This window comes from Paucisalibacillus globulus, assembly GCF_900184735.1.
GTDB lineage: Bacteria > Bacillota > Bacilli > Bacillales > Amphibacillaceae > Ornithinibacillus > Ornithinibacillus globulus_B.
This window is the reverse complement of the sequence record NZ_LT855387.1, coordinates 176,770-292,112: the sequence shown is the minus strand read 5'-3', so window position 1 is coordinate 292,112 and position 115,343 is coordinate 176,770. Positions and strand designations below refer to the sequence as shown.

The following is a 115,343-nucleotide window of genomic DNA, read 5'->3' as shown; positions in this document are numbered from 1 at the left end:
ATATGGAATTGCTGCTCACTGGGCCTACAAAGAGGGGAAACAGCTTAATAAAGACAAAAAATCCTTTGAAGAGAAGTTAACTTGGTTTCGAGAAATATTGGATTGGCAAAGTGAAACACATGATGCGGAAGAATTTGTAGAATCATTAAAAGTAGATTTGTTCTCCGACATGGTCTATGTGTTTACACCAAAAGGAGATGTAATTGAACTGCCATCTGGTTCGGTTCCACTTGATTTTGCTTATCGAATTCACACAGAGATTGGTAACCAGACAATCGGTGCGAAAATAAATGGTAAGATGGAGCCACTTGATTATGAACTTAAAAATGGCGACATTATTGAAGTAATGACGTCAAAGCATTCCTATGGACCATCTCAAGATTGGCTGAAGATTACACAAACTTCACAGGCTAAAAATAAAATTAGAGCATTTTTTAAGAAACAACGTCGTGACGAAAATATAGCCAAAGGTAAAGATTTAGTTGATAAAGAGATTCGAGCATTAGGTATCGAACCAAAAGAAGCTCTAACAGAAGAGAATCTGAAACGTGTATATGAGCGTTTTAACTTTATTAATGATGATGATTTATATGCTGCAGTAGGCTATCAAGGAATTACAGCTGCATTAGTAGCTACAAGGTTGACCGATAAAATTCGTCAAACGCGCCAGAAAGAACAGGATCTGGCTCAAACACTTGAGGGAGCTAGAAACGAGTATAAGGAAAAGGAAAAGAAAAAGTATAAAAAAGACTCTGGAGTTATTGTTGAGGGTGTCGAAAACTTACTAGTCCGACTCTCTAAATGCTGTAATCCTGTTCCAGGTGATGAAATAATCGGCTATATCACCAAAGGGCGTGGTGTCTCTGTTCACCGTTCTGATTGTCCTAATGTACTAACAGAAGAAGCTAAGGAACGTCATCTGCATGTTGAGTGGGAAGTAGATCAAACACAAAAGCAGTATCATGTGGACCTGGAAATATCAGGTTATGATCGAAGAGGACTATTAAATGAAGTTCTCCAAGCCGTAAATGAAATGAAAACCAACATTACCCATGTAAATGGACGTTCGGATCGAAATAAGATGGCAATCATCCAAATCACCATTTTAATTCATAATACCGATCATTTAAGAAAAATTGTTGAACGTATTAAACAAATTAAAGATGTATATACCGTAACTAGAACATTACAATAGTGGCCGGGACATAATAAGAGATTAAGTCAAAAAAACTGAACGTTTTGCCATACTTCCCGAACGGGTATATGCGCAATTTATATTCGTTCCGATTTTCTTTCACTTACAAACTCTTTTGTCCTAGCCTCTTTTTTTACATAAGGAAAGGGGTTTTTGAATTGCGGGCAGTTGTTCAACGCGCAAAAGATGCATCAGTTACTGTTAAAAATGAAGTGATTGGTGAAATCACTAATGGGTTTGTTGTGTTGTTAGGAGTAACACATGAAGATACTGTGGAAGATGCAAAATATCTTGTGAATAAAATAGTTAATTTACGTGTGTTTGAAGATGAAAATGAAAAAATGAATTTATCACTTAAAGATGTAAAGGGAGATATTCTTTCTATTTCTCAATTTACCTTGTACGGGGATACAAGGAAGGGAAGAAGACCAAACTTTATGCAGGCAGCGAAACCAGAAATAGCAAATGAGTTGTATGAACAATTTAATAGTTTGATTAGAGTTGAAGGGGTAAAAGTAGAGACTGGTCAGTTTGGAGCAATGATGGATGTGAAATTAACCAATGTTGGTCCTGTAACATTGATATTGGATAGTAAAGATAAGTAATTTCCAAGGCTAGTATCGTACAGTTTGTTGCTATTGATAGAAACTGTGCGGCTAATATTTTTTTGGGGGAGCACCATACCCGCTACGGAAATACACTCCGCTTTCCGCGGGCGGCTGGTGAGCCTCCTCGTGCTAACGCACTGCGGGGTCTCACCTATGCCTATCCTCCCGCAGGAGTCTCCGTGTATTTCCTTCGCTGAGATAGAGTTAACAAAAATGAAAGTACCATTATAATCCATGATATGATTCATAAACTAACAATAACTTGAAAACTTAACTAGCGCAGGCAGAATACGGAGACTCCTGCGGGAATAGCACGTGTCCGAAGACCCCGCAGAGGCGAACTTTCCTCGAGGAGGCTGAGGCCGGGCCCGCGGAAAGCGGAGTATTCTGCCGGAGCGGTGTCGTATAGCTATACCCAATAACTAATTCTGTGTAATTATACTAGTTACCGCACAGTTTCTATCTACTATTTGTTATATTAAACTATCCAGAAGCAATAAATTATTTTAGGATGTAGCCTTTTCCTGTCTAATTAGATTAAGTCATATTACTGAACAGCAAAATACCGCTGTAATCCATTAACTATACCCGCAACTAATTTTTCTTGATAAACATTAGTTAGTAATAGTTGTTCAACCTCAGGATTAGATATAAATCCTAATTCAATTAAAACAGAAGGCGTTAAATTTTGGCGAATCACTTGGAAGTCACCAAAATCTGCACCACGGTCCCGATCGTCTGACTCTTTAATAATTTCTTGCTGAATGTAAGTTGCTAACGGTTCATATTGTTCCTGATAATAGTATGTCCCAATACCTGTAACGCTTGGTAAGTCAGGTACACTATTATAGTGTAAACTTATGAAAGCGTCAGCGTTCACTGTATTCGCCAAGGTGGCTCTACTTGTTAAAGAGACAAATGTTTCTTCATCTCGAGTCAAGATAACTTCTGCTCCAAGTATCGTAAGTTCTTGTGCTAGTATTTCAGCAGTTTTATATGTCAAATCTCTTTCATATACTTCATTTACGCTTAATGCCCCTGAATCATTACCACCGTGACCAGGATCAATTACTACTGTTTTCCCGTTCATTCCATCTGTCAGATTATCTGCAGTTACTTCTACTAGTTCTTTGAAGATATAGCCCTCAGAATCTTCAGACTTTACTTTTAACCAACTATCTGTTTCCCCAACTACCTGATATTTATCACCTTTTTTAGCAAAAGATGTGATTTCTTTATCGGTCGAAGGGCCACTTCGGATTTGTGTCTTGTTATAGAGTATTTCTATTGTTTTTTGTTCGTCACTTACTGTCGATTCGTTCAAGTCAGTTGTATTCTCATCTTCAATTTCTTCTGATGTATCTTTATCCAATGATTCACCTTTCATTGAAACATAATCGGTGGATACCCACGCTGTATAACCCTCTAACTGGATTTCGACCCATCCTGCTTGTTCATCAATAACAGAATAAACCTCATCCTTATGTACTTGTCCTAAATTACCATATGTAGTACCAGGGCCACTTCTTAGATTCAAATTATCTTCATTAATAATGACTTCCTTTGTACTAGCAACTACAGGAATATTCCAGATTAGAAGTGCTAGACAAAGTAATACGACTACTAAATCTCTTTTTCGCAAAAAACTTCCTCCTAATTTTAAACAACTCTTCTTTTATATTCTAATAAAAAACAAACAAATAGGCAAAGCTAGTCTTATGAGAAAGAGGAGGCGGAAATCTTGCGAATGAACGAAAAGCATTGGAATTCACAGAATAACCGGGATGTTTTTGGTGTTAATTTACATCGTTTTGTAGAAATGCAAGACTCATCAGGACATATGGAAATCGCACAAGAACTTGGTATTTCATTAGGTGAGGTAAAAGCATTGAAGAAAAAAATAAATCGTACTTGACATTCTACATCTGAAACATTATGATAATAGTCATTCAAGTAATAGGAACGTACTATACTTAATCCAGTGAGGGAAAGAGTAACTAAATCATGTATGTCCAGAGACAAAATGCCTTGGCTGTGAGCATTTTGCATAACAATTTAGTGAAAGACATTCCTTAGGATCTATATTGAACGAATTAACTAGTAAATATAGACGTTTTGCAGGCGTTAACTGTGAAAGGTGGATGCACTAATAGCATCAACTAGGGTGGCAACGCGGGTAACTCTCGTCCCTTTATTATAAGGGACGGGAGTTTTTTGTGTTTTTTACTTAGTTTGAGGGAGGATTTTATTATGGAAATTAAGGCGCCAAGAGGAACTGCCGACATTCTACCAAAGGATGCTAAAAAATGGCAGTATGTGGAGAATGTAATAAAAGGAATTAGTAATAATTATCATTACGAGGAAATCCGTACACCATTATTTGAACATACAGAGGTTTTTGCACGAGGAGTTGGAGACTCTACGGACATTGTTCAAAAGGAAATGTATACGTTTGAAGACCGAGGTGGAAGAAGTTTAACTCTCCGTCCTGAAGGAACTGCTTCTGTGACGAGAGCATTTGTTCAAAACAAATTATATGGGGAGCCTAATCAACCCGTAAAATTATACTATTTTGCTCAAATGTTTCGATATGAACGACCTCAGCAAGGTAGGATGCGTCAATTAAATCAATTTGGGGTTGAGGTGCTCGGAAGTGCTGACCCAGCTGTTGATGCGGAAGTAATTGATTTAGCAATGACCGTATATAAAACATTAGGACTAACATCATTAAAATTAGTCATCAATACTCTAGGTGATGTTGAAAGTAGAACAAATCACAGAGAAGCTTTAATTACACACTTTACACCATATAAAGAAGAATTGTGTAAAGATTGTCAATCACGATTAGAACAAAATCCAATGAGGGTTCTTGATTGTAAAGTGGACCGTGATCATCCTTCTATGAAGACAGCACCTTCAATATTGGATTATTTAAATGAAGAATCAAAAGAGTATTTTGAACAGGTTAAACACTATCTTGACTTAATGGGAATTGAATATGAAGTAGATTCGAATCTAGTTCGTGGCCTTGATTATTATAACCATACTGCATTCGAGATTATGAGTGAGGCAAAGGGATTTGGTGCAATAACCACTCTTTGTGGTGGTGGTAGATATAATGGACTTGTTGAGGAACTTAATGGTCCTGCTACCCCTGGAATTGGTTTTGGTATGGGAATTGAACGATTACTAATGGCGCTGGAAGCAGAGGATATCGAACTTCCATTAGAAGCTGAGCTTGATTGTTATGTTGTTACTTTAGGAGAAGGATCGAAAGAGGTAGCAGTAAAATTAGTTCATGAACTTCGCCAGAATGGTATTCAAGTAGACCAAGATTATCAGGGGAGAAAAGTAAAAGCCCAGTTTAAAGCAGCAGATCGCTATAAGACAAAGTATGTCTTGGTTCTTGGAGAAGATGAGATACAAAAAGAAGTAATTAATGTTAAGGAAATGGCAACTGGTGAACAGGTTGAAGTTCCTCTAAATCAATTAATAAACACAATGAAGGAAAAGATATTAGGAGGAAAATAGATGAGCGAAAGAGTACTTGCCGGCACAATTCGGGAATCAGACGTTGAAAAAGAAATTCTATTAAAAGGTTGGGTTCAAAAACGACGCGATTTGGGAGGGTTAATTTTCATTGATCTTCGTGATAAATCGGGAATTGTCCAGGTTGTTTTCAATCCAAAGTATGAAGAAGCATTAGCTATAGCAGAAAACGTTCGTAGTGAATATGTTATAGAAGTAAAGGGACAAGTTGTCTTACGTGATGATAAAACCATTAATCCACTAATGGAAACTGGTACCCTGGAAGTTATTGCAAATGAAGTGGTGGTATTAAACAAATCCAAAAATCCTCCATTCCTAATACAAGATGAAACAGATGTATCGGAAGATTTACGATTAAAATATCGTTATATAGATTTGCGAAGAGCTCCACTACAAGAAACATTTAAGAAACGACATCAGATCTCACAAGTAGTAAGGAACTTTTTAAATGACGATGGTTTCTTAGAAATGGAAACTCCAATTTTAACAAAAAGCACACCAGAAGGGGCACGTGACTATTTAGTACCAAGTAGAGTTCATTCAGGGGAATTTTATGCTTTACCACAGTCCCCACAATTATTTAAACAGTTAATTATGATGAGTGGGTTTGAAAAGTATTATCAAATTGCACGTTGCTTCCGTGACGAGGACTTGCGCGCTGACCGTCAGCCAGAATTTACTCAAATTGACATCGAAACTTCCTTTATGACTAGTGACGAAATCATGTCCATGACGGAACGTATGATGCAGAAGGTTATGAAAGAAGTAAACAACGTTGAAATTGAGCTACCATTACAACGCATGCCATATCAAGAAGCAATGGAACGTTATGGCTCTGATAAACCTGATACCCGATTCGATTTAGAGTTAATACATGTTTCCGATGTGCTAGACAAATCGAACTTTAAAGTGTTCCAAGGTGCAATTGAAAGTGGAGGAAAGGTTGCACTCTTGAATGTTAAAGGAGAGGCAACCAATTACTCTCGTAAAGATATTGATAAATTAACAGAGTTTGTGAAGGTTTATGGAGCTAAAGGTTTAGCGTGGCTTAAAGTGGAAGAGGAAGAATTAAAAGGACCAATTGCAAAATTCATTTCTGATGAGGAAAAACAAGGTCTTTTTGAACGTGCAAATGCGGAAAATGGAGATTTACTCTTATTTGTAGCTGACAAAACATCTGTTGTATATGATAGTCTTGGTGCATTACGATTAAAATTAGGTAAAGAAAATGGCTTAATCGATGAAAGCAAATTTAACTTCTTATGGGTAACAGATTGGCCATTATTAGAGTATGATGAAGAACTTGGCCGCTATTTTGCAGCACATCATCCATTTACGATGCCTTTCGAAGAAGATTTTGAAAAGCTATCTACAGATCCTAAAAGCGTACGAGCGAATGCCTATGACCTTGTTTTAAATGGCTACGAATTAGGAGGAGGCTCAATTCGTATCTATAAGCGTGAAGTGCAGAATGAAATGTTTAAAGTACTAGGCTTTACAGAAGAAGAAGCAGAAGCGCAGTTTGGTTTCTTATTAGAAGCATTAGAATATGGTGCTCCACCACATGGTGGAATTGCACTCGGATTAGATCGAATTGTAATGTTGCTTACAGGAAGAAGCAATTTACGTGATACAATACTCTTCCCGAAAACAGCATCCGCTTCGGATCTTTTAACAAATGCTCCGAGTGATGTTAGTGAAGCACAGTTATCGGAATTGTCTATTCAGTTAAACCCAAAATTATGACTAAAATGAAGATATGTTTGTAATTTGTAACATTTGTAACTAAATCTTCATATAAAGTGATGTTGAATGGACTTGAGTCCATGTGTTAAGATAATTTTACAAACGAAATGTATCTGTATACGTCAATCCTGATATGTTAGTCTATAAAATATGTTTTGACCGAACAGTTTAAAAGAGGGAGCTTGATTGTTTTCGTATGGCATACATGCCTTTTCAAAGGACGTATAATATTCGAAACAAAGCACCCACCTGCTAGGAGCGGGGATCAAAACTTACTATAGACGGCATAATTGGGATTGATAAAATACATAGAATAAATAAAAGCCAGAGTCTATCCTTAATAGATTCTGGCTATTTTTTGTTTAATATGAATGCAGTTACTTGGTATTTGATAGAAACTATGCGGTGAATATTTTTTATTTGGGAGCAACATACCCGCTTCGGAAATACACTCCGCTTTCCGCGGGCGGCTGGTGAGCCTCCTCGCGCTTACGCACTGCGGGGTCTCACCGATGCCTATCCTCCCGCAGGAGTCTCCGTGTATTTCCTTCGCTAGTATTGAGTGAAAAAAATATAAGTAATTAAAACCAACACAATAATTACTTGCTAACTTAAAGTTAGAAAACCCAAACTAGCGCAGGCAGAATACGTAGACTCCTCGAAAATAAAGAACAATTTTCTTCGTGCGATGATTACGCAGCCGTAGACTTCCTTGGGACTGCGATTACTCGCCCCACCGAAAACCATTGTCCTGCGGGAATAGCACGTGTCCGAAGACCCCTAGAGAGGCGAACTTTCCTCGAGGAGGCTGAGGCCGGGTCCGCGGCAAGGTAGACACTGCGACGGTCTTTTCGAGCAGATGTCGCCCCTGTGCTGACAGTAAAAGCGGAGTATTCTGCCGGAGCGGTATATTAATACTACACTTATTAATTGACAGTCATTACCGCAAAGTTTCTATCAAATTGAGAAGAAATTAGGAATTAACACATTGAAATCAAACAATTAAAAAGATGTCTTAGGAAAATTCCTAGACATCTTTATATTAATTGGAACCTTGTGCGATTTGCTCTAGATTACCATTCTTATCCATGCGGAATGCAGGTGCTTTAAATGAACCTTGATCTTCAAGAACTGTCATCTTTCTAGCACGATCCATAATCTGAACAAATACCTTGTAATCTTCCTGGATGGTAACTAGCTCATGTTCTGTTTCAGAAAGCTTCTTTTCAAGTTTAGCAATCTGTTCTTTCAACATAATATTCTCTTTTTGTGCTTGATCCAATGAAACTTTTGATTGATTGGAAGCATAGTAGTCTTTTTTAAGCTGATTTAAAAATTGTATAACAGTCTCTAATGTTATAGTTGTAGGCTGCATTTGTGCTACCTCAGTAGTAGTATCTGTATTCTCTTCCATTACGGTTTCATAGTTTGGCTGAAAGGTAATAATAGATGGCCGCGTATTTTTTTTTGCCTTCTCTATTGCACGTTTCTTTTCTTTACGTTGCCTTTTGGCAAGGTCAATTGCACTAATGTATTTTTTTCGGATTTCAGCATTCCACCTAAATCCACATGCAGCAGAAGTACGATTTAATTTATCGCCAACTTCTTCAAAAGCATTTAATTGAGTACTTCCTTCTCTAATATGACGCAGCACAGTTTCTGCAAGTAACAGGTCATCTTCATGTGACCACGCATCTTGTCTAACTTTTGTCATGTATGTTTCATCTCCTTTTTCTGGTAACTACCTGTTCAAAACAATAGATTTTAACTAGTAAATTGTGTTGGCAAAAAGTCAGTTCATTAGATAGACAGTTTAAGAAGTGACTTTCAGGTCAGTATTTCGTTTTCTATAGTTTTGACGAGAGAGATAATTTTTATACGTTACGCTATGATATTTTTTATGATCTAAGTAATTTCTAAACTACTCTAACCCAAAAAAAGACATCCTATAGTGGATGCCTTAAATTATTATTTCTCTTTATTTATTATTCTTTTTCTCTTTCAATATCTTTTCGTATACTTGTTTCATTGCTTGCTCAAATTTTCCAGTGTTCTTTGGTCGATAATATTGCTTATTCTTAATTGTATCAGGTAAATATTGCTGATCGACCCAACCACCTGGATAATCATGCGGATACTTATATTCTACTCCTCTGCCTAATTCTTTTGCACCTTGATAGTGGGAATCCTTGAGATGATTTGGTACATCCCCGCTTTTTCCACTACGAATATCGGATAGAGCAGCGTCTAGTGCTGAGTAGGCTGTGTTTGATTTAGGAGAAAGACAAAGCTCGATAATTGCTACTGATAGTGGTATCCTTGCTTCTGGAAACCCCAGTCTCTCTGCAGCTTGAACTGCTGCTATAGCACGAGGTCCTGCTTGTGGATTGGCAAGTCCAATATCTTCATATGCAATTACAATCATTCTTCTAGCAATGGAATCTAGGTCACCTGCTTCAATTAATCTACCTAAATAATGAAGGGCAGCATCGACATCACTACCACGTATGGATTTTTGAAAAGCAGAAATCACATCATAATGTGCATCCCCGTTCTTATCATGGGAAAAGCTTTTCCGTTGCATACATTCTTCTGCAACTGCTAAATCTATAAAGATTTCATTATTGTTACTTTTCGGTGTGGAGGCAACAGCTAACTCGAGACCATTCAATGCCGAGCGCATATCACCGCCTGAACTACCAGAAAAATGATCAAGTGCTTCTTCAGTAATATGAATGTCTAATTCACCAAAACCATGTTTTTCATCAGCAAGTGCCCTCTTAATTGCTTGTTTCACATCACTAGGTTCAAGCGAATGTAATTCAAAGATATGACAGCGACTTCTGATAGCGGGATTTATTGCATGGTATGGGTTACTAGTGGTACAACCAATCAGCGTAATCAAATTACTCTCTAAATGTGGCAATAGGAAGTCTTGTTTTGCCTTATCAAGACGATGTACCTCATCCAGTATTAAAACCATGTTTCCAGACATCTTAGCCTCTTCAACGACAATTTCCATATCTTTTTTCTTGTCCACAACGGCATTTAATAGACGAACTTGTAACTTTAAACTTTTTGCAAGTGCAGTTGCCAAGGAAGTTTTTCCTGTACCAGGAGGACCATACAAAATCATGGATGCTAGATTTTCAGCCTTAACCATTCGGTTTAGTATCTTACCTTCTCCTACTAGGTGCTCTTGTCCAATGATCTCATTGATATGAGTGGGTCTCATCCGATAGGTAAGTGGTTTTGATCTCATTTTCATCAACCTTTGAATAAAATAATAGTTTGGTATACTTAGCCTAAGCTTGATTCGAAAAAAATGCAAGAAGACAATCTTCATGCTATAATACCATGTATTTTAAAGTTAGCATCAATAATGGTATAGTTGATATAGAAAAAACACGTTAGTTTTTAAGGATAAGAGGAGTATTATAATGAAAATATCTACTAAAGGTCGTTACGGGCTAACTATTATGATTGAATTGGCTCGAAATTATGGGGAAGGCCCGATTCCGTTAAAGACGATAGCAAGAGAGAATAATTTATCGGAACATTACTTAGAACAGTTAGCATCCCCTTTAAGAAACGCTGGATTAGTAAAGAGTGTTCGAGGGGCTTATGGGGGATATATTTTGCCAAGGGAACCGAAAGAGATTACTGCAGGTGACATAATACGGGTGTTAGAAGGACCAATTGCCTTAGTAGAGGGAATTGAAGACGAAGAGCCTGCAAAGCAAGCCCTATGGAAACGTGTGACAAAAGCTATTAAAGAAGTTTTGGATACAACAACTTTAGAAGATTTAATCAATCATGAAAAAGATGATCCAATGGATGGTTATATGTTTTATATATAGCCCCAAGACTTAGAAAGGACGAGCGTAACATGGAACATATCTATTTAGACCATGCCGCAACTACCCCAATGGATACAAGGGTTATAGAAGCGATGGTTCCTATATATGAAGAGGTATTCGGTAATCCATCAAGTGTACATGCCTTTGGTAGAAAGGCAAGACAATTATTAGATGAGGCAAGAAGAGTATTAGCGGGTAGCATACATGCGAATGAAAAAGAAATTATCTTCACCAGTGGTGGAACAGAAGCAGATAATCTTGCATTAATGGGTACAGCATTTGCGAACAAGCATAAAGGGAATCATATTATTACTACAAATATTGAGCACCATGCTACACTTCATACAGCGGAGTACCTAGAAAAGGAAGGGTTCGAGGTTACGTATCTTCCAGTCCAAGAGGATGGGAGAATTTCTGTTGCGGATTTAAAAAGTGCATTAAAAGATGAAACTATTTTAGTATCCATTATGTATGTCAATAATGAAACAGGAATAATTCAACCAGTTGAAGCGGTCGGTGATATCCTGAAAAATCACCAAGCATATTTTCATACAGATGCCGTTCAAGCATATGGAACATTAGAAATCGATGTTGAAAAACTAAACGTAGATTTATTATCGGTTTCCGCACATAAAATCAATGGTCCAAAAGGAATTGGTTTTTTATATGCTAAGGAAGGAATCAAACTAAACGCCTTACAATTTGGTGGGGAGCAGGAACGTAAACGCCGTCCAGGTACTGAAAATGTTGTTGGAGTAATTGGGTTTAAAACGGCAGTTGAACTGATGCGCGAAGAGAGAATTATTCGTAATGAAAAATACGAGGAATATAAACAGTTATTTCTACAAGTACTAAAGGAAAAAGATATAATCTTTGATATAAATGGGGATCTACCAAATACAATTCCTTCTATAGTTAATATAAGCTTTCCAGGAACCAATGTGGAGAAGTTATTAGCTAATTTTGATTTATCAGGTGTGGCTGCATCTAGTGGAAGTGCGTGTACAGCGGGATCTGTTGAGCCTTCCCATGTCTTATCAGCGATATATGGAGCAAATAATCCATGTACAACAAATTCCATTCGTTTCAGTTTCGGAGCTGCGAATACGAATGAAAATGTGTTAGAAGCAGCACACCGTGTAGCGAAAATAATTAAGCGATTAGTAAAGTAGGTGGCAATGATGAAAGAAAATAAGGATATACGTGTCGTTGTAGGAATGAGTGGTGGAGTAGACTCATCTGTAGCAGCATTACTTCTAAAGGAACAGGGTTATGATGTAGTTGGTATATTTATGAAAAACTGGGATGACACGGATGAATTCGGGGTTTGTACGGCAACGGAAGATTTTGATGATGTTGTTCGAGTATGTAATCAATTGGATATACCATATTACTCCGTGAATTTTGAAAAGCAATACTGGGATAAGGTATTTACCTATTTCCTAGATGAATATAAAGCAGGGCGCACACCAAATCCGGATGTTATGTGTAATAAGGAAATAAAATTTAAAGCCTTTTTAGATTATGCCCTTGATTTAGGTGCAGACTATTTGGCTACAGGACATTATGCACAAGTTCGAGAAAATAATGGTAAATTTGAAATGCTACGTGGTGTAGATTCTAATAAAGATCAAACCTATTTTTTAAACCAATTAACCAGCGATGTATTAGAAAAGGTAATGTTTCCGCTTGGGGATATACCGAAATCTAAGGTTCGTGAAATTGCGAGTGCTCATGGGCTTGCTACTGCAACTAAGAAAGATAGTACCGGCATTTGCTTTATTGGAGAAAGAAATTTTAAAGAGTTCTTAAGTGAATACTTGCCTGCACAACCCGGAGAAATGCAGACGCTTCATGGAGAAGTAAAAGGCAAGCATGATGGACTAATGTATTATACAATTGGCCAACGTCAAGGACTTGGTATAGGTGGTTCTGGTGATCCTTGGTTTGTTGTTGGCAAAAATCTAAAAGAAAATATATTATATGTTGAACAAGGATTCAGTAATGAAAGTCTTTATTCAGATGAACTTACTGCTACAGATCTGAATTGGATTAATCCAGATGAAATCTCAGAAACATTTTCATGTACAGCTAAATTCCGCTACCGTCAAGAGGATAGTGCTGTTACTGTTCAACGATTAGAGAATGGGGATGTTCGTGTGATTTTTGACGAAAGTCAACGAGCAATTACTCCAGGCCAAGCAGTAGTATTTTATGATGGGGAAGTATGTCTGGGTGGCGGTACGATTGATAAAGTTATTAGACAGAATCATGTCCTAGACTATGTAGGCTAAGTTTTCCACCCTAAAGGAGTTAGAAAATGAATAAAATTTCACAAGCTGTAAACCTAATGAAAGAAAATAAGTATGAAGAAGCGGCAAACTTATTTAATGAATATATTGAAGAGAACCCTAATGACCCAGTTGGTTTTGTGAATTTCGGTAACTTGTTAATGCATCTTGGAGACCATGAACATGCTATTAATTTTTTTGAAAAAGCAATCACATTAGATGATAAGACAGCCACTGCTTATTATGGATTAGGAAATGTCTTTTTTGAGCAAGAAGATTACCCTAAAGCACAAAAGAACTTCTTGGAGGCTATTAAGAATGGTTTAGAAGAAGCTGATGTATATTTTATGCTTGGAATGGCTCACCAAAATCAACAGCAATTTAGATTAGCTTTACCATATTTACTTCGTGCAAAGGAACTTACTCCAACAGATGTTGAAGTAACATTTCAATATGGACTTGCCTTAGCACAAAGTGAATTATTGTCTGAAGCGAAAGAAGTATTTGAAGCAGTGCTCAAATTGAATTCAGAACATAGCGATGCCTTATATAACTTAGGTGTTATAGCGTTATTTGAAGAAAATGTTTCCAGAGCACTGGACTGTTTTAATCAGGCATTAGAATTTGATCCTAGTCATGTGTTAGCTGCTAACGGAAAACGTGTAGCGGAAGAAGCAATAAATTAAACGTTTTTTAAGTGAGGTATCTGGTATGGAAAATAGTCAATTGGAACAAGTAGATGAATATATAAAAGGGGAGCTCCTCTATACTATTTTTCAGAATGATATAGAGCATTTTACTATTGCAAAAGTAAAAGTACTTGATACCAATTTAAATTACAACGAAAAAGAAATTGTGGTAAAAGGATATTTCTCACAATTGCTTGAAGGAACTGTCTACCAATTTTTTGGACAACTTGAAAGACATCCTAAATATGGTCAGCAATATAATGTGACTACTTACCAAAGCTTTATTCCAAACACAAAAGATGGATTAATTGCCTACTTATCTAGTGATATGTTTCATGGAATTGGAAAGAAAACAGCAAAAAAAGTGGTAGATACTTTGGGGGAATCTGCAGTTTCTAAAATCTTAAATAACCCCGAAGTACTCCAATCCATACCAGGTTTAAAGAGTGATGCTGCAATAACAATTTCCAAAACACTGCAAGAAAACCAAGGTTTTGAACATGTTGTGGTCAGTCTTTCAAAATATAATATTGGGTTAAAAATGGCCCAAAAGGTATACGAAAAGTATAAAGATCAAACGGTTGAAAAGTTAGCAGATGACCCATATCAATTTGTTTTTGATATTGAGGGATTTGGATTTAGAACAGCAGACGAGATTGCTAGAAAAAATGGTATATCCCTGTCCAGCCCCAATAGAATTGGGGCTGGATGTATTTATGTTTTGCAGAAGAGTGTTGTAGATGGACATGTTTATCTACCATTACAAGTGTGTATACAGGAAGTTCTGATGTTGTTGCAAAACTCGGAACAACCATTAACAGAAGAACAACTAACTAATGTCATAGAAGAATTAAATAAGGAAAAGAAACTAATACTTTTCCAAGGGAATGTATATCTACCCTCACTTTACTATGCAGAGGATGGATTTGCATCTAGTATCAAGCGAATCATTATGCAACAGGTTGAAGAAGAAACCACACTAGCAGACCTAATGAAAATAATTGGCCAAATAGAAGAGGAAGAAGTTCTAAGCTACGGAAAAGAACAATTTGCTGCCATTGAAAAGGCATTAAAGTCGAAATTAATGATATTGACTGGTGGACCTGGAACAGGCAAAACTACGGTAATTAAAGGTATTATAAAAGCTTATGCTGCTATCAATCAAGTATCTATTGAGCCGAACAACTATCAACATAAAAAGGATTTTCCCTTTGTCCTTGCTGCGCCAACAGGTAGAGCTGCAAAACGATTAACAGAATCAACGGGATTACCAGCATTAACGATTCATCGATTATTAGGATGGAATGGTAGTGAAGGGTTTGAGAAGGACGAACATGAACAGTTAGAGGGTAAGTATTTAATTATTGATGAGTTTTCCATGGTGGATATTTGGCTTGCCAATAATCTATTTAAGGCAATTCCAACCAATATGCAGGTATTACTGGTAGGAGATGAAGATCAACTTCCTTCTGTTGGACCTGGGCAGGTATTATCCGATTTACTAGAAAATACTAGCATACCTAAAGTAAGTCTGCATGAAGTTTATAGGCAAAAAGAAGGTTCTAAAATAATCCAATTAGCCCATGGAATTAAAAATGATAACTTGTCCATGGATTTGTTAGAAAACGATAAAGATTTTAGTTTTATTTCATGTCGTGAGCATCATGTTGTTGATGTCATTACCCAAGTTTTTGAAAAAGCAATGAAAAAGGGATTGGATATAAAAGATATTCAGGTTTTAGCACCGATGTATAAATCACAGGCAGGAATAACCCTTATAAACAAAGCTTTACAAGAATTAATTAATCCTAGGACTAAGGGGAAAAGAGAAGTAACAGCAAATGATGTCGTTTTTCGGATTGGAGATAAAGTTATCCAATTGGTAAATCAACCGGAAGACCAGGTATTTAACGGAGATATCGGTGAGGTTGTTGCCATTTTTAGAGAAAATGAAAATACAGAGAATGTAGAGCAATTAGTAGTTCTATTTGATGATCGTGAAGTAGTCTATGAACGAAAGGACTATATTAATCTAATGCATGCTTACTGTATTTCTATCCATAAATCACAGGGAAGCGAGTTCCCTATTGTGATATTACCGGTAGTATCATCCTATCATCGTATGTTAAGGAAAAATCTATTATATACAGCAATCACTCGAGGGAAACAATCATTGATTATATGTGGTGAGAAACAAGCATTTTCTCGAGGGATAAAAACACTAGACACAAACAAACGGTATACATCATTAAAGGAACAATTAATAGGAAGGCTAGAAGACTTACCTGTACCTCATGAAGATGAAGAAGAAGAGGAAATTTCTCCCTACGATTTTATGTAGTTATGTATATTTAAAGAAATCTCGGGCAAGCATAACATAATACTTATAATTTAATTTCAGGAGAGATTAGTACTTATGTTAATGCGATGCCCGAACTGTAGTAGTAAAGATATTGGAAAAATAGGGTCACAACAATTCTATTGTTGGAACTGCTTTGTAGAGATGTCTATAACAGGTAATGAATTAACAATACATCAGGTAGAATCAGATGGTAGTTTAAGTTCTTTGAATGACTTGTTTACAGAAGAAGAGAGAAAGCTAGAATGGTAAACCTATAGGTCGAATGAGTAACTAAAGAGACTTAGAGGGGTGTGCCATGTGTTTTCTTCTAAAAAACCAGTTAATTTTCTATATTGGATTATCTCTGGTATTTTACTTTTTCTTTTCATTTTTTTGCTAGTAAAGCTTTTTCCTTATTATAAGGCTTTTTTTTCTTTCATATGGCATTTGGCTGCACCTTTTTTAATCGCATGTCTAATTGCTTATTTGCTTTATCCAATTGTACAGAAAATACATCAGTATAATATACCAAGAAGTATTGCAATATTAATGATATATCTACTCTTCTTCGGAATAACTGGGTACTTGATATATCGGGTTTACCCAGCAATTGTAACCCAACTAAGAGATTTAGATGAGTATTTACCACAACTAGTAGCAATGTATCAAGACATCATGTACCAAATTTATGAATCAACTTCATTTTTACCGGAAACTGTCCACGATAAGATAGATGAAATGATCCGGAATTTTGAAGAGTCAATAGATGCTTTAATTGGTAATTTAATTGGTGGAGTAACCAAAATAATTGATTTCATTGTCATTTTAACGGTAATACCAGTATTGGTTTTTTACTTTTTAAAGGACTACAGAAAGATCAATGACTACATAAAACGATTATTACCCCGAAAATACCGTGAACCTGCAAGCAACCTAGCCCACGCTATTGACGAAGGACTTGGTGGATATATAAGAGGGCAATTGCTAGTTTGTTTGTTCGTAGCCATCACGAGTTACCTAATATACCAGTTCTTGGACTTAAAATATGCTCTATTGTTAGCTATTTTTATGGGGCTGATGAATTTCATTCCATATTTTGGTCCGATTATTGGAGCTATTCCTGCGATACTAATTGCTTTAACTATTTCTGGGAAGATGGTACTTTTCGTGGTGATTGGGGTATTTGTTATTCAACTCATAGAGAGTAATTTATTATCCCCATATATTGTGGGTAAAAGCATTAAGATTCACCCAGTAGCCATTATATTTGTCCTACTACTAGGTGGAAAACTTTTTGGTGTTTTAGGGATGGTTCTAGCGGTTCCAACATTTACCATATTTAGAGTGATAATAAAACATTTGTGGATTATGATTAGAGTTAATTGACATTTATAGTAAAGTTAACTATAATATCGCTAGTTATATTAATTATCTCGATGATGGTTATAAGTACATGGCACTCGATTTGTAGAGAGGGATTTCCCAAGGCTGAAAGAAATTCTAAGTTAGAACCATGGAAAGCTAAACCTGAGTACGGCTAATCCCCGTCGGTTCGCAACCGTTAACATGCCAAAAGTGATGAACAAAATCTTGTTCATAATTAGGGTGGTACCGCGTTTAATCTCGTCCCTGCTATTAAAGCAGAGAGGGGATTTTTTTGTTTTCTACAGAAACACAAAGATAAAAAGGAGGATATATATGAAAAAACTAACATCAGCTCAAATTAGACAAATGTATCTTGATTTCTTCCAAGAAAAAGGTCATAAAGTAGAACCAAGTGCATCACTAGTGCCACAAGATGATCCAACATTATTATGGATTAACAGTGGAGTTGCTACTTTAAAAAAATATTTCGATGGACGGGTTATTCCAGATAATCCCCGAATAGTGAATGCTCAAAAATCCATTCGTACTAACGACATAGAGAATGTAGGTTATACAGCAAGACACCATACATTCTTTGAAATGCTTGGTAATTTTTCAATTGGTGATTATTTTAAAAAGGAAGCTATTGAATGGGCTTGGGAATTTCTTACAAGTGAAAAATGGTTAGGATTTGATCCAGAAAGGCTATCTGTTACCGTTCATCCAGAAGATGATGAAGCGTATGACATGTGGTTAAATGATATTAAACTTCCAAAAGAACGAATTATTCGCCTTGAAGAAAACTTTTGGGATATTGGAGAAGGTCCTAGTGGACCAAATACGGAAATATTTTATGATCGTGGCGAGTCTTATGGTAGTGACCCAGAAGATCCGGAATTATATCCAGGTGGAGAAAATGATAGGTACCTAGAAATTTGGAATCTTGTATTTTCTCAATTTAACCATAATCCAGATGATACATACACTCCATTACCAAAGAAAAATATCGATACTGGTATGGGGTTAGAACGTGTTGTATCTGTTATTCAAGATGCTCCTACCAATTTTGAGACGGACTTATTCATGCCTATCATTAAGAAGACTGAGGAATTAGCAAATGTTAAATATGGTGTGAACAAGGAAAGTGACACAGCATATAAAGTAGTTGCAGATCATATTAGAACGGTGAGTTTTGCTATTAGTGATGGTGCATTACCTTCAAATGATGGTAGAGGCTATGTTTTAAGAAGATTGTTAAGAAGAGCGGTCCGGTTTGCAAAAGAGATTGGAATTGAAAAACCGTTTATGTATGAATTAGTAGACACAGTAGGACAAATCATGAAAGAGTTCTACCCTGCAGTAATAAATCAACGTGAATTTATACAAAATATTATTAAGGTTGAAGAAGAGCGTTTCCATGAGACGTTGAATGAAGGTCTTGAAATGTTAACTGATCTTATTGAAAAAGAAAAAGCAAATCAATCCACTATTTTCCCAGGACATGAAGTATTCCGTTTATATGATACGTATGGTTTTCCAAAAGAATTAACTCAGGAATATGTAGAGCAACTTGGATTTACAGTCGATGAAGCTGGATATGAAGAGGAAATGGAAAAACAACGCGAACGTGCTAGAAGTGCACGTCAAAAAGTAGACTCTATGCATGTACAAGATGAAGTATTAAGTCAAGTTAATGTTGAAAGTGAATTTGTAGGTTATGAAACATTAGAGAAGGAAACAAAAGTTGTCGCAATCATAAAAGATGGTGAATTAGTAGACGTTGCAGAACAGGGTGAAGAAGTGTTACTCTTTCTACAAGAAACACCATTCTATGCAGAGAGCGGTGGTCAAATTGCAGACCAAGGAGTCATTTCTTCTCAGAATGGATCAGCACTTGTAAAGAATGTCCAAAAGTCTCCTAAAAATCAGAATATACATCATGCCGTGATTGAGAACGGTGTACTACAAGTAGGGGACGACATAAATGCCTTAGTTGATGTAGACTCTCGTAACTTGATTATAAAGAACCATACTGCAACCCATTTACTTCATCAGGCATTAAAAGATGTTCTAGGAAAACATGTAAATCAAGCTGGATCATTGGTAGCACCTGAACGGTTACGATTTGATTTCTCACACTTTAGTTCCGTTACCAAAGAGGAATTGGAAGAAATTGAAAAGATTGTAAATGAAAGAATATGGGATTCTATTCACCTTAATATTAGCTTCAAGAATCTGAAAGAAGCAAAAGAAATGGGAGCCATGGCTTTATTCGGTGAGAAGTATGGCGAAATTGTCCGTGTTGTACAAATTGGTGACTATAGCTTGGAATTATGTGGTGGCTGCCATGTTCGTAATACATCAGAAATCGGTCTCTTTAAGATCGTTTCAGAAGGTGGAATTGGTGCAGGTACAAGACGAATTGAGGCTGTAACAAGTAAATTTGCTTATGATTTCCTTTCAGGTAAGTTGAATTTATTACAAAATACAGCACAACTATTAAAAACAAATGAGGAAAAGGTACCAGAACGTGTCGGTTCATTATTCCATGAAATGAAGGAATTACAGAAAGAAAACGAGTCACTAGGTGCCAAGCTTTCAAATTTAGAGGCTTCTTCGATATTGGATCAAGTACAAGAAGTAAGAGGAATTAACGTATTAGCACAAAAGGTTAATGTTAAAGATATGAATCAATTAAGAACGATGCTAGATGAATTAAAACAAAAGATAGGTTCTGCAATTGTTCTACTAGCAGCAGAAAATGATAATAAAGTACAATTAGCTGCAGGAGTTTCAAAAGATTTAATTGATAAGGGTCTACATGCAGGAAATCTAATTAAACAAGCAGCACAGCTTTGTGGCGGTGGAGGCGGTGGTCGTCCAGATATGGCACAAGCAGGTGGTAAAGATCCAAGCAAAATAAATGAAGCTTTACAATACGTGTTGGAATATGTAGAGTTGAATTTACAAGGATAATATAGATTCTAATAATAACCATCATTCTACTCGCTTAAATTATTATATTTAATCTTTTAAACGTGATAGAATGGAAATAGAAACAAAAAGTGGAATGAGGTGTCGTGATGAGTTCAATCGATAAAACAATGAAATTCAACTTTTCAGAAGAGCCATTTGATCGAGATATTAAAGAAATTCTAATGACTGTCCATGAGGCACTTCAAGAAAAAGGCTATAACCCGATAAATCAAATTGTTGGCTATCTATTATCAGGTGACCCTGCCTATATTCCAAGGTACAAAGACGCAAGAAATTTAATCCGTAGAATTGAACGCGATGAAGTAATTGAAGAACTTGTTAAATATTATCTAGAACAGCAATATGCAGGTAAATAAATGAAGATAATGGGTTTAGATGTTGGCTCAAAAACAATAGGTGTTGCAGTTAGTGATGGTTTGGGTTGGACAGCTCAAGGTTTAACTACAATTAAATGGGATGAAAATGAAATTGACTCTGCTGATATTCAGCTAAAGGAGATTATCAAGGAGCATCATGTAGAAAAAGTTGTAATTGGGCTACCTAAAAATATGAATGGCTCAATCGGTGAACGTGGTGAGGCATCAATAAGCTATGCTGAACATATTGAAAAAGTACACGGTTTACCAACTGTTCTATGGGATGAACGCCTGACTACCATGGCAGCTGAGCGTGTATTGCTTGAAGCTGATGTAAGTAGAAAAAAGCGTAAAAAAGTAATTGATAAAATGGCCGCAATGATGATTTTGCAAGGCTATCTTGATCAAAAATGAAAAGGAGATTACATTTATGGCTATTGAAGAAAAAGAACGCATCATCATTCCAGACGAAAATGGTGAAGAGCATTTATTTGAAGTACTTTTCACATTTGATGTGGATGAAACAGGGTATTCCTATATCGCTGTAGTACCAGCAGAGCAAAAAGACGATGAAGAAGTAGAAGTTTACGCTTTCCGTTACGAAGAAAAGGAAGATGAAGACCTATCATTGTTTGCTATTGAATCTGATGACGAATGGGATATCGTAGAAGAAATGCTAAACACCCTAGCAGAAGAGGAAGATTTAAAAGAGTAGGTTAATGTATCTTTAATCTTGTATGAAAGTAGGTGCCACCTTGGGGGTACCTACTTTTTTGTGTGGATAGTAAAAGAATTTAATAAATCCTAGCGTATATTGTCTTTTTTTAGTATAATATACCGGATGAGAGGGGGATAATGGATGTCTGAGGGTAAAGATAAAAATAAAAACAAACGTAATTTTAGAGATAATCTAGTCGCTAGAGGAGAAGATGCAAGAACAGTTCGTAAAATTGTTGCAATCGTTATCTTATCTCTTCTTATAGTCCTTGTTGTTGGAGGTATATCTGGATATACATATGTTAAATCAGCACTAGAACCAGTCGACCCAGGAAATGAGCAAGGTGTAGAAGTTGAAATCCCTTTAGGATCATCAACCTCAGGAATTGCTGAGGTACTAGAAAAAAGCGGAATTATAAAAGACTCCATGATTTTTCGGTTCTATATTAAGTTTAAGAATGAATCCGGATTTCAGGCAGGTAACTATACATTTACAAAAGCAATGACTTTGGATCAAATTATTGAATCGCTAAAGAGTGGCCGTATTATAAAAGAACCTGTACATCGAGTAACAATACGTGAAGGTTTAACAATTGATGAAATTGCAGCTATTTATGCAGATAAATTACCAATTTCTGAAGATGATTTCATAGAGAAGGTAAACGACCCTGATTATATTAATCAATTAATGCAAAAATATCCATTCTTAACAGAAGATATACTTAATCCTGATTTAAGGTATTCTCTTGAAGGGTATTTATTTGCTGCAACGTATGACTTTTATGAGGAAAGCCCACCGATTGAAACGATTATTGAGAATATGTTAGACAAAACACAATCTGTTTTAGGTCAGTACATGGATGCCATTACTGAAAAAGGTTTAACAATTCATGAAGCTGTTACGATGGCTTCATTAGTTGAAAAAGAGGCTGTAACAGATGATCAACGTAAGAAAATAGCAGGGATCTTTTATAACCGTCTCGAGGCAGATATGAGATTAGAAACGGATCCAACGGTTCAATATGCACTCGGTCGTCATAAGGAAAAGGTACTATTAAAAGATCTTGAGGTAGATTCACCTTTCAACACATATAGAAATGATGGATTGCCAATTGGCCCGATATCGAATTTCTCACAGAATGCATTTGAAGCGGGAATAAATCCGGAAGAAACAGATTTCTATTTCTTCCTGCATGATGGCCAAGGAAATATACATTATGCAGAAACGTTTGAAGAACATTTGGTTAATAAAAATCAACATATACAATAACTAATGAGGAAGTGTGAATATATTTCACATTTCCCGTTTTTTTGGTAATAAGGGACATATTACAGTAGACTAGCAGAAGTTATTGGTCTGTTATGAATAGTAAAAGCAAGTATCACTTTAGTGAAGGTGGGACTACAAAAGGTTGTCTAGAGTGATATTTTCGAACATATTTCCACTTTAATTTGGTATCCTAATAGGATAAGTATAAAAATGAGGGTAAAAAATGGATGAATTGTTAAATAATTATTTAGTTAAGCATCTTCCCCATACGGAAGATTGGGTAAAGGATTTGGAAAAGCAAGCAAAAATTGACCATGTCCCAATAATGGATCCAATCGGAATAAATTTTTTAATGCAACTTATTCGGTTGCATAAACCACATAAAATATTAGAAATTGGGAGTGCTATTGGTTATTCCGCTTTAAGAATGAGCGAAGCAAATCCCAGTTCAAAAATTACTACAATTGAACGTGATGATAATAGGTTTGAACAAGCAGTCCAAAATATAAAATTGCTTAATAAAGACAACACGATTGAGATTATTCATGGAGACGCATTAGAAGTATTAATAGAGCTTGCTGATAATGGCGATCAATATGATTGCATATTTATCGATGCTGCTAAAGGACAATATATGCGTTTCTTTGAATTATCACAGCCACTCTTAGCAGAAAACGGGCTTATAGTAACCGATAATGTTCTGTTTAAGGGGCATGTCTATGACCCTAATTTTGAACATCCGAGACATAAGAAAATGGTTGAGAAAATAAGAGCATATAATGAATGGCTGGTAAACCATCCAGATTATATTACAACAATATTACCTATTGGTGATGGGGTTGCTATTAGTGTTAAAAAATCATGAAAAGAGGTAGCAAGATGCAAGACAAACCAGTAGTAATTGGTGTTGCAGGTGGTAGTGGTAGTGGAAAAACATCTGTAACTAAATCAATCTGCCAGCGATTTACTGATAAGACGATTCTTGTAATTGAACAGGACTATTATTATAAAGATCAAAGTCATTTACCATTTGAAGAACGTTTAGAGACTAATTATGACCACCCTCTAGCTTTCGATAATGACTTATTAATTAAACATGTACATTCATTATTAAATCATAAACCAATTGAAAAGCCGATATATGATTATAAAATCCATACACGTTCAAAAGATGTTATTAACGTGGAACCTAAGGATGTTATTATCTTAGAAGGCATTTTAATTTTAGAGGATCCCCGATTAGTTGATTTAATGGATATTAAAGTATTTGTGGATACAGATGCTGATTTACGAATTATTAGAAGATTACTTAGAGACATAAAAGACCGTGGAAGAACATTAGATTCTGTTATTGATCAGTATTTGAATTCTGTTCGTCCTATGCATTTACAATTTGTTGAGCCAACAAAAAGATATGCTGATATCATTATCCCTGAGGGGGGAGAGAATCATGTTGCTATCGACATAATGGCAACAAAAATCGAGCATATATTGTCAAAAAATAACGAAAATAGTTTGAACAAAAGTATTGAAAATTAAAATAAAATCTGCCATAGTTATGGTTAGTATACTTTTTAGTTACTCGTTGCATTATATACAACACAACCAAAGTATGATAGTTGGTAGCAGTAGATAGATAAAAGGAGTGTTTTTTTATGGCTGTAGAGAAAAGTTATTATATGACGCATGAGGGGAAAGAGAAATTAGAAAAAGAGCTTCTTTACTTGAAGACAGAAAGAAGACAAGAAGTCGTAGAGCGAATTAAGGTAGCACGTGATTTCGGTGATTTATCCGAGAACTCCGAGTACGATGCTGCAAAAGATGAGCAAGCATTTGTGGAGTCACGCATAGCTCAAGTTGAAAAGATGATTCGTAATGCAGTAATTATTGAAAATGATAACCAAAATCCTAATATGGTATCTCTAGGTAAATCAGTTACATTTAAGGAATTGCCTGACGGAGAAGAAGAAACCTATACGATTGTAGGAAGTGCTGAAGCAGATCCATTTGAAGGAAGAATTTCCAACGATTCACCGATGGCAAAAAGTCTACTAGGCCATGAAATAGGTGAAGAGGTAGCTGTAACAACACCAGGTGGAGATATCCAAGTAAAAATACTTAAAGTTGAATAGAAACACAAAAAGCGGAGTAGATGCTCCGCTTTTTATATTCATCCATTTATTTAATAAAATACAACTTATATTAAGTTTTATATTCGCAGTTAATTAGAAACTGTGCGGTAACTAAGCATTATGGTAGCGCATCATACCCGCTACGGAAATACACTCCGCTTTTACTGTCAGCACAGGGGCGACATCTGTTCGAAAGTACCTCACAGTGTCTACCTTGCCGCGGCGGCTGGTGAGCCTCCCGCTTACGCACTGCGGGGTCTCACCGATGCCTATCCTCCAGCAGGAGTCTCCGTGTATTTCCTTCGCTGAGATAGAGTAAATAGAAATATTGGTGTTCAATTGCTGGCAATGCAAGCTAATTACTATCTTTAATTAGAAAACTAAACTAGCGCAGGCAGAATACGAAGACTCCTGCGGGAAATGCACGTGTCCGAAGACCCCTAGAGAGGCGAACTTTCCTCGAGGAGGCTGAGTCCGGGCCCGCGGAAAGCATAGTATTCTGCCGGAGCGGTGTCGTACTGCTATAACCATGAACTATTGGGTATTTGAACTAGTTACCGCGCAGTTTCTATCAATTATGTAATTAACAACAAAACAATTTAAAATAAAAGATAAGGATATTATTCCTAGAATATAAATTATGTTAATATAATAACGTATACATAGGGAGGGGAAGATTGTATGAGTGATTTTGATAGATATACTCGTGTTAACAAATTCGAAAAAAGACGCAAAAATACAAAGTTAATGTCCATATTAATTATTGCTGGAAGCTTCCTTATTATTCTTTTAATCGGTCTTTGGATATTCGGACCAGATGAAGATCCTGAGCAACCGAATAACATCGCAAGCTCAAATGATGATACGACAGAGAGTGAAGAACAAGCTGAAGAAGAAAATATAGATGAAGACGGGACAGAAACTGGACAAGACTCTGCAGATTCAGAGGAAAGTTCTTCTCAGAACGAGGAAGGTGAGAGTGATGGCTCAGAATCTGAAACTGATGATAAAAATGAAAATATGCAAGACCCAGGTGAAAAAGAGCAAGTAGACCCTGCTGCAAATGACGATGTTGTAGTAGAGGCATATACAAAAGAATGGCAACCAATCGGTACTGAACAAGAAGGGCCACATTCAGTGGTGTATGAAGACGGTTCTCAGGACAGATTGGAAATGGAAAAAGCACTTCAATATGCTACTGGTTTATCAGAAGATAATATCATCACTTGGTGGCTACAACGAAATGGTGACCAAAAGGTGATTGGTACTGTTTCTGATAAAGCGGAAACACAAACCTACCGAGTATATATAAGTTGGGTAGATAATCAAGGTTGGCAACCTACTTTAGTAGAGGTTTTAAGTGAAAATGATCAAAAATGGAGATTTGAATAGGTCTATTTAATAGGAGGATCATGACATCATGGCAATAGGTATCATAGGTGCAATGGATGAAGAAATAGAAATAATTAAGGCCAAAATGACAGATAAAGAAGAAACAGTCATAGCCAATAGTTTATTTATAAAAGGTAAATTACAAGGAAAAGATGTTGTACTATTAAAGTCTGGTATAGGTAAAGTTAATGCTGCTATGTCAACCACAATACTGATGGAAAGATATTCTCCTGAGTATATTATTAACACAGGTTCCGCAGGAGGATTTTCTACTAAACTTGAGGTGGGGGATATTGTCGTATCGTCAGAAGTTGTTCATCACGACGTAGATGTCACAGCGTTTGATTATGTATATGGACAAGTACCAGGAATGCCAGCTACTTTTAAAGCAGATTCTACACTCATAAATGAGGCAATGAAGGCAATTGACCTTCTAGATGTGAATGGGGAGATAGGTTTAATTGCGACAGGGGATTCATTTATGGAAGATCCTACTCGAGTTAGCGATGTTCGTGGGAAGTTTCCTAATATGATTGCGTCAGAAATGGAAGCAGCAGCGGTAGCACAAATTTGTCATCAATATAACTGCCCATTTGTAGTTATCCGAGCTCTTTCTGATATTGCTGGTAAGGAGTCATCTGTTTCGTTCGATACTTTCCTTGAGAAGGCTGCAAAGAACGCCTCAGACATTATTTTTCGTATGCTTGACGTATAAGTTAATAATTGGGATGCCACCGGCTGGATATATACCCCAGCATTGGCATCCTTTATTTTATCCTTTACGCTCATTTCGGTAATACTCATGGAAAACCTTCATTAATGCCCTTTTCTCAATACGTGATACATAGCTTCTTGAGATATTAAGTTTTTTTGCAATCTCACGTTGAGTCATTTCTTTTTTATTATTCAATCCATAGCGATATATAATTACTTCTCTTTCGCGTTTATCTAGAATCGAAAAATAATCCTGCATTTTCTCAATTTCCATATTTAGTTGGATGTATTCAATCACATTTTCATTTTCCGCCTCTAAAATGTCAATAAGACTAATCTCGTTCCCTTCTTTATCCTGACCAATTGGGTCATGTAATGAAACGTCTTTCTTAACCTTTTTCAAGGCTCGTAAATGCATTAAGATCTCATTTTCAATACATCTTGCTGCATAGGTTGCTAGCTTGGTACCTTTACCTACAGAGAAGCTCTCTATCCCTTTAATTAACCCAATCGTTCCAATAGAGATTAAGTCTTCCATATCTTCTCCAGTATTTTCAAATTTCTTCACGATGTGTGCTACAAGACGTAAATTATGTTCAATTAATTTATTCCTTGCTTCTTCACTTCCATTTTGCATTTCCGCAATGTATTTCGCTTCGTCTTCTGAAGATAGCGGCTGTGGAAACGCATGATTTTTCACATAGGAAACGAAGAATAGAGCTTCCTTAATTAGCAATGCAAGGACACTCAATATTCCGGACAAACAGATACACCTCCTGACTAGGCTGGGCTATAGCCTATATAATCACCCTATGATGATATAGCGTGTCTTGTGTCTGTCCTTTCAAAATAAAATTAAACTTCATTTCGCTTGTATCCTGAATTTACCTTGTGATAAGTAATGATGACAAAAGAAAAGAACGTCCCGGAAAGGACTAGTACCTTTCTTTAGACGTTCTGGAAGGTTTATTGATGTTTTCGCATGGCTTCTTCATATGCATCTGTTCGATTTTTGGTAAGTGGTTTAATTCCACTATTATGAGCTGCTCGTCCAATCATATGAGCCGAAACAGGTGCTGTCACCATGATAAAGATAATTCCGATTAATAGTTTTCCACTTACAATATCTTCCTTTACATATAAGTACAGAAAAGCTGCAATTAAAATACTTGTCACGCCTAATGTAGAGGCTTTAGTCGCAGCGTGAAGTCTTGTATATATGTCAGGAAAACGAATAATACCAATCGTTGCGGAAAGGGTAATAAATGCTCCAATTAGAAGCAATAAGATAACCATAATATTAACTACTAACTCAATCCATGTCCCGGTCAATTATAACACCCTTTTCTACGTATTTTGCCGTAGCCAACGTACCTAAGAAACCTAGAATACCAACTAGCAAGGCAACATCATTTAAATATGGGGTAGAAAGGTAAATGGCAATAATTCCTGTTAAGGCCATTAAATTAATTCCTATTGTATCCAAACCAACTGCACGATCTGGATTTGTTGGTCCTTTAAAAATTCGGTATAGTAGTAAAACTAGAGAGATACCGATTAATATGGAGGAAATGATTATGGTGTAATTTAATAATCTATCTGTAAATGCAATTGCATCAGCCATCTATCTTGTCACCTCCAATATTGCCTTCTCAAAGCTGTCCTTTATTTCTCGAATGGATTGATCCACTTCATCAATATCCATTGCATGAATAAAAAGTGTCTCATTGTTATCTGAAACTGCTACAGATAAAGTTCCAGGTGTTAATGTAATTAAATGTGCTAATAGAGTAATCTCCCAGTTGCTTTTTACCTCTAGTGGTAATGCAAATATCCCTGGTTCAATTTCCGGTCTAGGTGTATATACAAGCTTAAGGATACTAATGTTAGATAGAACTAATTCTCTTATAAAAATGAGGAAAAGCTTTATTATTTTGGCAACACGTAAACCGTAAAATCTACCAGGAATAAACCTATTTAAAATTAGTACTAAAAGTAACCCCCATATATATCCTGCAATAAAACTAGCGAATGTATAAGATTCGCTTAAGAACATCCACATAAGCGCAATAATAATATTGATTAAAATTTGAAAGGCCATAGTCGTCTACTCCTTTAACACAGAATCTATATATATTTGGGGGTCTAGTAAGTATTCTGCAATTCCATCAACTGCTGGATAAACAAATTGAGCTCCTAATCCTAGGAAAACAGAAATAGCTAATAAACAAACGATTGGCATGATGAAACCTGCAGACACTTTTTTGGTATATGTCTTGTTATCGTCTTTTTCTCCCCAGAATCCGCGAATGAATATTTTCATAACGGAGTATAGAATTAGTAAACTGGATAATAGAGCAATAATGGTTATTACGACTTCGTCTGCTGATAATGCTCCCCTAAGTAGTAATAGTTTTCCTATAAAGCCACTGAATGGCGGAATGCCAGCTAAGACAAAAGCGCTAATAAATAGTAGCCATCCTATAACAGGGTAGTGATGGATCAGACCTTTCATCTTTCTCAAGTCTGAGGTACCAGCTACATAAGCTATCACACCTACTAATAAGAATAAAGCTGACTTAATAATCATATCGTGAATCAAATAATAAATTGACCCACTTAATGAATCTTGATTGAAGATTCCTATTCCCATAATGATAAAACCAATTGCAGGAATTATGTTGTACGCTATGATGAGTTTAATATTGTTGGTAGAGAGTGCGCCAACAACACCAAATAACATAGACAATCCTGCTATCCAGATAAAGGACTCATGTGTAATATCCATTTTGTAGACGAATATGAGTGAGAATACACGGAGTATCGAGTAAATACCTACTTTTGTTAACAAAGCACCAAATAAAGCAGATACTACCGGATTTGGAACTATGTAAGGCCTTGGTAACCAGTAATATAACGGGAATAACGCAGCTTTAGTTCCGAAAACAAAGAATAGTATTACTCCAATTGTTGTTAAGATTCCTTTTTGTTCTACTTCTGCAACACGTTCAGCAATATGTGCCATATTTACAGTTCCAACAACACCGTACAGTAATGCTACTGCTGTAACGAATAACATAGAAGAGAATAAGTTTATCAGGACATATTTGACGGATTCTCTAAGCTGAACCTTATCGCCACCCAAAACGATTAACGCATAGGAAGCCATTAATAGTACTTCAAAGAATACGAATAGATTAAATAAGTCACCTGTTAAAAATGCACCAGAAACACCAGTAATTAATAAGAAAAAGAAAGTGTAATAGTAATGTGTTTCTTGTTTTATGTTTAATGAGTGTGGTGCATAAAACGCAGCTGTTGCAGCAATAATATTTGTCGTTAGAATGAGTAAAATAGATAATTGGTCAGCTACCAAAATAATCCCATAAGGTGCAGCCCAATCACCTGTTTCTAATATAATAGATCCATTTAAAAACACTTCATAAGTAACATATGCTGCTACAAGTAAACTAATAATGGAAAATAGTTTTGATAAAAATCGGGTAATTTTAACATTCTTATTCGTAAAAGCAACTATTATACCGGCTAACATTGGGATGATAATCGGTAATACCGCTAAATTACTCATTCGATTCACCCCTCATTTCTTCCATATTATCTGTATTATTTTCCTTTGCTGTGCGATAACTTAATACTAGTAATAAACTAGTAATACCGAAGCTAATTACAATTGATGTTAAGATCAGTGCTTGTGGTAAAGGGTCGGTATAGTCGGCTACAGACTCATCTAGGATAGGGGGTTGACCACGCTTTAATTTCCCCATAGTTAAGATTACTAAGTGAGCTCCATGAGAAATCAACACAGTACCAATAATTATCCTAAGTAATTGTTTTTGTAATAGGTTGTAGATAGCTGTTGCAAATAAAATACCAGCTAATAGCAATATAATATATTCCATTACTCTGCCTCCTTGTCCTTTCTTACTTTAATGAGGCCGTAGATTGCTAAGGCAGCAATACCTAGTACCGTAATCTCAAATAATGTATCTAGTCCACGCATATCAACTAAAATTACGTTAACAATATTATTTCCTCCACCTAAAGTATAAGAGGTTTCCACAAAGTAGTCCGATATTGTCTTAAACCAATCTGAACTATGGGCTGCGATACCAACCATTGTAATTAAAGCACCAGTACCAATAGCTAGGAATAGGTTCGTAAATGAAGAGCCAACTGTCTCTTCTCTTTTCCTTAACTCTGGCAAATGATAGTAGGCCAGTAGAAATAATGCCATCGATACTGTCTCCACAACTAACTGAGTTAAAGCCAAATCAGGTGCTCTAAAAACTACAAATAGTAGTGATATACCAAAGCCAACAATACCAGTGATAATAATTAAGGAAAGTTTATTATTAATAAAGATTGTGCAAATAGCTGCTAGAACCATAATTAAAACAATTGAAATATCTACGATTTCAACTTCAGCTAGGTCATCAAAGGTAATGTTATTAAATCCACCAGTTGTAATCATAACAGTAAAGCTAAAGAGAATAATTGCCGCTAAAATAATCGACATATAAAGTTTTAGAGAGCCAGTCATGTAAGAATTTGTTATTCTAGCAGAGTAGTCATCTGTTTTATTAATGATTTTATCGTAGAGTTTATTTAAGTTAAGCTTTCCAGGAATGATAGAGTATATATTGCTCCATTTCTTAAGTGTAAGGAATAATATTAATCCAACTCCGACTACTATCAGGGACATTATAAATTGTGGTTCAAATCCATGCCAATAATGAATGTTTGTATATTGAACCGTACTATTCCTAACAGCCTGGGCAGCATGATTTAGTAATGAACCATTAACAATATTAGGGAACAAACCAATAATAATGACTCCTAGAACTAAAACTACTGGCGAGATTAACATCCCAATTGGTGCTTCATGTGGTTTTTTCGTTAGTAAATGAAGCTTCTTAGGTCCCGTAAACACTCCAAAGAAAAAGTACATGGAATACACAAAAGTAAAAATACTCCCGAATACTGCTAAATAAGGTATTGCTGCTGAAAGGAAACTAGCGATTGAACTACTATTTTCATTTAATAGGGTTGCTCCAAAGAATAATTCTTTACTGTAAAATCCGTTTAAGAATGGTAGTGGAACACCGGCCATAGAAAAAGTACCAAATAACGCTAATGTTGCCGACATTGGCATAAACGTAAGTAATCCACCAAGCTTGCGGATGTCCCTAGTGCCAGTTTCATGGTCAATAATACCTGCAATCATGAAGAGGCTACCTTTAAATGTAGCATGGTTTAGAATATGGAATACAGCAGCAAATACTGCAGCTTCTGTACCGAAACCAAGCATTGCCATGATCATACCTAATTGACTGACAGTTGAAAAGGCAAGAATACCTTTCAAGTCTGTCTGTCTAACTGCCATATAGGAAGCCCACACTAATGTAATGATTCCAACTAAGCTTACTGTTATAAAGAACCATTCATAGTCTACAAAAATTGGTGAAAAGCGGGCAACAAGATAGATTCCTGCTTTTACCATCGTAGCGGAGTGCAAGTAAGCACTAACTGGAGTTGGAGCTTCCATTGCATCTGGAAGCCAAATGTGAAATGGAAATTGTGCAGACTTAGTAAAAGCACCTAATAATATAAACACAAGTATTAATGGTAAATACCCACTACTCGCAATTACATCAACTTGATCAATCATGGAACGAATACTAGTTGTACCAGTAATGACTGAAAGTAAAACAAGTCCACCTAACATACTTAATCCACCAAAAACCGTGATTAGCATCGATTTTTGTGCACCATAGCGTGAACGTTCACGGTGATGCCAATAACCAATTAACAAGAAGGAAGATATAGAAGTTAATTCCCAAAAAGTGTATAGTACAAATACATTATCAGACAATACAACCCCTAACATGGCTGACATGAACATTAGTAGGTAAACATAAAAATGACCTAGATTTTCAGAAGTATGTAAGTAATAGATTGAATAGAAAACAACTAGGGTGCCGATACCGCTGATTAATAATACAAATAGTAAACTAAGGCCATCTAAATAAAAATCAAAATTGATATTAAGGGAAGGAATCCAGTTATATGTATGATGTATAGGAGAAAAGTCATTTCCAACAAAACTAACAAAATAAAGGAAGATTCCTAAGGGGATTAATACAACGAATATACCTGTATGTACTTTTTCTTTAAATTTACTTAAGAAAGGGATAAATAAAGCAAGTACAAGTGGTAATAAAACTGCAAAAATCATGTACGATTAAACCTCCTAATAAGTTATCGATAATTTCTGAGAATAGTAAAGCGTTTTCTTCTTGTTTGGTTGTTCCCATCTAATTAAGTATCTAACAACCATTCTAATACATGCATAGCTAAGTCTCAAAACGAAATAGCGGTCGTGTATATAAAAGATAGCTTACCATATTTTAAGGGTATGAAAAAACAAAAACTCTCATCATTCACAAGAATGACAAGAGTGATATTTTTTTCTTCCTATTTAATATATTTTTATGTTTCCTGTCGAATTTTCGCTAACTAGAAAATCTGATTTTATGGGTTAAACCTCTTCGATATATTTCATCTTTAATAAGTGAAACAAAATCAGGGCTTAATTTTAATTCATTTGCTTTATGATAAGATTCGATTAATAATTCATCTGACAAATGTTCCATAAATGTAGCCCTCCTATATATTTCCTGCTTTTTTGCTAGATTTAGGATAGTTATAACGTATCACGAAATAAAAGACAGGACAAGATGCGACTTATCTACAGTCGGTTGTAGATAAGTTGTGTATAAAGTGGTAATATTTGCAATAAACCCAGTAATAATACTGTTGATAATGTGAATAGACTTATCCACAATGCGAGAAATGTAGGGATTTGTCGAACGATTTTCGAGTTTTTTACCCGTAATTTACATATTTCTACCTTCTATAACATATATATGGTATTTTTATATTCGTAGGTTTTTAAAAATGTCAGTATTACCTACTATAATTTAAGTAATTACTATATTATTAGCCCAAAATACTATAATATAAACATGGTATAATTGGTTCAATTAATTATGGTAGATTTATTACATAATGAGGTGTGATTATTGTTAAAGCGATTTTTACCTAACGAGCACGTTAAGAATATATTCGAGATTAAGCCTAGTGTGTTGAAAGAACAGGGGATTAAAGGGATTATTACTGACTTGGATAATACATTAGTAGCTTGGAATGTAAAAGAAGCAACTCCCGAAGTGGTTAATTGGTTTAAACTTATGAAGGATAATGGCATTAAAGTTACTATCATTTCAAATAATAAGGAAGATCGTGTAAAGATGTTCTCAGAACCACTGGGTACTCCATTTGTTTTTAGTGCTAGAAAACCGTTAAGACGTGCATTTAAAACAGCCGCAAAGCAAATGGAATTAAATAAGGAAGAAATTGTAGTGGTTGGAGACCAATTACTGACAGATGTATTAGGTGGTAACTCTGCTGGTTTTTATACGATTCTTGTCGTACCAATTGTGAAAACTGATGAAAAAATTACGCAGGTGAACCGGAAAATTGAGCGTAAAATTATGAATTACTTTCGAAAAAAGGGATTAATTAGTTGGGAGGAATAGAATTGGAAGCCATCTATTGTGTAGGGTGTGGTGTTCAAACTCAAACAGAAGATCCAGAAGGAATCGGGTATACACCAAAATCCTCTCTAGAAAAAGATAGTATTTTGTGTAAGCGATGTTTTCGACTAAAGCATTATAATGAAATTCAAGATGTTTCCATACATGATGATGATTTTCTTAAGATGGTTAGTTCTATCCGAGATAAACAGGGTCTTGTAGTACATATAATTGACATTTTTGATGTAAATGGAACGTTGATTAAAAGTTTACCGAGAATCGTTGGGAATAATCCGATTATCTTAGTTGGTAATAAAATGGATTTATTGCCAAAATCTACAAACAAAAGTAAACTAATACAATGGTTACGCTCCTCGGCCAAAGAATCAGGCTTAAAAGTAAAGGATGTTTTTCTAATTTCGTCTGTTAAAGGATATGGAATTGAAGAGTTAACAGATCAAATTGAATACCACCGTCAGAATCAAGATGTTTATATTGTGGGAACAACTAATGTAGGTAAATCAACATTTATTAACCGATTAATTAAACAATCTATTGGTGAAAGTGATGTTATTACAACTTCCTATTTTCCAGGTACAACTTTAGGTTTTATTGAGATACCGTTGGATGACAACTCGGTACTTATTGATACACCGGGAATTGTTAATCAAGAACAAATTGCTCATTATATTTCAGATAACGATTTAAAATTTGTTACACCTACTAAAGAGATAAAACCGAGAGTCTATCAATTAAATGCTGGTCAAACATTATTTGTTGGTGGATTGGCACGATTAGACTTTATTAAGGGAGAAAGACAATCTTTTGTTTGCTATTTTTCCAACCAACTACCTATTCATCGAACTAAGTTAGAGAAAGCGGATGAATTATATGAAAATCATGTTGGTGAACTATTATCTCCACCTGATGAAGAGTCCATGAGGTTACTCCCGGAGTTTTCTAATAATGCATTTCGTTTAACTGGTGAAAAAACTGACATAGTATTTCCAGGTTTAGGCTGGATAACAGTGAATGGAAAAAATACGACAGTTGTCGCACATAGCCCAAAAGAAGTTGCAGTTTCGATTAGGAAATCATTAATTTAGGGGGACAATAATGGAATTCAAACTAGGCTTAATTGGTTATCCGATTAAGCATTCCTTATCTCCTTGGATACACAATCAATTCCTAGAAAGTGCGAAGATAAAAGGGGAATATTCTATTTATGAAGTTAGAGAAGATTCTCTGTTTAACCAAATAGAAATGATGAAGGAAAAGGAATACAGAGGTTTTAATGTAACGATTCCTTATAAGCAAAAAGTAATTCCCTTTTTAGATGAAATCGATGATACTGCCAAAGTTATTGGCGCAGTGAATACTGTATTGAACGATAATGGTCGGTTAATTGGATTCAATACAGATGGTACTGGCTATTTCAGGGCATTACAGCAATACTATCCGGAATTAGTTGAGGATAAGGATAATAGTATATTAATAATTGGTGCTGGTGGCGCAGCAAGGGGTATATATTATGTCCTGAGTCAAGCAGGATTTAAAACCATTGATATCGCCAATCGGACTTCGGGTAAAGCAGAATCTATTCAGGAATTAGCTTCACGAAATACCAATACTAATGTCCTTTCCCTTAATCAAGGTGAGAAGAATATACATCAATATGATGTGATTATACAAACTACAAATATAGGGATGAAGCCAGACGTACTACATTCACCATTAAAACTAAACAATATTCGAGATTCTGCTATTGTTAGTGATATTATCTACCAACCAATCTGGACAAGCTTTTTAAGAGAAGCACACATAAATGGAGCAAGTATTCATCATGGTCATACTATGTTATTATACCAAGCCCAATATGCATTTGAAATATGGTTCGGTTTCAAGCCAGAATTAAGGGATATGGAGCAACAATTAAAACAACTATTAGAAGGGTGATACAATGCTAACAGGCAAACAAAAGCGATTTCTACGCTCAAAAGCACATCATTTAAAACCAATTTTTCAAGTTGGAAAAGTTGGTGTAAATGAAAATATGATTGTACAGGTAAACGAGGCCTTAGAAAAAAGGGAATTAATTAAGGTAAGCATTTTACAAAATTGTATGGATGATAAGGAGACTGTTTCAGAAGAATTACAGGCTGGCACGAATTCCGAGATTGTCCAAATAATTGGAAATAATATTGTTTTATATAAAGAATCAGAAGAAAATAAACAGATTGAGCTACCATAACGAATAACTGTTAAAGGAGTTCAAAGAATGAAACGAATCGGAATTCTAGGTGGAACCTTTGATCCACCACATATCGGACATTTAATTATTGCTCAGGAAGTGTTGGATTCGTTACAATTGGAGGAAGTTTGGTTTATTCCAACCTATGAGCCTCCTCATAAGAATGAAGCTAGTGTTCCAGTTGGAAATCGAATAGAAATGCTACAACATGCTTTAACCAACAATGAATTGTTTCAGTTGAACACGATTGAAGTTGATAGAGCGGGGAAATCTTACACGTATGACACGATGATTGCACTGAGGGAACAATATCCTGAAGCAGATTTTCACTTCATTATTGGAGCTGATATGGTAGAATACTTACCAAAATGGTATAAGATAGATGAATTAATTAATTTAGTTAAATTTGTGGGAGTAAAGCGTTCCGGATATAAACTTGAAACCAACTATCCAATAATCGAGGTAAATATTCCGTTGGTAGACATTTCTTCTACTTTAATTCGGAAGCGACTTCAAGAGAATAAGAGCATCCAATACCTTGTTCCAGAGTCTGTACATACTTTTATTAAGGAGCATGGTTTCTATGCACAAAAATGAAGCAATAGCTATTATAGAGCCTTTATTAACGAAACAACGGTTTGAACATACTTTGCGTGTGGCAGAAACAGCGGTAAAATTAGCTAAACTGAATAATGTCTCGATTGAAAAAGCAGAGATAGCGTCTATTTTCCATGACTATTGTAAATATCGTTCTTTAGAGGAAATGAGAAGAATAATTAAAACCACCTATCTACCGAAGGATTTACTATTATATCATCATGAATTATGGCATGGACCGGTAGCTTCCTTTATGATAGAACAAGAATATGGGGTTGAAGACGAGGCGATAAAGAAAGCCATTTATTATCACACTACCGGTAGAGCTAATATGAGTGATTTAGAACTTATTGTTTTTGTAGCTGATTATATTGAACCTGGGAGAAGCTTTCCGGGATTGGATGAAGTACGTGATATGGCACAGAAGGACCTAGTTGGGGCAGCTTGGATGGTGTCCCGTAATACGATAAATTATTTAATGGAAAAGAAAAATAGTATATATCCGGATACATTCCATGCATATAATGATTTGACAAGACTTTTAAACGGAGGTAATAAATTTGGACAATAATCCTTTGGAAATTTTAAAGCTAGCAGCAGAAGCATGTGATGATAAACGAGCTGAGGAAATCCTTGCACTAGATTTAGCAGAAGTGTCATTAGTAGCTGATTATTTTCTTATTTGTCATGGTACAAATGAGCGACAAGTTCAATCCATTGCAAGAGCTGTTAAAGAAAAGATGGAAGAACATGATATCTCAGTGAAACGTCTAGAGGGTTTTGAAGAAGCAAGATGGATTTTAGTAGACCTAGGAGATGTTGTATGCCACGTTTTCCATAAGGATGAAAGAAGCTACTATAACTTGGAACGCTTGTGGGGAGATGCTGCCCAAGTGCCTTTAGAGGTAGGCTGGTAGAGCATGTCTTATCAATTAATGGCAAGATTATATGATGAATTTATGATGGATGCACCATACGAAAAATGGGTTGAGTTTACAGAAATTGTGGTGAATAAATATAATATAGAAAGACCTAAAATAATTGATTTAGGTTGTGGTACGGGTGAGATCACCGTACAATTGGCAAAGAAGTATCCCATTACTGGTGTAGATTATTCCACCGATATGCTTACTATAGCAGCACAAAAGGCTGTAGAAGCTAATCTGAATATAAACCTGATTCACCAGGATTTACGGGAATTAGAAGGTTTATCCGAATTTGACATGGCGATTAGTTATTGTGATGTCATGAATTATATAACATCAGAGTCTGAACTCCATAAGGTTTTTTCTAATGTAGCAAATTCATTAAAAAATGAGGGTATATTTATTTTCGATGTGCATTCCATGAAGCATATTGAAGAGGATTTAATTGAGAAAACATTTGCAGATGTTACCGATGACAATGCTTATATTTGGTTTTGCTATCCTGGTGACCATCAAGGTGAAATGTTTCATGAGTTAACTTTTTTTACCTCAGATAAGGACAACTACTCTCGATTCGATGAGACTCATCATCAAAGAACCTTTTCCGTAGATGTGTATCAAAACTTATTAAAAAACTGTGGTTTAGAAGTTTTAAATATCTATGCAGATTTTTCAATAGAAAAAGATTTTTCCGAAGAAAGTTCAGAAAGAATCTTTATTATTGCTCAAAAAAGGATGGGATAATTTTATTATCTTGTCCTTTTCTTTTTTTGTCAAAAAAACATCCTTTATGTATGATGGACAAACAAGTGTAATAGGATGTGATAAATTTGATAGAATTGTTCCGCAGAAATATATTTATCATTTTCATTGGTGTGGGGGTATTAATCGTTTTACTATTTATGATGAATCAAGAGGAAGTACCACCTCAAGAAATAGTCCAAGTTTCTTCGGAAAGCTCAAGTGAAGATTTGAGTTCAAAAGAACTAGAACAGGGACAATTAATTGTAGATGTAAAAGGGGAGGTTAAGCAGCCGGGTGTTTATGAGATGGCTGCAGATACCCGTGTGAAGGACGTTATTAAGCGGGCGGGAGGATTTACGGGGGAGGCAGACCAATATGAAATTAACCTTGCTCAGAAATTATTTGATGAAATGATTCTCATTGTCCCGAAATTGGGTGAAGAGAATACTAGTAATACAGTGATAAAAAGTTCAAAAGTTCGAATTAACTACGCTACTGTTGAAGAGATACAGAAATTACCTGGAATTGGACCATCCAAAGCAAAGGCCATTGTCGAATATAGAGATGAGATAGGTTACTTCCAATCAGCACAAGATTTATTAAATGTTTCAGGGATTGGGGAAAAAACATTGGAGTCTCTATTAGAAGAGATTCAAATTCCATAAGAAATTGACGGTAGAAGATAAAGCAAGTTAAACTAGAGTTAATAGAGAGGAGAATTACAAGATGGAAAGAATCTCATGGAATCAATATTTTATGGCACAAAGCCAATTATTAGCTTTAAGGAGTACTTGTACTAGACTTATGGTTGGAGCAACTATTGTTCGGGATAAACGAATCATTGCAGGCGGCTATAATGGAAGTGTATCGGGAAGTGTTCATTGCATAGACGATGGTTGTTATGTCATAGATGGACATTGTGTTCGTACTGTTCATGCAGAGGCTAATGCTCTCTTACAATGTGCTAAGTTTGGTGTCCCAACCGAGAATGCAGAAGTTTATGTTACTCATTTTCCTTGTTTACAATGTACTAAACAATTAATACAAAGTGGGATTAAGTCTGTCTATTATGCAGAGGATTACAAGAATCATCCGTACGCGATCCAACTATTTAAAGAAGCGGGAGTAAAAACGGAAAAAGTGGAATTAGATTACTTGTCATTAGATCTCTCTTTTAAAGAAAAGAATGCTGTTGTGCAAGAACTTCTTAAAATTGTGGATGAAACTCAATCAGATGAAGTCAAAGCATTAAAAGAAAAAGCACAAGATCTATTCTATCAAAATAGGTAGACGCAAAAGATGAAAGGCTATTGGTATGTACCGGCAATGGCATGTTTATGTAGTGCCTTGACAAGAGTATTTGATTCGAGTATCTTTTTTATTGCACTTTTAGTTTGGTTCGTGTATTTATATAGTTCAAACCGGTTAGGGAAAATTCCTTTTTTCATTTCCCTAGCCACCTTTCTTTTTTTCTTCATTTATATTCCTCAGATTGAACTCAATACTACTATAAATACCCAAGAGAAGAAGACCTTAATTGGTGAAATAGTAAGTCCAATCAGTACATCTGAAACCGTCCTTCAATTTGATTTTCAAGAAAGCAATACAAAAAATATCTTAAAAGTACTCTATTATAATCCTGAAACAACAAATCCGAATTACTTATCTATACAACTAGGTGCCAATTGTCAACTTGTTGGAGAGGTAAGAATACCGGAAGAAAGTACGAATCCAGGGCAATTTAATTATCAAAAATACCTTGCTGCAAGTGGAATTCAATTCGAAGTGGAAGTTGAGTCCTTTAATGATATTAGCTGTCAAGGAAAAACAAACTGGAACTGGATTTATAAACTTAGAGACAGCATTAAAGAGTATGTGTTAATAACTTACTCAGAGAAAACAAGTGCATGGATAAATGCACTAGTACTTGGGGATGACAGTCTAATAAGTAAAGACACCACTGAACTATTTCAAAGGTGGGGATTATCACATTTATTGGCCATTTCAGGTTTACACATTGGATTGGTTGTTGGCTTATTATTTATGATTACAGTCAAGTTCGGTTTATTAACTAGGGAAAAATATCATTATGTAATCATTATATTTTTACCAATCTATGCAATTCTTGCTGGTGGTGAACCATCTGTTTTGAGAGCTTGTTCAATGGTTATATTAGTAATTCTTATTCGTAAAATCAGGTTGAAACTTTCGGTAACAGATGTAATTAGTGTTACGTTCTTACTCCTTATTGCAATGGATAAGTATATTATTTACCATGTTGGTTTCCAGTTATCATTTATTGTAACGTTTGGAATCATTCTATCCAGAAAGTGGATTTCAGAAGATAACTCCTTATTTTTCCAAATGTTGAAACTAAGTTTTATCTCTCAACTAATGATTATTCCATTACAAATTATATACTTCTTTCAATTTAATCCTCTTTCTATAGTGCTTAATGTCCTTGTCGTACCGTATTTCTCCTTCTTTGTAATCCCGTTAATGTTCATACTAATAATTGTTTTTCCAATTCCTTTAGTTCCTGAGTTAGTAGACAAGCTATTCTCAACTATTCACGATGTTTTCTTCTTAGTACCACTTGAATACATCGATCAATTCGCATTTTATCCTTGGATTACAGGGAAATTTCCATCCATTCTAATTGTAGTTTATTATTCTTTACTAGTTTTAATGATGAATAGCATTCATCGTCAAAACAATCGAAAGGCTTTTGGGTATGGTGTAATATTAACAGCATTACTATTTTCATTATTGATTCGTCCTTATTTATCTCCTTATGGAACTGTAACGATGCTTGATATTGGTCAAGGTGACGCTATTGTAATTGAGTTTCCATATCGTAAAGGAGTAGTATTAATTGATTCTGGTGCAAATTTCTCCTTTGATGATTTTGAGCCTTCCGATTCAATTTATAAAAGAATAATAAAACCATTTTTACAATATCAAGGAATTAATAAGATAGACGTGGTGTTTATTAGTCATGAAGATATTGACCATGTTGGGAGTATTCCATACATATTAGAAGATTTTAACGTAGAGAAGGTTATAACCAGTAAATTTTTTGAGTATGATTTTCACTTGGAGAGTAGACCTAATTTATTGCAAGTAGAAGCGGGACAAAACGTTGATATTAAAGGGAATAGGTTTACAATTCTTTCTCCTTGGGTAGATAAAAATAACAGTAATGAAAATTCATTAGTACTTCATGCAGACATTGGAAACTTTTCCTGGTTATTTACTGGTGACATTCATGTTAATAATGAACAAGAAATTCTTAATAGGTTTCAAAACTTAGCAGTAGACGTCCTTAAAGTTGCTCATCATGGAAGTGAGACGTCATCAAATCCTGAATTTGTTTCTCGAATTAATCCTACTTTTGCGTTAATTTCAGTCGGCCGCGAGAATCGTTACGGACATCCATCACGTAACGTGATTGAAACATTCAATCAGGAAGACGTGACTATTATGAGGACTGATAAAGATGGTGCAATTTTTTATCGATATACCGAAAAGAACGGAACCTTTTATCCATTTAAGCCATAGTTTATATATTGAGTAATGTAAAAAAACAAAAGAGACTAGGTAATTTCCTGTCTCTTTTGTTCACTTCAATTATGTACCTTTAAGAGCCAACTACACTAATGGTTACGCCAATAGCAAAAATTAGTAGAAAGAAAACTAAAGAAAATGCGAACCCCTTAATGGAATCAACAACATCATGATTTTTGGATTGTGGATCCTTTTCAAATTCATTCATAGCTAACCCTCCTATATCAACCTTTAGTATAAATTAATTACATAAAAAAATCCACCAATGATACAAAAAGTTCATATTTAATTTTATTAACCAAAATTAGAAAGAACTAACAACTATACTTTTGGGGAGAAGGGTCATGCTATAAATAAAGGAAAAACATCGTTTAACATAACGTTCCTAGGGCTTTATGTTAAACGTTCATATAGATAGGGAGGGAAATTTACTATCCCTAAATTTCCCTCTCAGGTTTTTCTTGCTATTCACTTGTTAAGCAATTACCATGAATATATAACAATTTGGAGTGAATGGCATGAATTATACGGAGACAATTAAGCATATAAAGAAGCAAAATATACCAGAAGTCATTTTATTATATGGAACGGAAAACTATTTTATCCAAAAAATAAAGGATTTGCTAATTAAAAATGTGTTATCCGATGAAGAGAATCTTTCTACATATGATTTAACAGAAACATCTATACAAGAAGTAGTTGCGGATGTGGAAACATATCCTTTTTTTGGTGACCGTAAATTAATCTTTGCAACAAACGCAACATTTCTAAAAGCAAAACCAGATAAACTCTCATTTGAACATCAACTGGAAGTGTTGGAACAATACCTAGAAATGCCAGTAGATTATTCTATCCTAGTTTTAATCGCACCATACGAAAAAATTGATGAACGAAAAAAGATTAGCAAAGCCTTAAAGAAAAAGGGACTCGTTGCGGAATGTAACCCAGTTAAAGAATATGAAATTAAAAATTGGATGATGGATTTAGCGAAGCAATTAAATGTTGAAATTGCTGAGAATGCCTATGAAATATTTGAAAATGAACTTTCAAATGATTTAAAAATCATGGAGAAAGAACTAGAAAAGATTGCCATGTACATTGGTGAAGGTGGCATCGTAACAAAGCAAGTTGCAGAAGAAATGGTCTCACATACTATAAGTAGTTCAGGAATTAGATTAGTTGATGCTGTTATTGAGGGTAACTTAGCCAAAGCTATCTCTATTTACAAAGATCTTGAAAAAATGAAAGAAGAGCCAATCGCATTAATTGGTTTATTAGCCTTTCAATTTAGAACGATTCTTCGGGTAAAGTTACTAAAACAAAAGGGATACAGCTCAGGTCAAATGCAAAAACAATTAGGTGCACACCCATACGTAATTAAGATCGCCTTGAATCGCGAAGCTAAATTTTCAGTTCAACAGTTAAAAGCATTTATGGATAACCTAGCTGAGACAGATGCAATTATGAAACAAGGAAAAATGGATAAAGAACTAGCATTTGAATTATTATTATATAACCTAATAAAACACTAAGTGTATAAATGAAAAAACGATCCAACTTCGGATCGTTTTTTTTCATGTATTATGCACTAAGTCCGTTAACTTTTTTAGTTAGACGAGCTTTTTGACGGTTTCCTGCATTTTTATGAAGAAGACCTTTTTGAACTGCTTTATCAATTTTTTTGATAGTAACAGTTAAAGCTGATTTAGCACTTTCAACATCATTTGCTTCAACAAATTTTTCAACTAATTTAATTTGAGAACGCATTTCTGATTTGTCAGATTGGTTTTGAGCACGCTTTTTATTGTTTACACCAACACGTTTAATTGCGGATTTAATATTAGCCATTATTTCACCTCCTAAAAACAAGAACGTTCATTACATTGAACAAGAGTCATTTTACCAAAGTTAGAGCTTGTTTTCAATAACAATTATTTATCGTTCCATAAATTGTATGATTTTAGTAAAAGTGTTAAGGCTAATGCTATAGATAGTGTGTTGTTTTACTTTTCATCCACAAATTACAGCTTTGTTCATTACTAACGGGGGTGAAAAGGGATTACAGAAGGATTTTTACTCACCTGAAAGGATGCGATTAATTATGGATATGGATGTAAACAAACTACAGGTACGAACAGATCTAGCAATCGAAGCAAAGGATATGTACGTTGAAAAAGAAACACCCGACGAAGACAAGATAACGGGTGTTACATTAAAGGATCATGAAGAAGACGGTATTAAAGTGTCCTATGTTGATATTGATAAAGAAGGTGCAAATTTACTAAACAAGAAACCAGGGTCTTATGTAACCATTTATGCAGATGGGGTAAAAAGACAAGATACAAAGCTACAAGAAAATGCCGCCAAAATACTTGCTAGAGAGTTAGAGAACCTATTAGAAAAAAATAATATCAAAAAAGATGGTACGGGATTAATAGTTGGTCTTGGAAACTGGAATGTTACGCCAGATGCATTAGGTCCAATGACTGTAGAAAAAGTATTAGTTACAAGTCATTTGTTTAAACTTGAACATGAATCGGTCTCAGAAGGATATCGACCAGTTGGAGCTGTAACTCCTGGTGTTATGGGAGTGACCGGAATCGAAACAAGTAATATTATTTTTGGTATTGTTGAGAAATTTAAACCAGACTTTGTTATCGCTATTGATGCATTAGCTTCACGTTCTATTGAGCGCGTAAATGAAACTATTCAACTTTCTGATTCAGGAATACACCCTGGATCTGGTGTTGGAAATAAAAGAAAAGAATTAAGTAAGGAAACTCTCGGAGTACCAGTTATTGCAATCGGCGTTCCAACGGTTGTAGATGCCGTTACGATAACAAGTGACACAATAGACTATATCTTAAAGCACTTTGGAAGAGAGTGGAGGGAAAAAGATCGTCCATCTAAGTCACTAGCACCAGCAAGTATGTCTTTTGGAAATAAGAAGTTTACAGAAGAAGATTTACCCGATCCAGATAAAAGGCAAACCTTTATGGGGATTGTTGGGACTCTATCTGACGAGGAAAAAAGAAAACTTATTGCAGAAGTCCTTACCCCGACTGGATATAACATGATGGTTACTCCAAAAGAGGTTGATGGATTTATGATTGATATGTCACATGTAATCGCAAATGGAATTAATGCAGCACTACATGAAGCAGTAGATGTTGATAACTTTGCTAATTATTCAAGATAAGATAAATTGAATAAATCTATTAAATTTTTGCAATAAATGAGAGTGTCGGTTCTACCTTCCGAAGATTCGTCATAGATTCTAATATAGACGAACAGGAAGGTGGAACAATATGGTAGGGTTACCTAATCACGAAAATAAACAAAAAATATTTCTAATTGTAAAAAAGAGTGCCTTATACGTTATAAGTGTACTTTGCTTATTTATATTAATCGGACTATTTACTACTATTTCCCCTGCGCTCCGTTTTTCTTCCAACACATTAACAAATTGGACGAGTGAGATAGAGAGCTCGACTTTCCTATATCTATTTGGGATGGAAAACAGAGTATTTTTGGAAGGACTTCCACCAGATTCTGAAATGCCAAAGATAACATCAACAATATTTCAGATAGCTACTAGTATAAAGCCAGACGACCCAAGAAGTTTACTAGGTAGTGAGCTCCCAGGATTGTCAATTTATGATAGTGAAATATTTATTGCTGGAGAGGGGACCAACTACACAAATCTTCCTGTTGAATCTTCTCCACCATTAGAAGAGGTTTTAAGAGAAAGAGAAGCAGTTGTTGATGAAGGACTAGAGAATGAAGAGGAAAATGAAGGTCAAGAGAACCCGCCATCTACTGGTGATAAAAATATAGTGTATATCTACAATACACATAACTATGAATCCTTTTTACCACATTTGCCAGAAGAAACAAATCCAAATTTGGCACAGCATAATAAAGTTAATATAACCATGGTAAGTGAGCATTTTGCTAGTGCACTTGATCAACATGGTATTGGGAATCAATTAGATAAAACGGATACAATGAAACTATTAGAACAGAAGGATATGGAATATTGGCAGTCATACGATGCTATACGAGGTAATGTTCAAGAAGTATTTGCTAATAACAAAGAAATTCGATATGTCTTTGATATTCATCGAGATGCTATTAGAGGCGATGCTACTACAAAGGTAATTAATGGTGAACCTTATGCAAAAATCGCGTTTGTCATTGGCGGTGAAAATAAAAATTACGAGAAAAATGTGGAAATTGCAAGTAAACTACATAAGATTATGCAAAAGAAATACCCTGGTTTAAGTCGCGGAGTTTTGCCACCAAAAAAAGGTCCGGGGACAGATGGGGTCTTTAACCAAGATTTACACGAAAATGCACTAACAGTTGAAATTGGTGGAGTGGATAATAATCTCGAGGAATTATATCGATCAGCAGAAGCTTTAGCGGAAGTATTTAGTGAATTTTATTGGGATGCTGAAAAGGTCAGTGCGGAATAAAGGAGGTTCAGGAAAATGGCAAAGTTTATATCTGTCGTGTTACTTTTAGTTGTATGCTTTTTAGTGGGAACATTAGTCGGTATCGACCATAATGGAAAATCTATTCTACCAACTACCAATGCTGTCGCAGATACCGAGGTAGTAGAATCAACACCTGAAGTAAAACAGACGGTAAAACCAAAAAACCAAGAATCAGAAGTAGTAAATCAACAAACAGTCGCTAATGAACTCTCTGCTTCTAACACTGAACACCTAAGCCAAAAAACAGCATCTTTCCTAGAAGTAATTGTTCAAGGTTTCTACGACCTAATTGTCCAAATCCTATACCAAATCTCACAATTATTCTACTAACAAAGTGAGAATTCTAGAGGATAATCTATTAAAGAATAATTCGAACTGTGATTCTAAGAATTCATTCCAGTTCGAATTATTTTTGTGTTGTTTAGTTCAAATTCTTGTTGAATTTAATAGAAACTGTGCGGTTACGAGTGTCATGAATGGGCGTGGTGGTAATATACCGCTCCGGCAGAATACTCCGCTTTCCACGGGCCCGGCCTCAGCCTCCTCGAGGAAAAACCACCTCTGCGGGGTCTTCGGACACGTGCTATTCCCGTAGGATAAGGAATGCTTCGTCAGCGTAATCATCGCACGAAGAAAATTGTTCTTTATTTTTATGCAATATTTTTTCCATTCTATACTAGCGAAGGAAATACACGGAGACTCCTTGAAAAAGAAAATCACTTTTTCTGCGTGCGATGTATTGCTTTCGTAGCGTTCCTTGTCCTGCGGGAGGATAGGCATAGGTGAGACCCCGCAGTGCGATAGCACGAGGAGGCTCACCAGCCGCTCAGCGAGTGCGGAGTGTATTTCCGTAGCGGGTATGGTGCTCCCCAAAAAGAATATTAGCCGCGCAGTTTTTATCTACTGAATGTTAGAAGACAATCATTACAAAAAGAAGCTTTCTAAACATAGACTATGTATTGGTATAGTTTGTAGTATGAAATTTTAGTAATTGTTTAATGGTTGTTTGAGATAATTATACCTCTCCTAACAACTCTTTCTTGAAACTCAAGGTTGCAATTGCTATAATCATCCTAGCAATTATCGTAAATTATGATGTATTAAATTTGTACTTTTACTGAACATTGGTAAAGGCAATAGGAGTGAACACCAAGTATGGCGAGAAAACAAGAAAATGTACGTAATTTTTCTATCATAGCCCATATTGACCATGGAAAATCAACACTGGCCGACCGTATTTTAGAAAACACACGAACGGTTACAAAACGTGAAATGAAAGATCAATTGCTAGATGCAATGGATTTAGAAAGAGAACGTGGTATTACTATTAAGTTAAATGCTGTTCAATTACAATACCAGAGTAAAAGTGGGGAAGATTTTACTTTTCATTTAATCGACACCCCGGGACATGTGGACTTTACATATGAAGTTTCAAGGAGCCTTGCAGCATGCGAAGGAGCTATTCTTGTTGTTGACGCTGCCCAAGGAATTGAAGCACAAACATTGGCAAACGTATATCTTGCATTAGATAATGAACTTGAAATTATACCGGTTATTAATAAGATTGACTTGCCTAGTGCAGATCCAGAACGAGTTAAAAAAGAACTTCAGGATGTAATTGGAATTGATCCAGACGATGTCATTCTAGCTTCAGCGAAAGCCAACATTGGAATTGAAGACATATTGGAGAGGATTACAGAAGCTGTACCACCTCCAATGGGGAATGCAGAAGAACCACTAAAAGCACTTATTTTTGATTCTCTATATGATCCTTACCGTGGCGTAGTTGCTTATGTGTGTATTAAGGAAGGCTCTGTTAAGGTTGGCGATAAAATAAAGATGATGGCAACAGGTAAAGAATTTGAAGTCAATGAAGTGGGCGTATTTACACCAAAGCAATTACCGCTTAAGGAACTGGGTGTTGGTGATGTTGGATATTTAACAGCATCGATCAAAAATGTTGGTGATACTCGTGTTGGTGATACGATAACATTCGCGAATAACCCAGCTTCAGAACCGTTACCTGGTTACAGACGTTTAAATCCTATGGTTTATTGTGGACTTTACCCAGTTGATTCTAATAAATACAATGACTTACGTGAGGCGTTAGAACGCTTAGAGCTTAACGATTCAGCTCTACAATATGAAGCTGAAACATCCCAAGCATTGGGATTTGGTTTTCGTTGTGGATTTCTAGGACTGTTACATATGGAAATTATCCAAGAACGAATTGAACGTGAATTTAAAATCGATTTAATAACAACGGCACCTAGTGTAATATATGAAGTGGAACAAACTGATGGAGAAACGATTATTATCGATAATCCTTCCATAATGCCAGATCCACAAAAGATACAAGAGATTCGTGAACCATATGTAAAAGCTACAATTATGGTACCTAATGAATACGTTGGAGCTGTAATGGAGATTGCTCAGAAGAAACGTGGGCAATTCATTGATATGGAATATCTTGATGATATTCGTGTTAATGTAATCTATGACATACCACTTTCAGAAATTGTCTACGACTTTTTTGATCAATTAAAATCAAACACGAAAGGATATGCCTCTTTTGACTATGAATTAATAGGCTATCGTCCTTCGAAATTAGTCAAGATGGATATTCTTTTAAATGGTGAAACCATAGATGCATTATCATTTATCGTCCATAAAGATTTTTCTTATGAGCGCGGGAAACTAATTGTAGAAAAACTAAAAGAACTAATCCCTAGACAACAGTTCGAAGTACCCGTCCAAGCTGCAATTGGAAATAAAATAGTTGCAAGGTCTTCGATTAAAGCGATGCGTAAAAACGTACTTGCCAAATGTTATGGTGGGGATATATCTCGAAAAAGAAAGCTACTTGAAAAGCAAAAAGAAGGTAAGAAACGCATGAAGATGGTCGGTTCTGTTGAAGTACCACAAGAAGCATTTATGGCCGTGCTTAAAATGGATGACGAATAAAGAAAATGAACGGAAGAACTTTAATAAAAGTTTTTCCTTTTCTTTTTTAGAGTTACATTGAAATACAAATTATGCTTGTTAGGAGAAAGTACTATGATCCCATCTGTGTATATTCATATTCCGTTTTGTCATCATATTTGCCATTATTGTGACTTTACGAAGTTTTTTTATAATGAACAAATGGCAACGGATTATTTAGAAGCACTTTCAAATGAAATAAATACCCAAGTGGATGGTGAAAAGAACCCAGTAAAAACTATTTTTATTGGCGGAGGTACACCAACTGCATTAAATCATAAACAGTTAAAGACGTTATTAGAATTAATCTCTGATAAATTTGATGTTTCAAATTGTGAAGAATATACAATCGAAGCAAATCCAGGTGACTTTGATGAAGAGAAGGCAAAACTATTAAAAGATTATGGCGTAAATAGGGTATCGTTAGGTGTTCAAGTATTTGATAATGAAATGCTCAAAGAACTTGGAAGAGCACACCGTATAGAAGATGTATATAAGACAGTTGAATTACTAAAGCAACATGATTTAACTAATATTAGCCTTGATTTGATATATTCTTTACCAAATCAGTCAGCAGAACACTTTGAAAAAACAGTGAAAGAAGCGCTGGCATTTGACCTTCCACATTATTCAGCGTATTCATTACAAATAGAGCCCAAAACGATTTTCTATAATCGACATAAAAAAGGACAATTACATCGACCTGCACAAGAGGAAGAAGTAAAAATGTATGACATCCTAAAAACAAAAATGAAAGAGTCAGGTATACAGCAGTATGAGATAAGTAATTTTTCGAAAAAAGGATTTGAAAGTAAGCATAATTTAACCTACTGGAATAATGACTATTATTACGGATTTGGTGCAGGAGCTAGTGGTTACCTACCTGGAAAACGTACCATTAACATGAAACCTATTCCAGCTTATATTAAACAAGCTATGCAAGATGGGAAGCCAACCTTAAAAGTGGAAACGATAGGATTAAAAGAACAAATTGAGGAAGAATTATTCTTAGGACTACGTAAGCTAAGTGGGGTAGACAAAGAAAAGTTTATATCGAAATTTGACTTTCCGCTTGAATTAATTTACAAAAACCAAATTGATTATCTCATTCAAAAGGGCTGGCTAGTAAATACTGAAAAATCACTTCACCTCACTGATGATGGTGTTTTATTTGGAAATGAAGTATTTGAACATTTTTTACTGGAAGATGAGGACTTAGAGGCAATAGCATTGACAAAAAAATAAGGATTTGATAATTTATTATTAGAATTAGCACTCAGGTGAACAGAGTGCTAACAGGGGTGATCATTAATGTTAACAGAAAGGCAATTGTTGATTTTGCAAGTTATTATTGATGATTTTATAGAATCAGCTCACCCAGTTGGCTCGCGTGCTATTTCCAAAAAAGATGAAATATCCTTAAGTGCTGCTACGATACGAAATGTCATGGCCGACTTAGAAGAACTGGGTTATCTCGAAAAAACACATTCTTCATCTGGTCGTGTGCCATCAGAAAAAGGGTATCGATATTATGTGGACAATGTCATTGGATCATCTATGGGTAAAGGAAACTTAAGTATTATGAGAGACCTAGTCAGGGATGAATTCATCGATTTTGAAAAGTTGGTGCAAAAGTCTGCAGAGGTGTTATCTGATTTAACTAACTATACATCCATTATTTTAGGTCCGGAAATATTTGAGACTAAATTAAAGCAGCTACAAATAGTACCATTAACAAATCATTCTGCTGTAGCCATATTAGTTACAGATTCTGGGCATGTTGAGCACCGATCATTTACTTTTCCAGCAGAAATCAGTGCATCTGATTTAGAGAAGATCGTAAATATCTTAAATGATCGATTACATGGTATCTCTCTTGCTCGGTTACCAGAGGTCATTACGAAGGAAGTACTTTCCTTAATGCAAATGTATGTCCATGATTTTGAGAAATCTTTCCAATATTTAAAATCTGCTTTCTTTCAGGAACAGCCAGTTAAATTATATATTGGTGGTAAAACGAAATTATTAACCCAACCTGAGTTCAATGATATAAATAAAATTCGGGCGTTTTATCAAATGATGGAAAACGAAGATCAAGTAGTAAATTTATTGAAGGCACCTCAACATGGCATCAAGGTAACGATTGGCAATGAAAATGAAATTGAAGAGATTAAGGATTTTAGTCTCATAACCGCTTCTTACCAGTTTGGAAGTGAACAAAAGGGTACAATAGCATTGCTAGGACCAACTAGAATGGAATACCGAAAAGTGATAACTCTATTAAATGCGTTATCAAATGAAATGACAGATGCATTGTATCTATGGTATAAAAACAACGGCGAGTAAAAGATTGTAATAGACATACTTGTTATTTGATTGATTGTATTTTTGGAGGTGCACGAAATGGAAGAAAAGGATACTACAGGCATTGAGAAAGAAAATGAAGAACAATTAGTTGATGATTCAGTTGAGGCAGAGATTGTTGATCAAGAAGAATCTCTTTCCAACAAGGATGAAGAGTTAGAAACAGAAACACATAACGAAGAAATAGAAAATCTGCAAAAGGAAAAAGATGAATTATATCAGAGATTCCTTAGAGCACAGGCTGAATTTGATAACTTCAAGAAACGATCTATTAAAGAACGAGAAGCAGCAGCTAAGTATAAATCACAAGACCTTGCAACCGAACTTTTACCAGCTATTGATAATTTCGAGCGAGCATTACAAGTTGAGGTTGATGAGTCAAACAAAGGATTACTTGAAGGTATATCGATGGTGTACCGACAACTTATTGACGCGTTAAAATCACAAGGTATTGAAGCAATTGAATCAGTAGGCAAAGAATTTGACCCGAATGTTCATCAAGCTGTAATGCAAGTAGAAGATGAATCGATGGACTCAAATGTGGTTGTAGAAGAATTGCAAAAAGGATATCTAATTAAAGATCGCGTTATTCGACCAGCTATGGTGAAAGTAAATAAATAAGTTAGGCACGATTCAAGGAGGAAATAAATATGGGTAAAATTATTGGAATTGATTTAGGAACAACAAATTCATGTGTTGCAGTAATGGAAGGCGGAGAAGCAGTAGTTATTCCAAACCCTGAGGGAAACCGCACTACACCATCTGCTGTAGCATTTAAAAATGGTGAGAGACAAGTTGGGGAAGTTGCGAAACGTCAAGCAATTACAAACCCTAATACTATTCTATCAATTAAACGACATATGGGTACCGATTATAAAGTGGAAGTTGATGGTAAAGAGTATACACCTCAAGAGCTATCAGCAGCTATTCTACAATACTTAAAGTCTTACGCAGAAGATTATATCGGAGAAACAGTGGATAAGGCTGTTATTACCGTACCGGCATACTTCAATGATTCTGAACGACAAGCAACGAAGGATGCTGGTCGCATTGCAGGTCTTGAAGTAGAACGTATAATTAACGAACCAACCGCTGCAGCTTTAGCATATGGTATAGATAAAGCAGATCAAGATCAAACAATCCTAGTATTTGACCTTGGTGGAGGTACATTTGATGTATCTATATTAGATATTGGTGATGGTACTTTTGAGGTTGTTGCTACAGCTGGTGATAATCGCCTTGGTGGAGATGATTTTGATGATGTAATCATCGATCATTTAGTTGCCGAGTTTAAAAAAGAAAATGGAATTGATTTATCTCAAGATAAAATGGCCGTGCAACGTCTAAAAGATGCTGCAGAAAAAGCAAAGAAAGATTTATCTGGTGTTTCTCAAACACAGATTTCCTTACCGTTCATCACGGCTGGTGAGGCTGGACCATTACATTTAGAAATGAATTTAACTCGTGCTAAGTTTGAAGAGCTTTCTTCTGATCTTGTAGAACGTACCATGATTCCAACACGTAAAGCAATGCGTGATGCAGATTTAACATCGAATGATATTGATAAAGTTATTCTTGTTGGTGGTTCTACTCGTATCCCTGCAGTACAAGAAGCTATCAAACGTGAAATTGGCAAAGAGCCATCTAAAGGTGTAAATCCTGATGAAGTAGTAGCACTTGGTGCAGCTATTCAGGGTGGAGTTCTTCAAGGGGACGTGAAGGATGTTGTCTTACTAGATGTAACACCACTTTCATTGGGGATTGAAACAATGGGTGGAGTATTTACTAAGTTAATCGAACGTAATACAACCATTCCAACAAGTCATTCTCAAGTTTTCTCAACAGCTGCAGATAATCAAACAGCAGTAGATATTCATGTTCTTCAAGGGGAACGTGAAATGGCAGCAGATAATAAAACACTTGGTCGTTTCCAATTAACTGATATCCCACCAGCACCTAGAGGTGTTCCGCAAATTGAAGTATCGTTTGATATTGATTCAAACGGTATTGTGAATGTCCGTGCGAAGGATATGGGAACTAATAAAGAGCAATCTATTACCATTAAATCTTCTTCAGGATTATCAGATGAGGAAGTAGAACGTATGGTAAGAGAAGCGGAAGAAAATGCCGAGTCTGATAAGCAACGTCGTGAAGAGGTTGACCTTCGTAATGAATCAGACCAACTAATCTTTACAACGGATAAGACCCTAAAGGATTTAGCGGATAAAGTTTCTGAAGAAGAGAAACAAAAAGCAGAAGCTGCAAGAGAAGAATTGAAAAAAGCATTAGAAGGTACTAATCTTGATGAAATCAAGACAAAGAAAGATGCACTACAAGAACAAGTACAACAATTATCCGTTAAACTATATGAACAAATGGCACAACAAAATCAAGCTGCTGAGGGCCAAGATGCTCAAAGCTCAAATGATGATGTTGTTGACGCAGACTATCAAGAAGTTGACGAAGAAGATAAGAAATAAGTATTTAGGAGAAAGTCAAAGTCAGGATTCCCTTGGCTTTGACTTTTTCTACGTAGCTTTTAGTAGAGGAATACTGACAAATGGATGAACTGACCTTGTACCATTTGCCATGGCAATATTTTTAGTGTTATGATTTACCTTATGTGAAGAGATTCGGGAGAGTGATACACAGTGTCAAAAAGAGATTATTATGAAGTCTTAGGTCTTGAAAAAAATGCATCGAAAGAAGAAATTAAAAAAGCATATCGTAAGCTAGCTCGTCAGTACCACCCTGATGTGAATAAAGAACCAGATGCTGCTGATAAATTTAAAGAAGCAAAAGAAGCATATGAAACACTATCAAATGAACAAAAGCGTGCACAATATGATCAATTTGGTCATGCAGGTATGGATGGTCAAGGATTTGGTGGCTTCGGTGGAGGTCAAGATTTCGGTGGTTTTGGAGATATATTTGATATGTTCTTTGGAGGTGGAGGCGGCCGTAGACGTGATCCAAACGCCCCTCAACAAGGTGCGGATCTTCAATATACGATGATCCTTGATTTTGAAGAATCTATCTTTGGAAAAGAAACAGACATTATGATTCCACGAGATGAGGAATGTGCTACTTGTCATGGTTCAGGGGCAAAACCTGGTACTAAGCCAAAAAGTTGTTCCCATTGTAATGGTTCAGGACAATTAAACACCGAGCAAAATACGCCATTTGGTCGTGTAGTTAACCGTAGAGTATGTCACCACTGTAATGGAACAGGTAAGATAATTCCTGAAAAGTGTGCGACATGTTCTGGGGATGGAACCGTTAAAAAGAATAAAAAGATTCATATTAATATCCCAGCAGGTATAGATGATGGCCAGCAAATACGCGTTGCTGGAAAGGGAGAACCTGGAAAAAATGGTGGTCCAGCGGGAGATCTGTACGTTGTTATCCAAGTGAGAAGACATGAATTCTTTACTCGAGAAGGTGACAATATTTTCTGCGAATTACCATTGACATTTACTCAAGCAGCTCTAGGTGATGAAGTAGAAGTTCCTACGGTACATGGGAAAGTAAAACTTAAAATCCCAGCGGGTACGCAAACAGGGAAGACTTTCCGCCTAAAAGGAAAAGGCTCACCGAATGTTAGAGGATATGGAAATGGAGACCAACATATCAAAGTTCGCATTGTGACACCTACTAAATTAACAGACAGACAGAAAGAGTTATTACGAGAATTTAATGAAATTGCCGGCAACGATAAAACAGAGGAGCAAGAGGATTCAATTTTTCAAAAGTTTAAAAGAGCATTTAAAGGGGATTGAGCTCCTTTATCCCCTGTACATACTGTAGTCCATCAGGAGTAATTGATTATAACAAAAAAGGAAATGAGTGAGATTCGTTTGAAATGGTCAGAAATATGTATCCATACTACCAATGAGGCTATTGAACCGATTTCGAATATTTTGCATGAAACAGGTGCAAGTGGTGTTGTCATTGAAGACCCGATAGATTTATTGACTGAAAAAGAGAACGTGTTTGGTGAGATTTATGAACTTAACGAAAATGATTATCCAGAAGAAGGGGTCTATATTAAAGCATATTTACCGTTTAATAGCTTCCTAGGAGAAACTGTGGAAGAAATTAAACAAGCAATTAATAACTTACTTGCATTTGATATAGACTTGGGGCCAAATCAAGTAACACTTAGTGAGGTCAATGAAGAAGATTGGGCAACTGCTTGGAAGAAGTACTATAAACCAGTTCAAATCTCTAATAAGATTACAATTACTCCAACTTGGGAAGACTATACACCAAAATCTACCGAGGAAATTGTTATAGAACTAGATCCTGGTATGGCATTCGGTACCGGAACTCACCCAACAACGGTATTAAGTATTCAGGCACTTGAAAAATATATCAAGGGGAATGAAACTGTTATTGATGTTGGCTGTGGTTCTGGTGTGCTAAGTATTGCTTCAGCATTATTGGGTGCGGAAGATATTTATGCGTATGATTTAGATGAAGTCGCGGTAAAGAGCACACAGTTAAATGCAAAAGTAAACAAAGTTAATCATTTAATCAAAACAAAGCAAAATAACCTACTTAGTCATGTTGATATGAAAGCTGATATCATTGTTTCCAATATATTAGCGGAAATAATTATCCGGTTTATAGATGATGCATTTGAAAATCTGGTAGATGGCGGTTATTTCATCACATCTGGGATTATTCAAGCCAAAAAACAATTAGTTTTAAATAATTTGGAAAGTCAAGGTTTTGAAATAGTTGAAATTAATGAGCTAGAAGACTGGGTTTCTGTCGTAGCGAAGAAAAAGTAGGTGCTTATATGCAGAGATATTTTATCCCAGAAGAAAATAAGAAGAATGATATTATCACCGTTGACGGTGACGATGCTCATCATATTGTACGCGTAATGCGAATGCAGGTTGGAGATAAGATTATTTGTAATCCACCAAATACAACTGGAGCAATTTGTGAGATTGTACAGATTGACGAACATGCCGTAAAGGCTAAAATTATTGAATGGCTAAACAATAATACGGAACTACCCGTTTTTGTAACCATTGCACAAGGATTACCAAAGGGAGATAAGATGGACCTAATCCTACAAAAAGGGACTGAATTGGGTGCATCAGCCTTTATCCCTTTCCAGTCGAAAAGATCTGTTGTAAAATGGGATGCTAGGAAAGTAGATAAAAAAATTACTCGCTATGCAAAAATAATTAAAGAAGCAAGTGAACAGTCTCATCGTAATTACCTTCCTGAAATTAAGTCAATTATGAACTTAAAAGAGTTGATTAAAGAAAGTGAGACATATCATGTGAAAATTATTGCATATGAAGAAGAGGCGAAAACAAATTCTTTTCAATCTTTTGCAAGTATTGTTAGTAAGCTAAGTATAGGTGATAAAGTACTTATTTGTATTGGTCCCGAAGGAGGATTTTCTCCTGAGGAAGTACATAGTTTGAAAGAACATCATTTTATACCCGTCAGATTAGGTCCTCGTATATTGAGGACAGAGACTGCTGCTTTATATGCACTTGCTAGTATATCGTATCAATTAGAAGAATTGGGGGGGCAATAATGCCAACGGTAGCATTTCATACATTAGGTTGTAAAGTAAATCATTATGAAACTGAAGGAATTTGGCGCATGTTCATGGAACAAGGATATGAACGAGTTGATTTTGACCATGATTCTGATGTATATGTTATTAATACATGTACGGTAACAAATTCCGGAGACAAAAAAAGTAGACAAACAATTAGGCGTGCAGTTCGAAATAATCCAGATGCGATTGTTTGTGTGACTGGGTGCTACGCGCAAACATCACCAGGTGAAATTTTAGAAATTCCAGGTGTAGATGTAGTAGTTGGAACACAAGATAGAAAAAACATGATTGAATATATTGAAGAACATAAGAAATCAAGAGAACCAATTAATGGTGTCTCTAACATTATGAAGAATCGTGTATTTGAAGAAATGGATGTTCCTGAATTTACAGATAGAACTCGTGCATCATTGAAAATACAAGAAGGCTGTAATAATTTCTGTACCTTCTGTATTATCCCGTGGTCAAGAGGACTTTTACGTTCTAGAGATCCTGAAAGTGTGTTAACTCAAGCGAAAAAGTTAGTTGAAGCCGGGTATAAAGAAGTAGTTCTGACTGGTATTCACACAGCTGGATATGGTGAAGATTTAAATGACTATAATTTTGCAGCATTATTACGCGATCTAGAATCAAAAGTAGATGGGCTTGAACGCATACGGATCTCTTCCATTGAAGCTAGTCAAATTACGGACGAAGTAATTGAAGTACTAGATAAATCAGAAAAGATTGTACGTCATTTACATATTCCACTACAATCTGGTTCAGACACTGTATTAAAACGTATGCGTAGAAAATATTCATCGGAATTTTACTACCAAAAAGTTGAAAAAATCCGTAAAGCCTTGCCAGATTTAGCAATTACGTCTGATGTAATAGTAGGTTTCCCAGGTGAAACAGAAAAAGAGTTTATGGAGACATACGATTTCATTAGAAAAGTTGGATATTCAGAACTTCATGTATTCCCATTCTCAAGAAGAACCGGAACGCCAGCTGCTAGAATGGAAAATCAAGTAGATGAAGATGTAAAAGCAGAACGTGTTCAAAGAATGATTGACTTGTCGGAGGAATTAGCTAACGAGTATGCATTACGCTATCAAAATGAAGTGCTAGAAGTTATCCCAGAAGAACGTGTATTAGACGAAGACAACCCTAATATGTTAGTAGGGTATACAGATAACTATCTTAAAGTAAAATTTGAAGGAACTAGTGATATGATTGGTAAGATTGTCCGTGTAAAGATTACTAAATCTGGTTATCCATACAATGAAGGTACTTTTGTTAGAGTCATGGACAATGCTACACATGGTAAGATGAAAATAAATGCCTAGTCAATTGATTGGGCATTAGGATTTCCTGAATAGCTTTTATGGCGTTAAAATGCTATTATGCAAGAGGTACATACAACTTAAGAAAGGATGTTTAACTTGGTAGAAAATATTGCAAAATATATCGATCACACCTTATTAAAGCCTGAAGCTACAAAAGATGCTATCTTAAAGATTGTTGAGGAAGCAAAAGAGTATGAGTTTGCATCAGTTTGTGTGAACCCACATTGGGTTCCATTATGTTATGAACATTTAAAAAATACCGAGGTAAAAGTTTGTACAGTCATCGGTTTTCCTTTAGGAGCTACATCTACAGAAACGAAGGTATATGAAACAAAACAAGCCATATCGAACGGCGCTACAGAAGTTGATATGGTGATAAACATTGGTGAGTTAAAATCAGGTAATGAAGATTTTGTGAAACAAGACATTCAAGCTGTAGTTGAAGCTGCAAAAGGAAAAGCCCTAACAAAAGTTATTATTGAAACTTCATTGTTATCTGAAGAAGAAAAAGTTAAAGCATGTCAATTAGCAAAAGAAGCTGGTACTGATTATGTCAAAACATCTACCGGATTTTCAGGTGGAGGAGCAACTGTAGAAGATATTGCTTTAATGCGTAAGACTGTTGGACCTGATCTAGGAGTGAAAGCATCTGGAGGAGTACGCGATTTAGCACAAGCAAAAGCGGTAATAGAAGCTGGTGCAACTAGAATTGGTGCAAGCTCAGGAGTAGCGATTGTACAGGGAAATCAAGGCACATCAGATTATTAATTTCACAGTCGGATTTTCTCGGGTCTTTTAGGTAAGTAGATAACATATCAACTAGCGTAGAAAACTAAAGAGTCAAAGAAAAATAATCAGTTGACCATTACTAAGCAATATATTATAATTACAAAAGGCATGATATATATCAGTATGCCTTATTAATCTGTTTTTTTGCTTCGGAGGGAGGGAAATTAGCATGTCAAATACAACTCGCGTTCGTAAAAACGAGTCTCTTGAGGATGCTCTTCGTCGCTTTAAACGTAGTGTAGCAAAAAGTGGGACACTACAAGAATATCGTAAGCGTGAACACTATGAAAAACCTAGCGTTCGTCGTAAAAAGAAATCTGAAGCTGCTAGAAAGCGTAAATTCTAAAGAAGGTGCTAGAAGATGTCATTACTATCACAGTTGAACGACGATATGAAGCAAGCGATGAAGAATAAAGATAAGGAAAGACTTAGTGTTATTCGAATGGTAAAAGCTTCATTACAAAATGAATCGATAAAGCTTGGTAAAAGTGAATTATCGGAAGACGAAGATTTGACAATTTTATCAAGAGAATTGAAACAAAGAAAAGATTCCCTCCAAGAATTTAAATCAGCTGGACGCGAAGATCTTGTTGAAAAACTTGAAATGGAAATCAAAATTATTCAAGAATATATGCCTGAACAGCTTTCTGATGAAGAGCTTTCAGTAATTGTTCAAGAAGCGATTCAAGAAACTGGCGCATCTTCAAAAAAAGATATGGGTAAGGTTATGAGTGCAGTGATGCCTAAAGTAAAAGGAAAAGCTGACGGCTCTAAAATTAATAAATTAGTTCAAGAACATTTGAATTAAGTTTGCCCTATAAAAACCCTTGTTAATAGCAAGGGTTTTTTATTTTACTCAAATTTATGAAAGTTATCCAATACTGCTTTCATATTTCTACCTTTCCAGTAGTAAACTGTGATACTATTTAGGTGAATAGGGATGTACATATGAAATTTTTTGAAACTTTATTTTGTCATCAATCGTATGAATAAATGTACAGAGAAGGAGGTGTAATAGTTGCCGAGAAAGCGTTTGGCATTTTATTTCTCTATTTATATTGTCATCATATTATCGTTGTTATCATCGGGGATTAATAATCCCGTTCATGCTGATGCGCAAGGTGGAGGTAAACAAATCTATGTTATTCCAATAGAGGATGACATAGAACGTGGGTTAGAAGCATTCCTTTCAAGAACTACTAGTGAGGCAGTGGAAGCAGGAGCAGATCATATCATATTTGAGATTAATACTCCTGGTGGAAGTGTAGAAGCAGCAAATAATATTGGAACTATAATTGCTAACCTTGAAATTCCCACAACCTCTTTTATTGTAAGTGAGGCGTTTTCTGCAGGATCGTATATTGCCCTACACACAGATAATATCTACATGACACCTCGAGCAAGGATGGGAGCTAGTGGCGTTATCAATTCTGATGGTACTGCTGCAGATAAAAAAGCACAATCTGCCTGGCTGAAAACTATGACAAGTGCTGCTGAAGCTGGTGGAAGAGACCCATTATATGCAGCAGCAATGGCAGATGCAAGTATCGATCTTCCTGAATTGGATGCACCTGAGGGTGAATTTTTAACCTTGACACCTAAAGAAGCACTAGAGGTTGGTTATGCTGAAGGAATTGTTCAAGATCGAACGGAGTTATTGTTTGAGTTAGGATTATCAAATGGCACCATCATTCAAACAGAACCTACTCTTGCAGAAAATATTGCTAGATTTATCACGAACCCAATCGTTGTTCCGATTCTATTATCACTAGCAAGCTTAGGGTTGATTCTAGAACTATATTCACCTGGATTCGGGGTGCCTGGTAGTGTTGGGCTACTATCACTTGCACTATTCTTTTATGGTCATTTTGTTGCAGGGCTTGCCGGAATGGAAGCAATCATCATATTAATTCTCGGTATTGCATTACTTATTGCAGAATTTTTTGTCCCCGGGGGTATCTTAGGTATTTTAGGCATCGGGGCAATTATTGGCTCATTATTTATGTCAGGTGCAAATGTGGGTCATATGATGACGAGCGTGGCTATTGCTTTTTTAGTTGCTGTGATAGCTTCCGTCATACTATTTAGAAGGATTGGATTAGATAAGGGTATTTTCCGACATGTCATATTAAAAGATCGAACAACAACAGAACTTGGTTATGTTTCTAATCAAAATCGCCTAGATTTAATAGGGATGGAAGGAATTGCTGCAACAGGATTAAGACCATCAGGAGTAGCTATTATTAATAATGAGCGAATTGATGTCGTAACAGAAGGTAGTTTTATTCATGCAAATACTCCTATTAAAGTTGTAAAGGTAGAAGGAGTACGTGTTATAGTAAGAGAATTATAAGGTCATAATGACCTATAATATAATACATTTTAGGAGGAATTATTTATGGATGCAAATATTATTATGCCTGTGATACTTATCGCAGTTATCTTGATTGCTGTGGCAATTTTATTTACATTTATACCGGTAACACTTTGGATTAGTGCATTAGCTGCTGGTGTGCGAGTAGGAATTCTACAATTAATTGGTATGAGATTACGTCGAGTTGTACCTAGTCGTGTTATCAATCCACTAATTAAAGCTCATAAAGCAGGACTTGATGTTAAAACAAATCAACTTGAAAGTCACTATCTTGCTGGTGGTAATGTAGACCGTGTTGTGAATGCATTAATTGCTGCACATCGTGCAAACATCGAACTATCTTTTGAGCGTGCAGCTGCTATTGACCTAGCTGGTCGTGATGTGCTGGAAGCTGTACAAATGAGTGTTAACCCTGAAGTTATTGAAACACCTTTTATTGCAGGTATTGCAATGGATGGAATTGAAGTAAAAGCAAAAGCTAGAATTACTGTACGTGCCAACATTGACCGATTAGTTGGGGGTGCAGGTGAAGAAACTATCATCGCTCGTGTCGGTGAAGGTGTCGTTAGTACAATTGGTAGTTCAGAAACTCATGCAAAAGTGTTAGAAAATCCTGATATGATTTCACACACAGTCCTTGCAAAAGGATTAGATGCTGGTACTGCATTTGAAATCTTATCAATTGATATTGCAGATGTAGATATCGGTAAAAATATTGGTGCGATGTTACAAACAGACCAGGCTGAGGCAGATAAGAAAATCGCTCAAGCGAAAGCAGAAGAACGTCGTGCGATGGCAGTTGCTCAAGAACAAGAAATGGTTGCCCGTGTTCAAGAAATGCGTGCAAAAGTTGTGGAAGCAGAAGCTGATGTTCCATTAGCACTTGCAGAGGCATTACGTACTGGTAAATTAGGTGTTATGGATTACTTAAATTATGAAAATATTAACGCTGATACAGACATGCGTGATTCTATTGGTAAACTTTCTAAAGATAATAATGATGATGATAATTAATAAACAAGGTTCTAAGAAGATAGAAGGGGGGATTTAAATGGATGGGTTATTTGAATTCTTGCCAATAATCGCTTTCATTGTATATGGAATTATCCGTGCAATGGGCGGGGCTCGAGAAAATGAACAACAAAAACAAAAACCAAATAGGCCTAATGTGCCGAGACCAACTGCAACCCCTTCAGGAGGTCAACAAAATCCTAAGCGAACTGTCTATAACACTTCAGGTTCAGAAGAAACTAGACATAAGCAAAAACAGACCGTGTATACATCGTCTGCTACAAATGTAAGTGTGGAAGAACAGCAGAAACAACAAATGGAGAAATTAAAGCAACGGATGAATACTGGGACCAGTGATTCGATTGATTCTTTATCGCAACAAGATTTGTCTATTGGACCATCTATTCAAGATGCGATTAAGCACCACACTCTACAAAGTAAGAATGTAAACAAAGAGAAGTTTAAGAAAGATGTAAAAACAAGTTTAAATCATAAAGGATTGGTCAATGGCATTATTATGTCGGAAGTTCTTGGTCCTCCTAGAGCTAGAAAACCTTTCCGAAGTGTAATTGCCGAAAGAAGTAGGCATACCCATTAATAGAACATAATTAAAACCCAAAAGTGTCGCTTTGATGCTTTTGGGTTTTTTAGTTCTTATCTGTTTCATTTTCTCATAAATATGTATGTGAGAGGGGGCTTTATCTAGTGAAGAATCTACAACAACGATTACGACCATGGCTAGTAAAGTATCTTGCATTGCCTTCTGATGTTGTAATGGAATTACCGAGAATTACAATAATTGGTCAGCTACATGTATACATTGAAAATCATAAAGGGCTAGCAGTTTTTACTGATAAAGAATTAAGACTTAAGACAACAAAAGGATATATTCAAATAAAGGGATCATCATTTGTTTTAAAGATGATGTTACCCGAAGAGATTTTGCTGGAAGGGAAAATTGCAGAAGTCAAATTTATATCAGGATAATGATTTTACCAGGAGGTCGAAATGAAACAGATACAGGGGTCGTTTATTAAAGGGTATGTGCGAATAGTTGTAACTGGAATTAGACCTGAGATGTTTTTTCAGGAGTGTACGGATAGGGGAGTAACGGTATGGAATATTAAAAGGGAAGGTAGAAAAACATGTAGTGGTAATGTTAAGCTACCAGATATCCCAAAAATTAGAACGATAAGGAGAGAGCAAAACTATAAAATAACATTTGAACAACGGCGGGGATACCCCTTTTTGTTTAGTCGTTTTTTTCGCAGAAAAGAATTTGTTTTTTCATTTATCATGAGTATTTTATTAATTCTATTTATGTCCAATATTATTTGGAAGGTCGAGATTACAGGAGAACTACCAAAGGAAATTGAAGAGAAAATTGAAGCACAGCTTAATGCTTACGGTATACATGCAGGTGCGTGGATCTTTACTATAGATCCTCCTGCTAAGATTCAACAGAAGCTCACAGATGATATACCTGAGTTACTCTGGGTTGGTGTCCGTCAAAAAGGGACAACCTATCAACTTGAAGGTGTTGAAAAGATTGTTGTTCAGGAGGATAAGGTGGAAGGACCACGAAATCTTGTAGCAACTAAAAAGGGTATTATAAAACGTATGTATGTATCAAAAGGTGTACCTCAAGTCGAAATAAATGACTATGTTGAACCGGGGAAAATACTGGTTTCTGGAACGCTAAATGAGGTAACAGAAAATGAAGATGATGATAAGAAAGAAAAAAGAAAAGAAATTGTCGTACCTGCAGAAGGAGAGATTATTGCAAGTACTTGGTATGAAATAGATGTAACCATACCACTTAAACAAAATTATGAGCTTTTGACAGGACAACAAGAAAAGAAATATTACATAGGTATCAAAGATTTTAAATTTCCAATTTGGGGATTTGGTTCACCAGATTATCAAGACGTTCACCGAGATAGTACTACATCAGCAATAAAATTCCTAAAATGGAATTTACCAATTGATATTATTGAGACCACACTAAGTGAAAAACAAATACAAAAATTTGAACGTAGTAAAGAAGAAGCGGTACAAGCAGGTATTAAACAAGCTAAGGAGGAACTTCAGCTACAGCTAGGTCCGGATGCTAAAATCACTTCGGAAAAAGTTTTGCATGAATCCATAGAGAATGGTAAAGTTAAATTATACTTATATTTAACAGTAGAAGAAAATATTGCTAAGGCACAACCAATAAGTCAAGGAGATTGAATATGCCCGAAAATTTAAACGCTATTGATATTGAATTAACAAATCCAGAAGAGGCTCTTGCACTTTTTGGAAACAATGATAGATACCTAAAACATATAGAGGATAAGCTGAATGTTTCTATTGTTACTCGTGGTGAAAGAGTTAGTGTCTCTGGAACAGATAGTGATATAGCTATTGTTCAAGATGTGTTACTAACCTTATTGCATGTAGTGCGGAAGGGAATTACAATTGCTGAACGTGATATTGTTTATGCAATTGAACTGGCGAAAGATGGTAAAATCAATCAATTTGAAACTTTATTTGAAGATGTAATTGCTAAGAATGTTAAAGGAAAAGAAATACGAATTAAAACTCTCGGACAAAAAAGCTATGTTTCCGCTATTAAAAAGAATGATCTAGTTTTTGGTATAGGGCCTGCAGGAACGGGAAAAACCTATCTTGCAGTAGTGATGGCTGTTCAAGCCCTAAAGAATGGTCATGTTAAACGAATAATTTTAACAAGACCAGCTGTTGAAGCGGGAGAAAGTTTAGGGTTCTTACCTGGGGATTTAAAGGAGAAGGTAGATCCATATTTAAGACCACTTTATGATGCGCTAAATGATGTCTTAGGAGCTGAACATACTTTAAGGTTGATAGAGAGAGAAACCATTGAAATAGCTCCGTTAGCATATATGCGTGGTAGAACGTTAGATGATGCTTTTGTGATATTAGATGAAGCTCAAAATACAACGCCAGAGCAAATGAAAATGTTCTTAACGCGTCTTGGTTTTGGGTCTAAAATGGTTATTACTGGTGATATCACACAGATTGACTTACCAAAAGGAATTAAATCAGGGTTACAGATTGCCGACAAACTATTGACATCTATAAAGGATATCTCCTTTATTTATCTAACACAGACAGATGTTGTAAGACATCCACTTGTTCAAAAAATTATTGATGCGTATGAAAAAAGCAACATGACCTGATAGGTATAGAAGACCCGGATATTATTGGGTCTTATTTCTTTATTTTTGTGAGTAATAACATATTAGTTCTATTCTTAAAGGGGGGAGAATATGAGCTCGTTTAAAAACTTGATTGCTTATTTGATAAAGTTACGAACTAAATGGGTTAGAATACTGGTTCCAGTTATAGCGTTAGGGCTGTATTTCTTTATATTGACATTTAATAATGTATATACGGAAACATATGATATTGAACCATTAACAACCTCAAGGGAGACCATTCGATCTCCTATTACAATAGAAAATGAGCAGGAAACTGACCGTAAAACAAGAGAAGCGGTTCAAGCAGTAGAAGATCGATTCGATATATCAACCAATATTGCGGAAGAACAAATTGGATACATAAACGAGATTTTTACAGCGGTTGATAAATTAGAGGCTGAATCACTTATCGAGGATGAAAATGAAGGGGTGCCAGTACAATTAACGAACCGAGAAAAGGTTCAAAGATTGAAAGAATTATTATCCAATAGTATTACAGAGAAAGTAGAAGACAGTGTCTTTTTAAGAATTATAGATGTTCCGAAAGAAGAGAGAGAAAAAGGTAAAGAAGTCGTTATTTCGTATTTACAAGATGAGTTTAAACGCGGTGTAAGAACAGAAAACATGAATAGTGCCGTAGAGAGAGTTCATGAAAACATTCGCTATTCTAATATAGAACAGAAGTTAATTGAAGCGTTTCAAGAGCTAACGGAATTTGCGCTTGTCGAAAATTCTTTTTATGACTCCGAAAAAACTGCAGAAGCTCGGAAGGTTGCTGCGAGCAATGTTGAACCAGTTATGATTAATGGTGGAGAAATAATTGTTCGAGAAGGGGAGACAATAACAAACGAGATCTATGAAAAATTACAACTAGTAGGACTACTTAATAAAGATCGTAATGTATTTCCTGTCATTGGTTTAGGGTTATTTATACTATTAGTTGGTTCTGTTATTGTTTATGAAATGAATCGAATCGACAATAGAAAAGGGCTGGATAAAGGTACCATTGCGTCCATTCTATTAATCAGTTTTCTTGTGGTATCACTAATGAAAATAATTAGTATTTACACCACTCAGAGCAACCAATTCTTTTTCATCGTACCAGTCGCTACTGGTGTATTATTAGTTAAACAGTTAATCAATGAACGATTATCAATAGTATTAGCTATCTTATACGCTATTTTAGGTGGAATTATCTTTAATGGGGAAATTCCAGGTGCATTAAATGTCGAAGCAATTGTCTATTTCTTCTTCTCACAATTTGCTGCTATTGTATTTCTTGTCAATGTAAAAGATCGCTTATCTATCGTTCGTTCCGGTATTGGGATGTCTATCGTTAATATTATTTCTATACTATTATTTGTATTCTTGTCCTTTGAAAAATATTCAATTGGGGATGTACTTATTCTATCAGGCTTTGGTGTAGCATCAGCATTCTTATCAGCGGTGTTAACAATTGGATTGCTACCATTCTTTGAAACTGGGCTAGGTATACTATCTGATATAAAGTTATTACAACTTTCCAGCCCGAATCAGCCATTACTAAAAAAAATCCTTACAGAAGCACCAGGAACCTACCATCATTCGATCATGGTCGCAAACTTAAGTGAAACAGCTTGTGATGCGATTGGTGCAAATGGTCTACTAGCTAGGGTTGCAGCTTATTATCATGACATTGGAAAGACGGTGAGACCGCATTATTTTATTGAAAATCAATTATCAATAAAAAACCCACATGATGTAATTTCGCCAGAACAAAGTGCTGAGATAATTATTAGACATCCATATGATGGGGCAGAACTGTTAAGAAAGCATAAAATGCCAAAAGAAATAATAGATGTTGCCATGCAACATCACGGTACAACTTTATTAAAGTACTTTTATTATAAAGAAAAGGAAAATAATAATGCAGTACAAGAGGAGGACTTCCGTTACCCAGGTCCAAAACCTCAAACGAAAGAGGCAGCAATTATCTCAATTTGTGATTCTGTGGAAGCGGCCGTTCGATCATTAAAGGAACCAACTGAACAAAAAATAGAAGAAATTGTTTCTAGTATTGTAAATGATCGATTAATGGATGGGCAGTTAGATGAATGTCCACTTACGATTAAAGAGGTAAAAATTGTCCACAAAACAATATGTGAAGCATTAAAAGGAATCTTTCACTCCAGAATTCAATACCCAAATAAGGAGGCAAAATAGTGGAAATAGATTTTCAAGATAACACAAATTCGGTCCCAGAAAACCATTTTGAACTTATCGAGGGATTACTTAATTTGACTGCACTAAAAGAAAATATCTCAGAAAATACAGAAGTGTCCATTACGTTTGTGAATAATAATGAGATTCAGGAAATAAATCGAGACTATCGCAATTTAGACAAACCAACTGATGTAATTTCATTTGCACTGGAAGAAACGACTGAAGGGGAAGTTGAAATTGTTGGTGATGATATACCAGTTATTCTAGGAGACATCATTATCTCTGTTGAAAAAGCAAAAGAACAAGCAGAGGAGTATAACCATTCTTTTGAAAGGGAATTAGGCTTTTTAGCAGTGCATGGTTTGCTTCATTTGCTTGGTTATGACCATATGACAGAACAAGATGAAAAAGAAATGTTCCAAAAACAAGAAGAAATATTAGGGGAATTTAACCTTGGAAGGTAAAAAGAAATCGATTGGATTTTCATATGCCATAAATGGCTTAAAAGAGGTAGTGAAATCTGAACGGAATTTCCGATTACATCTACTTTCAACTATATTAGTCACTATTATGGGGCTTCTCTATAAAATTAGCTACCTAGAATGGATTGCTGTGGTTATCGTTGTTGGGATGGTAATCACAGCTGAAATTCTCAATACAGCTATAGAGGAAATTATCAATTATGTCCAACCAGATATTCACCCTGCAGCAAAAAAAATCAAAGACCTAGCTGCTGCAGGAGTGTTTATGACAGCTATAACTGCATTAATTGTAGGGATCATAATTTTTCTTCCAAAAGTTTTTTAATAAAGAACTCAGTTATGTATAAGGAACTTTCCTTATACTTTTTTGTTTTTTTATAACCTCTAAACCCCCACTATCTCTTTGTAGGGTTTACTAAGAAAGCATTGAAAAATGCAGATAGGGCAAATTATAGTAAAGAATCTTAGAGAATGTTTTCTAAATTTGTTGTTATTTATACTGTTGATAGAAACAATGCGATGAATAATTTTATTTGGGAGCAACATACCCGCTTCGGAAATACACTCCGCTTTTACTGCCAGCACAGGGGCGACATCTGTTCGAAAGTACCTCACAGTGTCTACCTTGCCGCGGGCGGCTGGTGAGCCTATCCTCCCGCAGGACAAGGAATGCTACGGCAGCAATGCATCGCACGCAGAAAGCGGAGTATTCTGCCGGAGCGGTATATTAATACTACACTCATTAATTGACAGTCGTATGCACACAGTCTCTTTAAAATGCCCGGTAGAACACAAAAAAACAATAGTAATTTGGCTTATTCAAGGTTATCGTGTAAATATTTTCCATGCAGTATGGAGAGAATTATCGAACCATACAATCTTTTTAAAGCTTTTGTCGATAACATGAAACTACAAAGATTTTGTAGTATAATAGACCAAACATAGAAAGAATCTATCTAAACTTCCTGGAGGAACAACTACATGGACACAAACTTTAAATCCGGATTTATCACCATTATTGGAAGACCAAATGTTGGTAAATCAACATTTATGAATAAAGTAATCGGACAAAAAATTGCCATCATGAGTGATAAGCCACAAACTACAAGAAACAAAATTCAGGGTGTACTAACCCAAGATGATGCTCAATTCATTTTTATAGATACACCAGGTATACATAAACCGAAACACCGTTTAGGCGATTTTATGGTTAAAATTGCCGAAAATACTTTAAATGAAGTAGATGCAATACTTTTTATGATAAATGCAGAAGAAGGTTATGGCCGAGGTGACCAATTTATTATTGATCGCCTAGAACGTGTAAAGGGTCCAGTCTTTCTTGTTGTGAATAAGATAGATAAAGTGCATCCAGATGAACTATTGCCTTTAATAGAATTTTACAATGAAAAGTATGATTTTGAAGAAATCATTCCTATATCTGCATTACAAGGAAATAACGTAAATCATTTATTAGATGTATTAAAAAGTCACTTGCCAGAAGGGCCGCAGTTCTATCCAGCAGATCAAGTAACTGACCATCCAGAGCGATTTATTATTAGTGAATTAATACGTGAAAAAGTATTACATTTGACTCGAGAAGAGGTTCCGCACTCCATTGCTGTTGTAATCGAAAACATTGAAAAAAGAGAATCTAATGCGATATTTATACAAGCAGCCATTATTGCGGAAAGAAAATCTCAAAAAGGGATATTGATTGGAAAACAAGGAAGCATGCTTAAAAATATTGGTAAAGATGCAAGAAAAGATATAGAAGCACTACTTGGATCAAAAGTATATTTAGAACTTTGGGTAAAGGTCCAAAAAGACTGGAGAAACAAGCAAAGTCAATTACTTGAGTACGGCTTCCGTGAAGATGAGTATTAGAGTTGGAAAATTTTTTAACTAATTGTTTTCCGGCATAGTGGAAACGATAATAGTATCCGGAACATTGGTTGCTACGAGTGAGCAATACGTGTATCCAGATTAAAGAAAGATTTCAATCAGTGTTCTAACTTACAAAAAGATACTTCTAGAAAAGTATAAAGAAAGGTGTGTTTTCTTGTGATCGACTTAGTATGGAAGCTATTTAGTCAAACAGGAAATATTGAGACCTATTTACTGATGAAAGAGTTAGAAAGTGATCCAAGTGAGCTAGACTTAGATGGAAGCTCTACAACTAATCTGGAGAACCTACCGGTGGATTCCAATATGTAGCATGCAGTAAAAAAGGGGAATACGTATGCTAGAAAAAATAGACGGTATTATTATTAAAACTAAAGATTATGGCGAAACACATAAACTAGTTACAATATTTAGCAAAAGAATTGGTAAGTTTTCTGCTATTGCACGTGGTGCTAAGAAGCCCAAAAGTAGAATGGCTGCTACTGCGCAGCCATTCATTTATGGTCAATTTTTTGTATATCTCTCGAAGGGATTAAGTTCTATTCAGCAAGGAGAAATTATTGAATCTAATCGCGTTATACGTGAAGATATTATGAAGACAGCGTATGCTGCTTACTTGGTTGAGCTAACAGATAAGTTGTTAGATGAAAAAGTTCCAAGTCCTGAGATATTTGAACAATTGATTAAAACCTTTGAATGGATCTCTGAACATGATGATGTCTCCATTCCTATCATGATGTATGAAATGAAGCTTTATAGAGCCGGTGGATTTGCTCCGACTGTACACCAGTGTACTAATTGTGGTGAAAAGAATGCACCCTATTCCTTCTCAATGGTAGAAGGGGGACTTTTATGTTCAAGGTGTAAGTATTTAGACCCAGAAGCCATTCTATTACCAAATTCAGTAACGAAGCTATTATTTATTTTTTCAACCGTTGGTTTGGAACGAGTTGGTAATGTGACGGTTAAAGAGGAAAATAGACAGTTATTAAGAAACCTATTTGATGCTTATTATGATCGTTATGGTGGATATTTTTTGAAGTCAAAGAAGTTTCTTAATCAGATAGCAAAATTTAATGATATATAAAAGTTGACAACTCCTTTCTTTATAAAGTAAGATGATACATATTTATTACATATTTAAAAGATAATGTGATGAGAGAGAAGAGTACTTTCTGCAACCATTTCTAAAAGCGAGTTCAGGATAGTGAAAGCTGAACAAATGGCCAGATAGGAATGGCACTCTGGAGCATATTTAATAAAGTGGCTTTATCACAGGGTGGTAAAGCAAATAGGGTGGAACCGCGGACTAAAACCCGTCCCTATGTCTATAATCTTTTTATAGGCATAGGGACGGGTTTTTATTCTGCTTTCAAGATTGTTTAGTGAATGATGAATACCCGAGAGGGAGAAGAAACAAGTTCTTGATTTGAATACAAGAATGGAATCTTATAAAAATTAACGGAGGTTTATGTATGAATATCCAAAATATGATATTAACATTACAGAAGTTTTGGTCAGAACAAAATTGTATTCTAGTACAAGCATATGATGTTGAAAAAGGTGCTGGAACCATGTCGCCGATGACGTTATTAAGAAGTCTTGGTCCAGAACCATGGAGAGTTGCCTATGTTGAGCCGTCACGTAGACCTGCAGATGGTCGTTACGGGGAAAACCCAAATCGTTTATATCAACATCATCAATTCCAAGTAATTATTAAACCATCACCAGATAATATTCAAGAGCTTTATCTGGAATCGCTTCAAGCTCTTGGTATTAATCCATTAGAACATGATATTCGATTTGTAGAGGATAACTGGGAAAACCCTACACTTGGAGCTGCAGGACTTGGTTGGGAAGTATGGCTTGATGGAATGGAAATTACGCAGTTTACTTATTTTCAACAAATTGGTGGATTAGAAGCTAATCCAGTAACAGTTGAACTAACTTATGGAATTGAGCGACTTGCATCCTATATACAAGATAAAGAAAATGTATTTGATTTAGAATGGACGGAAGGGTTTACTGTAAAGGATATCTTTAAACAACCTGAATACGAACACTCCAAATATACATTTGAAGAATCTAATGTGGATATGTTATTTGAACTATTTTCGATGTATGAAGAAGAAGCAAGGAAGACGATGGAAAAAGGTTTAATTTTTCCAGCTTATGATTATGTATTGAAGTGTTCACATACGTTTAACTTATTAGACGCAAGAGGGGTCATTTCTGTTACAGAACGTACCGGTTATATAGGTCGAATCCGGAATTTAGCTCGTAATATTGCCAAGGCTTATGTGGAAGAGCGTGAGCGTTTAGGTTATCCAATGCTAAAGGAGGAGAAATAATGACTAAGAATGTATTATTTGAAATAGGTTTAGAGGAATTACCTGCTCGTTTTATCGACCAAGCAGAACAACAATTAAAAGAAAAGACAATAAAATGGCTAAATGAATCACGTATATCCTTTACTAAAGTTGAATCATTCTCAACACCAAGAAGATTAGCCGTATTAATTCATAATATTGCGGAAAAACAAGCTACCGTAGAAGAAGAAGCAAAAGGTCCAGCGATAAAAATCGCACAAGACAATGAAGGAAACTGGACAAAAGCTGCAGAAGGTTTTACAAGAGGGCAAGGAAAAACCGTGGATGATATCTACACAAAAGAAGTGAAAGGTACTACTTATATATATGTTAATAAAGTAATTGAAGGAAAACCAACAGAATCTATTCTGCCAGAATTCAAACAAATTATTGAATCGATTCAGTTCGGTAAGAATATGCGATGGGGTACGAAAACCATGCGATATGCAAGACCAATTCGTTGGTTAATTGCTCTTTATAATGAAGAAGTTATTCCATTTGAATTAGCAGGTGTTCAAACTAGTAATAGTACCTATGGGCATCGCTTTCTTGGTAGGGAAGTTGTTCTAACTAATCCTTTACAATACAAGGAACAACTAGAGAAAAACTATGTTATCGTTGACTCAAAATTACGTGAATCAATGATTGAAGAAGGAATTAAAAAGTTAGAAAAAGAAAGAAACTTCATTGTACCAATTGATCGAGATTTACTGGATGAAGTTCGAAATCTTGTGGAGTATCCAACTGTATTTGTTGGAACTTTTGAAGAGAGTTTCTTGGAACTACCTGACGAGGTATTAATTACTTCAATGAAAGAGCACCAACGTTACTTCCCGGTCAAATCAGAGAGTGGTATGTTACTCCCATACTTCGTAGCAGTACGCAATGGTGATGCAAATGCACTGGAGACAGTTGTCAGAGGTAATGAAAAAGTATTAAGAGCACGTTTATCTGACGGTGAGTTTTTCTATGAAGAAGACCAAAAAAATTCAATTGCATTTTATTTGGAAAAACTTAATAACGTTGTTTTTCAAGTGAAACTAGGTACCATTGGCGAAAAAGTTAATCGTGTTGTTACTCTATCTGAACAACTAGCAGAGGCTTTAAAAGTTGATACAGAAATAAAAGAGCAAGCTATTCGAGCAGCCCAGATAAGTAAATTCGATTTAGTAACAAATATGGTTAATGAATTTACTGAACTTCAAGGAATTATGGGGGAAAGATATGCTCGTATTTTTGGTGAAGATGAGACTGTAGCAGTGGCAATCCGCGAACATTACCTACCAACAAGCGCTAGCGGAGATCTACCAAAGACATTGGTTGGTGCCATTGTGAGTGTAGCAGATAAATTAGATACGATTGTGGGCTGTATTGGTGTTGGATTAAAACCTACTGGTTCTCAGGATCCATATGGTTTACGTAGACAAGCAACAGGTATTCTTCGTATTGCCAATGAAAAAGAATGGGAGATTCCAGTAGCGCAACTTTTCAATATGACAATTGAACTATATCAGTCTCAAGCACTTGAGCATTTTGATTCTGATATTGTGAAACAAGAACTGCACACCTTTATACAACAAAGAGTTGCTTTTCTTTTAAGAGAGCAAGGAATTGAACAGGATATTATTCAAGCAATTACAAGCCGTTCTATTGGAAAGATGTCTGATATGATGAAAAAGGCAAGTATTCTATCTACTAAAAGAAATGATGCTTCTTTTAAACCGATACAAGAAGCTTTAGTTCGTGTTTTAAATTTAGCTGAAAAGACAGAGAAGAATGAAATAAATCCTGATTATTTTGAAACAGAAACCGAAAAAGAATTATTTTCTTCTTATCTAACTGTAAGTTCGGTATACCAGGAGTTTGTAAATCAAAATAATCTAGAAGAAGCATTTGCAGAATTAGAAAAACTTGCAAATCCTATCCATTCCTTCTTTGAAAATAACATGGTAATGACTGATAATGAAAATCTTAGAACCAACAGACTAGCATTATTAAAACAAATTGCAATCCTAATAAATAGTTTTGCTAATTTAAATGCAATCGAGTGGAAGCAACATAATTAGAAATGAATCTGCTAATTCCTCTTTTTAGTTATATGGGCTATAATATTAATGAATAGTATGTCTCTTTTAGACCGTTGGGTGGTGAAAATGTGGAATTATCCAATCGACAAGAAAAAATAATAGAAATTGTAAAAAATAATGGTCCGATAACTGGCGAACATATAGCCGACCAGTTACATTTAACACGTGCAACTTTAAGACCTGATTTGGCTATTTTAACAATGGCAGGATTTCTGGATGCTAGGCCACGTGTAGGATATTTTTATACAGGTAAAACAGGATCTGAACTGTTAACAGAGAAAATTAAGAAATATAAGGTGTATGAGTATCAGTCTATTCCAATTGTCGTACAAGAGAATTCATCTGTATATGATGCAATATCTACTATGTTCTTAGAAGATGTTGGTACGCTATTTATTGTGGATGACAATTCATGTTTAACAGGAGTTGTTTCACGGAAGGACTTATTGCGAGCTGCAATTGGAAAACAAGACTTAAATGCTCTAGCAGTTCATATTATTATGACGAGAATGCCTAATATTACGGTATGTCGTAAAGAGGACTTGTTGATTGATGTAGCCAAGCACTTAATTAACAAACAAATTGATGGATTACCAGTAGTTAAAGATACACCTAAAGGATTAGAAGTAATAGGCAGAGTGACTAAAACAACAATCACAAAAGTTTTTGTGGAGTTAATAACAGATAATCATATCTAACCTTAGGGGGATGATGATAGAAATGAGTACGAAGAAGCCAGTTTTTATATTATCAGATTCTGTTGGGGAAACAGCTGAATTAGCTGTGAAGGCAGGATTAAGTCAATTTAGTATGGATTATATCATTCAACGTGTTCCGTATGTCGAGGATAAAAAGACAATTGATGAGGCATTAAACAGAGCAAAGGAAGAGAATGGAATCATCGGTTTTACTCTTGTTGCGCCAGTTCTTCGTAATTATCTTAATGAAAAAGCAGCAGAATTAAATATTGAAGCAATTGATATTATGGGGCCAATGTTGGATGCTATGGAACGTGTCTTTAATAAAAAACCAAGATTAGAGCCAGGTTTAGTACACAAACTAGACGAAGATTATTTTAAAAAAGTGGAAGCAATTGAATTTGCGGTTAAGTATGATGATGGGCGTGATCCAAGAGGAATTGCGCGGGCGGATATAATTTTGCTTGGTGTATCAAGGACATCCAAAACACCTTTATCTCAATTTCTTGCACATAAACGTTTAAAGGTTGCCAATATACCTATTGTTCCGGAAGTGGAACCACCAGAAGAGTTATTTGAAGTGGATCCTTCAAAGTGCATTGGCCTAAGAATAAAACCTGAGAAATTAAATGATATCCGAAAAGAACGTTTGAAGGCATTAGGACTTGGAGATCAAGCAACATATGCCAATATTAAGCGAATTCATCAGGAAATAGATTATTTTAATAAAATTGTGGATAGAATTGGATGTAGGGTAGTAGATGTATCCAATAAAGCAGTAGAAGAAACTGCCAATGTCATTCTACAAATGATAAAATGATTTTTTTAAGGAGCATGACCATTTGGTATGCTCCTTTAATACCGCTTTAAGGGAATATTTTTAGTAAATCGAGCATATTTTGAATTTATTAATAGTATTTTTCTGTAAAATGTATTATAATTATTTTTTGTGTAAAAATAGATGATATTGTATAAAATAATATCGATATAGTTTATTGGATATTCAGAAAAATAAAACATTCATCTAAAAGAAGGAATCTGCATTTTTTTGTAGAATAGTATTATTAGACTAATTTTTATTTAATAATATATAGTTAGTCCAAATATGCAAGGATTGTTTTAGCAGCAATATTGATAATTATGATTACTTCTATATCCTTCTAAGAGATTTACGTAATAGAAGGAATTTTTTTCGACTTTCACAAAAAACTTGTCGAAATATGAAGGATTTTATTGGGGGAATATCGAATATCTATTAGTACAAAACTCCGTAAGTATGGTGGTATGAATGGCTAATCAAATACCAGAAGAAATAATTGAACAAGTTCGTGGGGCTAATGACATTGTAGATGTTGTAGGAGAATATGTTCAATTAAAAAAACAGGGAAGAAATTATTTTGGACTTTGTCCATTCCATGGTGAAAAATCTCCTTCATTCTCTGTTACCCAAGAGAAGCAAATCTTTCACTGCTTTGGATGTGGTAAGGGAGGAAATGTTGTTACATTCTTGATGGAGATGGAAAGTTTTACTTTTTTCGAAGCCATTAAATATCTTGCTGATCGTACTGGAATAGAGCTGCCAACAGATTCTATTAAAACCGAATCCTCACTTTCAAATGAGAATCAGCAAATTCTTTCAGCTCAAGAATGGTTGACTAAACTTTATCACCATCTCATTCGCTATACTAAGGATGGGAAAATAGGACTTGATTATCTTGTTGAAAGAGGCATAACGGAAGAAGCAATAGATACATTTAAACTTGGCTATGCCCCGAACACTAAGGATTTTATTGCAACCTTCTTAGAGAAGAAAGGCTTCCATAAGCAATTGCTCGTGAAATACGGCTTACTTAATATGAATCAGGAAAATGATACTGTATCAGACAGATTTCGAGGAAGGGTAATCTTCCCAATTCGAAATCATTTAGGTAAAACAGTTGCTTTTGGTGCCAGAGCACTAGAGAAGAATCAAGAACCAAAATACTTAAATAGCCCAGAATCAGACCTTTTTCAAAAAGGTAAGTTACTTTACAATTTTGACTTAGCAAAAAAACATATTAGAAAAAAAAGCGAAGCTGTACTCTTTGAAGGGTATATGGATGTTATCTCTGCATACCAGGCGGGGGTTGAGAATGTCGTCGCCACCATGGGGACAGCATTGACTGAAACGCAGGCAAAATTGTTAAAAAGGTATGTTGACACAGTTATTCTTTGTTATGACGGTGATAGGGCTGGAATAGAGGCAACTTATAAAGCTTCTAAATTACTTCAGCAAGTTGGCTGTCAGGTAAAGATAGCCAGTTTGAAAGATGGCCTTGATCCAGATAGTTTTATTAAAGAGTATGGTGGAGAGGCGTTTAGAAGAGAAGTAATTGGTGCCTCACAGACATTCATGAGCTTCTATATGCGGTACTTAAAGAAGGATTTTAATGTAAGTCTTGAGAGTGACCGTATTCAATACCTAGAAGAAGTATTAAAAGAACTAGCAAAAATAGAAAGTTCAGTAGAAAGAGAACTTTATGTAAATGAGCTTAGTGCTGAATATAATATTACAGCAGAGTCATTATTAGAACAAATAGAGCAATATAGGGAAAAATCAGCCCCTGAAAAGGATAAGAGGGAAAAAGACAGATATACTAATAAGGGACAAAAGTCAAGTGGAAAATTATTACCAGCTTTCCATAATGCTGAGAGAAAGTTATTAGCTTATATGCTTCAGAACCGAACGATTGCTGATAAAGTACAAGAGGAATTAGGAGCTTCATTTAATATAGATGAGCATAAGATTATTGCAACTTATTTATATGGATATTATGAAGAAAATAATCCAGAAGATGTAAGTATGTTTATCGATCGAATAACTGATGATAAACTGAGAAAACTTGTTATTCAACTTGCACTCGTTCCTACTCAGGCTGAAATTAGTGATAAAGAAATTAATGACTATCTCCATATTATCCGAGCTGAAGGTAGTACAGGGGTCGACATAAAACAATTAAAAGCTGAACAGAGATTAGCTGAACAGCAAAAAGATCCAATAAAAGCTGCTCAAATAGCATTAAAGATTATAGAATTACAAAGACAAGTGAAACATTAAAATTGATTCAAGTAGTATGGAAGGAGGGGGACTCATGGCTGAAAATAAACCTTCACAAACAAAAGAAAATGAGCCTGAGTTAACTTTAGAACAAGCAAAAGAACAGCTTGTTGAGATTGGCAAGAAACGGGGCGTATTAGCCTATGAAGAAATTGCTGATCGTCTATCAAGTTTTGTAATTGAACCTGATCAAATGGACGAATTTTATGAAAATCTAGCTGAACAGGGTGTAGATGTAATAGGTGAATCAGAAGATGATCCTAAAATGAAAGAAATTGAAAAAGAAGAAGAATTTGATGTGCATGACCTAAGTGTACCATTAGGGATAAAAATTAATGACCCTGTTAGGATGTATCTAAAAGAAATCGGTAGGGTAGACTTACTATCTGCTACCGAAGAAATTGAACTTGCTACTCGAATTGAAGATGGTGACGAAGAAGCAAAGAAAAGACTTGCCGAAGCTAACCTGAGACTAGTAGTTAGCATTGCCAAGAGATACGTTGGTAGAGGAATGCTATTTCTTGATTTAATCCAAGAAGGTAATATGGGTCTAATTAAGGCTGTAGAAAAATTCGATTATCGTAAAGGGTTTAAATTTAGTACCTATGCAACTTGGTGGATTCGTCAAGCAATAACTCGAGCAATTGCAGACCAAGCAAGAACAATTCGTATTCCAGTTCATATGGTGGAAACGATTAATAAACTAATCCGTGTACAAAGACAATTACTTCAAGATTTGGGCCGTGAACCTACACCGGAAGAAATCGGTGAGGAAATGGATCTGACACCTGACAAGGTACGCGAAATATTAAAGATTGCACAAGAGCCGGTTTCACTAGAAACACCTATTGGTGAAGAAGATGATTCCCATTTAGGTGATTTTATCGAAGACCAAGAAGCTATTTCACCTTCTGACCATGCCGCATATGAATTATTAAAGGAACAATTAGAAGATGTGTTAGATACATTAACAGATCGAGAAGAAAATGTTCTTAGATTACGTTTTGGTCTTGATGATGGACGGACTCGAACGCTTGAAGAAGTCGGCAAAGTATTCGGTGTAACACGCGAAAGAATTCGTCAAATTGAAGCAAAAGCACTTCGTAAATTAAGACACCCTAGTCGTAGCAAACGATTAAAGGACTTTTTAGATTAAACTAGGTTGGTCATTGGTCAATAGGGCAATGACTTTCCTTTCTTTTTACATCTAAATCAGTAGCTCTCTCTCTACAATGAGGTGGTAATATGGCGGATGATCGTACCCGAATCATCGTAAAGGAAATAAAGTACTGGAAGGAACATAAATTACTTCCTCAGGCACAGTGTGACTTTTTACTTGCTTTATATACTAAAGGAGAAGAATACGAGTCATCAACTACTATTAAGAAAAAGAAAAATACCGTATATCAATACATTCAATTAATATTATTAGTGTTGTTGATACCGTTTTCATTTCTTGTAGTTTATTTTACTCAATTTAATTCTATTTTGCAACTGGGTATATTAGTTCTATTTATAAGTTATGCTTTCTGGACTTTTCATTTTTTTCGAAAAAAAGAAAGTAACTATATACATATTTCTATCATCGTGCTTTTATTCTTATTGCTAGTTACGACAGATTATCTTACCGATATGCTTCATATTAATCAATACGTTACTATTATTTTTTTTGTCATGAATTTCATTGGTTGGTATATATTAAGTCGTAAATTAAACTATAGATATCTAATGGTTTCTAGCTTTTTTGCTATTATCTTAATATTGTTCGTAAACTTTTCACATCTTTTTTCTTTTAACTAAATGATTTTTCATATAGAATAGATATAGCTATGTGGAATATATAATATTCCGGGGATACATAAGGAGGAAATACTAATGAAACGAAACCCAATAATCCCTTTTGCACTAATTGCGATTGTAGGGATACTAGCAGTAATTGTTATTTCATTTGTAGGAATTAACCAAAGGGAACAAATAGCTAACCCTGATGCAGGACAAGAAGAAGGTGCTGTACAGGACCCAGAAGCAATTTACGAGGCTTCTTGTTTAGGATGTCACGGTTCCGATCTTTCTGGTGGGGCTGGTCCGGCATTAACAACTGTTGGTGCAGAATTGTCGTTAGATGAAATTAAAGATATCATTACAAATGGTACAGATGGTGGTATGCCAGCGCAATCTGGTACACTATCTCCAGAAGAAATTACAGTCATCTCTGAATGGTTAAGTGAGAAAAAATAAATAGTGATGAGGGAAGCTTTCTGCTATAATACAGAAAGCTTTTCTTTTATACTTTGTCAATTAAAGTCACAACCAAATATTTTTTATTGTGGAGGTTACATATGACAGAGGATATTAAACTGTCGAATCGATTGTTATTAGTTGCATCATATCTTCCCAAAGGAGCAAATTTTGCAGATATTGGTTCTGATCACGCTTATCTTCCGTGTTTTGTGTGTCAGCAAGATCCAACAGCAACTGCAATAGCTGGAGAAGTAAATGTCGGTCCCTTGTCTAGTGCACAGGAAACGATTAACAAATACAATTTGAATGAGTATGTTGAGGCTAGATTAGGTGATGGATTATCTGTACTACAACAAAATGAAGTTAATCAAGTTGTAATTGCAGGCATGGGTGGTTCTTTAATACGCACTATTCTGGAGAACGGAAAAGACAAACTTTCTAGCGTAAATTTAATTATTACACAGCCCAATGTGGATGAGAAAAATGTTCGTAATTGGTTCATGGAGAATCATTTTAACATTCAGGATGAATCAATCCTAGAAGAAAATGGACATATCTATGAAATAATCGTAGGTATACGTGTAAACAATGCAACCACCCTAAGCGAAAAAGAGCAACTTTTCGGACCTAAGCTATTAGCGCAGAGGAATGAATTATTCTATAAAAAATGGGAATCAGAGCGAGTAAAATTAATTAGGGTAATAAGTCAAATGCAGAATGCCAAGAATCAAGACCGTGAGAAAATCAGTAAGTTCCAAGAGCAATTGGGTTGGATTGAGGAGGTATTAGAAGATGACCACTACTAATTCCGATATATTTAAATTAATGGAGAAGTGGGCACCTAAGTCTCTAGCGTATGATTGGGACAATGTCGGTTTGCAAGTTGGATCTTACAATAAACCGGTAAAAAAGATAATGGTCACATTAGATGTCCTAGAATCAGTCGTAGATGAAGCAATAGAAAATGAGGTAGACCTTATCGTTGCTCATCATCCATTACTGTTTAAACCTCTGAGCCAATTAAATTTGGATAATTGGCGTGGTAGAGTTATTCAGAAGTTGATTCAACATAATATAACGGTCTATGCAGCTCATACCAACCTAGATATGGCAACAGGTGGCGTGAATGATATGCTTGCAGATTTGTTAGGTTTAGAAAATACGGGAGTGTTAGTGGAAACTGACCCTGAAGCAATCTATAAATTTGCTGTATATGTTCCTGAAACTCATTTGGAATCGGTAACGGATGCACTTTCTAAAGAGGGTGCGGGGCATCTAGGTAATTATAGCCATTGTACATTCCAGTCTAAAGGTACAGGAACATTTATGCCCTTGACCCAGGCTAATCCTTTTATTGGCAAACAGAATGAACTTGAAAGAGTAAATGAAATTAAAGTAGAAACGATTGTAAAGGAGTCCATATTAGCCAATGTTCTTCATGCAGTCAAAAATGCACATCCATATGAAGAAGTTGCATACGATATATTTCCGTTAAAAAATGTGGATGACAAGCTTGGTTTAGGGCGTGTAGGTACACTAAATGAACCAATTACATTGGATAAGTTTATAGATCATGTGAAAAAATCATTAGGAGTAGACAATCTTAGAGTTTCTGGTAATTTATCTAAGAAAATAAAGCGTGTCGCCATTTTAGGTGGTAGTGGAGAGAAATACCTTTTTGCTGCTAGGAATAAAAAAGCTGATGTTTATATAACCGGCGATATGAGTTTCCACTTTGCACAAGAAGCTATTGAAATGGGAATTTCTGTTATCGATGCAGGGCATTATATAGAACAGGTAATGAAATCAGGAACCAAAGATTATTTAGATCAATATATTCAAAATGGCTCGATGGAAGACTCTAATATTGAAGTAATTGTGTCTAAGGTAAATACCGATCCGTTTCAATATAAATAGATCTCTCGTAAGGCAAAAAAAGGAGCAGTATAATGAATACTACATTTAAATCGTTAACATTTAACCCAACAACATTAGAAGTTATTGATAAATTACACTTCCAACAACCGACAGAGATACAATTAAAAGTGATTCCTGCCATTCTAAAAGGGAAAAGTGTTATTGGCCAGTCACATACAGGTTCAGGAAAAACACATTCATTTTTACTACCTATCTTCGAACAATTAAATGAGAAAGAGAAACAAGTTCAAAGTGTCATCACAGCTCCAACCCGTGAACTAGCGACTCAAATTTTTGATGAAGTAAAGAAGATAATAAAGCTTGCAGGAAAAGAACAAGATTGGAGTGCAAAGTTACTGGTTGGTGGAACAGATAAGCAGAAAATGGTTGATAAACTAAAAGAAGCACCACAAATAGTAGTCGGAACACCAGGCCGAATATTGGATCTTGTAAAAGATGAAGCTCTTTCTATATACTCCGCTAATTCATTTGTAATCGATGAAGCTGACTTAATGCTTGACTTAGGCTTTATTGATGACGTTGATCAGCTCTTAGTACGCTGCAAAAAGGATATCCAACTAATGGTATTTTCGGCTACTATACCGCAACGTTTAGAACACTTCTTTAAGAAATATCTGGAAAATCCATTACATGTAAAAATTGCGAATGAGCTATCACCCGAAACTATGGAACACCGTTTAATAGCAGTTAAACACCGAGAAGAAGATGAAATAATTTTCCAAATTTCCAAGGCCATTAATCCTTACCTTGCTATTATTTTTACAAATGGTAAAGAAAATGCTAATACTCTACATGAAAAGTTACTGGATAAGGGATTAAACGTAGGCATTATCCATGGGGGACTTCCTCCAAGAGAGAGGAAACGAGTACTAAAAGAAATTCAAAGTCTTAAATACCAATATATTGTTGCAACAGATCTTGCATCAAGGGGAATCGATATAAAAGGTGTTAGTCACGTTATAAATGCACAACTACCAAAAGAAGAAGAATTTTATATACACCGTGTTGGTCGAACTGCTAGGGCAGGCATGGAAGGTACTGCGGTTAGTTTATACAGAGAAGATGATCTGAAATTAATTGAAAAACTAGAGCAAAAAGGTCTTGAGTTTATATTTTATGATGTTCGTAATGGCGAGTGGAAAGATGCAAAGTCGTGGAATGAGCGTAATCTGCGATTGAAAACAACAACAGATGTTGAAAAAGAGGCTTGGAAACAAGTTAGAAAACCGAAAAAGGTAAAACCTGGTTATAAAAAGAAAATGAAACAACAGCAAGAATCGATCAAGAGGAAACTTAACAAAAAATCAAAGAACCACAAGAGGTAATGGGGGAGAAATACAATGTTGAAAATTGGATCACATGTTTCCATGAGTGGGAAGAAAATGCTTTTAGCATCTAGTGAAGAAGCGGTTTCATATGGAGCAAACACATTTATGATATATACAGGAGCTCCACAAAACACGCGTAGAAAACCAATAGAAGAGTTGAATATCGAAGAAGGCTTAAAACATATGACAGAAAATGGGATTGCAGATATAGTTGTTCATGCTCCATATATTATTAATATTGGAAACACGACAAAACCGGAAACCTTTGAACTGGGAGTAAACTTCTTAAGAACTGAAATAGAACGCACGGAAGCAATTGGTGCAAAGCAAATAGTCCTTCATCCTGGAGCACATGTTGGTGCTGGGCCTGAAGATGGTATTAAGAAGATTATTGAAGGTTTAAATGAGGTATTGGATAAAGATAAAGATGTACAAATCGCATTAGAGACAATGGCTGGAAAAGGTTCTGAGATTGGAAGAACATTTGATGAGATAGCAAAAATCATTGATGGAGTTACATTTAATGAGAAATTATCGGTATGCTTAGATACTTGCCATATTCATGATGCTGGTTATGACATAGTAAATGATTTTGATGGGGTTTTAGAAGAATTCGATAAAATTATTGGTGTGGACAGAATTAAAGTGGTCCATGTGAATGATTCTAAAAATGAAAAAGGGGCCCACAAAGACCGTCATGAAAATATAGGCTTTGGCCATATTGGTTTTGAAGCTTTACATTATGTAATTAATCATCCACAATTAGCAACGTTGCCTAAGATATTAGAAACGCCTTATGTGGGATTAGATAAGAAAACTAAGAAGCCACCATATAAGTTTGAAATTGAAATGATCCGTAATGGAAAGTTTGATGCAGATTTACAAGAAAAAATTATGAATCAGTAGCGTGTTATTGCATTTAAAAAGCTACCTCGATAATTCGAGGTAGCTTTTTAATTGAACAGATGTTCTAATCCATACGATTTAATGAGTTCATAAAATAGTTTATTTGCTTTTATTGCAGTGTTTCGATCAGTTATCTCACTTAAATCCCTTAACATTTTTTCCCGTTCTCTTTTGTCGAAAGGATTCAGTTTCTTTCTACGAACATAATTTGATATTTCAATTGCTTGTTCTTGACTAATGACAAAACCGTATTTTTGGGAATAAATTAATATATCTTCCGGTGTAATTTGTCTCATCTTATTAATAATCATTTGCTTAATAAATATTGACATAACAACAACTCCTCTTGATTTTCACTATATGCTTCCATTTGGTTATTATCAACTTGTTTCCTTGAAAATGTACTTGATTTCATTGGATGGCAAAATGTAACATTATAGAATTTGCGATTAATCATAAACTATAGATGCACCTCATCATATTAGAAGGAGGTCAATTATGGACGATAACAATCGTACAAATAATAATGTTGAAAAAGCTCCAAAGCATGGTGAAGAGGATTATTATATGTCCCATCACACAGATGGTATCTTTAGTAGCCGTGATGAGGAAACTGCAGCTGAGTTAACGGCAGATGATTACAGGAGAAATGTGACAATTGAAGATGATGGAGAACGTGCGAACACTTCCATAGGATGGATTGCATTAGCTTTATCTATCGCATCTTTCTTCTGGGCGCCTATACTTCTCGGTGGTGCGGGGATTATTGTAGGATTCATAGCCAGAAATCGCCATGCCAATACTCTTGGTAACATCGCTATAGCAGCTGGAGCAATTTCGATCTTGATTACACTATTTATATTGCCATTTGTTTAAATGAAGGAGGCCAGGATTTTACCTGGCCTCTTTTTTAATTGTATTTTGGGAAGAAATAAAATCGATTAGATTGCAAATGGTTTGGGTCAATATTTGGATTTAACAAGGAGAAATCCTCCATAATTTGTTCTATATTTAAATCACTTAATGACGGATTTATTTTCTCCATCACGGTTAAAACAGTATCCCCAGCTTCGATCTTTACTTTCAATATATCAAACGCCTGTTTATCCAATCCTTCAGTTGGGTTATCCTCTCTTTTAATATTATGGGATATATCTGTACCAAGCGTTAAATCTTTATAAATACTGACTAATAATAGTATAATGAAAATATTAATAATCGTCTTTTTCATCATATTACTCCTTTATTTGAAACCAATTATTATCATAATACGTATATAAAGAAAGAACATATTGAGAGGGAGAAGAATATGGAAATATTTTCTCAAGAATGGATTGCTTTAGTTATTACAGGATTAGGTACATTATTTTTACTTGGTGAAGTACTAGTAAATATGCGTGGTATATTTGCATTATTAGGTATTGGATTTATTACTGTATATTTCTCAGTATATTTGGAAACAGACTCTCTTATACTTATGCTAATCATTTATTTTATTGGGATTCTTTTAATTATTATTGATGGTAAAGTATTAAATGATGGGACTTTGGCTGTAATTGGTACTGCAAGCATGTTAGCTTCAGTAGCACTCCCAGCCCCGAATTTTGCGGCAGGATTATATGCTGTTCTAGGTGTCTTACTAGGTGCAGGCGGCTCACTATTTTTCTTAAAAGTATTCAAAAGAAGAGATATGTGGAATAAAATAACCTTAAAAGATCAATTAACAAGCGAAGCAGGCTATAACTCCATTAATAAGGAGTATCGAACATTACTAAACCAAGAAGGTATAACATTAAATGACATGCGTCCGGTTGGTACAATCCGTATCGGTTCTAGAGACTATAGTGCTGTATCGAATGGACAATGGATACCAAAAGGAACTGAAATAATGGTTATGCAAGTTGATGGTACTAAAATACTTGTTGAACCCAAAAGAAATTCTTAGGCGTAATCTCCTAAGAATTTTTTTTTTGACTTAAGGCAAACTATTTTTATTAGGTTATTGATTTCGAACTTCCAAACTAGTTAATGTAAATTTATTGTAAAGTTTTTCATAATTACTTTACAAATCGCGGACTTTTTACAATAATGGTTAGGGTGTGTTAAAAAGGGAATACATACGACAACTTTTTTAAAGGGGAGAATATCCATTGGAAATAGATGTACAGAAATTGATTTTTGAATTCATCGGTGGTTTAGGTATATTTCTATTAGGTATTAAATTTATGGGCGATGGGTTACAAAAATCTGCTGGAGATCGTCTAAGAGATATATTAGACCGTTTTACAAGTAATCCATTTCTAGGGGTACTTGCTGGTATAATTGTAACAGTATTAATACAAAGTAGTTCTGGAACAACGGTACTTACCGTAGGCCTTGTTAATGCAGGTTTTATGACGCTTAGACAAGCTATAGGTGTTATCATGGGGGCCAATATAGGTACAACGGTAACGGCGTTTATTATAGGTATTGACCTTGGTGAATATGCGTTACCTATCCTTGCAGTAGGAGCCTTTTTAATTTTCTTCTTTAAACATCAAAAAGTAACTGCGGTAGGACAAGCAGTGTTCGGATTTGGGGCGTTATTCTTCGGACTTGAATTAATGAGCAGTGGTATGAAACCCTTACGTTCCTTACAGGCTTTTCAAGATCTAACGATTAGCATGAGTGAACATGAGGTTTTAGGGGTAGTTATTGGTACATTATTTACTTTAATTGTTCAAAGTTCTAGTGCAACCATTGGAATTTTACAAGGATTATATTCAGAAGGTGCCATTGGACTAGATGCTGCTTTACCAGTATTGTTCGGAGATAATATAGGTACAACGATAACAGCTGTCCTTGCATCTCTAGGTGCTTCGGTGGCTGCAAGACGAGCTGCGGGTGTACATGTTATTTTTAACCTTGTTGGTACTGTAATATTTATGCTCATACTTGGGTTATTTGAAAGATATGTAATCTACTTACAAGATATCTTTTCGTTGAATGAGGAAATGACGATTGCGTTTGCACATGGAAGCTTTAATATTATGAACACAATCATTCAATTCCCTTTCATTGCTGTATTAGCATGGATTGTAACAAAGATTGTACCTGGTAAAGATACAACGATTGAATATAAACCACAACACTTAGATCCAATATTTATTCAACAATCATCAGCATTAGCATTAGACCAAGCAAAAGCTGAAATTGTGCGAATGGGCGAATATGCACACCAGGGGTTAGAGGAAACTAATTTATATTTGACCACAAACCAGACCAAACATTCTGATTTGGCCATGCAAATAGAAGGTGCACTTAACAGTTTGGATCGGAGCATTACTGACTATTTAATTGATATATCTGGTGGTTCATTATCTGAATTTGAAAGTGAAAAACATACGTTGTTAATGGATTCTGTTCGTGATATTGAAAGAATTGGTGACCATTTCGAGAATATTATCGAATTAATTGATTATAAAATATCTAATAAAGTAGTCATAACGGATAAGGCTCAAGAAGACTTAAATAATATGTTCGATTTAACGATGTCTACAGTAAAACAAGCCATTCATGCTCTTGATAAAGAAGATAGAGAAGAAGCGCTTGCTGTTATGCAAAAAGAAGACCAAATTGACAAAATGGAACGTAATTACCGTAAAAAGCATATCATTCGAATGAATGAAGGGGAATGTAGTGTATCAGCTGGAATTGTATTCGTTGATATCATCTCAAACCTTGAACGTATTGGCGACCATGCAGTGAATATTGCGGAGTCTGTTTTAGCCGATCAGTAATCGAAAAATGGATTAGATTTTTTCTAATCCATTTTTTTATTTTGTCTGTTTCTTGAAAAAATGTGTGTAAAGTTAATCTTCAAAGAGTTGAAGAAGCTATGTGGTAACTACTATCAATTCCTCAACAGTAAAGTGAAAAGCGGAGTGTATTTCCGTAAGGGATGAAGTTCACAATCAAGTCTTTATTGCACATTGTCTATCAATAGCAATTATCGAAATCGGTATAGTTAAATGGTTGGTAATTAGGTTGCAATTAAATGAAGAAGAATTGATAAGTCTATATAGAAAAAAATGGTAAGATATTTTTCTATTTTTATATTGAATTATTATTGTAAAGGTGTTATAGTAAATATTGTCGTTTTCAAATACATATTTATTTTCACTTAAAAAAGTAGTTGACAAGCTTGTTGAGATATGATAAATTATATCTCGTGCCACTAAAAAAAGTAGTAACCTAGTATTCTTAATTAACATTATTCCACAGTAGCTCAGTGGTAGAGCAATCGGCTGTTAACCGATCGGTCGTAGGTTCGAATCCTACCTGTGGAGCCAAATTAAATGGCGGCGTAGCTCAGCTGGCGAGAGCGTACGGTTCATACCCGTGAGGTCGTGGGTTCGATCCCCTCCGCCGCTACCATTTACTTAAGTTAATTTACATCATGGCGGTCGTGGCGAAGGGGTTAACGCACCGGATTGTGGCTCCGGCATTCGTGGGTTCGATTCCCATCGATCGCCCCATATTATTTATTACAAGGACCCTTAGCTCAGTTGGTTAGAGCTATCGGCTCATAACCGATCGGTCGCAGGTTCGAGTCCTGCAGGGTCCACCATAAAAAACTCGGGAGGTATACCCAAGTCTGGCTGAAGGGATCGGTCTTGAAAACCGACAGGCGGGTCAAACCGCGCGGGGGTTCGAATCCCTCTACCTCCTCCATACATAATTTCATCTTTAACCAGTAGAGCGACGAGCTTTGCTTCATAAATTAACTTTATAACATAAGGCTCGGTAGCTCAGTCGGTAGAGCAACGGACTGAAAATCCGTGTGTCGGCGGTTCGATTCCGTCCCGAGCCACCACTTTATACAAGCTTATGGCTTGTTTTTATTTTGCTTAAAAATCGATGCCGACGGCTCACCTAAATGTATATCTTCTTTAATATTTCACCTACATAATTAATTGGGTAATCTAGGCAAATAATTTGCAAGATATGGTAACGCGTGATAACCTTTCAAATAAAGGGTATTATATCCTTGTATAAAATTTAAGGAGGAGTTCGTTTTGGCATATCAATTACCTGAATTACCTTATGCATATGATGCATTAGAACCACACTTCGACAAAGAAACAATGAACATCCATCATACAAAGCATCATAATACTTATGTTACAAAATTAAATGCTGCGCTAGAAGGGAATGCAGATCTACAAGCTAAGTCTATTGAAGATCTAGTAAGTAATCTTGATGCAGTACCTGAGAATATTCGTACAGCAGTACGTAATAATGGTGGTGGCCATGCTAACCATAGTCTTTTCTGGAAAGTTCTTTCCCCAAATGGCGGCGGTGAACCGACTGGTGAACTAGCTGAAAAGATTAACGCTAAATTTGGTAGTCTTGATAAATTTAAAGAAGAATTTGCTGCTGCTGCTGCTGGCCGTTTTGGTTCAGGTTGGGCTTGGTTAGTTCTTAATAATGGTGAACTTGAAGTTACAAGCACTCCAAACCAGGATACTCCATTAATGGAAGGTAAAACTCCTTTACTTGGACTTGATGTTTGGGAGCATGCTTACTACTTAAATTACCAAAATAGACGTCCTGACTATATTTCAGCATTCTGGAATGTTGTTAATTGGGATGAAGTAGCAAAAAACTTAAGTGAAGCTAAATAAATAGTCTCTAACTGTAAGAGAAGGGTGTCCGAATGAGTATAAACTCTATTGGTCACTCTTCTTTTTTCTTTTCGTATATCTCCGGTTTGAATTGCTTACACTAAGAAAAGAGAGAAAAGGGGCAATTCAACATGCATAAAACCTTACAAACGGTAATTGGTAAAACAGAAATAAATAGAGATTTAATCTTATTGTTAGTAATTGGTGGTTTATATTCGTTAGGGATATATTTATCCAATACATTTGTCAATATTTATTTATGGAAGCAGGCTGATGGCAATTACTTTACGATAGCATTTTACAACTTAGCCATATTTATTTTACAACCTGTAACCTTTATAATTGCTGGAAAGATTGCGAAAAAAGTTGACCGAGTTATTGTGTTGAGACTAGGAGTCATATTTTTATCGCTATTTTTTTTAATGGTACTAATGATTGGAGAAAATGCAGCCTATTTCAATATATTATTAGGTAGTCTTTTGGGGATTGGTTATGGATTCTATTGGTTAGCATTTAATGTACTAACATTTGAAATAACTGAACCAGATACGAGAGACTTTTTCAACGGTTTCCTTGGAGTTTTACAGTCATTTGGTGGAATGATTGGACCATTTTCTGCAGGGTTTATTATATCTAAAATGGAAGCTAATATTGGATATAGTACGATATTCACGGTATCATTTATATTGTTCATTTGTGCAGTTATTTGTAGCCTGTTTTTGAAAAGAAGACCTGCTGAAGGGGTATATTTATTTAGACGAATAGTCCAGGAAAGAAAAAAAAATAAAAACTGGAGTCGTATTTTAAATGCACATCTATTCCAAGGTTTTCGTGAGGGGATATTCCTTTTTGTCATCACAATATGGGTATATATTGTAACGCAGAGTGAACTATCTCTTGGAATGTTTAATTTATATTTTTCAGGCTTTTCGTTTGTATTTTACTTTCTGGCTACAAAATTGATTAAACCATCTACACGTAAAAAAGCAATTTTAATTGGTAGTTTAATGCTTTATCTTTCCCTATTTATTATTATTTCTCATGCAAGCTATCTGACGTTGATTATCTACGGTATTATCATAGGTATTGCCTACCCTATTGTGAATGTACCTTATATTTCAATGACATACGATGTAATTGGTAAGGCATGGAAGGCAGCGGAACTTAGAATTGAATATATAGTCGTGAGGGAATTGTTTCTAAATATTGGACGGGTTACATCCATTATCTTCTTTATATTAGGCATCACTTTTTGGGAAACGGAAAGTATCATTCCTATACTCCTCATTGTATTTGGGGCTATGCATTTGGGTGTTTACTTCTTTGTTCGTCAAATCTATTTAACCGGACCAAATAAAAAAGAAGTATTGATTAAAGATCAGGTTTCAGACGAAAAAAACCGTTAATATCTAATTCAATACATGATATAATGAAAGTTAGAGATTTTTAATTAACATACATGTATTGGGGGGAAGAAACATGAAAAAAGAAAAAAAGAAGAAAGCACAACTTCCCTTTCGTTTAAATATATTATTTTTTGTCGTTTTTATTTTGTTTGCGGTATTAATACTGCAGCTAGGAGTTGTTCAAATCCTTAATGGGGAAAGTTTTCAGGAGGAAATCGATAAAACGACACAAGATACGACGAAAGTTCCTGTACCTCGAGGTGAAATATATGATCGTAACTATAATGTGATTGCAAAAAACAAACCCATGTATGCAATTACTTATACACCACCAAAAGGCGTCCAGGCACAGGATAGAATAGCAGTTGCTAGGAAGCTTTCACAATTTATTGATATGTTTCATCCAGATAAAGAGGAAAGAGAAAAACAAATCAATCGGATAACGGATCGGGATAAAAAAGAGTATTGGTACCTTGAAAATGAAGAGGAAGCCAAAAGTAGATTAACACCAGAAGAAGCTGCAGATTTAAAACCTGCAGACCAATATAAAACGATTTTAAAACGAATAACAGTAAATGAATATGAGAATCTAACTATGCAAGATTTAGAAATTATCTTGATAAAGAAAGAACTAGATCGAGCTTATGCTCTAACACCTCAAATCGTTAAAAGTGAGAATGTAACGCCTGAGGAATATGCAAGGGTGGCGGAACATTTGTCTGAATTACCAGGAATCAATGCTACAACAGACTGGGTTCGGGAATTTCCAAATGATGAAACTTTAAAAAATATCATTGGTAATATTACAACTGAAAAAGAAGGTGTACCCGCTGAAAATATTGATTATTATTTAGCCAAGGGATACAACAGGAATGACAGAGTTGGTACTAGCGGTCTTGAACAACAATATGAAGATTTACTTCGAGGTCGTAAAGAACAAGTTGAGTACACGATGAGTAAATCTGGGGTCATTCTAGATTCTGATGTAATCGTTTCGGGAGAGAGTGGAAAAGATCTAGTATTAACTATTGATATGGAGTTCCAAAAAATGGTGGATGAAATACTCCGTGATGAACTCAAAAAAAATGGTGGAAAAGAAAGATATTTACGCGATGTAATGGCTGTTGTAATGGATCCAAATACAGGAGAATTATTGGCAGTATCCGGACAGAGCTACTATGATGATCCTGAAACGGAAGCAGCAGAAAAAGATAAAATCGTGGATTCTGCTTATAAAACATTATATGATGCTCATCGACCGGGTTCCATTGTCAAAGGTGCAACTGTTCTAGCAGGATATGAATCTGGTGTTATTTCACCTGGGGATGGATTACAAGATAAGCCTGTTAAAATTGCTGGAACTCCAATCAAGTCCTCATGGACAAATCTAGGATATGTAAATGATCTGGATGCATTAAGACGCTCTTCCAACGTATATATGTTTCATATAGCGATGAAGATGGGTGGAGAATATAATTATCAATATGGTAAATCAGTAACTTTTAATCCTTTAGCTTATACCAAAATGCGTAATTACTTTAGACAATTTGGGTTAGGAGCGTTAACTAAGGTTGACTATCCATTTGAGGAAAAAGGTTTTGTTGGACCAACCAATATTGCTGGTGCAGCAGGTCTATTTCAAGACTTTGCAATCGGTCAGTATGATACGTATACAGCTATGCAAATGGCCCAGTACGTTTCTACAATAGCCAATGGCGGATATCGACTTCAGCCTCATTTCTTGAAGGAAGTTCGTAATCCAACACCAGAAATAGATAATCTTGGGACAGTCTATCGCAGCATGAATACGAAAATTCTTAATAAAATTGAGATGAGCGAATCCAATCTAAAGCGTGTACAGGAAGGATTCCGTCAAGTGTTTCAAGCGCCGGGAGGAACAGCCTATAATTATTTTAAAGGTACTGACTTTAATGCAGCTGGGAAAACAGGTACTGCCGAGAATGAAATTTATAAAGATGGTAAGTTAGTTGCTAACACGATTAATTTAACCATGGTAGCCTACGCACCTTATGATAATCCGGAGATTGCATTATCTGTTGTTGTTCCTAACCTGAATCAAAACTCAACCTCTTCCATAAACCATGATATAACTCGTAGAATATTTGATGCCTATTTCTCACTTAAAGAAAAAAGAGCTAAAGGGGAATCTACAGAGGAAAATAAAGAAGGTGAGGAAGAGGAAGAAAAACAAGATAATGAATAAGAATAACCCTAAAGCCTTATGAGGTTTTAGGGTATTTTTATCGAATTTACAATAATTTTACATTGATTTAATATGCTCTTTATATAATGGTCTTATTATAAGAATATGGTTACCATTTTGATAGGAGAGCGATAACATGCGAAGTAGAGAACAATTTCATTCCGATTTGGAAGAATTAGATCGTGACATTATTCAATTAGCAAAACGAGCAAATAAGGCACTTAGAGGATCGATGGATGCCTTGTTTAATCAAGATATCGATTTAGCAAATAAAGTAATTAATGATGATAAATTAATTGATAAAGAAGAAGCGGCAATCAATGATAAAGTGATTCTATTAATTGCGAAACAATCTCCTGTTGCTACAGATTTACGTAGACTGATCATTGCCCTTCGAGTTGTAACCGATATTGAACGTATGGGTGATAATGCGAAGAATATTGCAAAAGCGGCTATTCGGTTGGGGGATCATTATCAAGCGGAACTTCCACAAGAATTAGTCACAATGCGTGATACAGCTTTAGTTATGTTAGAAACTGCTATCAGCGCTTTCCAAAATGAGGATATTTCTGTTGCACATAAGTTAGCAGAAATGGACGATAAAGTAGACAAATTATATAAGAACGTCATTTCGAATATGCTAGGGAAAACAGCAAATAATTCAGAGCAAGTGCAATATGTGATGCAAATTGCTTTTAGTGCCCGTTATATTGAAAGATTTGCTGACCATATTACAAATATTGGAGAGAGTATTTTGTTCCTAGTTAAAGGGGAAATAGTTGATCTAAACGATTAATATAAAGAGGTGTTATCATGATCCATGATAACACCTCTATTAATATTCTTATTTTGTTAATGCTTCTGCAATTTCAAAATAGCTCATATCACTTGATAATTGAAATTCACCAAGTTGAATGCGAACAGCATATCCTTCATCTTCTAGGTAACTAATGAACTCAGCAGCGTCATCTATAATACCATTAGCTTCTAGCTCATTACTGATTGATGAAGAAGGCATACCAGATTCAATGACAAGTGTAAAATTCTTTGTATTTTCTTCTTCCTTTTTGTTATCAGTTTCTTCTGTAGAATCGGATTGATTATTCGTTTCTTCTTCTGTATTCTCTTCATTTGTTTCGGTACCTTCGGTTGATTCATTAGTGTCTACTTCTTCATCTTTTGTGTCAACCTTCTCGGAATCTGAGGATGCAATTTCCGTTTCTTTCTTCGCTACCTCACCGTTCATTGATAGAGAGATATATTCAGTTTCCGATAGAACTCGGTAACCTTTTTCTTTTAGTTCATTGACAATATCTTCTATTGGCATTTCGGAAAATTCTTGTTTAGAGCCATTTGAGAAATAATTGACAATCAACATTATGATTGCTGCAGTAAATAAACCAACAGCAAATGCACGTATCGGTTGCTTCATGTTATCCACCTTTACCTTTATAGATTAATAGATATCAGTTGTTTCAAAATCCTCAGTTAATAATTCTTCTTCTAACACTTTTACTTTTTTCTTTAATTGATACGTATCCTGCATTGTTGAGATCGATAATTGCTCTAATTCACTCTCAATTTTCTCAAAACGGTCATTTAAGAAAAAGGATAGTATAAATAAAGCAATTGCTATAATTGCGATAGTTGCTCCTGAAACAAAAATCATCATTCTTTTTACCTCCATTTCATATACAATACTAGTTATATCATATAATTCGACATGAATAAACCATAAATTTTTTCCATACACTTGATTGATTGCCAAACATCTGCTATTATTAACTAGTCTGAAATGAACTAATACATGCGATTAATGCAAGTCTTGATGAGTTTGGAGGGAAAAACATGCGCGTAAACATTACTTTAGCTTGTACTGAAACAGGAGAACGTAACTACATTACTACAAAAAATAAGCGTACCAATCCTGAGCGTATTGAGCTTATGAAATATTGTCCACGTCTTAAAAAACACACTTTACACCGTGAAACTAAATAATTTCACAATAAAAGAAGCTTGCTCCTATTTTATAGAGCGAGCTTTTTCTTATATAAGGGGAGGAAGGAATTGAAAAAAGAAGAACTACGAAAACAAACAATCAATGTACTTAAAAATTTAACTCCACAACATAAAGATGAAGTTAATAAAATATTACATAATCAATTATTACAATCTGACCTATGGAAACAATCGGATATAATTGGAATAACCATCTCAAGAGGTTTTGAGTGGGATACAAGTAAAATAATTGAAGCTGGTTGGGAGCAAGGTAAGACCATTGCAGTACCAAAATGTGATCCCAAGGGAAAGAGACTTGATTTTTATCGTTTACACAGCTTCAATGAATTAGAAACAGTTTATTATAATCTATTAGAACCTAAACCAGTAGAACAAAACCAAATTTCTAAGCAGTTAATGGATTTAATTATTGTACCTGGAATTGTATTTGACCTAAATGGTTATCGTATTGGTTTTGGGGGTGGATATTATGATCGTTTCTTGGATAATTATGAAGGTACTACTGTATCCTTATTAAGCAAATGCCAACTAACAGATAATGTACCATCTCAATCATTTGATATTCCCGTTAAGCATCTTTTGACAGAAGATGGATTCGTTAAGTAAAAGCCCGAATATTTTTACCGTAGAATGAAAAGACTAGTAACACCAAACCTAATAAAGGGGTGTTTAGATGAGATTATTTGTAATATTAACAGGAATTGTAGCGGCGGTTTCAGTGCTATATAAGTGGCGTTATAAGCTTATGAACGCTATGTTAGCTGTCAGCTTTTTAAGAAGAATGGCGGTATCCATTTCCATGAACTTACCTTCTATTCGAAAAAATATTCTTCCAAGTATTTTTAATGAGACTTCAGATTCAACGTCTTAAGTTTCCTCAAAAAGGGCTGTCTAAACAGTTCTTTTTTTATGTTTATTGTAACGTACGTTAAAGCATTTATCTTAGGATTTTGTTATGATGGAAAAGGGAGGGGAATTGATGGAACAAAAAGCAAGCTACATGATGTACACTTATGCGAATCAATTAGCTGAGCAACATGGCTATGATATTATATATATAAATAATAATGTAGAGGAAATTTGGTTGGAGAAATATCTAAATAAGACTTCTTCTATCATAAGAATCTCAACAACAGGTTTCGATTGGAAAAATCATCTTAAAAAAGATATTGGTATTGTATTCCAAAAGACTAGAGCGATGAAAAAAATGCTCCGAGGCAAAGATATCGAAATACATAATGTTTATATATCCCCACATACACCTATAGATAGTTGGGAAATGCTAAAAAAAACTTTGATAGTACAAGAAAAAAACCCCATTAAAATGAACATTTATTATTTATCTGGAAATGAGATAGTATCTGAACGTAATAGATTAGAAAAAAATATTTCCATTAGCTTTAATGAGATTTCTGATGAAAAAGATATAGATCAAATAGAGAATGAAATCCAACAATATAAGCTTGATTTATTCCATAAAGTACAGGAAAAACAAAAGAATGAAGAAAGCATTTTTACCTATGGTAAACCCTTTATCACGTATCTATTAATTGCAATTAATACTTTACTATTTCTACTACTTGAATTTAAAGGTGGAAGTGAAAATACCTCAACCTTAATTGAATTTGGTGCTAAACTTAATCCGCTCATTGTAGATGGTGAATGGTGGCGTTTAATCACATCCATGTTCTTACACATAGGAATATTACATTTTGTATCAAATATGTTATTTCTTTATTATTTTGGTTCATTAGCAGAACGTATTTATGGTTCATTTCGATTCTTGGTAGTTTATTTTCTTGCGGGTATAGGAGGCAGTATTGCTAGCTTTGTATTCGTTGCTAATATATCTGCGGGTGCATCAGGTGCTTTATACGGCTTGTTGGGAGCGTTTATATATTTTGGGATATTCCATAAACGAATTTTTTTCCAAACAATTGGTTCGAATATATTGGTACTTTTAGGAATTAATATTATCTTAGGATTTACACTTCCACAACTTGATGTGTCAGCACATTTTGGTGGTTTAATTGCAGGATTTATCGCAGCTGGAATTATCCACTTTCCAAAGAAACGAAACTTTCCAGTACAATTAGCTGCTCTTATTATCTATGTTGTTGCTATTTTGGCAGTGTTTTCGTACGGCATGCAACAGAATGAAAATAGTGTCAGCTATCAGTTAATGAAAATTGAGAATTACATTCAAGAGGAACAGTTTGAAGAAGTAATTGAAAGTGCAACAAAAGGACTTCAAAATCCAGGAGACTTTGAGGCAATCTTGTTTTTCCAACGTGCTTACGCTTATATTCACTTAAACGAAATGGAACCGGCGATCGAAGACTTAGAAAAAAGTATTGAAAAGTTAGATAAGCCAGAAGATCTTCCAGAAGCTTACTATAATTTAGCAATTTTATATGCTGAAGTTGGGGATGAGAAGGCAATTGAAATGATTGAAAAAGCTTACCAAGCTAATCCATCAGACGAACGTATAGAGGAATTATACGAAACCATAACAGGCAAAAAAATCGGAGGTTAAGTTACATACTTAACTTCCGATTTTTTGTATCAACTTTTCTTTCTTTCCATTCATTTCAAATAAAACAAGTAAGGTTTCGCTTTCCTTATCAATAAGTATCAATGGAACATAGCTATCTAGTGTTTCCGTTGTATCGATGTATGGAATAATATAATTCTTATAAAGCCCTTCCCATAATTGTCCCATAACTCGGTTGGTAGTTTCTTGATCCAAGTTAGGTAAGGGATTCTCTTGATATAAATAGAGACTCGTAAGTGGTACTAGATGGTAATCATTCATATCGATATGAAAATAAAATAATAAATCTTGCCAATGAGCTAATAGTTTCTTTTTTATTTCCTTATCTAGTGAAATTAGATTACTCTCATTGTTGTACTTATGAAAACCTAAGAACTGATTATTTTCCTTTAAGACGTACAATTCGTCATGAGATAAATGTTGTGTGCTATTAATGGTTTCGTCCGAGTGAATTTCCCCATAGTGAAAAGATATTGCTTCCCATTTTCTACTCTTGTTGTCTGAAGTATGTTCGGAAAAAGAAATAGAGTCCGTGTTTTCTCTCCACTTGCTACGCATCCCATGTAACATGCCATCTTTGTAAAGCAAAGATACATCTTGTCTCAAATACATGGGGACTTCTGTCTTAGAATGAACATTCCACAATACATTGTAAGATTCCATTACATCATCGAGTTGTAAGGAAGTCTCAGAAACCTCAAAGCCAGTCCCGTAATCAATGGGAAAATAAGTAATGGTTGGAGAGCTTTTCATCCCATTTGCAAAGTATATTCCTACGGATGTAAGAGTAATAAAAAATAGAATTAGTATAATCTTTTTCATCATTTCCCCCCTTATTAATAGAAGTAGATTAACAAGTTTATACATTTATATGTCAAAAATTAATAGATTATGATTAGACTCGTGTGTATAGAATAACTAGTTGGAGAGAAAATAGTATGGAAGACAGTTTTGCATGGAGGAATTATGGAAAAAGAAAAACAACCCTTATTTTCGTCTTATGAACAAAACAACTCCTATATGCAAGATAGGTTACAAGTGGATAAGAGCTTCGATATTGTAAATCTAGATTTAGAATATGTTGGTAGAAAAATGTCCATGTTCTTCATTGATGGGTTTGCTAAAGATGACATACTTCATTTAATTATGAAATTCTTAGCGAAACTAGAGCCGGAACAATTGGAACCTGACACTTTAAATAAGCTACTCAAAACATATTTACCCTATATCGAATTGGATCAGGTAGACGACCTAAATCAGGCAGCTGATACTGTTTTAGCTGGGCCAACTGCATTGTTGGTAGAAGGTATCAATAAGATTATTATTATCGATGCGAGAACTTACCCTGTTCGTTCCCCCGGTGAACCTGACTTAGAAAGAGTTGTAAGAGGTTCAAGAGATGGTTATGTAGAAACGATTGTTTTTAATACTGCTTTAACAAGAAGAAGAGTACGAGATCGCTCGCTGCGAATGGAGTATATGCAGATTGGTAGAAGGTCCATGACCGACATTTGTATTTGTTATCTAGAAGATATCGCCGACAGTAGTAGGGTAGAAGATATTAAAAGTAAGTTGAAAGAAATAGATACGGACGGACTTCCGATGGCAGAGAAAACTATTGAAGAATACTTAAGTGGTAGACATTGGAACCCATTTCCTACAGTACGGTATACGGAAAGACCAGATACCGCTGCATCCCACTTATATGAGGGACACGTACTTCTAATCATTGATGGTTCTCCAAGTGTAATGATTACACCGACAACCTACTGGCATCACTTACAACATGCTGAAGAGTATCGTCAGAAGCCCCTAATTGGAGCGTACTTAAGGTTTGTAAGGTTTATTGCTGTTTGGGCTTCAATATTTATTTTACCATTGTATTACTTGTTCTCTACTAATCCGGAATTACTACCAGAGGGTATGGAGTTTATTGGACCTAATGAGTTTGGAGCAGTTCCGATTTTGTTACAATTTCTTATTGCAGAAATCGGCATCGATATGTTAAGAATGGCTGCCATCCATACTCCAACTTCTTTGGCAACAGCCATTGGTTTAGTTGCTGCAATATTAATAGGGCAAGTGGCAATTGAAGTAGGTTTATTCTCTTATGAGGTTATCTTATATTTAGCTGTCGCAGCAATAGGCACATACGCAACACCAAGCTATGAAATGAGTCTTGCTAATCGTATAGTTCGACTTTTCTTATTAATTGCAACTGCTGCTTTTGGTGTCATTGGCTACATGATAGGCACATTGCTATGGATTTTATACACAGTACGGATGAAGTCCTTTGAAATCCCTTATTTTTGGCCAGTATTACCTTTTTCTTTTCGTGCATTTAGAGATGTGTTTATTCGTACACCAATACCACTTAAAAGGGAAAGACCAAAAGTTCTGCATCCTAGAGACCCTGATCGATAATGATCAGGGTTTTTATTTTATATGGGCTATGGTAATCTAATTCTTTAGCAATTGTTACATTAGGGATTCACAATCAATAAAAAATATCCTAATATTCGCTTCCAGGTTACTTGTATAATTTGGTATAATAAAGATTGGTGATTTTTATGAAAACAGTTTATGATGTACAACAACTATTAAAAAGATTTGGAACGTTTATTTACACTGGAGATCGTCGTAGTGATATGGAATTGATGCAGAGTGAAATCAGTGAGCTATATAAATTTAAGGTCATTGATGTAGAGGAATATCGCATGGCTTTGTTAATTCTACGGAGAGAAGTTAACAGAGTAATTTCTGAAAAAGGTGAGGACAATGAATAAAAACATTATAGTTGGAGTAGATATAGGAGGTACTACGGTTAAAATTGGCCTTCTAAAAATTGATGGTAAAATAATCAAAAAGTGGGAAATTGAAACAAAGAAATCCAAAGATGGTACACAAGTAGTGGATGATATCTGGGATTCGGTATTGATTACATTAACGGAGTTGTCGATAGATCTGGAGCAATTACTCGGCATAGGTATAGGTGCTCCAGGTTTTATAGATGGGGAAAATGGGTATGTGTATGAGGCTGTTAATCTTGGTTGGAAAGACTTTAACCTTTCGGACTATATGTCTAGTAAATCGGGATTACCTGTTTTTGTAGAGAATGATGCTAATATTGCTGTGATTGGTGAAAACTGGTTAGGTGCTGGTAATCATTCGAAAGATGTTATTGCTGTTACACTAGGAACAGGTGTCGGTGGCGGCATCATCACGAGTGGTAAGATATTAAATGGTGCAAATGGAACGGCTGGTGAAATAGGTCATATTATTGTTGATACTAGTGGATATACTTGTAATTGTGGACGTAAGGGCTGTTTAGAAACGATTGCTTCTGCAACGGGAATTGCACGACAAGCAATGAAAATAGTCAAAGATAAGCCTGCGAGTAAATTAGCGAAAGTATTCGAAGAGAATAAGACCATTAACTCTAAGGATGTATTTGAATTAGCTGCTCTTGGGGATGATGATTGTAATCAAATTATTGACTACACGGCTGATGTTATTGGTTTTGCATTAGCTAATCTATCGATTACCTTAAATCCTTCTAAGATTTTAATAGGTGGAGGCGTGTCTAAGGCTGGTAATCAATTATTACAACCAATTAAAAAATACTTTACAAAATATGCGCTACCTAGAATAAGTGAGGCCTGTGAACTGCGAATTGCCGAGTTAGGGAACGATGCTGGAATCATTGGTGCTGCTTACTTGGTGAAGAATTTTAAAACAGAATAACTATTTTTTCTCCTTAAAATGTTAAATATTTGAAACCTTTTTGAGATATAAATCGTCTTATAGAATAGTATGTTTTTTCTGTTTGTCATATATGCCGTTACTATGTGCATAAATAAACATATATTAAAGCAGTAGTTTCTTAGGAGGAAATGTTATGAATATTAAAGGACTCAAGCTTCCTTTATATGTCACAACGACGATATTATTTGGAATAAAAACCTATTTGGTATACCGATTTTTATTTAGTCTTGAAATAGAAAACACAATGCAAGAATTTATTCTTTTTATTAATCCATTCGTGTCTGCGTTTTTGATATTCGCCTTGAGTGTATGGATTAAAAAGCCTGAAAGACAGATGAAATATTTACGGTATACGGTATTAATCGGAACACTTATTATTTTTGCGAATCTAGTATTCTATCGTTCGTTTTCGGACTTCATTACTATTCCACAACTTATGCAGGGTGGTAATGCAGGGGATTTAGGATCCAGTATCTTATCCCTTATAAAAGTATATGATATCTTACTATTTGCCGATGTAATTGCTGTTTGGTATTTTAGTAAGAAACGTCAGAAAACGGTAGTTACTAATTATCCGAGAAGTGGTAAGGTGTTTGCACTCGCTCTTTCTTTAGCTCTAATGGTGGGTAACTTCTTTTTAGCTGAAATGGAAAGACCACAATTATTTACTCGAGCTTTCGATCGTGAATACCTTGTAAAATACATTGGACTTTTTAACTATCATGTCTATGATGCAGTACTTCACTCAAAAGTTAAAACACAACATGTTTTTGCTGATGGAAGTGAACTGCCTACCATTAAGGATTATGTTGATACAGAAATTGATCAGAATGGTAAATCAGATTTATTTGGTGTTGCGGAAGGGAAGAATGTCATATTTATCTCTGCTGAATCCTTACAGAGCTTTGTTATTAATGAAACCGTAAATGGTCAAGAAATTACGCCGTTTTTAAACAGTTTGGTAGAAGATGAGGACACGTATTATTTTGAAAACTTTTACCATCAAACAGAACAAGGTAAAACGTCCGATTCAGAGTTTCTAGTAGAAAACTCCCTTTATCCATTACCGAGGGGTGCAGTTTTTTATACACATGCACAAAATAACTATCATGCACTTCCAGAAATATTAGGTAATGAGGGTTACTATACTACCATGTTCCATGCTAATAACGATAGCTTTTACAATCGTGATCAAATGTATCCAAATCTAGGTTTTGATTATTTTTACGATGTAGAAGCATATGAAGTTAATGATAATAACAAAATTGGTTGGGGACTGAAGGATAAACCATTCTTTGAGCAATCGATGAAATATCTAAAAACCTTACAAGAACCTTATTATGCCAAGTTCATTACGTTAACAAATCATTTTCCGTTTGAATTAGATGAAAAAGATAAATCTATTGATCGTTATGATTCAAATTCCAATACATTAAATAATTATTTTCCTACTGTACGATATATGGATGAATCGATTGAGCTGTTCTTTGAACAATTAAAAGATGCTGGGATATATGAGGATTCTATTATTGTTATTATGGGGGACCACTATGGAATAAGTTCAAACCATAACAAAGCAATGAGCATGTATCTTGATAAAGAAGAAATAACACCTTATGACCATGTCCAGTTGCAACGTGTACCATTATTTATCCATATACCAGGTCATGGAAAAGGAGAAGTTAAATCTACTATTGCTGGTCAGATAGATATGAAGCCTACAATTCTGAATTTATTAGGCATAGAAATGGATAACGATATCTATTTCGGTAATGATTTATTTAATGATGACAGAAAAGAGTATATTGCTTTACGAAATGGTAATTTTATAACGAAGGAATATGTATATACAAATGATAGTTGCTATGACTTTGAAAGTGGAGAGCTTTTAGACGAAACATCTTCACAATCATGTTTTGACATAAGTGAAGTAGTAAAGAAAGAACTAAGCTATTCGGATGATATTATATACGGAGATCTCTTCCGATTTACAGATTTTGAAGAAAAATAATTGATGGTTATGACAAACGATTTGCTAACTTTTAGCAAGTCGTTTGTTTGTTTTTACAGTATTCATTTTCTTGATATTTGATCATATAATTTTACTGTTGATAAGAAACTGCGCGGTAACTAAGCATTATGGTAGCGCATCATAGCCGCTACGGAAATACACTCCGCTTTCCGCGGGCGGCTGGTGAGCCTCCTCAGAGCTAAAGCTCTTGCGGGGTCTCACCGATGCCTATCCTCCCGCAGTCAATCATGTATATCAAAAAAGAGCTATACACCACAGAGGATGAAAATGACTTTTATTTGGCTATACTGTTGCTACGGCTGGATGTGGAAGGTCGGAACTCCTTGGTGCGTGAGAGCCCTACCCGCAGTCTGACTCCTTCGACCACGGTGCATCACTGATTGTTGCTCCTTTTATAGGAAGCACTCATGGTAGATTAACCCTATTCTGGTTGTTGCGCCAGCCTCTATTATGATTTGCCGTAGAAAGGATGTTTTCAATGGATATTATCATTGAAAGAGCGTGTGGTTTGGATGTCCACAAGGACAGTATCACTGCGTGTATTATAACACCGGAAGGAAAGGAGATTAGAACATTTTCAACTAAGACAGTTTACCTAATTGAGTTGGTGGATTGGGTAAAGGATCACAAATGCTCGCATGTGGCGATGGAGAGTACAAGTGTCTACTGGAAACCAATTGTTAATTTATTAGAAGCTGAAGATATTGAATTCCTGGTTGTTAATGCGCAACATATTAAAGCTGTTCCGGGAAGAAAAACAGATGTAAAAGATGCTGAATGGATTGCGAAATTACTTCGTCATGGTTTACTCAGAGCCAGCTATATTCCCGACCGAGAACAACGAGAATTACGCGAACTCGTTCGTTATCGTCGAAGTATCATCGAAGAACGCGCAAGACAATTGAACCGGATACAGAAAGTCTTAGAAGGAGCTAATATCAAACTAGGTTCCGTTGTTTCTGAAATCACGGGAGTTTCTTCGCTTGAAATGCTTCGGTCAATCGCTGATGGAAATGATGATCTTGAAGTGTTAGCCAACATGGCGAGAGGGAAAATGAAACAAAAAAAGGAAGAACTCAAACTAGCCCTTCAGGGGTATATACAAGATCATCAACGATTTATGATAAAGACCATCCTAGGGCATATTGATTTTCTTGCCGACAATATTGATAAATTGGATAAAGAAATCGCTTTACGTATGCAAGATTATCAGGAAGATATCGATCGCTTGGATTCCATTCCTGGAATCGCCAGAAGAATGGCTGAACAGATGCTCGCTGAGCTAGGAAGGGATATAAAAAAACAATATCCTGGCGCAGCTCACATGTGTTCGTGGGCAGGTCTGGTTCCTGGAAATAACCAAAGTGCCGGAAAACGCAAATCGTCTAAAACAAGAAACGGAAATAAATACTTGAAATCAGCTTTAATCGAAGCAGCTCATTCAGTCCGTGGCTCAAAGAACTATCTCGGAGCACTTTATCGCCGTACTGCAGCACGCAAAGGTAAAAAGCGAGCAGCGGTTGTAGTGGCTCATGCGATTTTACGGATCTCCTACTATTTACTAACACGTAAGGAAATGTATATAGATTTAGGAGAAGATTATTTTGACAAACAAAGACAAGAGTCAATTGTCAGGCATTCACGTCGCCGCCTAGAGAGTCTAGGTTACGTTGTGGAAATCAAAAAACCAAAAGCATCATAATTACCATCGCCATATGATAGTAGATTTTGGCGCTCTCGCTTTTAAAAAAAAAGAAAGAATGAGCTGCGTCTATTTAAGTATTGCCGTTTTTCCATATTTTAGAACTTTATTTTCATGGTAGGAGTCTCCGTGTATTTCCTTCGCTAGTAATGAGTGTAAAAGAGTAATTGAACCACATAAATCCGAAACATGATTCAACAACTAACAATAATTGGAAAATTAAACCAGCGCAGGCAGAATACGTAGACTCCTACGGGAATAGCACGTGTCCGAAGACCCCGCAGCGGTGAACTATCCGCGAGGAGGCTGAGGCCGTGCCCGTGGAAAGCGGAGTATTCTGCCGGAGCGGAATCATACCACTATCCCATTTATTTTTAGGAAATTAACAGTGGTTACCGCACAGTTTCTAATAAAATAATGCTTAACCAAATATTTCTGATAGTAGGCTTTATGTAAATTACTGATGCATAAATAAAAAGCTGCTCAACCATTTTGAGCAGCTTTTTATTATAAGGAATCTTTTAAAATAGATATTATTGTACTTACAGAGAAAAATCCAAAGACAATAACGGTTAGAACAGAAAATAAAAGAGCAAAGTAATTTCTGAACTTAAGTTGGCGAACAACTGATACTACCGCCACAATTGTTACAATTAAAAATAAAATACCTAATACAATATGAGTTACTGGCATTGTGTATTAACCTCCTTACGCTTCTTACAATTGATCTTTGTTGTCTTATTAAAGCCTTTATATTAATATGTATCTTACTAACACATTTATTCTAGTATAAAATGTAGGTTTTGTCGAGGAAATCACGTAATCTTTCTATTTTGTTCATATTCACTTTATATTGGAGGTGGAATACGTGAATATCAAGAGTTTTTCTTTAGGGGCGCTAGGAACGAATTGTTATATTCTCTATAAGGAAGATAAAGCAATAATTGTAGATCCAGGTGCTGAAGGTGAAAAGGTAAAGAGTTGGTTAAGTAGCAATAACCTTCAACCTATTGCTATTTTGTTAACACATGCACATTTTGACCACATTGGTGCAGTAGAATACTTACGTAAATCTTATGGTATCAAAGTATATATGCATGAAGCAGAAAAATCATGGTTAGGTAGTTCAAGACTTAATGGTTCTCTTTTATTTACTGGAGAGGAAATAATAACAAGAGAGCCAGATATATTAGTTGAACCGGGGCCCTTGTACATAGAAGATTTTGAACTAGATGTCATTCACACACCGGGACATTCACCAGGAAGTATTAGTTTTTTAACAGTGAGTGAAAAAATGCTTATTAGTGGAGATGTTTTATTCCAGCGAGGAATTGGTAGAACAGATCTACCTGGAGGGGATTATAAAATTATTCAGGATACTATCCGTAATAAACTATATCAACTACCAGATGAAACGATTGTGTATCCTGGCCACGGTCCGGTGACAACCATAGGAGAAGAAAAGTTGTTAAATCCGTTTGTGCCTGAAATATAAATACCTACATATAATAGCTCACTCAGCATTAGGATTAAAGGGTCTAAGAGTTATTAAATTTTAACAAACAAAAAAACCCTGCGATAAAGAAGTATGTAAGCAGGGTTTTTTGTTTTTAATGCCCGAATCCAGGCACTAAAATAAATTCTGAATACCATGTAAAACCTATCATGAAAACAGTACAATAAGCTCCGAACAAGTACATATACATACGCTCAGATAATTTTAAGTAACTTACTGTTAGGAAAAATACCGTTTGAACTAGAAATAGCAATGCAGTGTTAGTCATACCACCAACATAAAACATTACTGTAAAGATACCAGTCCAAAAAGCAAGGACGCGAAACATTCTGTCCATAATTTCCCCTCCTTTTCGGTGACGTCATCAATGTTATTATATACAACTATAGAGATAATGTAAATGAAACATAATCTTAGTTTGAAATTTAGTCAAAATAAGATTAAACCATTGACTGCTGCTAAATAGGGGCCTTGACATTAGTAAAAGAATTTGACGATTTTGTGACGAAGAAGTTGAAATTGTTATTAGTTTGAATTATAAACTCAAGTTGTATATTATTACCTAATTCAATCACTTTTACTTTCACTTCTCCAGTTGGAAAAGAATAATCAACATCTTCTTCTATGATATTTTGTGATAGATAATCCGTTTTATACTGCATATATGCCATTTGAAACAATGTTTGACTCTTAACTTGTTCTATGAGGTTAAATGTTAACTGGACATCATGCTTGTAGGTCAGTAAACTTGAAGAGAAATAAAGTAATACAATTGTGGTAAGAAAGAGTACTGAGGGGAGAATGAATCCTTTTTCATGATGGATAGAATGTGATTGTTTTTTCATAATGCTCTCCTTCAAACGAAGTAATAGAAAGTTTAAATCCATAATCTAAAGATCGAACGTGAAAATCTTGGATGTCCCTTAAATATATTTCATGTCCTTTTCCATCAACTTGCCGTCTTACTACATTTCCATATTGTTCAATGGTAACGGTATCGCCATCAATTAATGTCAGATAAATCTTTTTATCTTCAACATGGTAGTTTATTGCTTGTATAACATCTTGTTGGATGAAGTAGAAGACTTGTTGAATGGAAATCTCATCGTAGTACGAGTTGTCTTTTATTGTCTTAATTATGGCACCATATAATGGAATGCACATTATAATAACAGCCAGAGTGAATAGTAACGAATAAAAAGTAAATCCATGTTCATTTTTCTGAAATTCCATATAAGCAAACCTCTTCTTGTCGACTCATTAGATTATTCCAAGTGGCACAACCTTGGATGTACTGTTCATTTGTTTCTTTAAATTGGAAAGTAACATCTACTGATAGTAAGTTTTCCTCCCAGTTAATTGTTGAAACAAAATCATCTTGTAAAATATCCTGTAATTCATCTTGGAGTTTATAAGTAATAACACGTTTTTGACTAAGTATTTTTCGTTCCTGTGCTACGAAGGTCGTTAGTGGAAGCACAGCTGTGGAGATAATTAATAAAACCGTTAACGAAACTAATACTTCAGAAATAGTAAAGCCTTTATCGTTTAACAATATAACCACGTCCTTTACCAATAGGAAACGTTACTGTATACCTATTATTAGGGGATATTATCTCTATCGTACCGGAATATCTTGTAGTACCATTATGCTTAAATGAAATATAATTTAGTGTACGGGTGTCAATTTCCCAATCTTCTGGTAGCCTCCTTGTAAATAATTCATTTTTTGTATCGGTAATCGTATAGCCATCTTTTGAAAATACCATCCGCAAATAATCCTCACGTCCATTTGCAACGGACTGATTTTGTAGAAATAATATATCGTATTGAAACATTTCAAGTACTTTCTCCTCAGTCTTATTCTCAAGTAATGAATAAGAGATAGGGAAGATGAGTGTGAGAAGAATTGTGAATAGCGATAGTACCATCAATATCTCGATAAGAGTAAACCCTTGTTGATTATGGGACATTTACAATTCCAGTACTTGAATTATAATTTAAAGGATTATCATCGCTTGAACAGTAGGTTTGGTTTTCTTTAATATATTTCTTTTCTACCAATTCTTGTAAATCGTTTGGATAGCTATAGGTTTCTAGATAGTATGTGTCCACTTGTGTCTGAACTACAGAGACTAAAGCTTCACAACCTTTAGATTGGACATCTTGGCTTTTACTTCCCAAGTTAGGAATGATTAGAATCATTAATACTGAAACAATCATTAAAACCACTAGCATTTCAATTAGAGTAAATCCTTTTTGATTATGTAACATATCAATCGCTCCTTTATAATGTTTGGATAATTTCGTACATCGGTAAAAGTAAAGAAAGGTAAATCAAGATAATGATAATACCCAGTAGTGAGAAGAAGATTGGTTGAATATAAGTAATCACCTTCATAATCTTCTGATTTAGTTCATCGGTAATTATTGTAGAGTAAGTTGATAGATCTTTAACTAGTGATTCCGTATTACTATTTTTATGGAAGATAGAGGCTAATTGTGGGTTGATAAATGTAAATTGTTCCATCAATATGGAGACTTGCTGCCCCTGGTTTAATCCGTTTATTATGTTCGTTGCGTAATAGGCGAGTATGGGAAGCTTTTGTTGTTTAGATAAGATTTTAAGTACATCTTTTATTGAGAGTCCTGTTCTTAATAATGATCCAAAATGAGTCGCAAATTGAAAAGAAGTACTTAATTTGAGATAGTTACGATAGATGGGAATTATCTTTAGGACTTTTAATTGTTGAATAATTGGTAGTTTTCTTTGGACATGCTTCCAAAGAAAACTAATGATTATACAAGCAATTAATAAGAGGACGAATCCATAATAGAATATTGAAATAAATGAAATAACTATGGATATTCCATTAGAGTCATTTTGCTGAAAAAGAGTTAGAAGATTTGGAAGGACAGAATGTTGGATGAAGAAGAAGACAAAGGAAAAAATAACAACAAGAAGGGTTGGGTATCGTAAGATCTGGGTGAATCTTTTAGTATATTCTAGTCTTTTCTCGTATAGCTCGACACATTTAATAATACTGGTCTCTAATTCTCCATATTCTTTGGCAAAGTATAGATATGTTGTAATAATCGGGTGAAAGCCTAATTCATCCAAAGCTTGATCCAATCTCTTTCCGCTTTTTAATAAGAAGATTATATTATTTGATATTTCACGAAGGTATCTATCCCATGTTAATGTTTCTAATGCAGACAATAGTGTGTATCCGTTTTCTAACGACCTAGATAATCGCTTCAAAAAAATTAATTGGATGGGGGCTCTAATTCGTTGTTTGGTACTTCTCATACGTAGTTTCCGATATAAAACCATACCGTAACGCCTTCTTTCTAATATAGTCAAAAGAATGTTTATAATGGTTAAGATTCACCTGCTCTCCTTTAATTACTTGATTCAGAAGGTGTCCATCTAGTAACTCTAATACTGCTGCTCTTCGTGAATCTGTCTGAAGCGGGAGCAATTGAATAGAGGATATGCCTATGAGAGTTTGTTCCAGTTCCACTTTTGTTAATCCCATTTCTAATAGCCGATATATTGTACCCCTAGTATTTTTAGCATGTATGGTACTTAGTACTAAATGCCCCGTCAATGATGCCTCGAAGGCAAATTTAGCAGTTCTCTGATCACGTATTTCACCAACCATAATAATATCTGGATCATGACGTAGTGCAGCTTTTAACCCAGTTTGATATGTTATTCCTGCTTTTTCATTTACTTGAACTTGCAAAATATCCTGGATATTTTTTTCTATTGGGTCTTCAAGTGTGATAGTCTGGTAGGATTCTTCTTTCAGCGCTTCTTCAAGTAACGCATAAAGGGTTGTTGTTTTCCCGCTTCCTGTGGGACCGGAGAGTAATATTAGTCCAGAACGATATTTCATCCAAGTTTTTATTTTGGCTAACTGGTTCTTAAAAAGGAATAGTTGTTCTAATGAAAGGTGCAATTTTTCTGGGAGAATTCGGATTGCGAGACTTTCTAATTGGTTAACTGGAAGGGTGGACAATCTTAAGGAAAAGTTTTGTGAATGAATTTGAAAGGGTAATGTACCGTTTTGGGGTTTTCTAATTTCACCAATATCCATACCTGAGGTAAACTTATAATAGGTAAGAAGTAATTCATACTTTGTGATGGAAATTTGTCTATATAATACTCGTTTACCATTAATTCTAAAATAGATGTTCGTGGTTGTGTTGAAAGGATAAAAGTGGATATCAGTGGCCTGGTCTTTAGCGGCAGTTTGGATGATTTCCTCTGAGAGCATTTCTGCTGAAAACAATTTGTAATACCTCCTATTTATTTGTCTTTATATATCATTCGACACAACACGATAAAATCCTTCTTTTTTATTTAAAATTTTTGGAGAGGTGATGAAATGTGAAGCATATTTATCTTATTGGTTTTATGGGAAGTGGCAAATCCACTGTTGCCAAGCTTCTTGCTAAAAAGTTAAACATACGTCATTTGGATCTAGATAAACTGATAGAAAAAAAATTAAATAAACAAATTACGAGTATTTTTAAGGATGAAGGGGAGGAGACTTTCCGTTCTTATGAGTCAACTTATTTGAAAAGTATTGGGATAACACCCGTTATTTCTACTGGTGGGGGGATAGTCGAAAAGGAAGAAAACATTAGGTGGATGAAAGATACTGGCATAATCATTTATTTAAAAACATCATTTCATATTATTAATAAACGATTACAAAATGATAGTTCGAGGCCTTTATGGCGGGAGAATGAAGCAAATACCGCCTTGTTCTTAAGAAGAATAGAGATCTATGAAAAATGTGCGGATTACATAATTGATTGTGATACTTTATCGTTAGATGGGATAATTGATGAAATTATTAAAATATACGAGTATAAAGGGAATTTGGATGGTGAAAAATAAACATAATCCTACTTAGAAAAGAGGTGATTCACATAAAAGGAAATGATTATGTAAAGTACATGACGGAACAGGTTGTGTCTTACATTGAACTCCCTAAAGATGAGCGCAAACAAAGGAAATTAGAGCATAAAGCACAAAGACTTCACCCACCAATTGGTAATAGGTGGTTTGGTGCATTACCATTTGCAATCAAGTCTTTTTTTAAACGAGCTGATTGAAGATGTCAAAGGGTCTGAACCCAAATAAAATTAGGAATCAGACCCTTATTGGACATCTTTTTAGTTCCCTTTTAGATAAAATATTCCACCATTAACAACTTTCATTTCAATTTTTGGTTGGTAACGCTCCTTTAAATCTTGTAGTTCTTTTTCCATTTGTACTATCTCTTCATCATGTGCACCCTCATAGAAATGCTTCAGCAAATTCATTTCATTTTCTAACTCATGTAGGGATTCCTTTGCCCACTCGTGGTCTAAATCTTGAATATATTGATCTAAAACAGATAATATCCGTTTGTAGCCACTTTTGGGCTTAATAATAGGTGTAATGGTATAGCAAAAATCGGATATCTTCATACCAAATTCCTTATTATATAAGGACTCCATCATTTCTGTTTGCATAATTCCATTTATTAAATTTAGACCAATTGAAAATAATTCATCTTTTTTATGTTTACCAATGTAACTGATTTTAATATTCACAACTAACCAAGGTTGAAGTGCGGTATTTTGGTTAGCTTGGATAATTTGAAACAGCCTGGTGAAGCGTTCATTTTCTTTTAAATGAGTGAGTATTTGTTGCAGCCTAGGACTTCCAAAGTGAATACGTTCTCCTCTTTCTTCGAGACTGTCCTGATTGGTGATAAGAGTCAGCTGCATAGGATCCCCATCTCTACCCATCTTTTTAATATAATGCCAATAAAATGGCCGATTCATGAGTGCTCGATCCATTTTTTCATTCAGTTGTATTTTTAAAACACCATCTTGGTTAGAAATTATGTCACAATGATGTGCTTCAAAGTAATTTTCTAAAAATGAATGAAGGTTAATTGCCATATTGAGACTCCTCTTGCCACGAATTTTGAGTGCTTTGGATGATTGAAGCTAAATTATCAAGCTTAATTTTTAGTTCTCCAGTTGATGATGATTCGTTCATGATAGATTTTACTTCGCCCTCGAAACTATTTATGTTTAATTCTGCTAGAATATCATCCAGA

The 115,343-nt window shown here is 35.3% G+C and carries 121 protein-coding genes, 6 tRNA genes, 1 other RNA gene and 3 other annotated features (2 of these 131 only partly in view); of the genes, 99 read left to right on the top strand and 29 right to left on the bottom strand.

Annotated elements, in window-relative coordinates:
* Together BN999_RS07055 and dtd are read left to right on the top strand one after the other, a co-directional pair.
* Positions 1-1,195 carry the 3' portion of a RelA/SpoT family protein gene (locus BN999_RS07055; protein WP_096270683.1) on the top strand. The gene continues 1,010 nt to the left of window position 1, outside the view, so the window shows 1,195 of its 2,205 coding nt (coding positions 1,011-2,205); its start codon lies off the left edge, out of view; the stop codon is at positions 1,193-1,195.
* A 158-nt stretch (positions 1,196-1,353) separates the two neighbouring features.
* Complete coding sequence (gene dtd / locus BN999_RS07050) at positions 1,354-1,800, top strand: D-aminoacyl-tRNA deacylase (RefSeq protein WP_096270682.1); 447 nt, start codon at positions 1,354-1,356, stop codon at positions 1,798-1,800.
* Between the two features lie 550 nt (positions 1,801-2,350).
* On the opposite strand, the gene BN999_RS07045 is transcribed toward dtd, so the two are convergent.
* Positions 2,351-3,445 carry an N-acetylmuramoyl-L-alanine amidase gene (locus tag BN999_RS07045; protein ID WP_096270681.1) on the bottom strand — a complete coding sequence of 365 codons (1,095 nt, stop codon included), beginning with the start codon at positions 3,443-3,445 and terminating at the stop codon, positions 2,351-2,353.
* A gap of 99 nt (positions 3,446-3,544) precedes the next feature.
* Between BN999_RS07045 and BN999_RS20550 the strand changes: the two genes are divergently transcribed.
* The 4 genes from BN999_RS20550 to ssrS all read left to right on the top strand — a co-directional run bounded on the left by BN999_RS20550 (position 3,545) and on the right by ssrS (position 7,399).
* Positions 3,545-3,718 carry a hypothetical protein gene (locus tag BN999_RS20550; protein WP_176481900.1) on the top strand — a complete coding sequence of 58 codons (174 nt, stop codon included), beginning with the start codon at positions 3,545-3,547 and terminating at the stop codon, positions 3,716-3,718.
* A 57-nt stretch (positions 3,719-3,775) separates the two neighbouring features.
* Positions 3,776-3,997, top strand: a binding site (T-box leader).
* 56 nt (positions 3,998-4,053) lie between these two features.
* Entirely contained in the window at positions 4,054-5,334 is a 1,281-nt protein-coding gene (gene hisS / locus BN999_RS07040) for a histidine--tRNA ligase (protein ID WP_096270680.1), read from the top strand.
* Positions 5,335-7,098 (top strand): aspartate--tRNA ligase, encoded by a 1,764-nt coding sequence (gene aspS / locus BN999_RS07035; RefSeq protein ID WP_096270679.1) that lies wholly within the window; start codon positions 5,335-5,337, stop codon positions 7,096-7,098. It begins immediately after the preceding gene.
* 122 nt (positions 7,099-7,220) lie between these two features.
* A non-coding RNA gene (gene ssrS, locus BN999_RS07030) (6S RNA) lies at positions 7,221-7,399 on the top strand.
* A gap of 741 nt (positions 7,400-8,140) precedes the next feature.
* Here ssrS and BN999_RS07025 read toward each other — a convergent pair.
* The gene (locus BN999_RS07025) at positions 8,141-8,812 is read right to left on the bottom strand and encodes an RsfA family transcriptional regulator (protein ID WP_096270678.1); all 672 of its coding nucleotides are present in this window, start codon (positions 8,810-8,812) and stop codon (positions 8,141-8,143) included.
* 264 nt (positions 8,813-9,076) lie between these two features.
* Positions 9,077-10,360 (bottom strand): replication-associated recombination protein A, encoded by a 1,284-nt coding sequence (locus BN999_RS07020; protein WP_096270677.1) that lies wholly within the window; start codon positions 10,358-10,360, stop codon positions 9,077-9,079.
* A gap of 178 nt (positions 10,361-10,538) precedes the next feature.
* Here BN999_RS07020 and cymR point away from each other — a divergent pair, with 178 nt between their 5' ends.
* The 17 genes from cymR to mtnN all read left to right on the top strand — a co-directional run bounded on the left by cymR (position 10,539) and on the right by mtnN (position 27,223).
* A complete protein-coding gene (gene cymR, locus BN999_RS07015) occupies positions 10,539-10,958 on the top strand; it encodes a cysteine metabolism transcriptional regulator CymR (RefSeq protein WP_096270676.1) in 420 nt (139 codons plus the stop codon).
* A 29-nt stretch (positions 10,959-10,987) separates the two neighbouring features.
* Positions 10,988-12,130, top strand: a complete 1,143-nt coding sequence (locus BN999_RS07010; RefSeq protein WP_096270675.1) for a cysteine desulfurase family protein — start codon at positions 10,988-10,990, stop codon at positions 12,128-12,130.
* A gap of 9 nt (positions 12,131-12,139) precedes the next feature.
* The gene (gene mnmA, locus BN999_RS07005) at positions 12,140-13,252 is read left to right on the top strand and encodes a tRNA 2-thiouridine(34) synthase MnmA (protein ID WP_096270674.1); all 1,113 of its coding nucleotides are present in this window, start codon (positions 12,140-12,142) and stop codon (positions 13,250-13,252) included.
* A 26-nt stretch (positions 13,253-13,278) separates the two neighbouring features.
* The gene (locus BN999_RS07000) at positions 13,279-13,935 is read left to right on the top strand and encodes a tetratricopeptide repeat protein (RefSeq protein WP_096270673.1); all 657 of its coding nucleotides are present in this window, start codon (positions 13,279-13,281) and stop codon (positions 13,933-13,935) included.
* A 25-nt stretch (positions 13,936-13,960) separates the two neighbouring features.
* Positions 13,961-16,279 carry an SF1B family DNA helicase RecD2 gene (recD2, locus tag BN999_RS06995; RefSeq protein ID WP_096270672.1) on the top strand — a complete coding sequence of 773 codons (2,319 nt, stop codon included), beginning with the start codon at positions 13,961-13,963 and terminating at the stop codon, positions 16,277-16,279.
* A gap of 75 nt (positions 16,280-16,354) precedes the next feature.
* A complete protein-coding gene (locus BN999_RS06990) occupies positions 16,355-16,549 on the top strand; it encodes a hypothetical protein (protein ID WP_042146097.1) in 195 nt (64 codons plus the stop codon).
* 48 nt (positions 16,550-16,597) lie between these two features.
* Positions 16,598-17,665, top strand: coding sequence for an AI-2E family transporter (locus BN999_RS06985; protein ID WP_096270671.1), 1,068 nt, complete (start codon positions 16,598-16,600; stop codon positions 17,663-17,665).
* A 41-nt stretch (positions 17,666-17,706) separates the two neighbouring features.
* Positions 17,707-17,913: a binding site (T-box leader), on the top strand.
* A gap of 64 nt (positions 17,914-17,977) precedes the next feature.
* Positions 17,978-20,620 (top strand): alanine--tRNA ligase, encoded by a 2,643-nt coding sequence (gene alaS / locus BN999_RS06980; protein WP_096270670.1) that lies wholly within the window; start codon positions 17,978-17,980, stop codon positions 20,618-20,620.
* 107 nt (positions 20,621-20,727) lie between these two features.
* Positions 20,728-20,997 carry an IreB family regulatory phosphoprotein gene (locus tag BN999_RS06975; protein WP_096270669.1) on the top strand — a complete coding sequence of 90 codons (270 nt, stop codon included), beginning with the start codon at positions 20,728-20,730 and terminating at the stop codon, positions 20,995-20,997.
* Entirely contained in the window at positions 20,998-21,411 is a 414-nt protein-coding gene (ruvX, locus tag BN999_RS06970) for a Holliday junction resolvase RuvX (RefSeq protein WP_096270668.1), read from the top strand. It abuts the gene before it with no gap.
* 16 nt (positions 21,412-21,427) lie between these two features.
* Positions 21,428-21,712 carry a DUF1292 domain-containing protein gene (locus BN999_RS06965; protein WP_096270667.1) on the top strand — a complete coding sequence of 95 codons (285 nt, stop codon included), beginning with the start codon at positions 21,428-21,430 and terminating at the stop codon, positions 21,710-21,712.
* A gap of 144 nt (positions 21,713-21,856) precedes the next feature.
* The gene (gene mltG, locus BN999_RS06960; protein ID WP_096270666.1) at positions 21,857-22,984 is read left to right on the top strand and encodes an endolytic transglycosylase MltG; all 1,128 of its coding nucleotides are present in this window, start codon (positions 21,857-21,859) and stop codon (positions 22,982-22,984) included.
* 223 nt (positions 22,985-23,207) lie between these two features.
* Complete coding sequence (locus tag BN999_RS06955; protein ID WP_096270665.1) at positions 23,208-23,849, top strand: O-methyltransferase; 642 nt, start codon at positions 23,208-23,210, stop codon at positions 23,847-23,849.
* Between the two features lie 14 nt (positions 23,850-23,863).
* Positions 23,864-24,523 (top strand): uridine kinase, encoded by a 660-nt coding sequence (gene udk, locus BN999_RS06950; RefSeq protein WP_096270664.1) that lies wholly within the window; start codon positions 23,864-23,866, stop codon positions 24,521-24,523.
* A 116-nt stretch (positions 24,524-24,639) separates the two neighbouring features.
* Complete coding sequence (greA, locus tag BN999_RS06945) at positions 24,640-25,116, top strand: transcription elongation factor GreA (RefSeq protein WP_096270663.1); 477 nt, start codon at positions 24,640-24,642, stop codon at positions 25,114-25,116.
* Positions 25,117-25,797: 681 nt separating this feature from the next.
* Complete coding sequence (locus tag BN999_RS06940) at positions 25,798-26,508, top strand: YrrS family protein (protein ID WP_096270662.1); 711 nt, start codon at positions 25,798-25,800, stop codon at positions 26,506-26,508.
* Positions 26,509-26,536: 28 nt separating this feature from the next.
* On the top strand, positions 26,537-27,223 hold the full coding sequence (gene mtnN, locus BN999_RS06935) for a 5'-methylthioadenosine/S-adenosylhomocysteine nucleosidase (RefSeq protein WP_096270661.1): 687 nt from the start codon (positions 26,537-26,539) through the stop codon (positions 27,221-27,223).
* A 57-nt stretch (positions 27,224-27,280) separates the two neighbouring features.
* Here the strand turns inward: mtnN and sigK are convergent, their stop codons facing one another.
* The 8 genes from sigK to BN999_RS06895 form a co-directional block, all read right to left on the bottom strand.
* The gene (gene sigK / locus BN999_RS06930; RefSeq protein WP_096270660.1) at positions 27,281-27,985 is read right to left on the bottom strand and encodes an RNA polymerase sporulation sigma factor SigK; all 705 of its coding nucleotides are present in this window, start codon (positions 27,983-27,985) and stop codon (positions 27,281-27,283) included.
* Positions 27,986-28,188: 203 nt separating this feature from the next.
* A complete protein-coding gene (gene mnhG / locus BN999_RS06925; RefSeq protein ID WP_096270659.1) occupies positions 28,189-28,554 on the bottom strand; it encodes a monovalent cation/H(+) antiporter subunit G in 366 nt (121 codons plus the stop codon).
* Positions 28,535-28,846, bottom strand: coding sequence for a Na(+)/H(+) antiporter subunit F1 (locus tag BN999_RS06920; protein ID WP_096270658.1), 312 nt, complete (start codon positions 28,844-28,846; stop codon positions 28,535-28,537). Before BN999_RS06920 ends, mnhG begins: the two co-directional genes overlap by 20 nt.
* Positions 28,847-29,323 (bottom strand): Na+/H+ antiporter subunit E, encoded by a 477-nt coding sequence (locus BN999_RS06915; RefSeq protein ID WP_096270657.1) that lies wholly within the window; start codon positions 29,321-29,323, stop codon positions 28,847-28,849. It abuts the gene before it with no gap.
* 6 nt (positions 29,324-29,329) lie between these two features.
* Positions 29,330-30,811: a Na+/H+ antiporter subunit D gene (locus tag BN999_RS06910; RefSeq protein ID WP_096270656.1), complete on the bottom strand. Its 1,482-nt coding sequence runs from the start codon at positions 30,809-30,811 to the stop codon at positions 29,330-29,332.
* Complete coding sequence (locus tag BN999_RS06905) at positions 30,804-31,142, bottom strand: Na(+)/H(+) antiporter subunit C (protein ID WP_096270655.1); 339 nt, start codon at positions 31,140-31,142, stop codon at positions 30,804-30,806. The genes BN999_RS06910 and BN999_RS06905 overlap by 8 nt, the downstream gene beginning before the upstream one ends.
* Positions 31,142-33,478 (bottom strand): Na+/H+ antiporter subunit A, encoded by a 2,337-nt coding sequence (locus BN999_RS06900; RefSeq protein ID WP_096270654.1) that lies wholly within the window; start codon positions 33,476-33,478, stop codon positions 31,142-31,144. Before BN999_RS06900 ends, BN999_RS06905 begins: the two co-directional genes overlap by 1 nt.
* A 277-nt stretch (positions 33,479-33,755) precedes the next feature.
* Positions 33,756-33,896 (bottom strand): sporulation histidine kinase inhibitor Sda, encoded by a 141-nt coding sequence (locus BN999_RS06895; protein ID WP_096270653.1) that lies wholly within the window; start codon positions 33,894-33,896, stop codon positions 33,756-33,758.
* A 429-nt stretch (positions 33,897-34,325) separates the two neighbouring features.
* Between BN999_RS06895 and BN999_RS06890 the strand changes: the two genes are divergently transcribed.
* From BN999_RS06890 to BN999_RS06840, 11 genes are all read left to right on the top strand, one after another.
* Entirely contained in the window at positions 34,326-34,841 is a 516-nt protein-coding gene (locus BN999_RS06890) for a YqeG family HAD IIIA-type phosphatase (RefSeq protein WP_096270652.1), read from the top strand.
* A 2-nt stretch (positions 34,842-34,843) separates the two neighbouring features.
* The gene (gene yqeH / locus BN999_RS06885) at positions 34,844-35,944 is read left to right on the top strand and encodes a ribosome biogenesis GTPase YqeH (RefSeq protein ID WP_096270651.1); all 1,101 of its coding nucleotides are present in this window, start codon (positions 34,844-34,846) and stop codon (positions 35,942-35,944) included.
* A gap of 10 nt (positions 35,945-35,954) precedes the next feature.
* Positions 35,955-36,794 (top strand): shikimate dehydrogenase, encoded by an 840-nt coding sequence (gene aroE, locus BN999_RS06880; protein WP_096270650.1) that lies wholly within the window; start codon positions 35,955-35,957, stop codon positions 36,792-36,794.
* A 4-nt stretch (positions 36,795-36,798) separates the two neighbouring features.
* On the top strand, positions 36,799-37,089 hold the full coding sequence (gene yhbY, locus BN999_RS06875; RefSeq protein WP_096270649.1) for a ribosome assembly RNA-binding protein YhbY: 291 nt from the start codon (positions 36,799-36,801) through the stop codon (positions 37,087-37,089).
* 27 nt (positions 37,090-37,116) lie between these two features.
* Entirely contained in the window at positions 37,117-37,686 is a 570-nt protein-coding gene (locus BN999_RS06870) for a nicotinate-nucleotide adenylyltransferase (protein WP_096270648.1), read from the top strand.
* Positions 37,673-38,257: a bis(5'-nucleosyl)-tetraphosphatase (symmetrical) YqeK gene (yqeK, locus tag BN999_RS06865; RefSeq protein ID WP_096270647.1), complete on the top strand. Its 585-nt coding sequence runs from the start codon at positions 37,673-37,675 to the stop codon at positions 38,255-38,257. The genes BN999_RS06870 and yqeK overlap by 14 nt, the downstream gene beginning before the upstream one ends.
* A complete protein-coding gene (gene rsfS / locus BN999_RS06860; RefSeq protein WP_096270646.1) occupies positions 38,247-38,603 on the top strand; it encodes a ribosome silencing factor in 357 nt (118 codons plus the stop codon). The genes yqeK and rsfS overlap by 11 nt, the downstream gene beginning before the upstream one ends.
* 3 nt (positions 38,604-38,606) lie before the next feature.
* Entirely contained in the window at positions 38,607-39,356 is a 750-nt protein-coding gene (locus BN999_RS06855; protein ID WP_096270645.1) for a class I SAM-dependent DNA methyltransferase, read from the top strand.
* 158 nt (positions 39,357-39,514) lie between these two features.
* Complete coding sequence (locus BN999_RS06850) at positions 39,515-40,021, top strand: helix-hairpin-helix domain-containing protein (protein ID WP_096270706.1); 507 nt, start codon at positions 39,515-39,517, stop codon at positions 40,019-40,021.
* A 61-nt stretch (positions 40,022-40,082) separates the two neighbouring features.
* Positions 40,083-40,646 (top strand): ComE operon protein 2, encoded by a 564-nt coding sequence (locus BN999_RS06845; RefSeq protein ID WP_096270644.1) that lies wholly within the window; start codon positions 40,083-40,085, stop codon positions 40,644-40,646.
* Positions 40,647-40,655: 9 nt separating this feature from the next.
* On the top strand, positions 40,656-42,917 hold the full coding sequence (locus BN999_RS06840; RefSeq protein ID WP_141249042.1) for a DNA internalization-related competence protein ComEC/Rec2: 2,262 nt from the start codon (positions 40,656-40,658) through the stop codon (positions 42,915-42,917).
* A 79-nt stretch (positions 42,918-42,996) separates the two neighbouring features.
* Here the strand turns inward: BN999_RS06840 and BN999_RS06835 are convergent, their stop codons facing one another.
* Positions 42,997-43,131, bottom strand: a complete 135-nt coding sequence (locus BN999_RS06835; RefSeq protein WP_096270643.1) for a YqzM family protein — start codon at positions 43,129-43,131, stop codon at positions 42,997-42,999.
* Between the two features lie 310 nt (positions 43,132-43,441).
* On the opposite strand from BN999_RS06835, the gene holA reads away from it, so the two are divergent.
* Complete coding sequence (gene holA, locus BN999_RS06830) at positions 43,442-44,455, top strand: DNA polymerase III subunit delta (protein WP_096270642.1); 1,014 nt, start codon at positions 43,442-43,444, stop codon at positions 44,453-44,455.
* A gap of 49 nt (positions 44,456-44,504) precedes the next feature.
* Here the strand turns inward: holA and rpsT are convergent, their stop codons facing one another.
* Positions 44,505-44,771, bottom strand: coding sequence for a 30S ribosomal protein S20 (rpsT, locus tag BN999_RS06825; RefSeq protein WP_096270641.1), 267 nt, complete (start codon positions 44,769-44,771; stop codon positions 44,505-44,507).
* Positions 44,772-45,024: 253 nt separating this feature from the next.
* Here rpsT and gpr point away from each other — a divergent pair, with 253 nt between their 5' ends.
* The 39 genes from gpr (at position 45,025) to BN999_RS06625 (ending at position 86,331) form a co-directional block, all read left to right on the top strand.
* The gene (gene gpr / locus BN999_RS06820; protein ID WP_096270640.1) at positions 45,025-46,122 is read left to right on the top strand and encodes a GPR endopeptidase; all 1,098 of its coding nucleotides are present in this window, start codon (positions 45,025-45,027) and stop codon (positions 46,120-46,122) included.
* Positions 46,123-46,231: 109 nt separating this feature from the next.
* Positions 46,232-47,401, top strand: coding sequence for a stage II sporulation protein P (spoIIP, locus tag BN999_RS06815; RefSeq protein WP_096270639.1), 1,170 nt, complete (start codon positions 46,232-46,234; stop codon positions 47,399-47,401).
* 15 nt (positions 47,402-47,416) lie between these two features.
* On the top strand, positions 47,417-47,752 hold the full coding sequence (locus BN999_RS06810) for a hypothetical protein (RefSeq protein ID WP_096270638.1): 336 nt from the start codon (positions 47,417-47,419) through the stop codon (positions 47,750-47,752).
* A gap of 825 nt (positions 47,753-48,577) precedes the next feature.
* Positions 48,578-50,386: a translation elongation factor 4 gene (gene lepA, locus BN999_RS06800; RefSeq protein WP_096270636.1), complete on the top strand. Its 1,809-nt coding sequence runs from the start codon at positions 48,578-48,580 to the stop codon at positions 50,384-50,386.
* A 93-nt stretch (positions 50,387-50,479) separates the two neighbouring features.
* On the top strand, positions 50,480-51,649 hold the full coding sequence (gene hemW, locus BN999_RS06795; RefSeq protein ID WP_096270635.1) for a radical SAM family heme chaperone HemW: 1,170 nt from the start codon (positions 50,480-50,482) through the stop codon (positions 51,647-51,649).
* Between the two features lie 66 nt (positions 51,650-51,715).
* A complete protein-coding gene (hrcA, locus tag BN999_RS06790; protein ID WP_096270634.1) occupies positions 51,716-52,750 on the top strand; it encodes a heat-inducible transcriptional repressor HrcA in 1,035 nt (344 codons plus the stop codon).
* A 57-nt stretch (positions 52,751-52,807) separates the two neighbouring features.
* Complete coding sequence (grpE, locus tag BN999_RS06785; protein ID WP_096270633.1) at positions 52,808-53,389, top strand: nucleotide exchange factor GrpE; 582 nt, start codon at positions 52,808-52,810, stop codon at positions 53,387-53,389.
* Positions 53,390-53,418: 29 nt separating this feature from the next.
* Positions 53,419-55,248 (top strand): molecular chaperone DnaK, encoded by a 1,830-nt coding sequence (gene dnaK / locus BN999_RS06780; RefSeq protein ID WP_096270632.1) that lies wholly within the window; start codon positions 53,419-53,421, stop codon positions 55,246-55,248.
* A gap of 171 nt (positions 55,249-55,419) precedes the next feature.
* The gene (gene dnaJ, locus BN999_RS06775; RefSeq protein ID WP_096270631.1) at positions 55,420-56,547 is read left to right on the top strand and encodes a molecular chaperone DnaJ; all 1,128 of its coding nucleotides are present in this window, start codon (positions 55,420-55,422) and stop codon (positions 56,545-56,547) included.
* Between the two features lie 78 nt (positions 56,548-56,625).
* Positions 56,626-57,564 carry a 50S ribosomal protein L11 methyltransferase gene (gene prmA / locus BN999_RS06770; RefSeq protein WP_096270704.1) on the top strand — a complete coding sequence of 313 codons (939 nt, stop codon included), beginning with the start codon at positions 56,626-56,628 and terminating at the stop codon, positions 57,562-57,564.
* A gap of 8 nt (positions 57,565-57,572) precedes the next feature.
* A complete protein-coding gene (locus BN999_RS06765; RefSeq protein ID WP_096270630.1) occupies positions 57,573-58,331 on the top strand; it encodes a 16S rRNA (uracil(1498)-N(3))-methyltransferase in 759 nt (252 codons plus the stop codon).
* Positions 58,331-59,686, top strand: a complete 1,356-nt coding sequence (mtaB, locus tag BN999_RS06760) for a tRNA (N(6)-L-threonylcarbamoyladenosine(37)-C(2))-methylthiotransferase MtaB (protein ID WP_096270629.1) — start codon at positions 58,331-58,333, stop codon at positions 59,684-59,686. Before BN999_RS06765 ends, mtaB begins: the two co-directional genes overlap by 1 nt.
* A 96-nt stretch (positions 59,687-59,782) precedes the next feature.
* Positions 59,783-60,454, top strand: coding sequence for a deoxyribose-phosphate aldolase (gene deoC, locus BN999_RS06755; protein WP_255247411.1), 672 nt, complete (start codon positions 59,783-59,785; stop codon positions 60,452-60,454).
* Positions 60,455-60,644: 190 nt separating this feature from the next.
* Positions 60,645-60,821 carry a 30S ribosomal protein S21 gene (gene rpsU / locus BN999_RS06750; protein ID WP_042145999.1) on the top strand — a complete coding sequence of 59 codons (177 nt, stop codon included), beginning with the start codon at positions 60,645-60,647 and terminating at the stop codon, positions 60,819-60,821.
* 15 nt (positions 60,822-60,836) lie between these two features.
* Positions 60,837-61,283: a GatB/YqeY domain-containing protein gene (locus tag BN999_RS06745; RefSeq protein WP_096270627.1), complete on the top strand. Its 447-nt coding sequence runs from the start codon at positions 60,837-60,839 to the stop codon at positions 61,281-61,283.
* 210 nt (positions 61,284-61,493) lie between these two features.
* Positions 61,494-62,828: an NfeD family protein gene (locus tag BN999_RS06740; protein ID WP_096270626.1), complete on the top strand. Its 1,335-nt coding sequence runs from the start codon at positions 61,494-61,496 to the stop codon at positions 62,826-62,828.
* Between the two features lie 45 nt (positions 62,829-62,873).
* Entirely contained in the window at positions 62,874-63,863 is a 990-nt protein-coding gene (floA, locus tag BN999_RS06735) for a flotillin-like protein FloA (protein ID WP_096270625.1), read from the top strand.
* 37 nt (positions 63,864-63,900) lie between these two features.
* Entirely contained in the window at positions 63,901-64,458 is a 558-nt protein-coding gene (locus BN999_RS06730; protein WP_096270624.1) for a hypothetical protein, read from the top strand.
* A gap of 107 nt (positions 64,459-64,565) precedes the next feature.
* Positions 64,566-64,847: a sporulation protein YqfC gene (yqfC, locus tag BN999_RS06725; protein WP_096270623.1), complete on the top strand. Its 282-nt coding sequence runs from the start codon at positions 64,566-64,568 to the stop codon at positions 64,845-64,847.
* A gap of 21 nt (positions 64,848-64,868) precedes the next feature.
* Positions 64,869-66,092 (top strand): sporulation protein YqfD, encoded by a 1,224-nt coding sequence (gene yqfD, locus BN999_RS06720; protein WP_096270622.1) that lies wholly within the window; start codon positions 64,869-64,871, stop codon positions 66,090-66,092.
* 2 nt (positions 66,093-66,094) lie between these two features.
* A complete protein-coding gene (locus tag BN999_RS06715; RefSeq protein ID WP_096270621.1) occupies positions 66,095-67,060 on the top strand; it encodes a PhoH family protein in 966 nt (321 codons plus the stop codon).
* Positions 67,061-67,150: 90 nt separating this feature from the next.
* Positions 67,151-69,283: an HD family phosphohydrolase gene (locus BN999_RS06710; RefSeq protein ID WP_096270620.1), complete on the top strand. Its 2,133-nt coding sequence runs from the start codon at positions 67,151-67,153 to the stop codon at positions 69,281-69,283.
* The gene (gene ybeY, locus BN999_RS06705; RefSeq protein ID WP_096270619.1) at positions 69,283-69,747 is read left to right on the top strand and encodes an rRNA maturation RNase YbeY; all 465 of its coding nucleotides are present in this window, start codon (positions 69,283-69,285) and stop codon (positions 69,745-69,747) included. Before BN999_RS06710 ends, ybeY begins: the two co-directional genes overlap by 1 nt.
* Positions 69,737-70,090: a diacylglycerol kinase family protein gene (locus tag BN999_RS06700; RefSeq protein ID WP_096270618.1), complete on the top strand. Its 354-nt coding sequence runs from the start codon at positions 69,737-69,739 to the stop codon at positions 70,088-70,090. Before ybeY ends, BN999_RS06700 begins: the two co-directional genes overlap by 11 nt.
* A gap of 656 nt (positions 70,091-70,746) precedes the next feature.
* Positions 70,747-71,649 carry a GTPase Era gene (era, locus tag BN999_RS06695; protein ID WP_096270617.1) on the top strand — a complete coding sequence of 301 codons (903 nt, stop codon included), beginning with the start codon at positions 70,747-70,749 and terminating at the stop codon, positions 71,647-71,649.
* Between the two features lie 177 nt (positions 71,650-71,826).
* Positions 71,827-71,979, top strand: coding sequence for a YqzL family protein (locus BN999_RS06690; protein ID WP_096270616.1), 153 nt, complete (start codon positions 71,827-71,829; stop codon positions 71,977-71,979).
* Positions 71,980-72,004: 25 nt separating this feature from the next.
* The gene (gene recO / locus BN999_RS06685; protein WP_096270615.1) at positions 72,005-72,754 is read left to right on the top strand and encodes a DNA repair protein RecO; all 750 of its coding nucleotides are present in this window, start codon (positions 72,005-72,007) and stop codon (positions 72,752-72,754) included.
* Between the two features lie 59 nt (positions 72,755-72,813).
* Positions 72,814-72,994 (top strand) — a binding site (T-box leader).
* A 148-nt stretch (positions 72,995-73,142) separates the two neighbouring features.
* Positions 73,143-74,018: a glycine--tRNA ligase subunit alpha gene (gene glyQ, locus BN999_RS06680; protein WP_096270614.1), complete on the top strand. Its 876-nt coding sequence runs from the start codon at positions 73,143-73,145 to the stop codon at positions 74,016-74,018.
* A complete protein-coding gene (glyS, locus tag BN999_RS06675) occupies positions 74,018-76,102 on the top strand; it encodes a glycine--tRNA ligase subunit beta (RefSeq protein ID WP_096270613.1) in 2,085 nt (694 codons plus the stop codon). The genes glyQ and glyS overlap by 1 nt, the downstream gene beginning before the upstream one ends.
* Before the next feature lie 89 nt (positions 76,103-76,191).
* Positions 76,192-76,821, top strand: coding sequence for a helix-turn-helix transcriptional regulator (locus tag BN999_RS06670; protein WP_096270612.1), 630 nt, complete (start codon positions 76,192-76,194; stop codon positions 76,819-76,821).
* Between the two features lie 22 nt (positions 76,822-76,843).
* On the top strand, positions 76,844-77,641 hold the full coding sequence (locus tag BN999_RS06665; protein WP_096270703.1) for a pyruvate, water dikinase regulatory protein: 798 nt from the start codon (positions 76,844-76,846) through the stop codon (positions 77,639-77,641).
* Between the two features lie 468 nt (positions 77,642-78,109).
* Entirely contained in the window at positions 78,110-79,918 is a 1,809-nt protein-coding gene (dnaG, locus tag BN999_RS06660) for a DNA primase (protein ID WP_096270611.1), read from the top strand.
* A 34-nt stretch (positions 79,919-79,952) separates the two neighbouring features.
* Entirely contained in the window at positions 79,953-81,074 is a 1,122-nt protein-coding gene (gene rpoD / locus BN999_RS06655; RefSeq protein WP_096270610.1) for an RNA polymerase sigma factor RpoD, read from the top strand.
* 89 nt (positions 81,075-81,163) lie between these two features.
* Positions 81,164-81,718, top strand: coding sequence for a hypothetical protein (locus BN999_RS06650; protein ID WP_096270609.1), 555 nt, complete (start codon positions 81,164-81,166; stop codon positions 81,716-81,718).
* Between the two features lie 75 nt (positions 81,719-81,793).
* Positions 81,794-82,156: a cytochrome c550 gene (cccA, locus tag BN999_RS06645; RefSeq protein ID WP_096270608.1), complete on the top strand. Its 363-nt coding sequence runs from the start codon at positions 81,794-81,796 to the stop codon at positions 82,154-82,156.
* 101 nt (positions 82,157-82,257) lie between these two features.
* Entirely contained in the window at positions 82,258-82,965 is a 708-nt protein-coding gene (locus BN999_RS06640; RefSeq protein WP_096270607.1) for a tRNA (adenine(22)-N(1))-methyltransferase, read from the top strand.
* Positions 82,952-84,076 (top strand): Nif3-like dinuclear metal center hexameric protein, encoded by a 1,125-nt coding sequence (locus tag BN999_RS06635; RefSeq protein ID WP_096270606.1) that lies wholly within the window; start codon positions 82,952-82,954, stop codon positions 84,074-84,076. The genes BN999_RS06640 and BN999_RS06635 overlap by 14 nt, the downstream gene beginning before the upstream one ends.
* A gap of 32 nt (positions 84,077-84,108) precedes the next feature.
* On the top strand, positions 84,109-85,422 hold the full coding sequence (locus BN999_RS06630; RefSeq protein ID WP_096270605.1) for a DEAD/DEAH box helicase: 1,314 nt from the start codon (positions 84,109-84,111) through the stop codon (positions 85,420-85,422).
* Between the two features lie 15 nt (positions 85,423-85,437).
* The gene (locus BN999_RS06625) at positions 85,438-86,331 is read left to right on the top strand and encodes a deoxyribonuclease IV (protein WP_096270604.1); all 894 of its coding nucleotides are present in this window, start codon (positions 85,438-85,440) and stop codon (positions 86,329-86,331) included.
* A 47-nt stretch (positions 86,332-86,378) separates the two neighbouring features.
* On the opposite strand, the gene BN999_RS06620 is transcribed toward BN999_RS06625, so the two are convergent.
* On the bottom strand, positions 86,379-86,663 hold the full coding sequence (locus tag BN999_RS06620) for a DUF2624 domain-containing protein (RefSeq protein ID WP_096270603.1): 285 nt from the start codon (positions 86,661-86,663) through the stop codon (positions 86,379-86,381).
* A 166-nt stretch (positions 86,664-86,829) separates the two neighbouring features.
* On the opposite strand from BN999_RS06620, the gene BN999_RS06615 reads away from it, so the two are divergent.
* Entirely contained in the window at positions 86,830-87,207 is a 378-nt protein-coding gene (locus BN999_RS06615) for a DUF4190 domain-containing protein (RefSeq protein WP_096270602.1), read from the top strand.
* A 34-nt stretch (positions 87,208-87,241) separates the two neighbouring features.
* Here BN999_RS06615 and BN999_RS06610 read toward each other — a convergent pair whose 3' ends face one another.
* Positions 87,242-87,562, bottom strand: coding sequence for a hypothetical protein (locus BN999_RS06610; protein ID WP_096270601.1), 321 nt, complete (start codon positions 87,560-87,562; stop codon positions 87,242-87,244).
* Between the two features lie 78 nt (positions 87,563-87,640).
* Between BN999_RS06610 and BN999_RS06605 the strand changes: the two genes are divergently transcribed.
* From BN999_RS06605 to phoU, 12 genes are all read left to right on the top strand, one after another.
* On the top strand, positions 87,641-88,276 hold the full coding sequence (locus BN999_RS06605) for an NfeD family protein (protein ID WP_096270600.1): 636 nt from the start codon (positions 87,641-87,643) through the stop codon (positions 88,274-88,276).
* A gap of 205 nt (positions 88,277-88,481) precedes the next feature.
* Positions 88,482-90,110, top strand: a complete 1,629-nt coding sequence (locus tag BN999_RS06600; protein WP_096270599.1) for a Na/Pi cotransporter family protein — start codon at positions 88,482-88,484, stop codon at positions 90,108-90,110.
* A gap of 477 nt (positions 90,111-90,587) precedes the next feature.
* Positions 90,588-90,662 (top strand) — tRNA-Asn (locus BN999_RS06595).
* 8 nt (positions 90,663-90,670) lie between these two features.
* A tRNA-Met gene (locus BN999_RS06590) sits at positions 90,671-90,747 on the top strand.
* 25 nt (positions 90,748-90,772) lie between these two features.
* Positions 90,773-90,848: transfer RNA gene (locus tag BN999_RS06585), tRNA-His, on the top strand.
* Between the two features lie 15 nt (positions 90,849-90,863).
* Positions 90,864-90,940: transfer RNA gene (locus BN999_RS06580), tRNA-Ile, on the top strand.
* Positions 90,941-90,951: 11 nt separating this feature from the next.
* A tRNA-Ser gene (locus tag BN999_RS06575) sits at positions 90,952-91,044 on the top strand.
* Positions 91,045-91,110: 66 nt separating this feature from the next.
* Positions 91,111-91,186 (top strand) — tRNA-Phe (locus BN999_RS06570).
* 202 nt (positions 91,187-91,388) lie between these two features.
* Positions 91,389-91,997: a superoxide dismutase SodA gene (gene sodA, locus BN999_RS06565; protein WP_096270598.1), complete on the top strand. Its 609-nt coding sequence runs from the start codon at positions 91,389-91,391 to the stop codon at positions 91,995-91,997.
* 131 nt (positions 91,998-92,128) lie between these two features.
* Complete coding sequence (locus BN999_RS06560; protein ID WP_096270597.1) at positions 92,129-93,403, top strand: MFS transporter; 1,275 nt, start codon at positions 92,129-92,131, stop codon at positions 93,401-93,403.
* Positions 93,404-93,476: 73 nt separating this feature from the next.
* Positions 93,477-95,627 (top strand): peptidoglycan D,D-transpeptidase FtsI family protein, encoded by a 2,151-nt coding sequence (locus BN999_RS06555; RefSeq protein ID WP_096270596.1) that lies wholly within the window; start codon positions 93,477-93,479, stop codon positions 95,625-95,627.
* A gap of 136 nt (positions 95,628-95,763) precedes the next feature.
* Positions 95,764-96,423 carry a phosphate signaling complex protein PhoU gene (gene phoU / locus BN999_RS06550; RefSeq protein ID WP_096270595.1) on the top strand — a complete coding sequence of 220 codons (660 nt, stop codon included), beginning with the start codon at positions 95,764-95,766 and terminating at the stop codon, positions 96,421-96,423.
* A gap of 48 nt (positions 96,424-96,471) precedes the next feature.
* On the opposite strand, the gene BN999_RS20545 is transcribed toward phoU, so the two are convergent.
* Positions 96,472-97,059 carry a hypothetical protein gene (locus BN999_RS20545; protein ID WP_096270594.1) on the bottom strand — a complete coding sequence of 196 codons (588 nt, stop codon included), beginning with the start codon at positions 97,057-97,059 and terminating at the stop codon, positions 96,472-96,474.
* Positions 97,060-97,083: 24 nt separating this feature from the next.
* Positions 97,084-97,299 (bottom strand): hypothetical protein, encoded by a 216-nt coding sequence (locus BN999_RS06540; protein WP_096270593.1) that lies wholly within the window; start codon positions 97,297-97,299, stop codon positions 97,084-97,086.
* Positions 97,300-97,475: 176 nt separating this feature from the next.
* On the opposite strand from BN999_RS06540, the gene rpmG reads away from it, so the two are divergent.
* From rpmG to BN999_RS06520, 4 genes are all read left to right on the top strand, one after another.
* Positions 97,476-97,625 (top strand): 50S ribosomal protein L33, encoded by a 150-nt coding sequence (rpmG, locus tag BN999_RS06535; protein ID WP_042145937.1) that lies wholly within the window; start codon positions 97,476-97,478, stop codon positions 97,623-97,625.
* Between the two features lie 69 nt (positions 97,626-97,694).
* Positions 97,695-98,252 (top strand): 5-formyltetrahydrofolate cyclo-ligase, encoded by a 558-nt coding sequence (locus BN999_RS06530; protein WP_096270592.1) that lies wholly within the window; start codon positions 97,695-97,697, stop codon positions 98,250-98,252.
* Between the two features lie 67 nt (positions 98,253-98,319).
* Positions 98,320-98,517 (top strand): hypothetical protein, encoded by a 198-nt coding sequence (locus BN999_RS06525; RefSeq protein ID WP_096270591.1) that lies wholly within the window; start codon positions 98,320-98,322, stop codon positions 98,515-98,517.
* 108 nt (positions 98,518-98,625) lie between these two features.
* Complete coding sequence (locus BN999_RS06520) at positions 98,626-100,182, top strand: rhomboid family intramembrane serine protease (RefSeq protein ID WP_096270590.1); 1,557 nt, start codon at positions 98,626-98,628, stop codon at positions 100,180-100,182.
* Between the two features lie 9 nt (positions 100,183-100,191).
* On the opposite strand, the gene BN999_RS06515 is transcribed toward BN999_RS06520, so the two are convergent.
* The gene (locus BN999_RS06515) at positions 100,192-101,022 is read right to left on the bottom strand and encodes a hypothetical protein (protein ID WP_096270589.1); all 831 of its coding nucleotides are present in this window, start codon (positions 101,020-101,022) and stop codon (positions 100,192-100,194) included.
* Positions 101,023-101,166: 144 nt separating this feature from the next.
* Between BN999_RS06515 and BN999_RS06510 the strand changes: the two genes are divergently transcribed.
* The 5 genes from BN999_RS06510 to BN999_RS06490 all read left to right on the top strand — a co-directional run bounded on the left by BN999_RS06510 (position 101,167) and on the right by BN999_RS06490 (position 107,699).
* Positions 101,167-102,624, top strand: a complete 1,458-nt coding sequence (locus BN999_RS06510; protein ID WP_096270588.1) for a spore germination protein — start codon at positions 101,167-101,169, stop codon at positions 102,622-102,624.
* Between the two features lie 146 nt (positions 102,625-102,770).
* Positions 102,771-102,986 carry a YqgQ family protein gene (locus tag BN999_RS06505; RefSeq protein WP_096270587.1) on the top strand — a complete coding sequence of 72 codons (216 nt, stop codon included), beginning with the start codon at positions 102,771-102,773 and terminating at the stop codon, positions 102,984-102,986.
* Positions 102,979-103,944 carry an ROK family glucokinase gene (locus tag BN999_RS06500; RefSeq protein WP_096270586.1) on the top strand — a complete coding sequence of 322 codons (966 nt, stop codon included), beginning with the start codon at positions 102,979-102,981 and terminating at the stop codon, positions 103,942-103,944. Before BN999_RS06505 ends, BN999_RS06500 begins: the two co-directional genes overlap by 8 nt.
* A 154-nt stretch (positions 103,945-104,098) precedes the next feature.
* Positions 104,099-105,976, top strand: a complete 1,878-nt coding sequence (locus tag BN999_RS06495; protein WP_096270585.1) for an LTA synthase family protein — start codon at positions 104,099-104,101, stop codon at positions 105,974-105,976.
* Between the two features lie 499 nt (positions 105,977-106,475).
* The gene (locus BN999_RS06490) at positions 106,476-107,699 is read left to right on the top strand and encodes an IS110 family transposase (RefSeq protein WP_096270584.1); all 1,224 of its coding nucleotides are present in this window, start codon (positions 106,476-106,478) and stop codon (positions 107,697-107,699) included.
* 507 nt (positions 107,700-108,206) lie between these two features.
* On the opposite strand, the gene BN999_RS06485 is transcribed toward BN999_RS06490, so the two are convergent.
* Entirely contained in the window at positions 108,207-108,392 is a 186-nt protein-coding gene (locus tag BN999_RS06485) for a DUF2759 family protein (RefSeq protein ID WP_096270583.1), read from the bottom strand.
* A 175-nt stretch (positions 108,393-108,567) separates the two neighbouring features.
* Between BN999_RS06485 and BN999_RS06480 the strand changes: the two genes are divergently transcribed.
* Positions 108,568-109,194, top strand: a complete 627-nt coding sequence (locus BN999_RS06480) for an MBL fold metallo-hydrolase (protein ID WP_096270582.1) — start codon at positions 108,568-108,570, stop codon at positions 109,192-109,194.
* A 115-nt stretch (positions 109,195-109,309) separates the two neighbouring features.
* Here the strand turns inward: BN999_RS06480 and BN999_RS06475 are convergent, their stop codons facing one another.
* From BN999_RS06475 to comGA, 8 genes are all read right to left on the bottom strand, one after another.
* Positions 109,310-109,552, bottom strand: coding sequence for a DUF2626 domain-containing protein (locus tag BN999_RS06475; protein ID WP_042145920.1), 243 nt, complete (start codon positions 109,550-109,552; stop codon positions 109,310-109,312).
* A gap of 121 nt (positions 109,553-109,673) precedes the next feature.
* The gene (locus tag BN999_RS06470) at positions 109,674-110,060 is read right to left on the bottom strand and encodes a hypothetical protein (RefSeq protein WP_096270581.1); all 387 of its coding nucleotides are present in this window, start codon (positions 110,058-110,060) and stop codon (positions 109,674-109,676) included.
* On the bottom strand, positions 110,029-110,448 hold the full coding sequence (locus BN999_RS06465; protein ID WP_096270580.1) for a ComGF family competence protein: 420 nt from the start codon (positions 110,446-110,448) through the stop codon (positions 110,029-110,031). Before BN999_RS06465 ends, BN999_RS06470 begins: the two co-directional genes overlap by 32 nt.
* Positions 110,429-110,770 (bottom strand): PulJ/GspJ family protein, encoded by a 342-nt coding sequence (locus BN999_RS06460; RefSeq protein ID WP_176481897.1) that lies wholly within the window; start codon positions 110,768-110,770, stop codon positions 110,429-110,431. The genes BN999_RS06465 and BN999_RS06460 overlap by 20 nt, the downstream gene beginning before the upstream one ends.
* The gene (gene comGD, locus BN999_RS06455) at positions 110,757-111,188 is read right to left on the bottom strand and encodes a competence type IV pilus minor pilin ComGD (protein WP_096270578.1); all 432 of its coding nucleotides are present in this window, start codon (positions 111,186-111,188) and stop codon (positions 110,757-110,759) included. The genes BN999_RS06460 and comGD overlap by 14 nt, the downstream gene beginning before the upstream one ends.
* On the bottom strand, positions 111,178-111,489 hold the full coding sequence (comGC, locus tag BN999_RS06450; RefSeq protein ID WP_096270577.1) for a competence type IV pilus major pilin ComGC: 312 nt from the start codon (positions 111,487-111,489) through the stop codon (positions 111,178-111,180). The genes comGD and comGC overlap by 11 nt, the downstream gene beginning before the upstream one ends.
* A gap of 13 nt (positions 111,490-111,502) precedes the next feature.
* Positions 111,503-112,525: a competence type IV pilus assembly protein ComGB gene (gene comGB / locus BN999_RS06445; RefSeq protein ID WP_217988465.1), complete on the bottom strand. Its 1,023-nt coding sequence runs from the start codon at positions 112,523-112,525 to the stop codon at positions 111,503-111,505.
* A complete protein-coding gene (gene comGA / locus BN999_RS06440) occupies positions 112,500-113,513 on the bottom strand; it encodes a competence type IV pilus ATPase ComGA (protein ID WP_255247410.1) in 1,014 nt (337 codons plus the stop codon). Before comGA ends, comGB begins: the two co-directional genes overlap by 26 nt.
* A gap of 98 nt (positions 113,514-113,611) precedes the next feature.
* Between comGA and BN999_RS06435 the strand changes: the two genes are divergently transcribed.
* Both BN999_RS06435 and BN999_RS06430 read left to right on the top strand, forming a co-directional pair.
* Entirely contained in the window at positions 113,612-114,127 is a 516-nt protein-coding gene (locus BN999_RS06435; RefSeq protein WP_096270575.1) for a shikimate kinase, read from the top strand.
* Between the two features lie 32 nt (positions 114,128-114,159).
* Complete coding sequence (locus BN999_RS06430) at positions 114,160-114,345, top strand: YqzE family protein (protein ID WP_096270701.1); 186 nt, start codon at positions 114,160-114,162, stop codon at positions 114,343-114,345.
* Positions 114,346-114,405: 60 nt separating this feature from the next.
* Here the strand turns inward: BN999_RS06430 and BN999_RS06425 are convergent, their stop codons facing one another.
* Both BN999_RS06425 and BN999_RS06420 read right to left on the bottom strand, forming a co-directional pair.
* On the bottom strand, positions 114,406-115,182 hold the full coding sequence (locus tag BN999_RS06425; protein WP_096270574.1) for a YqhG family protein: 777 nt from the start codon (positions 115,180-115,182) through the stop codon (positions 114,406-114,408).
* Positions 115,172-115,343 carry the 3' end of a DEAD/DEAH box helicase gene (locus tag BN999_RS06420; protein WP_096270573.1) on the bottom strand. The gene runs 1,490 nt beyond the window's last position, so the window shows 172 of its 1,662 coding nt (coding positions 1,491-1,662); its start codon lies beyond the right edge, outside the window — the gene reads right to left on this strand; the stop codon is at positions 115,172-115,174. Before BN999_RS06420 ends, BN999_RS06425 begins: the two co-directional genes overlap by 11 nt.

Bases quoted from the DNA above. Each gene is read 5' to 3' on its own strand.
- hisS (WP_096270680.1), top strand. From the start codon at position 4,054: ATGGAAATTAAGGCGCCAAGAGGAACTGCCGACATTCTACCAAAGGAT.
- aspS (WP_096270679.1), top strand. From the start codon at position 5,335: ATGAGCGAAAGAGTACTTGCCGGCACAATTCGGGAATCAGACGTTGAA.
- BN999_RS07025 (WP_096270678.1), bottom strand. From the start codon at position 8,812: ATGACAAAAGTTAGACAAGATGCGTGGTCACATGAAGATGACCTGTTA.
- BN999_RS07020 (WP_096270677.1), bottom strand. From the start codon at position 10,360: ATGAGATCAAAACCACTTACCTATCGGATGAGACCCACTCATATCAAT.
- cymR (WP_096270676.1), top strand. From the start codon at position 10,539: ATGAAAATATCTACTAAAGGTCGTTACGGGCTAACTATTATGATTGAA.
- BN999_RS07010 (WP_096270675.1), top strand. From the start codon at position 10,988: ATGGAACATATCTATTTAGACCATGCCGCAACTACCCCAATGGATACA.
- mnmA (WP_096270674.1), top strand. From the start codon at position 12,140: ATGAAAGAAAATAAGGATATACGTGTCGTTGTAGGAATGAGTGGTGGA.
- BN999_RS07000 (WP_096270673.1), top strand. From the start codon at position 13,279: ATGAATAAAATTTCACAAGCTGTAAACCTAATGAAAGAAAATAAGTAT.
- recD2 (WP_096270672.1), top strand. From the start codon at position 13,961: ATGGAAAATAGTCAATTGGAACAAGTAGATGAATATATAAAAGGGGAG.
- BN999_RS06990 (WP_042146097.1), top strand. From the start codon at position 16,355: ATGTTAATGCGATGCCCGAACTGTAGTAGTAAAGATATTGGAAAAATA.
- alaS (WP_096270670.1), top strand. From the start codon at position 17,978: ATGAAAAAACTAACATCAGCTCAAATTAGACAAATGTATCTTGATTTC.
- BN999_RS06975 (WP_096270669.1), top strand. From the start codon at position 20,728: ATGAGTTCAATCGATAAAACAATGAAATTCAACTTTTCAGAAGAGCCA.
- ruvX (WP_096270668.1), top strand. From the start codon at position 20,998: ATGAAGATAATGGGTTTAGATGTTGGCTCAAAAACAATAGGTGTTGCA.
- BN999_RS06965 (WP_096270667.1), top strand. From the start codon at position 21,428: ATGGCTATTGAAGAAAAAGAACGCATCATCATTCCAGACGAAAATGGT.
- mltG (WP_096270666.1), top strand. From the start codon at position 21,857: ATGTCTGAGGGTAAAGATAAAAATAAAAACAAACGTAATTTTAGAGAT.
- BN999_RS06955 (WP_096270665.1), top strand. From the start codon at position 23,208: ATGGATGAATTGTTAAATAATTATTTAGTTAAGCATCTTCCCCATACG.
- udk (WP_096270664.1), top strand. From the start codon at position 23,864: ATGCAAGACAAACCAGTAGTAATTGGTGTTGCAGGTGGTAGTGGTAGT.
- greA (WP_096270663.1), top strand. From the start codon at position 24,640: ATGGCTGTAGAGAAAAGTTATTATATGACGCATGAGGGGAAAGAGAAA.
- BN999_RS06940 (WP_096270662.1), top strand. From the start codon at position 25,798: ATGAGTGATTTTGATAGATATACTCGTGTTAACAAATTCGAAAAAAGA.
- mtnN (WP_096270661.1), top strand. From the start codon at position 26,537: ATGGCAATAGGTATCATAGGTGCAATGGATGAAGAAATAGAAATAATT.
- BN999_RS06920 (WP_096270658.1), bottom strand. From the start codon at position 28,846: ATGGCTGATGCAATTGCATTTACAGATAGATTATTAAATTACACCATA.
- BN999_RS06915 (WP_096270657.1), bottom strand. From the start codon at position 29,323: ATGGCCTTTCAAATTTTAATCAATATTATTATTGCGCTTATGTGGATG.
- BN999_RS06910 (WP_096270656.1), bottom strand. From the start codon at position 30,811: ATGAGTAATTTAGCGGTATTACCGATTATCATCCCAATGTTAGCCGGT.
- BN999_RS06905 (WP_096270655.1), bottom strand. From the start codon at position 31,142: ATGGAATATATTATATTGCTATTAGCTGGTATTTTATTTGCAACAGCT.
- BN999_RS06900 (WP_096270654.1), bottom strand. From the start codon at position 33,478: ATGATTTTTGCAGTTTTATTACCACTTGTACTTGCTTTATTTATCCCT.
- BN999_RS06895 (WP_096270653.1), bottom strand. From the start codon at position 33,896: ATGGAACATTTGTCAGATGAATTATTAATCGAATCTTATCATAAAGCA.
- aroE (WP_096270650.1), top strand. From the start codon at position 35,955: ATGGAATTCAAACTAGGCTTAATTGGTTATCCGATTAAGCATTCCTTA.
- yhbY (WP_096270649.1), top strand. From the start codon at position 36,799: ATGCTAACAGGCAAACAAAAGCGATTTCTACGCTCAAAAGCACATCAT.
- BN999_RS06870 (WP_096270648.1), top strand. From the start codon at position 37,117: ATGAAACGAATCGGAATTCTAGGTGGAACCTTTGATCCACCACATATC.
- yqeK (WP_096270647.1), top strand. From the start codon at position 37,673: ATGCACAAAAATGAAGCAATAGCTATTATAGAGCCTTTATTAACGAAA.
- BN999_RS06855 (WP_096270645.1), top strand. From the start codon at position 38,607: ATGTCTTATCAATTAATGGCAAGATTATATGATGAATTTATGATGGAT.
- BN999_RS06850 (WP_096270706.1), top strand. From the start codon at position 39,515: ATGATGAATCAAGAGGAAGTACCACCTCAAGAAATAGTCCAAGTTTCT.
- BN999_RS06845 (WP_096270644.1), top strand. From the start codon at position 40,083: ATGGAAAGAATCTCATGGAATCAATATTTTATGGCACAAAGCCAATTA.
- BN999_RS06840 (WP_141249042.1), top strand. From the start codon at position 40,656: ATGAAAGGCTATTGGTATGTACCGGCAATGGCATGTTTATGTAGTGCC.
- BN999_RS06835 (WP_096270643.1), bottom strand. From the start codon at position 43,131: ATGAATGAATTTGAAAAGGATCCACAATCCAAAAATCATGATGTTGTT.
- holA (WP_096270642.1), top strand. From the start codon at position 43,442: ATGAATTATACGGAGACAATTAAGCATATAAAGAAGCAAAATATACCA.
- rpsT (WP_096270641.1), bottom strand. From the start codon at position 44,771: ATGGCTAATATTAAATCCGCAATTAAACGTGTTGGTGTAAACAATAAA.
- gpr (WP_096270640.1), top strand. From the start codon at position 45,025: ATGGATATGGATGTAAACAAACTACAGGTACGAACAGATCTAGCAATC.
- spoIIP (WP_096270639.1), top strand. From the start codon at position 46,232: ATGGTAGGGTTACCTAATCACGAAAATAAACAAAAAATATTTCTAATT.
- BN999_RS06810 (WP_096270638.1), top strand. From the start codon at position 47,417: ATGGCAAAGTTTATATCTGTCGTGTTACTTTTAGTTGTATGCTTTTTA.
- lepA (WP_096270636.1), top strand. From the start codon at position 48,578: ATGGCGAGAAAACAAGAAAATGTACGTAATTTTTCTATCATAGCCCAT.
- hemW (WP_096270635.1), top strand. From the start codon at position 50,480: ATGATCCCATCTGTGTATATTCATATTCCGTTTTGTCATCATATTTGC.
- hrcA (WP_096270634.1), top strand. From the start codon at position 51,716: ATGTTAACAGAAAGGCAATTGTTGATTTTGCAAGTTATTATTGATGAT.
- grpE (WP_096270633.1), top strand. From the start codon at position 52,808: ATGGAAGAAAAGGATACTACAGGCATTGAGAAAGAAAATGAAGAACAA.
- dnaK (WP_096270632.1), top strand. From the start codon at position 53,419: ATGGGTAAAATTATTGGAATTGATTTAGGAACAACAAATTCATGTGTT.
- BN999_RS06765 (WP_096270630.1), top strand. From the start codon at position 57,573: ATGCAGAGATATTTTATCCCAGAAGAAAATAAGAAGAATGATATTATC.
- mtaB (WP_096270629.1), top strand. From the start codon at position 58,331: ATGCCAACGGTAGCATTTCATACATTAGGTTGTAAAGTAAATCATTAT.
- rpsU (WP_042145999.1), top strand. From the start codon at position 60,645: ATGTCAAATACAACTCGCGTTCGTAAAAACGAGTCTCTTGAGGATGCT.
- BN999_RS06745 (WP_096270627.1), top strand. From the start codon at position 60,837: ATGTCATTACTATCACAGTTGAACGACGATATGAAGCAAGCGATGAAG.
- floA (WP_096270625.1), top strand. From the start codon at position 62,874: ATGGATGCAAATATTATTATGCCTGTGATACTTATCGCAGTTATCTTG.
- BN999_RS06730 (WP_096270624.1), top strand. From the start codon at position 63,901: ATGGATGGGTTATTTGAATTCTTGCCAATAATCGCTTTCATTGTATAT.
- yqfD (WP_096270622.1), top strand. From the start codon at position 64,869: ATGAAACAGATACAGGGGTCGTTTATTAAAGGGTATGTGCGAATAGTT.
- BN999_RS06715 (WP_096270621.1), top strand. From the start codon at position 66,095: ATGCCCGAAAATTTAAACGCTATTGATATTGAATTAACAAATCCAGAA.
- BN999_RS06710 (WP_096270620.1), top strand. From the start codon at position 67,151: ATGAGCTCGTTTAAAAACTTGATTGCTTATTTGATAAAGTTACGAACT.
- era (WP_096270617.1), top strand. From the start codon at position 70,747: ATGGACACAAACTTTAAATCCGGATTTATCACCATTATTGGAAGACCA.
- recO (WP_096270615.1), top strand. From the start codon at position 72,005: ATGCTAGAAAAAATAGACGGTATTATTATTAAAACTAAAGATTATGGC.
- glyQ (WP_096270614.1), top strand. From the start codon at position 73,143: ATGAATATCCAAAATATGATATTAACATTACAGAAGTTTTGGTCAGAA.
- glyS (WP_096270613.1), top strand. From the start codon at position 74,018: ATGACTAAGAATGTATTATTTGAAATAGGTTTAGAGGAATTACCTGCT.
- BN999_RS06665 (WP_096270703.1), top strand. From the start codon at position 76,844: ATGAGTACGAAGAAGCCAGTTTTTATATTATCAGATTCTGTTGGGGAA.
- dnaG (WP_096270611.1), top strand. From the start codon at position 78,110: ATGGCTAATCAAATACCAGAAGAAATAATTGAACAAGTTCGTGGGGCT.
- rpoD (WP_096270610.1), top strand. From the start codon at position 79,953: ATGGCTGAAAATAAACCTTCACAAACAAAAGAAAATGAGCCTGAGTTA.
- BN999_RS06650 (WP_096270609.1), top strand. From the start codon at position 81,164: ATGGCGGATGATCGTACCCGAATCATCGTAAAGGAAATAAAGTACTGG.
- cccA (WP_096270608.1), top strand. From the start codon at position 81,794: ATGAAACGAAACCCAATAATCCCTTTTGCACTAATTGCGATTGTAGGG.
- BN999_RS06640 (WP_096270607.1), top strand. From the start codon at position 82,258: ATGACAGAGGATATTAAACTGTCGAATCGATTGTTATTAGTTGCATCA.
- BN999_RS06635 (WP_096270606.1), top strand. From the start codon at position 82,952: ATGACCACTACTAATTCCGATATATTTAAATTAATGGAGAAGTGGGCA.
- BN999_RS06630 (WP_096270605.1), top strand. From the start codon at position 84,109: ATGAATACTACATTTAAATCGTTAACATTTAACCCAACAACATTAGAA.
- BN999_RS06625 (WP_096270604.1), top strand. From the start codon at position 85,438: ATGTTGAAAATTGGATCACATGTTTCCATGAGTGGGAAGAAAATGCTT.
- BN999_RS06620 (WP_096270603.1), bottom strand. From the start codon at position 86,663: ATGTCAATATTTATTAAGCAAATGATTATTAATAAGATGAGACAAATT.
- BN999_RS06615 (WP_096270602.1), top strand. From the start codon at position 86,830: ATGGACGATAACAATCGTACAAATAATAATGTTGAAAAAGCTCCAAAG.
- BN999_RS06610 (WP_096270601.1), bottom strand. From the start codon at position 87,562: ATGAAAAAGACGATTATTAATATTTTCATTATACTATTATTAGTCAGT.
- BN999_RS06605 (WP_096270600.1), top strand. From the start codon at position 87,641: ATGGAAATATTTTCTCAAGAATGGATTGCTTTAGTTATTACAGGATTA.
- BN999_RS06560 (WP_096270597.1), top strand. From the start codon at position 92,129: ATGCATAAAACCTTACAAACGGTAATTGGTAAAACAGAAATAAATAGA.
- BN999_RS06555 (WP_096270596.1), top strand. From the start codon at position 93,477: ATGAAAAAAGAAAAAAAGAAGAAAGCACAACTTCCCTTTCGTTTAAAT.
- phoU (WP_096270595.1), top strand. From the start codon at position 95,764: ATGCGAAGTAGAGAACAATTTCATTCCGATTTGGAAGAATTAGATCGT.
- BN999_RS20545 (WP_096270594.1), bottom strand. From the start codon at position 97,059: ATGAAGCAACCGATACGTGCATTTGCTGTTGGTTTATTTACTGCAGCA.
- BN999_RS06540 (WP_096270593.1), bottom strand. From the start codon at position 97,299: ATGATGATTTTTGTTTCAGGAGCAACTATCGCAATTATAGCAATTGCT.
- rpmG (WP_042145937.1), top strand. From the start codon at position 97,476: ATGCGCGTAAACATTACTTTAGCTTGTACTGAAACAGGAGAACGTAAC.
- BN999_RS06525 (WP_096270591.1), top strand. From the start codon at position 98,320: ATGAGATTATTTGTAATATTAACAGGAATTGTAGCGGCGGTTTCAGTG.
- BN999_RS06520 (WP_096270590.1), top strand. From the start codon at position 98,626: ATGGAACAAAAAGCAAGCTACATGATGTACACTTATGCGAATCAATTA.
- BN999_RS06515 (WP_096270589.1), bottom strand. From the start codon at position 101,022: ATGAAAAAGATTATACTAATTCTATTTTTTATTACTCTTACATCCGTA.
- BN999_RS06510 (WP_096270588.1), top strand. From the start codon at position 101,167: ATGGAAAAAGAAAAACAACCCTTATTTTCGTCTTATGAACAAAACAAC.
- BN999_RS06505 (WP_096270587.1), top strand. From the start codon at position 102,771: ATGAAAACAGTTTATGATGTACAACAACTATTAAAAAGATTTGGAACG.
- BN999_RS06500 (WP_096270586.1), top strand. From the start codon at position 102,979: ATGAATAAAAACATTATAGTTGGAGTAGATATAGGAGGTACTACGGTT.
- BN999_RS06495 (WP_096270585.1), top strand. From the start codon at position 104,099: ATGAATATTAAAGGACTCAAGCTTCCTTTATATGTCACAACGACGATA.
- BN999_RS06490 (WP_096270584.1), top strand. From the start codon at position 106,476: ATGGATATTATCATTGAAAGAGCGTGTGGTTTGGATGTCCACAAGGAC.
- BN999_RS06485 (WP_096270583.1), bottom strand. From the start codon at position 108,392: ATGCCAGTAACTCATATTGTATTAGGTATTTTATTTTTAATTGTAACA.
- BN999_RS06475 (WP_042145920.1), bottom strand. From the start codon at position 109,552: ATGGACAGAATGTTTCGCGTCCTTGCTTTTTGGACTGGTATCTTTACA.
- BN999_RS06470 (WP_096270581.1), bottom strand. From the start codon at position 110,060: ATGAAAAAACAATCACATTCTATCCATCATGAAAAAGGATTCATTCTC.
- BN999_RS06465 (WP_096270580.1), bottom strand. From the start codon at position 110,448: ATGGAATTTCAGAAAAATGAACATGGATTTACTTTTTATTCGTTACTA.
- comGD (WP_096270578.1), bottom strand. From the start codon at position 111,188: ATGTCCCATAATCAACAAGGGTTTACTCTTATCGAGATATTGATGGTA.
- comGC (WP_096270577.1), bottom strand. From the start codon at position 111,489: ATGTTACATAATCAAAAAGGATTTACTCTAATTGAAATGCTAGTGGTT.
- comGB (WP_217988465.1), bottom strand. From the start codon at position 112,525: ATGAGAAGTACCAAACAACGAATTAGAGCCCCCATCCAATTAATTTTT.
- BN999_RS06425 (WP_096270574.1), bottom strand. From the start codon at position 115,182: ATGGCAATTAACCTTCATTCATTTTTAGAAAATTACTTTGAAGCACAT.